The 112,659-nt window shown below is 64.0% G+C and carries 105 protein-coding genes and 1 other RNA gene (1 of these 106 only partly in view); 55 read left to right on the forward strand and 51 right to left on the reverse strand.

All coding sequences use genetic code 11. The annotated features are described in order from the left end of the window. The 4 genes from dnaA to gyrB form a co-directional block, all read left to right on the forward strand. Positions 1-1,476 (forward strand): chromosomal replication initiator protein DnaA (gene dnaA / locus NFH98_RS00005; RefSeq protein ID WP_349622079.1); only part of this gene is annotated, 1,476 nt, incomplete at its 5' end. 60 nt (positions 1,477-1,536) lie between these two features. Next, on the forward strand, positions 1,537-2,640 hold the full coding sequence (gene dnaN, locus NFH98_RS00010; protein ID WP_045995089.1) for a DNA polymerase III subunit beta: 1,104 nt from the start codon (positions 1,537-1,539) through the stop codon (positions 2,638-2,640). Between the two features lie 28 nt (positions 2,641-2,668). Then, positions 2,669-3,799, forward strand: a complete 1,131-nt coding sequence (gene recF, locus NFH98_RS00015; protein ID WP_349622080.1) for a DNA replication/repair protein RecF — start codon at positions 2,669-2,671, stop codon at positions 3,797-3,799. After that, positions 3,796-6,216 (forward strand): DNA topoisomerase (ATP-hydrolyzing) subunit B, encoded by a 2,421-nt coding sequence (gene gyrB / locus NFH98_RS00020; RefSeq protein ID WP_045995091.1) that lies wholly within the window; start codon positions 3,796-3,798, stop codon positions 6,214-6,216. Before recF ends, gyrB begins: the two co-directional genes overlap by 4 nt. Positions 6,217-7,521: 1,305 nt before the next feature. Here gyrB and gmhB read toward each other — a convergent pair. Both gmhB and NFH98_RS00030 read right to left on the reverse strand, forming a co-directional pair. Further along, entirely contained in the window at positions 7,522-8,091 is a 570-nt protein-coding gene (gene gmhB, locus NFH98_RS00025; RefSeq protein WP_349622081.1) for a D-glycero-beta-D-manno-heptose 1,7-bisphosphate 7-phosphatase, read from the reverse strand. A 476-nt stretch (positions 8,092-8,567) separates the two neighbouring features. Continuing rightward, positions 8,568-9,527: a LysR family transcriptional regulator gene (locus tag NFH98_RS00030; RefSeq protein WP_349622082.1), complete on the reverse strand. Its 960-nt coding sequence runs from the start codon at positions 9,525-9,527 to the stop codon at positions 8,568-8,570. 205 nt (positions 9,528-9,732) lie between these two features. Between NFH98_RS00030 and NFH98_RS00035 the strand changes: the two genes are divergently transcribed. Beyond that, complete coding sequence (locus NFH98_RS00035) at positions 9,733-10,899, forward strand: zinc-binding dehydrogenase (protein WP_349622083.1); 1,167 nt, start codon at positions 9,733-9,735, stop codon at positions 10,897-10,899. Between the two features lie 403 nt (positions 10,900-11,302). Here NFH98_RS00035 and glyS read toward each other — a convergent pair whose 3' ends face one another. Both glyS and glyQ read right to left on the reverse strand, forming a co-directional pair. Next, positions 11,303-13,369 (reverse strand): glycine--tRNA ligase subunit beta, encoded by a 2,067-nt coding sequence (gene glyS, locus NFH98_RS00040; protein WP_349622084.1) that lies wholly within the window; start codon positions 13,367-13,369, stop codon positions 11,303-11,305. Between the two features lie 2 nt (positions 13,370-13,371). After that, entirely contained in the window at positions 13,372-14,334 is a 963-nt protein-coding gene (glyQ, locus tag NFH98_RS00045) for a glycine--tRNA ligase subunit alpha (protein ID WP_108131941.1), read from the reverse strand. 92 nt (positions 14,335-14,426) lie between these two features. Between glyQ and rfaD the strand changes: the two genes are divergently transcribed. Together rfaD and waaF are read left to right on the forward strand one after the other, a co-directional pair. Beyond that, on the forward strand, positions 14,427-15,383 hold the full coding sequence (rfaD, locus tag NFH98_RS00050) for an ADP-glyceromanno-heptose 6-epimerase (RefSeq protein WP_108131940.1): 957 nt from the start codon (positions 14,427-14,429) through the stop codon (positions 15,381-15,383). Beyond that, positions 15,376-16,449, forward strand: coding sequence for a lipopolysaccharide heptosyltransferase II (gene waaF, locus NFH98_RS00055; RefSeq protein WP_502878735.1), 1,074 nt, complete (start codon positions 15,376-15,378; stop codon positions 16,447-16,449). The genes rfaD and waaF overlap by 8 nt, the downstream gene beginning before the upstream one ends. A 111-nt stretch (positions 16,450-16,560) precedes the next feature. Here waaF and NFH98_RS00060 read toward each other — a convergent pair whose 3' ends face one another. The 3 genes from NFH98_RS00060 to NFH98_RS00070 form a co-directional block, all read right to left on the reverse strand. Beyond that, on the reverse strand, positions 16,561-18,195 hold the full coding sequence (locus NFH98_RS00060) for a sulfatase-like hydrolase/transferase (RefSeq protein WP_108131939.1): 1,635 nt from the start codon (positions 18,193-18,195) through the stop codon (positions 16,561-16,563). A 40-nt stretch (positions 18,196-18,235) separates the two neighbouring features. Next, positions 18,236-18,994: a glycosyltransferase family 2 protein gene (locus NFH98_RS00065; RefSeq protein WP_045990973.1), complete on the reverse strand. Its 759-nt coding sequence runs from the start codon at positions 18,992-18,994 to the stop codon at positions 18,236-18,238. A gap of 87 nt (positions 18,995-19,081) precedes the next feature. Next, positions 19,082-20,194 (reverse strand): glycosyltransferase family 9 protein, encoded by a 1,113-nt coding sequence (locus tag NFH98_RS00070; protein ID WP_213229453.1) that lies wholly within the window; start codon positions 20,192-20,194, stop codon positions 19,082-19,084. A 38-nt stretch (positions 20,195-20,232) separates the two neighbouring features. Here NFH98_RS00070 and NFH98_RS00075 point away from each other — a divergent pair, with 38 nt between their 5' ends. Then, a complete protein-coding gene (locus tag NFH98_RS00075) occupies positions 20,233-21,378 on the forward strand; it encodes a glycosyltransferase family 4 protein (protein ID WP_349622085.1) in 1,146 nt (381 codons plus the stop codon). Positions 21,379-21,490: 112 nt separating this feature from the next. On the opposite strand, the gene NFH98_RS00080 is transcribed toward NFH98_RS00075, so the two are convergent. Then, the gene (locus NFH98_RS00080) at positions 21,491-22,213 is read right to left on the reverse strand and encodes a 3-deoxy-D-manno-octulosonic acid kinase (protein WP_349622086.1); all 723 of its coding nucleotides are present in this window, start codon (positions 22,211-22,213) and stop codon (positions 21,491-21,493) included. Here NFH98_RS00080 and NFH98_RS00085 point away from each other — a divergent pair. From NFH98_RS00085 to waaA, 3 genes are read left to right on the forward strand one after another with little or no spacing between them, the layout of a single operon-like run. Then, complete coding sequence (locus tag NFH98_RS00085) at positions 22,212-23,321, forward strand: glycosyltransferase family 9 protein (RefSeq protein ID WP_349622087.1); 1,110 nt, start codon at positions 22,212-22,214, stop codon at positions 23,319-23,321. The two genes, NFH98_RS00080 and NFH98_RS00085, sit on opposite strands and share 2 nt — an antisense overlap. After that, positions 23,311-24,741: a bifunctional D-glycero-beta-D-manno-heptose-7-phosphate kinase/D-glycero-beta-D-manno-heptose 1-phosphate adenylyltransferase HldE gene (gene hldE, locus NFH98_RS00090; protein ID WP_045990977.1), complete on the forward strand. Its 1,431-nt coding sequence runs from the start codon at positions 23,311-23,313 to the stop codon at positions 24,739-24,741. The genes NFH98_RS00085 and hldE overlap by 11 nt, the downstream gene beginning before the upstream one ends. Before the next feature lie 2 nt (positions 24,742-24,743). Beyond that, positions 24,744-26,042 carry a lipid IV(A) 3-deoxy-D-manno-octulosonic acid transferase gene (waaA, locus tag NFH98_RS00095; RefSeq protein WP_349622088.1) on the forward strand — a complete coding sequence of 433 codons (1,299 nt, stop codon included), beginning with the start codon at positions 24,744-24,746 and terminating at the stop codon, positions 26,040-26,042. Between the two features lie 6 nt (positions 26,043-26,048). Here the strand turns inward: waaA and rpiA are convergent, their stop codons facing one another. Continuing rightward, positions 26,049-26,723 carry a ribose-5-phosphate isomerase RpiA gene (gene rpiA / locus NFH98_RS00100; RefSeq protein WP_045990979.1) on the reverse strand — a complete coding sequence of 225 codons (675 nt, stop codon included), beginning with the start codon at positions 26,721-26,723 and terminating at the stop codon, positions 26,049-26,051. Positions 26,724-26,927: 204 nt separating this feature from the next. Here rpiA and ilvA point away from each other — a divergent pair, with 204 nt between their 5' ends. Then, a complete protein-coding gene (ilvA, locus tag NFH98_RS00105) occupies positions 26,928-28,490 on the forward strand; it encodes a threonine ammonia-lyase, biosynthetic (RefSeq protein WP_260425355.1) in 1,563 nt (520 codons plus the stop codon). Positions 28,491-28,877: 387 nt separating this feature from the next. On the opposite strand, the gene NFH98_RS00110 is transcribed toward ilvA, so the two are convergent. The 3 genes from NFH98_RS00110 to NFH98_RS00120 all read right to left on the reverse strand — a co-directional run bounded on the left by NFH98_RS00110 (position 28,878) and on the right by NFH98_RS00120 (position 30,241). Next, on the reverse strand, positions 28,878-29,498 hold the full coding sequence (locus tag NFH98_RS00110; protein ID WP_253554819.1) for a 5-formyltetrahydrofolate cyclo-ligase: 621 nt from the start codon (positions 29,496-29,498) through the stop codon (positions 28,878-28,880). A 36-nt stretch (positions 29,499-29,534) separates the two neighbouring features. After that, positions 29,535-29,719: non-coding RNA, 6S RNA (gene ssrS, locus NFH98_RS00115), on the reverse strand. Positions 29,720-29,929: 210 nt separating this feature from the next. Beyond that, a complete protein-coding gene (locus NFH98_RS00120) occupies positions 29,930-30,241 on the reverse strand; it encodes a cell division protein ZapA (RefSeq protein ID WP_349622089.1) in 312 nt (103 codons plus the stop codon). Between the two features lie 232 nt (positions 30,242-30,473). On the opposite strand from NFH98_RS00120, the gene NFH98_RS00125 reads away from it, so the two are divergent. From NFH98_RS00125 to NFH98_RS00135, 3 genes are all read left to right on the forward strand, one after another. Further along, complete coding sequence (locus NFH98_RS00125; RefSeq protein ID WP_045990983.1) at positions 30,474-31,058, forward strand: UPF0149 family protein; 585 nt, start codon at positions 30,474-30,476, stop codon at positions 31,056-31,058. A gap of 470 nt (positions 31,059-31,528) precedes the next feature. Continuing rightward, positions 31,529-32,857, forward strand: a complete 1,329-nt coding sequence (gene ubiH, locus NFH98_RS00130; protein ID WP_349622090.1) for a 2-octaprenyl-6-methoxyphenyl hydroxylase — start codon at positions 31,529-31,531, stop codon at positions 32,855-32,857. A 254-nt stretch (positions 32,858-33,111) separates the two neighbouring features. Further along, a complete protein-coding gene (locus NFH98_RS00135) occupies positions 33,112-34,374 on the forward strand; it encodes a UbiH/UbiF/VisC/COQ6 family ubiquinone biosynthesis hydroxylase (protein ID WP_349622091.1) in 1,263 nt (420 codons plus the stop codon). A 39-nt stretch (positions 34,375-34,413) separates the two neighbouring features. Here the strand turns inward: NFH98_RS00135 and NFH98_RS00140 are convergent, their stop codons facing one another. From NFH98_RS00140 to gpmI, 3 genes are all read right to left on the reverse strand, one after another. After that, entirely contained in the window at positions 34,414-35,718 is a 1,305-nt protein-coding gene (locus tag NFH98_RS00140; protein WP_348827365.1) for a S41 family peptidase, read from the reverse strand. A gap of 71 nt (positions 35,719-35,789) precedes the next feature. Then, positions 35,790-36,941: a murein hydrolase activator EnvC family protein gene (locus NFH98_RS00145; RefSeq protein WP_348827366.1), complete on the reverse strand. Its 1,152-nt coding sequence runs from the start codon at positions 36,939-36,941 to the stop codon at positions 35,790-35,792. A 122-nt stretch (positions 36,942-37,063) separates the two neighbouring features. Then, entirely contained in the window at positions 37,064-38,635 is a 1,572-nt protein-coding gene (gene gpmI / locus NFH98_RS00150; protein WP_108449612.1) for a 2,3-bisphosphoglycerate-independent phosphoglycerate mutase, read from the reverse strand. A 494-nt stretch (positions 38,636-39,129) separates the two neighbouring features. Here gpmI and NFH98_RS00155 point away from each other — a divergent pair, with 494 nt between their 5' ends. Genes NFH98_RS00155 through NFH98_RS00165 form a run of 3 tightly spaced genes read left to right on the forward strand, consistent with a single transcriptional unit; the run spans position 39,130 to position 40,878 of the window. Further along, the gene (locus NFH98_RS00155; RefSeq protein WP_349622092.1) at positions 39,130-39,552 is read left to right on the forward strand and encodes a rhodanese-like domain-containing protein; all 423 of its coding nucleotides are present in this window, start codon (positions 39,130-39,132) and stop codon (positions 39,550-39,552) included. Positions 39,553-39,595: 43 nt separating this feature from the next. After that, positions 39,596-40,138, forward strand: coding sequence for a protein-export chaperone SecB (secB, locus tag NFH98_RS00160; protein ID WP_045990989.1), 543 nt, complete (start codon positions 39,596-39,598; stop codon positions 40,136-40,138). Beyond that, complete coding sequence (locus NFH98_RS00165) at positions 40,138-40,878, forward strand: 16S rRNA (uracil(1498)-N(3))-methyltransferase (protein WP_348827367.1); 741 nt, start codon at positions 40,138-40,140, stop codon at positions 40,876-40,878. The genes secB and NFH98_RS00165 overlap by 1 nt, the downstream gene beginning before the upstream one ends. A 127-nt stretch (positions 40,879-41,005) precedes the next feature. On the opposite strand, the gene NFH98_RS00170 is transcribed toward NFH98_RS00165, so the two are convergent. Beyond that, positions 41,006-41,518, reverse strand: coding sequence for a helix-turn-helix domain-containing protein (locus tag NFH98_RS00170; RefSeq protein ID WP_348827368.1), 513 nt, complete (start codon positions 41,516-41,518; stop codon positions 41,006-41,008). 154 nt (positions 41,519-41,672) lie between these two features. On the opposite strand from NFH98_RS00170, the gene NFH98_RS00175 reads away from it, so the two are divergent. After that, a complete protein-coding gene (locus NFH98_RS00175; protein ID WP_348827369.1) occupies positions 41,673-42,161 on the forward strand; it encodes a DUF2938 domain-containing protein in 489 nt (162 codons plus the stop codon). Between the two features lie 417 nt (positions 42,162-42,578). On the opposite strand, the gene NFH98_RS00180 is transcribed toward NFH98_RS00175, so the two are convergent. From NFH98_RS00180 to NFH98_RS00205, 6 genes are all read right to left on the reverse strand, one after another. After that, on the reverse strand, positions 42,579-43,631 hold the full coding sequence (locus NFH98_RS00180; RefSeq protein WP_222516245.1) for an Ldh family oxidoreductase: 1,053 nt from the start codon (positions 43,629-43,631) through the stop codon (positions 42,579-42,581). Beyond that, positions 43,628-45,142, reverse strand: a complete 1,515-nt coding sequence (locus tag NFH98_RS00185) for a tripartite tricarboxylate transporter permease (protein WP_045995208.1) — start codon at positions 45,140-45,142, stop codon at positions 43,628-43,630. Before NFH98_RS00185 ends, NFH98_RS00180 begins: the two co-directional genes overlap by 4 nt. Before the next feature lie 3 nt (positions 45,143-45,145). Then, on the reverse strand, positions 45,146-45,616 hold the full coding sequence (locus tag NFH98_RS00190) for a tripartite tricarboxylate transporter TctB family protein (protein WP_348827370.1): 471 nt from the start codon (positions 45,614-45,616) through the stop codon (positions 45,146-45,148). A 10-nt stretch (positions 45,617-45,626) separates the two neighbouring features. Next, the gene (locus NFH98_RS00195) at positions 45,627-46,607 is read right to left on the reverse strand and encodes a tripartite tricarboxylate transporter substrate binding protein (RefSeq protein WP_045995210.1); all 981 of its coding nucleotides are present in this window, start codon (positions 46,605-46,607) and stop codon (positions 45,627-45,629) included. A gap of 605 nt (positions 46,608-47,212) precedes the next feature. After that, positions 47,213-48,271: a GntR family transcriptional regulator gene (locus tag NFH98_RS00200; protein WP_348827371.1), complete on the reverse strand. Its 1,059-nt coding sequence runs from the start codon at positions 48,269-48,271 to the stop codon at positions 47,213-47,215. 368 nt (positions 48,272-48,639) lie between these two features. Next, positions 48,640-50,169, reverse strand: a complete 1,530-nt coding sequence (locus NFH98_RS00205; protein WP_045995212.1) for a UxaA family hydrolase — start codon at positions 50,167-50,169, stop codon at positions 48,640-48,642. A gap of 188 nt (positions 50,170-50,357) precedes the next feature. Here NFH98_RS00205 and NFH98_RS00210 point away from each other — a divergent pair, with 188 nt between their 5' ends. The 10 genes from NFH98_RS00210 to ruvX all read left to right on the forward strand — a co-directional run bounded on the left by NFH98_RS00210 (position 50,358) and on the right by ruvX (position 59,603). Beyond that, entirely contained in the window at positions 50,358-51,374 is a 1,017-nt protein-coding gene (locus tag NFH98_RS00210) for a TRAP transporter substrate-binding protein (protein WP_348827372.1), read from the forward strand. A gap of 72 nt (positions 51,375-51,446) precedes the next feature. Next, complete coding sequence (locus NFH98_RS00215; protein WP_348827373.1) at positions 51,447-51,950, forward strand: TRAP transporter small permease; 504 nt, start codon at positions 51,447-51,449, stop codon at positions 51,948-51,950. Positions 51,951-51,957: 7 nt separating this feature from the next. Beyond that, positions 51,958-53,220: a TRAP transporter large permease gene (locus tag NFH98_RS00220; RefSeq protein WP_052704569.1), complete on the forward strand. Its 1,263-nt coding sequence runs from the start codon at positions 51,958-51,960 to the stop codon at positions 53,218-53,220. A gap of 14 nt (positions 53,221-53,234) precedes the next feature. Further along, positions 53,235-54,224, forward strand: a complete 990-nt coding sequence (gene araD1 / locus NFH98_RS00225) for an AraD1 family protein (RefSeq protein ID WP_349622093.1) — start codon at positions 53,235-53,237, stop codon at positions 54,222-54,224. Between the two features lie 23 nt (positions 54,225-54,247). Beyond that, positions 54,248-55,828, forward strand: a complete 1,581-nt coding sequence (locus NFH98_RS00230) for an aldehyde dehydrogenase (NADP(+)) (RefSeq protein WP_222568022.1) — start codon at positions 54,248-54,250, stop codon at positions 55,826-55,828. A 146-nt stretch (positions 55,829-55,974) separates the two neighbouring features. Continuing rightward, positions 55,975-56,319 carry a hypothetical protein gene (locus tag NFH98_RS00235; protein WP_083970522.1) on the forward strand — a complete coding sequence of 115 codons (345 nt, stop codon included), beginning with the start codon at positions 55,975-55,977 and terminating at the stop codon, positions 56,317-56,319. Positions 56,320-56,686: 367 nt separating this feature from the next. Continuing rightward, on the forward strand, positions 56,687-57,346 hold the full coding sequence (locus NFH98_RS00240) for a CvfB family protein (protein ID WP_348828107.1): 660 nt from the start codon (positions 56,687-56,689) through the stop codon (positions 57,344-57,346). Positions 57,347-57,473: 127 nt separating this feature from the next. Then, complete coding sequence (gene gshB / locus NFH98_RS00245) at positions 57,474-58,439, forward strand: glutathione synthase (protein ID WP_213227472.1); 966 nt, start codon at positions 57,474-57,476, stop codon at positions 58,437-58,439. A 151-nt stretch (positions 58,440-58,590) separates the two neighbouring features. Beyond that, positions 58,591-59,148, forward strand: coding sequence for a YqgE/AlgH family protein (locus NFH98_RS00250; protein WP_045993847.1), 558 nt, complete (start codon positions 58,591-58,593; stop codon positions 59,146-59,148). Next, complete coding sequence (gene ruvX, locus NFH98_RS00255) at positions 59,148-59,603, forward strand: Holliday junction resolvase RuvX (RefSeq protein ID WP_045993848.1); 456 nt, start codon at positions 59,148-59,150, stop codon at positions 59,601-59,603. Before NFH98_RS00250 ends, ruvX begins: the two co-directional genes overlap by 1 nt. Positions 59,604-59,694: 91 nt before the next feature. Here ruvX and NFH98_RS00260 read toward each other — a convergent pair whose 3' ends face one another. Next, entirely contained in the window at positions 59,695-61,017 is a 1,323-nt protein-coding gene (locus tag NFH98_RS00260) for an APC family permease (RefSeq protein ID WP_348827375.1), read from the reverse strand. A gap of 97 nt (positions 61,018-61,114) precedes the next feature. After that, positions 61,115-61,927, reverse strand: a complete 813-nt coding sequence (locus NFH98_RS00265) for a carbon-nitrogen hydrolase family protein (RefSeq protein ID WP_045993850.1) — start codon at positions 61,925-61,927, stop codon at positions 61,115-61,117. A gap of 116 nt (positions 61,928-62,043) precedes the next feature. On the opposite strand from NFH98_RS00265, the gene NFH98_RS00270 reads away from it, so the two are divergent. Further along, positions 62,044-62,850: a helix-turn-helix transcriptional regulator gene (locus NFH98_RS00270; RefSeq protein WP_052704441.1), complete on the forward strand. Its 807-nt coding sequence runs from the start codon at positions 62,044-62,046 to the stop codon at positions 62,848-62,850. 43 nt (positions 62,851-62,893) lie between these two features. Here the strand turns inward: NFH98_RS00270 and pyrB are convergent, their stop codons facing one another. Continuing rightward, entirely contained in the window at positions 62,894-63,922 is a 1,029-nt protein-coding gene (pyrB, locus tag NFH98_RS00275; protein ID WP_124804516.1) for an aspartate carbamoyltransferase, read from the reverse strand. 273 nt (positions 63,923-64,195) lie between these two features. Between pyrB and NFH98_RS00280 the strand changes: the two genes are divergently transcribed. Further along, complete coding sequence (locus NFH98_RS00280) at positions 64,196-65,092, forward strand: PhzF family phenazine biosynthesis protein (protein WP_205254706.1); 897 nt, start codon at positions 64,196-64,198, stop codon at positions 65,090-65,092. A gap of 78 nt (positions 65,093-65,170) precedes the next feature. Beyond that, a complete protein-coding gene (locus NFH98_RS00285) occupies positions 65,171-65,575 on the forward strand; it encodes a hypothetical protein (protein WP_348827376.1) in 405 nt (134 codons plus the stop codon). A gap of 88 nt (positions 65,576-65,663) precedes the next feature. Here the strand turns inward: NFH98_RS00285 and NFH98_RS00290 are convergent, their stop codons facing one another. From NFH98_RS00290 to hmgA, 4 genes are all read right to left on the reverse strand, one after another. Beyond that, positions 65,664-66,872, reverse strand: a complete 1,209-nt coding sequence (locus NFH98_RS00290; protein ID WP_348827377.1) for a multidrug effflux MFS transporter — start codon at positions 66,870-66,872, stop codon at positions 65,664-65,666. A 143-nt stretch (positions 66,873-67,015) separates the two neighbouring features. After that, a complete protein-coding gene (gene maiA / locus NFH98_RS00295) occupies positions 67,016-67,651 on the reverse strand; it encodes a maleylacetoacetate isomerase (protein WP_348827378.1) in 636 nt (211 codons plus the stop codon). A 138-nt stretch (positions 67,652-67,789) separates the two neighbouring features. After that, positions 67,790-68,812, reverse strand: a complete 1,023-nt coding sequence (locus NFH98_RS00300; protein WP_349622094.1) for a fumarylacetoacetate hydrolase family protein — start codon at positions 68,810-68,812, stop codon at positions 67,790-67,792. Between the two features lie 33 nt (positions 68,813-68,845). Beyond that, the gene (gene hmgA / locus NFH98_RS00305; protein WP_349622095.1) at positions 68,846-70,165 is read right to left on the reverse strand and encodes a homogentisate 1,2-dioxygenase; all 1,320 of its coding nucleotides are present in this window, start codon (positions 70,163-70,165) and stop codon (positions 68,846-68,848) included. A gap of 700 nt (positions 70,166-70,865) precedes the next feature. Here hmgA and NFH98_RS00310 point away from each other — a divergent pair. Next, the gene (locus NFH98_RS00310; RefSeq protein WP_222516231.1) at positions 70,866-72,065 is read left to right on the forward strand and encodes a GGDEF domain-containing protein; all 1,200 of its coding nucleotides are present in this window, start codon (positions 70,866-70,868) and stop codon (positions 72,063-72,065) included. 138 nt (positions 72,066-72,203) lie between these two features. After that, the gene (locus tag NFH98_RS00315; protein WP_348827380.1) at positions 72,204-72,704 is read left to right on the forward strand and encodes a MarR family winged helix-turn-helix transcriptional regulator; all 501 of its coding nucleotides are present in this window, start codon (positions 72,204-72,206) and stop codon (positions 72,702-72,704) included. Positions 72,705-72,790: 86 nt separating this feature from the next. On the opposite strand, the gene brnA is transcribed toward NFH98_RS00315, so the two are convergent. After that, positions 72,791-72,985, reverse strand: coding sequence for a type II toxin-antitoxin system BrnA family antitoxin (brnA, locus tag NFH98_RS20975; protein WP_502878756.1), 195 nt, complete (start codon positions 72,983-72,985; stop codon positions 72,791-72,793). 493 nt (positions 72,986-73,478) lie between these two features. Here brnA and NFH98_RS00320 point away from each other — a divergent pair, with 493 nt between their 5' ends. From NFH98_RS00320 to NFH98_RS00350, 7 genes are all read left to right on the forward strand, one after another. After that, positions 73,479-74,174 (forward strand): GntR family transcriptional regulator, encoded by a 696-nt coding sequence (locus tag NFH98_RS00320; protein ID WP_348827381.1) that lies wholly within the window; start codon positions 73,479-73,481, stop codon positions 74,172-74,174. Between the two features lie 390 nt (positions 74,175-74,564). Continuing rightward, positions 74,565-75,536, forward strand: a complete 972-nt coding sequence (locus tag NFH98_RS00325) for a Bug family tripartite tricarboxylate transporter substrate binding protein (RefSeq protein WP_108449459.1) — start codon at positions 74,565-74,567, stop codon at positions 75,534-75,536. Between the two features lie 151 nt (positions 75,537-75,687). Then, positions 75,688-76,149, forward strand: coding sequence for a tripartite tricarboxylate transporter TctB family protein (locus tag NFH98_RS00330; protein WP_108449460.1), 462 nt, complete (start codon positions 75,688-75,690; stop codon positions 76,147-76,149). Between the two features lie 14 nt (positions 76,150-76,163). Then, complete coding sequence (locus tag NFH98_RS00335; RefSeq protein ID WP_108449461.1) at positions 76,164-77,669, forward strand: tripartite tricarboxylate transporter permease; 1,506 nt, start codon at positions 76,164-76,166, stop codon at positions 77,667-77,669. Positions 77,670-77,694: 25 nt separating this feature from the next. Next, on the forward strand, positions 77,695-78,432 hold the full coding sequence (locus NFH98_RS00340) for an SDR family NAD(P)-dependent oxidoreductase (RefSeq protein ID WP_348827382.1): 738 nt from the start codon (positions 77,695-77,697) through the stop codon (positions 78,430-78,432). 3 nt (positions 78,433-78,435) lie between these two features. Continuing rightward, the gene (locus NFH98_RS00345) at positions 78,436-79,575 is read left to right on the forward strand and encodes an AbrB family transcriptional regulator (protein WP_348827383.1); all 1,140 of its coding nucleotides are present in this window, start codon (positions 78,436-78,438) and stop codon (positions 79,573-79,575) included. Between the two features lie 15 nt (positions 79,576-79,590). After that, positions 79,591-81,021 carry an MmgE/PrpD family protein gene (locus NFH98_RS00350; RefSeq protein ID WP_348827384.1) on the forward strand — a complete coding sequence of 477 codons (1,431 nt, stop codon included), beginning with the start codon at positions 79,591-79,593 and terminating at the stop codon, positions 81,019-81,021. 114 nt (positions 81,022-81,135) lie between these two features. Here the strand turns inward: NFH98_RS00350 and NFH98_RS00355 are convergent, their stop codons facing one another. From NFH98_RS00355 to NFH98_RS00365, 3 genes are all read right to left on the reverse strand, one after another. Continuing rightward, entirely contained in the window at positions 81,136-81,510 is a 375-nt protein-coding gene (locus NFH98_RS00355; RefSeq protein WP_348827385.1) for a Rieske (2Fe-2S) protein, read from the reverse strand. A 36-nt stretch (positions 81,511-81,546) separates the two neighbouring features. Beyond that, positions 81,547-82,383 carry an IclR family transcriptional regulator gene (locus NFH98_RS00360; protein WP_045993885.1) on the reverse strand — a complete coding sequence of 279 codons (837 nt, stop codon included), beginning with the start codon at positions 82,381-82,383 and terminating at the stop codon, positions 81,547-81,549. A 123-nt stretch (positions 82,384-82,506) separates the two neighbouring features. Next, positions 82,507-83,316, reverse strand: a complete 810-nt coding sequence (locus tag NFH98_RS00365) for an enoyl-CoA hydratase (RefSeq protein WP_045993886.1) — start codon at positions 83,314-83,316, stop codon at positions 82,507-82,509. Positions 83,317-83,559: 243 nt separating this feature from the next. On the opposite strand from NFH98_RS00365, the gene NFH98_RS00370 reads away from it, so the two are divergent. Further along, on the forward strand, positions 83,560-84,123 hold the full coding sequence (locus tag NFH98_RS00370) for a GNAT family N-acetyltransferase (protein WP_162816504.1): 564 nt from the start codon (positions 83,560-83,562) through the stop codon (positions 84,121-84,123). A gap of 96 nt (positions 84,124-84,219) precedes the next feature. Here NFH98_RS00370 and NFH98_RS00375 read toward each other — a convergent pair whose 3' ends face one another. The 4 genes from NFH98_RS00375 to serA all read right to left on the reverse strand — a co-directional run bounded on the left by NFH98_RS00375 (position 84,220) and on the right by serA (position 89,863). Beyond that, entirely contained in the window at positions 84,220-85,569 is a 1,350-nt protein-coding gene (locus NFH98_RS00375) for a uracil-xanthine permease family protein (RefSeq protein ID WP_052704445.1), read from the reverse strand. A 259-nt stretch (positions 85,570-85,828) separates the two neighbouring features. Next, on the reverse strand, positions 85,829-87,184 hold the full coding sequence (locus NFH98_RS00380) for an 8-oxoguanine deaminase (RefSeq protein ID WP_222568036.1): 1,356 nt from the start codon (positions 87,182-87,184) through the stop codon (positions 85,829-85,831). Positions 87,185-87,466: 282 nt separating this feature from the next. Beyond that, positions 87,467-88,369, reverse strand: a complete 903-nt coding sequence (locus NFH98_RS00385; protein ID WP_348827386.1) for a DMT family transporter — start codon at positions 88,367-88,369, stop codon at positions 87,467-87,469. 243 nt (positions 88,370-88,612) lie between these two features. Beyond that, entirely contained in the window at positions 88,613-89,863 is a 1,251-nt protein-coding gene (gene serA, locus NFH98_RS00390) for a phosphoglycerate dehydrogenase (protein ID WP_045993890.1), read from the reverse strand. 338 nt (positions 89,864-90,201) lie between these two features. On the opposite strand from serA, the gene NFH98_RS00395 reads away from it, so the two are divergent. From NFH98_RS00395 to dxs, 3 genes are read left to right on the forward strand one after another with little or no spacing between them, the layout of a single operon-like run. Beyond that, a complete protein-coding gene (locus NFH98_RS00395) occupies positions 90,202-90,480 on the forward strand; it encodes an exodeoxyribonuclease VII small subunit (protein ID WP_045993891.1) in 279 nt (92 codons plus the stop codon). A 4-nt stretch (positions 90,481-90,484) separates the two neighbouring features. Beyond that, the gene (gene ispA, locus NFH98_RS00400) at positions 90,485-91,354 is read left to right on the forward strand and encodes a (2E,6E)-farnesyl diphosphate synthase (RefSeq protein ID WP_045993952.1); all 870 of its coding nucleotides are present in this window, start codon (positions 90,485-90,487) and stop codon (positions 91,352-91,354) included. Positions 91,355-91,370: 16 nt separating this feature from the next. Beyond that, complete coding sequence (gene dxs, locus NFH98_RS00405; protein WP_348827387.1) at positions 91,371-93,284, forward strand: 1-deoxy-D-xylulose-5-phosphate synthase; 1,914 nt, start codon at positions 91,371-91,373, stop codon at positions 93,282-93,284. Between the two features lie 89 nt (positions 93,285-93,373). Here the strand turns inward: dxs and NFH98_RS00410 are convergent, their stop codons facing one another. Then, a complete protein-coding gene (locus NFH98_RS00410) occupies positions 93,374-93,556 on the reverse strand; it encodes a hypothetical protein (RefSeq protein WP_108131886.1) in 183 nt (60 codons plus the stop codon). Positions 93,557-93,784: 228 nt separating this feature from the next. Here NFH98_RS00410 and djlA point away from each other — a divergent pair, with 228 nt between their 5' ends. Together djlA and NFH98_RS00420 are read left to right on the forward strand one after the other, a co-directional pair. Continuing rightward, positions 93,785-94,564, forward strand: a complete 780-nt coding sequence (gene djlA / locus NFH98_RS00415) for a co-chaperone DjlA (RefSeq protein ID WP_045993894.1) — start codon at positions 93,785-93,787, stop codon at positions 94,562-94,564. A gap of 418 nt (positions 94,565-94,982) precedes the next feature. After that, positions 94,983-96,533 (forward strand): Na+/H+ antiporter NhaC family protein, encoded by a 1,551-nt coding sequence (locus NFH98_RS00420; RefSeq protein ID WP_108131884.1) that lies wholly within the window; start codon positions 94,983-94,985, stop codon positions 96,531-96,533. Between the two features lie 217 nt (positions 96,534-96,750). Here the strand turns inward: NFH98_RS00420 and NFH98_RS00425 are convergent, their stop codons facing one another. The 5 genes from NFH98_RS00425 to ribA form a co-directional block, all read right to left on the reverse strand. Beyond that, positions 96,751-97,047 carry a hypothetical protein gene (locus tag NFH98_RS00425; protein WP_349622096.1) on the reverse strand — a complete coding sequence of 99 codons (297 nt, stop codon included), beginning with the start codon at positions 97,045-97,047 and terminating at the stop codon, positions 96,751-96,753. A gap of 204 nt (positions 97,048-97,251) precedes the next feature. Further along, positions 97,252-97,548: a hypothetical protein gene (locus NFH98_RS00430; RefSeq protein ID WP_108131883.1), complete on the reverse strand. Its 297-nt coding sequence runs from the start codon at positions 97,546-97,548 to the stop codon at positions 97,252-97,254. Positions 97,549-97,830: 282 nt separating this feature from the next. Continuing rightward, positions 97,831-98,148, reverse strand: coding sequence for a hypothetical protein (locus tag NFH98_RS00435; RefSeq protein WP_349622097.1), 318 nt, complete (start codon positions 98,146-98,148; stop codon positions 97,831-97,833). Between the two features lie 174 nt (positions 98,149-98,322). Further along, a complete protein-coding gene (locus tag NFH98_RS00440; protein WP_045993899.1) occupies positions 98,323-98,607 on the reverse strand; it encodes a hypothetical protein in 285 nt (94 codons plus the stop codon). An 84-nt stretch (positions 98,608-98,691) separates the two neighbouring features. Next, positions 98,692-99,327, reverse strand: coding sequence for a GTP cyclohydrolase II (gene ribA, locus NFH98_RS00445; protein WP_045993900.1), 636 nt, complete (start codon positions 99,325-99,327; stop codon positions 98,692-98,694). Positions 99,328-99,498: 171 nt separating this feature from the next. Between ribA and hemE the strand changes: the two genes are divergently transcribed. Next, the gene (gene hemE, locus NFH98_RS00450; RefSeq protein ID WP_348828108.1) at positions 99,499-100,575 is read left to right on the forward strand and encodes a uroporphyrinogen decarboxylase; all 1,077 of its coding nucleotides are present in this window, start codon (positions 99,499-99,501) and stop codon (positions 100,573-100,575) included. Then, entirely contained in the window at positions 100,553-100,942 is a 390-nt protein-coding gene (locus NFH98_RS00455) for a VanZ family protein (protein WP_348827389.1), read from the forward strand. The genes hemE and NFH98_RS00455 overlap by 23 nt, the downstream gene beginning before the upstream one ends. A gap of 165 nt (positions 100,943-101,107) precedes the next feature. On the opposite strand, the gene NFH98_RS00460 is transcribed toward NFH98_RS00455, so the two are convergent. Beyond that, positions 101,108-101,626: a hypothetical protein gene (locus tag NFH98_RS00460; protein ID WP_348827390.1), complete on the reverse strand. Its 519-nt coding sequence runs from the start codon at positions 101,624-101,626 to the stop codon at positions 101,108-101,110. A 290-nt stretch (positions 101,627-101,916) separates the two neighbouring features. Here NFH98_RS00460 and NFH98_RS00465 point away from each other — a divergent pair, with 290 nt between their 5' ends. After that, positions 101,917-102,348 (forward strand): host attachment protein, encoded by a 432-nt coding sequence (locus NFH98_RS00465; protein ID WP_045993902.1) that lies wholly within the window; start codon positions 101,917-101,919, stop codon positions 102,346-102,348. Positions 102,349-102,406: 58 nt separating this feature from the next. Here NFH98_RS00465 and NFH98_RS00470 read toward each other — a convergent pair whose 3' ends face one another. Beyond that, positions 102,407-103,333, reverse strand: a complete 927-nt coding sequence (locus NFH98_RS00470; RefSeq protein WP_045993903.1) for a LysR family transcriptional regulator — start codon at positions 103,331-103,333, stop codon at positions 102,407-102,409. Positions 103,334-103,520: 187 nt separating this feature from the next. Between NFH98_RS00470 and NFH98_RS00475 the strand changes: the two genes are divergently transcribed. Beyond that, on the forward strand, positions 103,521-104,297 hold the full coding sequence (locus tag NFH98_RS00475) for a ferredoxin--NADP reductase (protein WP_045993904.1): 777 nt from the start codon (positions 103,521-103,523) through the stop codon (positions 104,295-104,297). A gap of 103 nt (positions 104,298-104,400) precedes the next feature. On the opposite strand, the gene NFH98_RS00480 is transcribed toward NFH98_RS00475, so the two are convergent. Then, the gene (locus tag NFH98_RS00480; protein ID WP_287163608.1) at positions 104,401-105,036 is read right to left on the reverse strand and encodes an SDR family oxidoreductase; all 636 of its coding nucleotides are present in this window, start codon (positions 105,034-105,036) and stop codon (positions 104,401-104,403) included. A 156-nt stretch (positions 105,037-105,192) separates the two neighbouring features. Between NFH98_RS00480 and NFH98_RS00485 the strand changes: the two genes are divergently transcribed. Beyond that, complete coding sequence (locus tag NFH98_RS00485; protein WP_045993906.1) at positions 105,193-105,408, forward strand: DUF3820 family protein; 216 nt, start codon at positions 105,193-105,195, stop codon at positions 105,406-105,408. A gap of 62 nt (positions 105,409-105,470) precedes the next feature. Here NFH98_RS00485 and glnK read toward each other — a convergent pair whose 3' ends face one another. The 3 genes from glnK to NFH98_RS00500 all read right to left on the reverse strand — a co-directional run bounded on the left by glnK (position 105,471) and on the right by NFH98_RS00500 (position 107,638). After that, a complete protein-coding gene (gene glnK, locus NFH98_RS00490; protein ID WP_045993907.1) occupies positions 105,471-105,809 on the reverse strand; it encodes a P-II family nitrogen regulator in 339 nt (112 codons plus the stop codon). Between the two features lie 190 nt (positions 105,810-105,999). Next, positions 106,000-107,250, reverse strand: a complete 1,251-nt coding sequence (locus NFH98_RS00495; protein ID WP_348827392.1) for an ammonium transporter AmtB — start codon at positions 107,248-107,250, stop codon at positions 106,000-106,002. Positions 107,251-107,299: 49 nt separating this feature from the next. Continuing rightward, entirely contained in the window at positions 107,300-107,638 is a 339-nt protein-coding gene (locus tag NFH98_RS00500; RefSeq protein WP_045993909.1) for a P-II family nitrogen regulator, read from the reverse strand. Between the two features lie 385 nt (positions 107,639-108,023). Between NFH98_RS00500 and NFH98_RS00505 the strand changes: the two genes are divergently transcribed. Both NFH98_RS00505 and NFH98_RS00510 read left to right on the forward strand, forming a co-directional pair. Next, the gene (locus NFH98_RS00505) at positions 108,024-108,404 is read left to right on the forward strand and encodes an accessory factor UbiK family protein (RefSeq protein ID WP_045993910.1); all 381 of its coding nucleotides are present in this window, start codon (positions 108,024-108,026) and stop codon (positions 108,402-108,404) included. Positions 108,405-108,523: 119 nt separating this feature from the next. After that, positions 108,524-110,029 carry a YifB family Mg chelatase-like AAA ATPase gene (locus tag NFH98_RS00510; RefSeq protein WP_348827393.1) on the forward strand — a complete coding sequence of 502 codons (1,506 nt, stop codon included), beginning with the start codon at positions 108,524-108,526 and terminating at the stop codon, positions 110,027-110,029. A 108-nt stretch (positions 110,030-110,137) separates the two neighbouring features. On the opposite strand, the gene NFH98_RS00515 is transcribed toward NFH98_RS00510, so the two are convergent. Both NFH98_RS00515 and NFH98_RS00520 read right to left on the reverse strand, forming a co-directional pair. Then, positions 110,138-110,674 carry a hypothetical protein gene (locus tag NFH98_RS00515; protein ID WP_348815130.1) on the reverse strand — a complete coding sequence of 179 codons (537 nt, stop codon included), beginning with the start codon at positions 110,672-110,674 and terminating at the stop codon, positions 110,138-110,140. After that, on the reverse strand, positions 110,659-111,681 hold the full coding sequence (locus tag NFH98_RS00520; protein ID WP_052704447.1) for an alpha/beta hydrolase: 1,023 nt from the start codon (positions 111,679-111,681) through the stop codon (positions 110,659-110,661). Before NFH98_RS00520 ends, NFH98_RS00515 begins: the two co-directional genes overlap by 16 nt. Positions 111,682-112,154: 473 nt before the next feature. Here NFH98_RS00520 and NFH98_RS00525 point away from each other — a divergent pair, with 473 nt between their 5' ends. Next, positions 112,155-112,659: the start of a malate synthase G gene (locus NFH98_RS00525; protein ID WP_348827394.1), read on the forward strand. Its footprint extends 1,682 nt past the window's final position; the window shows 505 of its 2,187 coding nt (coding positions 1-505); its start codon is at positions 112,155-112,157; its stop codon lies off the right edge, out of view.

Consider the following 112,659-nt stretch of genomic DNA (forward strand, 5'->3'; position numbering starts at 1 on the left):
GTGTCGCTCGCTCTCTGGCAACAGTGTCTACAAACCCTTCAGGATGAACTGAGCTCGCAGCAGTTCAACACCTGGATTCGCCCTCTGCAGGCGGAAGAAGGGGAGTCCAATCAGCTCAGGCTGCTGGCACCCAACCGCTTCGTGCGCGATTGGGTCAGTGACAAGTACGCCAAGCGTATCAGTGAACTGATGCGGGAGTTGGCGCCGGCCAAGCCGCCCAAGGTGATGCTGACGGTGGGCAGTCGTCGTGCTGCGCCGGCCCCACCCCAGACTCGCGAACTCGGCGATCCTGTCTCCGCCGCTCCGGCCCGCTCGGCGGCCGTGCACACCAGCTCCCGCGGCGATGTGGGGGATGAGCGCGAGGTCGACCGCCTGCGCGACGAAGGCGGTGAGGCGCCGGTCACGCGTCCACCCGGTGGTGAGCGTCAGGTTCAGGTCGAGGGCAGTCTCAAGCACTCCAGTGGCCTGAATCCCAACTTCACCTTCGAGACGTTTGTCGAGGGCAAGTCCAACCAGCTTGCCAGGGCGGCATCCCGCCAGGTGTCGGAGAACCCAGGGGGAGCCTACAACCCGCTGTTTCTGTATGGTGGCGTCGGCCTCGGTAAGACCCACCTGATGCATGCGGTGGGCAATGCCCTGGCGGGGCGTCGCGAGAACGCTCGGGTGGTGTATCTTCACTCGGAGCGCTTCGTCGCCGATATGGTCAAGGCCCTTCAGCTCAACGCCATCAATGACTTCAAGCGCTTCTATCGCAGCGTCGACGCGCTGTTGATCGATGACATCCAGTTCTTCGCCGGCAAGGAGCGCTCCCAGGAGGAGTTCTTCCACACCTTCAATGCCTTGCTTGAGGGTGGCCAGCAGATGATCCTGACCTCGGATCGCTATCCGAAGGAAATCAGCGGCGTCGAGGAGCGCCTCAAGTCCCGTTTTGGCTGGGGGCTGACGGTGGCGATAGAGCCGCCTGAGCTCGAGACTCGGGTGGCGATCCTGATGAAGAAGGCCGACCAGGCCAAGGTGGATCTACCCCATGATGCGGCTTTCTTCATTGCCCAGAAGATTCGCTCCAACGTGCGTGAACTGGAAGGGGCGCTGAAGAAGGTCATCGCCGATTCCCACTTCATGGGCAAGTCGATCACCCAGGACTTCATCCGCGAATCGCTCAAGGATCTGCTCGCTCTGCAGGACAAGCAGGTAGGCGTGGACAACATCCAGCGTACCGTGGCGGAGTACTACAAGATCAAGCTGGCGGACCTGCTGTCCAAGCGGCGTTCACGCTCCGTGGCGCGCCCGCGACAGGTCGCCATGGCCCTGGCCAAGGAACTGACCAATCACAGTCTTCCGGAAATCGGCGACGCCTTCGGCGGCCGAGACCATACCACCGTGCTACATGCCTGTCGCAAGGTGCAGGCGCTGCAGGAAGAAAGCGCCGATATTCGTGAAGACTACAAGAATCTGTTGCGGCTTTTGACCAGTTAACGTCTCTACGTCATCAACCGCGTGACCGTCTCACTCTCCCGGACAAGAAGTGGAGCCGACATGAAATTTTCCATCTCCCGCGAAGCGCTGCTGCGCCCGCTGACGCTGGTGGCCGGTGTGGTCGAGCGCCGTCAGACGTTACCGGTGCTCTCCAACGTGCTGATCCAGGTCGAACAGGACGAGGTCGCCTTGACCGGCACCGACCTGGAAGTCGAACTGGTCGGCCGTACCGTGGCCAGCCAGGTGGATGAGCCTGGCGCCATCACGGTGCCCGCGCGCAAGCTGATGGACATCTGCAAGTCCTTGCCAGACCAGTCCGAGCTGGAGCTGTCCATCGAGGACGGGCGGGCCGTGCTGCGCAGTGGCCGTTCACGCTTTACCCTGTCCACGCTTCCGGTCGCCGAGTTTCCGAATATTGAAGATGGTCAGAGCAGTGTCGAACTGGCGTTGCCGCGGGGGACCCTCAAGCAGCTGATCGACGCCACCTCGTTCGCCATGGCGCAGCAGGACGTTCGCTACTATCTGAATGGCTTGCTGCTGGAGTTCGCCCCGAACCTGGTCCGCACCGTGGCTACCGACGGCCACCGCCTGGCGGTCAGCTCTCGCCCCGTGGAGATTAACATTGAGTCGGCCCAGAAGCTGATCGTTCCGCGCAAGGGTGTACTCGAACTGGTACGGCTGCTCGACGATTCAGAAGAGCCTGTCAGCCTGACCCTGGGCTCTACCCATATCCGTGCTCACACCGGGGACTTCACCTTCACCTCCAAGCTGGTGGACGGCAAGTTCCCGGACTACGAGCGGGTCGTGCCCAAGGGCGGCGACAAGGTCTTCATCGCCGAACGTTCGGAGTTGCGCCAGGTGCTGTCGCGTACCGCCATCCTCTCCAACGAGAAGTACCGTGGGGTACGGCTGAATCTGGAAGAGGGCAACCTGAGGGTGATGGCCAACAACCCGGAGCAGGAAGAGGCCGAGGAAAACATCGCCATCGAATACAGCGGGCCGGCCATGGAGATCGGCTTCAACGTCGGCTATCTGATCGATGTGCTCAACGCCGTGGGTGAGGATCGCGTGCAGATGACGCTGGGCGATCCCAACAGCAGCGCGCTGATGGAAGAACCCGGTGGCGGCGATGCCCTCTATGTCGTGATGCCGATGCGCCTGTGACGGTATTCGTTGCCAGCAAGGCCTTTCCATGGCGCTAGACCGCTTGATGTTTCAAGGCCTGCGAAACTTGCAGGCCTTTGATATTTCACCATCTTCTGGGATCAACCTGATCACTGGAAGCAATGGCAGCGGCAAGACCAGCCTGCTCGAAGGTATCCACCTGCTGGGCATGGGGCGGTCCTTTCGGGCGCGTCGGCTGTCCCAGGTGCTCCACCACGATGCTGACGCCCTTGTCCTGCATGGCCGCCTTGCCGGTGATCCCCCTGTATCGATAGGTTTGCGCCGCCTGCGTCAGGATCGCGAATTGACGCTGCGCATTGGCGGTGAGCGACTCGACAGGGTGTCTCGTCTGGTGGAGACCCTGCCTCTGCAGTTGATTAACCCCGACGCCTTCCGCCTGCTGGAGGGATCTCCCGCCGGCAGGAGGGAGTTCCTGGATTGGGGAGTGTTTCACGTGAAACATGACTTCCTGCAGGCCTGGCAGCGTTTCCGTCGCGCCCTGAAACATCGGAATGCCCTGCTCAGGCATGGTAGAATGGAGCCTCAATCCCTGTCAGTGTGGGAGCATGAGCTGGCGCTTTCGGGCGAGCGCATGGACATCCTACGCAGGGAATGGATCGATACCTTTATCCCGGTATTCGAGGAAACGCTGGAAGGGCTGATTTCACTGCCATCGCTGACGCTACGCTATAGCCGTGGCTGGGATCGACAGCGAGATCTGGCCGAGGTGCTCGAGCAGGGACGCGACACCGATCGTCAGATGGGATTTACCCAGCAGGGGCCCCAGCGAGCGGATCTGGCGATTCGACTCGGCAAACGACCAGCGGTCGAAGTGCTTTCACGAGGACAACAGAAACTCGTCGTGAGCGCACTGAAGCTTGCCCAGGGACGGTTACTCGAGAAGATGACAGGCAGGACCTGTCTCTACTTGATCGACGATCTGCCCGCCGAACTGGACCAGAACCACCGAAGGATCTTTTGCCAGTGGCTGGAGCGGATGCGCTGCCAGGCCTTCATCACCAGCGTGGATCACGAGGTACTGGCCGACCTGTGGCAACCCGATACGCCGATGGCAATGTTTCACGTGAAACAAGACGCTGACGGCTTCGGCCAGCTGCAGGCCATAGACAGACAGACTTCACGACGGAGTGGTCAATGAGCGAACATGCTTACGACTCATCGAGCATCAAGGTACTGAAAGGCCTGGATGCCGTACGCAAGCGGCCCGGGATGTACATCGGCGATACCGATGATGGTACCGGCCTGCATCACATGGTGTTCGAGCTGGTGGACAACTCCATCGACGAAGCGCTGGCCGGCCACTGTAGCGAGATCAGGGTGATCATCCATCCGGATGAGTCGATCACCGTCAGTGACAATGGTCGTGGCATTCCTACCGATATTCATGAAGAGGAAGGCGTATCGGCGGCCGAAGTGATCATGACGGTGTTGCACGCGGGCGGTAAGTTCGATGACAACTCCTACAAGGTATCTGGCGGCCTGCACGGCGTCGGTGTCTCGGTGGTCAATGCGCTGTCTGAAGAGCTCAAGCTGACCATCTGGCGTGCCGGCAAGGTCCACGAGCAGATCTATCGTCACGGTGTCCCCGAGTCGCCGCTGGCTGTGGTGGGGCAGACCGAGCAGACCGGTTCGCGGGTGCACTTCCGTCCGTCTCCCGAGACCTTCGCCAATATCGAGTTTCACTACGATATTCTGGCCAAGCGTCTGCGTGAGCTGTCGTTTCTGAATTCTGGTGTGGCTATCCGCCTGCTGGACGAGCGTAGCGGCAAGGAAGAGCTGTTTCACTATGAAGGTGGCCTGAAGGCCTTCGTCGACCACCTCAACACCAACAAGACCGTTCTCAACCCCGTCTTCCACTTCAACGTGGAGCGGGAAGATGGCGTGGCGGTCGAGGTGGCGATGCAGTGGAACGATACCTTCGCCGAGAACATCTTCTGCTACACCAACAACATCCCTCAGCGGGATGGCGGTACCCACCTGGCCGGTTTCCGCGCTTCACTGACTCGTACGCTCAATCACTATATTGAAGCGGAAGGGTTGCTGAAGAAGACCAAGGTGAACACCTCCGGTGACGACGCCCGTGAGGGCCTGACCGCGATCATCTCGGTCAAGGTGCCGGACCCGAAGTTTTCCTCCCAGACCAAGGACAAGCTGGTCTCTTCCGAGGTGAAAACTGCGGTAGAGCAGGAGCTTGGGCGGTCTTTCTCAGAGTATCTGGTAGAGAAACCCAACGAAGCCAAGGCCATCGTCAACAAGATGCTGGACGCTGCCAGGGCCCGCGAGGCGGCGCGCAAGGCGCGCGATATGACCCGCCGCAAGGGCGCCCTGGACATCGCAGGGCTGCCCGGCAAGCTGGCCGACTGTCAGGAAAAGGACCCCGGTCTGTCCGAACTCTACCTGGTCGAGGGTGACTCGGCCGGGGGTAGTGCCAAGCAGGGGCGTGATCGGCGTACCCAGGCTATCCTGCCGCTCAAGGGCAAGATCCTCAACGTCGAGAAGGCACGCTTCGACAAGATGCTGTCGTCTGCGGAAGTCGGGACGCTCATCACTGCCCTGGGCTGCGGTATCGGCCGTGAGGAGTTCAATCCGGACAAGCTGCGCTATCACTCGATCATCATCATGACCGATGCGGACGTGGACGGTTCGCATATTCGTACCCTGCTGTTGACGTTCTTCTTCCGTCAGATGGCGGAGTTGATCGAGCGCGGCCATGTGTTTATCGCCCAGCCGCCGCTGTACAAGATCAAGCGTGGCAAGCAGGAGCTCTACCTCAAGGATGAGCAGGCGATGATCGACTACCTGACCACCACCGCCCTGGACGGAGCGCGGTTGTGCGTCAGCGAAGATGCGCCAGGAATCAGCGGGGCTCAGCTCGAGACTCTGGTGAACCAGTACCGTGATGTGATGAAGCGCATCGATCGTCTGTCGCGGGTCTATCCCAGCGAGGTGCTGCGCAAGATCGTCCATGCGGCACATCTTGACGGCGAAAACAGCCTCCGTGATCGCGGCACCATGCAGAACTGGATCGAGTTCCTGCAGAAGGAAATGGACGATCTGGTGGCCTACGAGGGTGGACCGCGTTACACCTTCTCGTTGCAGGAAGACAATGAACGCGGGTTCTTCCTGCCGGCGGTAACCTTGATTGCCCATGGCGTGACCACCGACTACGTCTGGGGCCTGGACTTCTTCACCAGCGCCGACTATCGCGCCATCGCTGGCCTCGGTGAGACGCTGGATGGGCTGCTGGAAGAGAGCGCCTATATCGCACGTGGTGAGCGCAAGAAGCCGGTCAAGACCTTCTATGAGGCCCTGGATTGGCTGATGAACGAGGCACAGCGTGGTCTGTCGATCCAGCGCTACAAGGGCCTGGGCGAGATGAACCCGGAGCAGTTGTGGGAAACCACCATGGATCCCAATACGCGTCGGATGCTGCGGGTTTCCATCGAAGATGCCGTTGCCGCCGACATGATGTTCAACACCCTGATGGGTGATGAAGTCGAACCGCGTCGTGACTTTATCGAGCGCAACGCTCTGGTGGCCAATCTGGACATCTAGCGCAGCAGGAAGTCCCAGGCCCATGGCCTCGATGTTTCACGTGAAACATCTCGCGACAGAACCCCGATCTTCAGGATCGGGGTTTTTTCTTTTTTAGTATCAGTAGTTTGCCAGCGGCCGAATGGTTGGATGGCTGGGTGGCTGGTTTCTTGAAAGGCCCGCTATGAGAGGGCGGGGTGCACCAGGCTTCTATTGCCATCCGGCGAGGGTGTAATCGCGAATGAGCAGATACACATCTGACCGCACGCCATTGGCTGTGGTCGGAAAATTCTGCTGGCGAACGCGGTGAGTGGGTGGTGAGTGGGCGCGGTGTGTCCGGCGATGGAAGTCGGTGGACGTAGCTGGATGTCAGTAGAGGAAAGACGACGGCGCGGTGTCCCATGGCGGTTGCATGGTGGGCCGGCGCTTGCGGACAGCGTCGGGCCTGCACGTTTCACGTGAAACATCTGGCGATATAAGGTCCAGCTGCTCAAGCCAGGACTCACGCCTCTTTGATATCAAATGTCTGGTCGATATCAGCATTCGTGCCGGGTACGGGAGGCTATCCGAGCTTCAGGAAGATACTCGGAGGAAGGTATCTGGCTTGCGCGATCACATGTGAAGTGGTCGAACGATGCGGCGTATCGATTTTCTTGGCCTCATCTTGCAGAAGGGGATGGAAGGAGGGAATCAGAAAGGGAGGGCTGGAGGTGTTGTTGGAAGGAGCTGTTGGAAGGGGTGGTGGCAAGGGGTGGTAACAGACGAGATCGCACGACAAGCCAACGTCGAGCTGCGTCTGTGGCCTCGCTCCTCCGCAACGTTTCACGTGAAACATCACGGCATCAGGCCTGAGCTTCCAAGGCTGGGACCACTGTATCTTGCTAGCTGTGTCTTGCTACCTGCATCTTGTTGTCCGCGTCTTGTTATCCACGTCAGGTGTTCCGCCTCCTGCTATTTGGACTCGATGAGTCTCACGCTTCAGACTGGATGCCTTGGTGGTCGCACTATATGGAACGTGCGGGAACCTGTCCGGGGGGCTCTGTGATAATGGAGGGGGCTCGATACATTGCACTCGTAGTCATCACGGAAAGACCGACATTTGAGCACCACGACCTCCCGGGCGGGTAAGTCGTAAGAGCTTTCCCGTGCTCTAACCTGTTGTTTGGACGTTGATATACGAAGAATGCGAGCCGCCATGTTTCACGTGAAACATGGGGCTCGGCAGTTGCAGACAGATGAAGGGAGAGCTAAGTCAGCGCCCAGGCTTGTAGGCTCGCCGAGGGGTGGCGAGGGGTGACGAGGGGGCGAGCCTGATGCAGGGTGCTTTCAGGTATCCAGGTTTCCTTGCAGCAGTTGGTCGACAAAACCAGCGAGATCGTCATAGACCTCTGCCTCGCTGTCGGTCCGGCCAAGTTCTGGATGCTTGGCTAGTGTGCGCTCGCCCTTGCCGGTGCGCACCAATGCAAGGCGGCAAGCCATGGCAGCGCCTGCCTCGAGATCCCGGTAGCTGTCGCCCACCATCCAGGCACCTTCCAGGCTGTCGAGTGCAAGCGCATCCTGAATCTGGCGGAGCAGACCGGGCAAGGGCTTGCGGCAATCACAGCGATCCTCGCTAATGTGAGGGCAGTAGGCGATATGCTCGATTCGACCGCCTTCGGCCTCCACCAGACTCAGCATCCTGGTGTGCATGGACTCCAGCGTCGCCTCATCGTAGTAGCCTCGCGCGATGCCTGACTGGTTGGTGGCAACAGCGACGGTCCAGCCCTGTTGGGACAAACGGGCGATGGCGGTGATGGCGCTGGGGTAGGGGACCCACTCGGCGAGCGACTTGATGTAGTTGTCGGAGTCCTGATTGATCACTCCGTCACGGTCGAGAATGACGAGTCGTGGGGCCATGGGTCTACCTGGTCTATGCGATGGGTAAGGGTGGTTGCTGTCACGTAATCGACCCAGTGTAGGGGCATGTTTCACGTGAAACAATCAGGTGCTGACGAGGCCGTGTCTGTGGCCCAGGTCGCAGTTTTTACCAACCCCGCCGCTGTGGCTGCCTGTCTCACCCTTTGCAGTGGAAGCTCGTGCTATTCCCCCCATGTCGAGGGCGTAACAAGGGTCTCATGCAAGCCCTTTCCAGCGATAACCATTCCAGGTTCTACCGTACTCAGTGAGCCAGGGATCGCGCGATCCCTGCCCCCTTAGCTGTCGCTGGCAACACCCTAGGGCTTGTCTGAAAAGTGCCTGCGCTCGGTAATACGGCGTTAAAAATCGGCTGGTGCGCCAGCCCGGTCAAAATGCTCATTTACACCCCGTAAACTGCGCTTTCTCACCGATTTTTGCCTTGTCTAACCTTCGCTCGTCGACTTTTCGGACAGCGCCTAGTCCAAAAGTGGTGGCGACGTAGTGTCGGTGTCCAAGCCTGTCGCGCCGGCTGTCGCCAGTGCTGTGGGTATCGAGTCCTTCAGGTGATCGAGCAATGCTCGTACCCGCATTGGAGGATCCCGTCCTGGAAGCAGCGCATGGATGCTGATGTCTGGCAGCGACCAGTCCTCGAGCACGGGGAGCAACCTGCCGGCTTCCAGCGAGGCCCCGACGATGGAACGGGAGGTATGAAGGATGCCGATACCTGCCTCTGCCGCGATCACCAGTGCGTGCCCATAGTTCGCTCTGTAGCTTCCGCTGACCGGTACGTTGTGAACCTCGTCGCCACGGCGAAGTGGCCAGCGCTGAATACCCTGGAACCGTGTGTAGTGAAGGCAGTTGTGGTGCAGCAGGTCCAGTGGGTGACGCGGTACACCCTGGCGTTGAAGATAGGCCCTCGACGCCACCAGCATGCGCTGATCTGCGGCCAAGGGATGGGCGACCAAGCGAGAGTTCTCGAGCACCCCGACTCGCACTGCCAGATCGTGCCCGGACGAGGCGATATCGACAAAGCGATCGTCGAAGTCAGCGTCCACTTCAATGTCTGGATGACGATCGAGAAATTCGGGGAGGAAGGGCGCAATATGGATTCGGCCGAAATTGACCGGTAGTGATAGGCGGATCAGTCCTCGCGGTCGGTCACTGATGTCCTGCAAGGTATCCGCCGCCTTGTCGAGTAACCGTAGAGCAGGGACGGCGCGTTCCAGGTAGGTGCGGCCCGCCAGGGTCAGGGAAACCTCACGGGTGGTCCGGTGCAACAGCTTCGTCCCGAGTCGGGACTCCAGCGCATCGAGGCGGCGACTGACCGCGCCGCTGGTGAGGTTGAGCTGCTCGCCGGCCGCGCGCAGTGAGCCATATCTTGCCACTTCAACCAGGGCAAGCAGTCCAGCGACCAGTGTGTCGTGATGGGATGGCATGGTGCACTCTCGTCCAGAGGCAGGGGGTTGGTCATTGCACGAGTCGCCATGGGGCCAGGGGCGATGGGCACCGGTGCGGCGCGAGACGGCTCTGACTCGGGGCCTGATTGTTGAGTCTAGCGCAAGACAGTACTCCGTGAGCTTCGCTACTGCGCTGGTCTCGGACGGGCCAGGATAGGGGAAGACCAACGAGGAGGTTGTTCCCATGTTACTGGAAGCTCGACTACGCCCATTGGTATCGCTACGTCACTTTCGTCAATTCCGCTCTGACAGGGTGGGGCCTGAAGGAATCCATGAATACCAGGTAGCACGTCGTGACCTGGCCAGCGAAGAAGTGCGTCTCAGGGTCGCTGCGGTGGGGCTGAACTACCGCGACAGGGCGCTGCAGGACGGCAGCTATCTGCCGCAGATGCCACGCCCCTTCGTGCCGCTGTCAGAAGGCTCTGGGGTGGTGCTGGAAACGGGAAGGGATGTCGTTGATCTCGCGGTGGGACAACCGGTGCTCGGCCACTACACCATCGATTGGATATCTGGTGCTTTCAAGGAGTCCTATCACGCCTCAAAGCTGGGCGGTCCTGGTGATGGCTGGTTGTCGGAGGAGGTCATCGTTCCGCGTCGTGCGCTGGTTGCCGTGCCATCTGGCTGGCGGCTCGAGGAAGCCGCTGCATTGGCGATCTCCGGCGTCACGGCCTGGAAGTCGCTTGGCGACCTGGATGAGCTGCAGGGCCGCTACCTGCTGTTGGCGGGAACCGGCAACGTGTCGCTGCATGCCCTGCAGATGGCGGCGGCTGCTGGTGCTCGGCCTATTGTGGTGACGTCGCGACCCGCTCTGGCATCACGGCTCATGGATTTAGGGGCGGTCGCGGTGATCGGTCGGGAGGGCGGGGCGGCCGACGTGGCGTCCCAGGTGATGGCCATCACCGAGTCGGTGGGCGTAGGGCGTGCCATCGATGTGGTGGGCGGGCAGTTTCTGGTCGATGCCATTCTGCCGTCAATGGCTACCAATGGGCGTATCGCCCTGGTGGGCTTTCTCGAGAGTGGCCGTGTCGAGGGTGATCTTGTGGGACCGGCGATTCGCAAGTTGCTGCATCTGGAAGGGATCAGCGTCGGCAGCCGTGACGATCTGGAGGCCATGCTCCGTTATATGGATCGCCACGGACTCAGGCCCGCTATCGGACGTCGCCTGAGCGCCGACGACTTGCCTGAGTGGCTCGCCAACGGCGCCGTTGGCAGTGGCTTGCGTTCGGGCACCGTCGGCGACCGTCACCCGAGCGCGGGCCTGCCGGCAACGGACTCGCAAGACAATGATCTCGAACTGGGCAAGACGGTAGTGATCATGGATCAGCGGCTGGCGGAAAGTATCGCTGAGTAAAGCGGCGGAATCGGGGCGCAGAGTAAAGCGGCGGAGTCGGGGCGCCAAGAAAAGCAGCGGTCGTGAGGCTCAGGGCTCGCGTCGGGGTACAAGCTCCAGGCGGCGTACTGGAGGTACATCAAGCGGGGTGGGTTTCACGTGAAACATTGTCGCCGCCGGCGCTTTCTATCTGGGTAATGTTCCACGTGAAACGTCGGTGGCGAGTGCCACTCCGCATGGCCAGGTTTGACTCTCCAGGCGACATCCCATTGGCTCACTCCAGTGTTCGTAGCGGCCGTGGTATCCCCTATGAAGGGCTCAGGAGCTTTGGGGCCGTGGGGCAGTGGGCCAGGCGGGCTCAGCCTGTCGATATAAAAAAGGCCGGCCCCTTGCGGGGCCGGCCTCGTTACCACCAGGGGCAGGATTACTGCTGCAGTTCGGCGATATCCGCTACTTCGAGGAACAGCGCCTGGAGGCTTGCCAGCAGGGCCAGACGATTGGCACGAACGGCTTCGTCCTCGGCCATGACCATCACCTGGTCAAAGAAGGCATCCACCGGTGCCCGAAGGCTTGCCAGCACGTCCAGAGCGTCGCTGTAGCGGGCTTGCTGGAACAGCGGAGCGACCTGCTCCTGGCAAGCTGCCACGGCGTTCTTGAGGGCCTTCTCGGCGTCCTCGGAGAGCAGGCTCTCGTCGACCTGGGTGCGTCCATCGTGATCCTGCTTGGACAGGATGTTGCCGACACGCTTGTTGGCGGCGGCCAGGGCGGCGGCTTCATCACGCGTGGCGAATTGCGCCACGGCGCGCAGGCGACGGGCGAAGTCCAGCGGGCGGGTCACCGGGCGTGCACGTACCGCCAGGTAAACCTCGGCACCGATCCCTTCGTCCTGGGCCCAGGCACGGAAGCGATCGAGCATGTAGCCAAGGACGTCATCGACCAGGCCGTCTGCCTTGGGCAGCGCCTCATGCTGAGCCACGGCCAGCTCGAGCAGCTCGCGCAGGTCCAGATCCAGCTCACCCTTGACCAGGATATTGAGCACGCCGATGGAAGCGCGGCGCAGGGCGAAGGGGTCCTTGGTACCGCTGGGGCGCTGGCCGATGCCGAAGATCCCTGTGATGGTATCCAGGCGATCGGCGATGGCCAGGGCCTGACCGGTCAGGGTCTGGGGGATGGCGTCGCTGGCAAACCGCGGCAGGTACTGTTCTTCCAGCGCGCGTGCGACCTCGGCGTCTTCGCCATCGTGCTCGGCGTAGTAGCGCCCCATGATGCCCTGAAGCTCCGGGAACTCGAGCACCATTTCGGTGACCAGATCACACTTGGCCAGGGCCGCAGCACGGCGAGCGCGGGACTCGTCACCGCCGGTCCGGCTGGCGATGTGCGCGGCCACGTTGGCACTGCGTTTGGCCTTGTCGGCGAGGGTCCCGAGCTGCTTCTGGAACACCACGCTGGAGAGGCCCTCGATGCGCTCGGCGAGCGGGCGTTTGCGGTCGGTCTCGTAGAAGAAGGCGGCATCGGCCAGACGAGGGCGAATCACCTTCTCGTTGCCGGCGATGACCTTGTCCGGCTCGCGGCTGTCGATATTGGACACGGTAATGAAGGCGGGCTTGAGCTTGCCGTCCGCATCCAGCAGGTGGAAGTACTTCTGGTTGGCCTTCATCGACGAGATCAGGCATTCCGCCGGCACCTCGAGGAAACGCTCGTCGAAGCTGCCGGTCAGCGCCACCGGCCACTCGACCAGACCGCTGACTTCTTCCAGCAGGTCCTCGTCGATGACGGCGGTGGCTTCGAGCAGTTCTGCCTCGGCCAGTACCTGTTCGCGAATGCGCTCGCGACGCTTGCTGCGATCGGCCAGCACCCAGGCATCCTCCAGGGCACCGAGGTAGTCGTCGGCATGTTTCAGGGCGATGGCCTCGGGGGCGTGGAAGCGGTGTCCGCGGGTCTCGCGGCCGGCCTCAAGGCCCAGCACCGTGGCGGGTACGATCTGGTCGCCGTAGAGCGCCACCAGCCAATGAACCGGGCGGGAGAACTCGATGCGGGAAGCGCCCCAGCGCATGTTCTTGGGCACCGGCAGGGCCGCCACAGCCTTGTCGATGATGGCGGGCAGCAGGGCGACGGTGGCCTCGCCCTGTTGCTGTTCGCGGTAGCCGAGCCAGGTGCCCTTGTCGGTCTCCAGATGGATGAGTTCATCGACGCTGACGCCGCAGGAGCGAGCAAACCCCTGGGCTGCCTTGGTTGGCTCGCCATCCTTGAAGGCTGCCGCCAGGGCAGGGCCGCGTTTTTCGACGTCGCGGTCGGGCTGTTTGTCGGCCAGTGCCTCGACCCGTACCGCCAGCCGGCGGGGGGAGGCGTAGGCGGTGACGCCCTGGAAGTCGACGCCGGCATCGGCGAGGCCGCGACGCACGCCCTCGGCGAAGGCGTCGGAGAGAGTGTCGATGGCTCCCGGCGGAAGTTCTTCCACGCCGAGTTCAAGCAAGAGGGTGTGGGCGGCCATGCTTATGCGTCTCCCTGTGCGGCAAGGGGTTCGTCGTCGAGAAGTTCACGTCGCAGCGCTTCCGGGGCCAGCGGGAAACCGGCCGCCTTGCGTGAGGCGTAGTAGGCGTGGGCCACGTCGCGGGCCATGGTGCGCACGCGCAGGATATAGCGCTGGCGTTCGGTGACCGAGATGGCGTGACGGGCGTCGAGCATATTGAAGGTGTGGGAGGCCTTGAGTACCTGCTCGTAGGCCGGCAGCGGCAGGTTGGCGGCGAGCAGCTTCTGGCACTCGCTTTCCTGGTGGTCGAAGTTGCCGAACAGGGCGTCCACGTCGGCATGCTCGAAGTTGTAGGTGGACTGCTCGCGCTCGTTCTGCAGGTAGACGTCACCGTAGGTAACGCGGGAGCCGTCGGGTGCGATGGTCCATACCAGGTCGTAGACGCTGTCCACGTCCTGAAGGTACATGGCGATACGCTCGAGGCCGTAGGTCAGCTCACCGGTGACCGGGAAGCACTCGATGCCGCCGGCCTGCTGGAAGTAGGTGAACTGGGTCACCTCCATGCCGTTGAGCCAGACCTCCCAGCCGAGTCCCCAGGCACCCAGGGTCGGTGACTCCCAGTTGTCCTCGACGAAGCGGATGTCGTGGACCAGCGGGTCGATGCCGAGACGCTCAAGCGACCCCAGATACAGTTCCTGGAGGTTGGCCGGGGAGGGCTTCATGACCACCTGGAACTGGTAGTAGTGCTGCAGGCGATTGGGGTTTTCGCCGTAGCGGCCATCGGTAGGACGGCGAGACGGCTGAACGTACGCCGAGTTCCAGGTTTCGGGTCCGATGGAGCGCAGGAAGGTGGCCGGGTGAAAGGTGCCCGCACCGACTTCCATGTCCAGCGGCTGCATGATCACGCAGCCCTGTTCGGCCCAGTACTGTTGCAGGGCGAGGATCAGGCCCTGGAAGGTTGCCACGTCTGGCGTCGACTGTGTCATTGGGAAGCACCGTTGGCCATGAATTCACGAGCCGTCAAGTATACAATCACAGGCAATTCGGTTATAGGCACAGCGCCAACAGAGGTTTTCCCATGATCGTAGTGACAGGCGGAGCCGGCTTCATCGGTTCAAATCTGGTCAAGGCCCTCAATGACCGGGGGCGCACCGACATCCTGGTGGTGGATGACCTGCGGGACGGCACCAAGTTCGTCAACCTGGCGGACCTGACCCTCGGGGACTACATGGACAAGGACGAGTTCCTGTCCCGGGTGAAGGCCCACATGCGCGGCGAGCTGAACCAGCTTCCGCCCATCGAGGCGATCTTCCACGAAGGTGCCTGCTCGGACACCACCGAGTGGGATGGACGCTTCATGCTGGAGAACAACTTCACCTACTCCAAGGAGCTTTTGCACTTCTGCGAGCAGGAGGGCATTCCCTTCCTCTACGCCTCGTCGGCGGCCACCTACGGCGGCAGCGAGGTGTTCGTGGAGTCCCCCGAGCACGAGAAGCCGCTCAACGTCTACGGCTACTCAAAGCTGCTGTTCGACCAGTACGTGCGCTCGCGCCAGGCCGAACTCAAGACCCAGGTGGTGGGCTTTCGCTACTTCAACGTCTACGGCCCCCGCGAGCAGCACAAGGGCAAGATGTCCAGCGTGGCCTTCCATCACCACACCCAGATCAGCGCCGGCGAGAACCTGCGCCTGTTCGGCGCCTGGGACGGCTACGACGCGGGCATGCAGAGCCGTGACTTTGTCTATGTCGGCGACGTGGTCGACGTCAATCTGTGGTTTCTGGACAACCCCGAGGTGTCGGGAATCTACAACCTCGGTACCGGCCGCGCCGAGCCGTTCAAGACCATCGGCGAGACGGTCATCGACTTCTACGGCAAGGGCCGCATCGACTACATCGACTTCCCGGAAGAGCTCAAGGGGCGCTACCAGAGCTACACCCGTGCCGATATCTCGCGGCTGCGCGAGGCCGGCTACGACAAGGAATTCCACACCGTGGCCGAGGGCGTGACCCGCTACCTGGAGTGGTTGAATGGCTGAAGCTGTGCCGGTCATGGCGCAGCCGCGGCTGGCGGGCCAGCGGCTGTTGGTGGTCGGTCCCAGCTGGGTCGGTGACATGGTCATGGCCCAGGGGTTGTTCAAGGCGCTGAAGCAGCAGGGCGCCGCCGCCCTGGCGGTGGTGGCACCTGCCTGGTCGAGGCCGATCCTCGAGCGCATGGATGAGGTCGACGAAGTCGTCGAGCTGGCCGTCGGACACGGCGTCTTCGGCTTTTCCGCCCGACGACGGCTGGCCAGGTCGCTCAAGGGACGCTTCGATCATGCCATCGTGCTGCCGCGTTCCTGGAAGTCGGCACTGGTGCCTTTTCTGGCGCGGATACCCAGGCGAACCGGGTTCACCGGGGAGCACCGTTTTGGCCTGTTGAGCGAGCGCCGTGAGCTGCAGCGCGACGTGCTCGACCAGACCGTCAAACGCTTCGTCTCGCTGGGGCTGCCGGCGGACGCTGCCGCTGCCGGCGACTTCGAGATCCCCCAGCCACAGCTGCGTCAGGACGTGGCCAACCTGACGCGGTTGCATGATGAACATCGACTCGGCGTGCGTCCTGCCATTGGCCTGATGCCAGGGGCGGAATATGGCCCCGCCAAGCAGTGGCCGCTGGCCTACTTCCATCGCCTGGCCGGGGAGCTGATTGCTCAAGGGTTCGAGGTAAGGGTGCTGGGTGGGCCCAAGGATCACGCGGCGGGCGAGGAGATCGTGACCGGTCTCGAGCATGCCCATAACCTGTGTGGCGAGACCCGCCTGGAGGATGCCGTCGACCTGCTTGGCGACTGTCGTCAGGTGGTGACCAATGACTCCGGGTTGATGCATGTGGCCGCCGCGGTAGGGACGCGTATCCAGGCGATCTATGGCTCCTCGTCGCCGGCCTATACGCCGCCGCTGACCGACAACGCCCGGATTCACTATCTGGCTTTGTCCTGCTCGCCCTGCTTCGAGCGACATTGCCCGCTCGGGCATACCAACTGCCTCAAGCAGATCACTGTGGACAGCGTGCTGGAGGCGATCCTGACAGACGAGGCCCCGAACCGGATCGACGCCAGCAACGAGTGATCCGGGGCAAGGTGTCGTCTGTGAAGCCTTGTCCAGCCGTCCTGGTCGTCATCCAGGCGCCCTGTCGCCAGCTACTCTTCATATGGGCGCCCAGGCAGGTAGACGCCAAGGTCAAGGCTGCTGGGGCGCCTCGGGCGGGCTGTCGGGCTGTCCGTCGTTGCGATACGCCGGGGCCAGGCCTTGCCACAAGCGCTGCTGCAGCGCGGTTTCTTCACGCATGTACCCGTTGAGTGCTTCCAGGCCGTAGCGTTCGGCCAGGGTCGGATCGTTCGAGAACAGCGAGACGCCCAGTCCGGCGCGGTGCCAGTCGATGGTGAAGCCCATCGCCTCCAGCAGCGTCGGCAGGGTGTCCATGGTGGTGGCGGTGGTCGAGATGCGTTGGGGCGTCAGCGCATTGCCCATCATCATCAGGGTGTTGGTGCGAGGCGTCTGAATCAGCTGATCCCAGGCCGAGACACGCATGGTCAGATGGTCACTGGCAATCACCACCAGGGTGTCCTCCAGCAGCCCCTGGTCGCCAAGGCGCTGGATCAGCCGGCGGGTCAGCCAGGCCGAGCATTTCACCGCGTACAGGATATCCACACCATCGTGCTCGCCCTGATTGGCCTGGCAGGCCCTGGCCGGATAGCCCGCCGGGGCGTGGGCGGTCAGATTGAGCACGGTCAGGTTCCAGGGACCGTCCTGACGATCCAGGCGCTTTGCTTCCTCTTCCGCCATGGCGTACAGACTGTCGTCGTAGAGGCCCCAGCTATTGAGGTAGTCCGGGTCGTCGAGGCGGCCTGCAAGCTGCTCGCGCCCCAGCACGCGGTCGTAGGCGTGGTCTTCGTAGAACAGCCCCTTGCCGGCGAATTCAGTGCTGGCGCCGCCCATGAAGGTCTGGCGGTAGCCAAGCCCCGCGAGCAGATCTCCCAGGCAGGCGACTCCGGGTACCACGTGGTGCAGTGGCTCGAACTGGCTGTCGTGGAGCAGGCCGGCGGGCATCAGCGGCGTGCCGCACTGGCTGGCGATCATGCCGGCCATGGTCCAGCCGGTGTTGTCGAGCTGGCGAACGTTGTCGAACACCACCGCATCCGCTTCCAAGGCGGCCAGGTCGGCGTAGGCGTCGCCGAAGCGGGCCTCGTCGGCGTAGGTACGCTCGAGGCTCTCCAGGTAGATCAACAGCAGGTTGGGGGGCTGCGGCGGCGCCTTGAGGATCACCGGCTCGACGTAGCGACGCTCCAGCCAGGTGCCGGGATCGGTGACCACCGCCGCGCCGCGCTGGCCCATGGAGTAGAACATCGGATTGGCGACCAGCAGCACGAAGGCCAGCCAGTGGTCCCAGCGTTGCCAGCGGTAGTCGGCTCGCACCAGCCAGGTGTAGGCCGCCAGAATCAGCAACATGGCTGCGGTGTACAGTATCGCCGCCACGCTGCGCTCGCTGCCGCCGTGCTTGGCAATGCCCGCCTGCAGGTGGAAATAGACCGCGCCCATGTCCACCTGGCCGAAGCTGTTGGCCAGGTAGACGTAGATGCCCCAGAAGGCCAGTGGCGCCAGCGCCCAGGGGATCACCTGCACCCGCAGTCGTGGTGGAGGTGGCGCGCCCCAGCGTTTCCATCCGGCCAGGGCACACCACACCAGTGCCGGCAGCGGCAGGCACCAGCCGGGCAGCCGGGTGACCATGACCAGGGCATGGCCCACGGACAGGCCGAGAATCAGATGGACGGCCCAGCGAAGCCAGGTCGAAGTGGCGGGGCGGTGCAGGGGCATGATCGAGGCGCCAGGTGTCGTTCCGTGAAACCGATACGAATCAGCGATCGGCTCGCTCGTTCTCGTACAGTTCGTTCAGCTTTGCATACTTCATGTACGCATGGAATGCCGTCGTGATGGCGACGGTCATGCCATCCTGGCCCTGCAGCAGCCCGCCCTTGAGCACCAGCTTGCGCAGCATGGCGGTCATCGCGTGTAGCGTGGGACGAGTCGACGAGGGGGTGACACCACGTTCCTTCATCGCCCAGGCGTCGCGGGTCGACAGTTGATCGATGCGCTGCATCCAGTGGGACAGGTCACGGTAGGTGAAGTGACGCAGATGGGCGTCCACGTCGACCACCTCCGGTGCCTGGACCGAGGAGTGCGCCTTCTTGGGCAGATAGCCCGAGGTGGTGCGGTTGTACAGCCGGGTCACCGGGTCCGGGTAGAACCCCGCCGCGCGAATCCAGTGGCGGCCGGCGAAGTTGCGACGCTTGAAGCGGTAGGCCTTGCGCGGGTCGTCCAGCGACAGCTCGCGAATCGCCGCCACGGCGTCGTCGTCCAGGCGCTCGTCGGCATCCAGCGCCAGGATCCAGTCATGTGACGCCTGAGGGACGGCGAAGGCCTTCTGCGGACCATCGCCCAGATAGGGCTGATGGATCACTCTAGCGCCGGCGGCCTCGGCCAGGGCAACGGTGTCATCGCTGCTGCCGGAATCGACCACGATCACCTCGTCGCACACCGGAGCCAGCGAAGCGATGGCCTCCTCGACGTTGTCCTGCTCGTTGAGGGTAATGATGATGCCGGTAATCGGGGTCATGGGGCCTGCCTATACGAAGGGCTTGATGGGGTGCTGGTGCCAACAACCGATACGCTGTGGCGAGTGGGATGCGCCTATACGCTGTTGCTATGCCGTCGACCGATGGTGGTTGACCTTCCTCAGGCGCGCTGCAGTGGCGGCGGCGGCGGCCTCCAGGTCGATGGCCGACATGTCCTGGTGAGCGGCATCCGTCGGCGGATGAAACGCCAGTCGCCGATCGGCGTCGTTGCAGGTCTGCCAGCGCAGCGGGGTGGCCGAGCGATGGGACGGGTAGAAGCCGACGGTGATCAGGTTGAGACAGCCTGCCACGTGCAGCGGGCCGGTGGAACCCGCGATAAAGGCGTCGGCCGCCGCCAGACTGCGAGCGAAGTCGGCGAGCCCTGCGCAGGCCGGCTGTCGGTAAGCACTGAGCCCAGCCTCGTCCAGCGTCTTGACCAGGGCATCGGCCACGGCTTCTTCGCCGGGGCCGGCGGTAAGTATCCAGTGGGGCGGACGCTCACCCGACTCGGCCAGGCGCCGATCGATACCCTGTGCAAGCCCGGCGTAAGCCTCGGGAGTCAGGTTGACCGCCGAGCCGCCGCTGCCCGGGTGCAGGAACACCCAAGGGCGCGTGTCGTCGAGTCCCAGCGCCTGGCCCAGCGCGCTACGCTGAGCGTCACGTTGTTGCGGGGCCAGGGGCCAGTAGGGGGGCGCGGGGTGCTGTTGCGACGGCTGTCCTGACGAGAGTCCCAGCGCCTGAATCATGGCCTCGGCCAGTTCCAGGTTGTAGATGTATTCAGGCTTGGCCGAACGGGATCTGCGCTGGGTGACGCGACGGTTGTAGAATAGCTGGGCCCACTTGGTGGCTGGCGCCATGCGCAGGGGGATCCCCGAGCGAAGGCCGAGCCAGCCGATGCGGGTGGTGGAGTAGAGCGTCAGCATCGCCGTGAAACCGCCCTGGCGCAGTGTCGCCAGCAGGGCACGCTGGGCATCCTTCGGCGCCTGTTCACCCGGGTCGATGACGACGTCGTCGATCCACGGACAGAGCCTTGCCATCGGCGCCGTATAGGCGGGTACCAGCACGCTGACATGAGGGGCGGGCTTGGCCTTCTTGAGGGCGGCGAGTGCTGGCCAGGCGAGCATGAAATCGCCAAGCTTGTCGTTGCGTACCACCAGCAGTCGAGGGGCACGAGCGTCGGCCGAGGCCGTCGTTGCTGTCATTTGGGCTCCCGAGCCCCGCTATCGGAAAGGAGACCACCTTGAGTCACAAGGTCATGCACATCTGCCTGTCGGACGGCTGGGGCGGACTGGAAATGTATCCTTCGAGGATTATACCGGAGCTTGCCGCTCAGGGGTGGCAGGTGCATGCCCTGGCACTGGGCGACTCGCGGGTGGCCAGGAGCCTCGATGATGCCGGGGTGCCGACGCTGACTGCCCGCTCCAGAGGCTCGGCGCTTTTCGGTGTGCGCCGGTGGCTTGAGTACCTGGCCCGTCACGACATCCGCCTGTTGCACTGCCACAAGTCCAGCGACCTGCGCCTGGCAGCCCTGCTGGCGACCTTGCGGCCGCGGCTAAAGGTGGTGTTCACCGACCATATGGGGGTCACCCGGCCGAAGCAGGACCTGTATCACCGCTGGGCCTACGGACGGGTGTCGCGGCTGTTGTCCATCAGCGAGGCGACCCGGCGACGTAACGTCAAGGCCTTCGCCCTGCCGGCCGAGCGTATCCAGCGTCTGTATCTGGGGATCGACCCGGCGCCGCTGGCGCCGCGTCTGGACGCCGGCGAGCGGCGCGCCCTGCGCACAAGCCTCGGGCTGCCGGCGTCGGCCACCACCATCGGGGTGGCGGGGCGACTGACGCCTGGCAAGGGGCAGCGGGTGTTCGTCGAGGCCCTGGCGAGACTGATCGCCGAGCATCCGGCGCTCGATGTCCATGGGGTCATCATCGGTGGACTCAGCGCCGAGGAGGGCAGTCGTGAGGAGTACGTGGCCGAGCTCGAGGCGCTGGTCGCCGAGCAGGGACTGTCGCAGCGCATCACCTTTACCGGCTTTCGGCGTGACCTGGCGCGGTTGTTCGAGGTGCTCGACGTGGTCTGTGTGCCGTCGCGCAACGAGGCCTTCGGCCTGACCGTGATCGAGGCCATGGCCGCCGGCAAGGCGGTGATCGGTTCGCGTAGTGGCGCCATCCCCGAGTTGATCGACGCTCACAGTGGCCGCCTGGCAGACCCCGAATCCGCCACCGAGTGGGCCGCCGCCATGCTGGAGTTGGCGCAAGATGGCGAGCTCAGGCGACGTCTGGGCGAAGAGGCGCGACGTCGGGTCAAGCAGCACTTCCTGCTGTCGCAGCATGTTGAGGGGCTGACTCAGGTCTATGACGACGTGCTCGCTGGCCGGCCTGCCGTCTGACGAGTGACACCGCTTGCTCAGAGAGGTGAGTAAGCGGCCGCTATCGCTGTAGACGTTGCTGTATAAGTGTTCTGGAGCCGAGAATCGATTACAGGCCGCTATCGGTCACAGGCTAGGCGTCGCTATAGCCGCGGCGGATCTCTTCGAGTGCCTGCTGGGCCGACGTCTCGTCGACGCAGAAGCGGGCCAGCGAACGTCCCAGTCGCGCCAGATTGCCCTCGCGCCATTTGCCAGGGGCGCGCAGGCGACAGCGGTCCAGGTCGATCAGCCAGACCCGGTCGCTGTCGTCGACCAGCAGGTTGCGGGCGTTGAGGTCGACATGGTCGAGGCCATGATCGTGGAAGCGTCGGATGACCTGGCCCACTTCATGGAGCAGGCCCGGGGCCAGGTCACCGGCACCGAGATGCTCTGCCAACGCTCGGGTGGCCGGCAGGCGTTCGGTAATCAGCGCGGCCTCGTAGCTTGGGCCATGACGAACGACGCCTCCCAGCACCGGCCGCGGCACCGGCAGGCCGGCCTGGTAAAGCCGTGCCGTCAGACGCACTTCGCGAAAGGCGCGACTGCGTTCGAGCCCGGTCCACAGGTAACGGGAGGTCGATAGCCGGGCGACGAGACCGCCGCGGCGGTAGGGCCGCAGCACCCACTGACGATCGCCCACCTCGAGAAACAGACTCTGGCCGCGACCCGGCGCCTGTCCGGTCACCAGGCCTGCCTCGCGCCAGTATTCTGGCGCCAGCAGAGCGGGTCCGATTTGTGGCCGCGGTACAGCGTCACATAAACTGGTGGCATCGTATAAAATGCCCACCTTTCCTGACTGATACGTTGCCAACCGCATGAAGCATCCTCTGCCCGCTCGTCCTGCCCACATCGGCGTGCTGCGTCTCTCTGCCCTGGGAGACGTGTGCAATCTGGTGCCCACGGTTCGAGCCCTGCAGCGCCAATGGCCCGAGGCGCGGATCACCTGGATCGTCGGCAAGGGCGAATACAGTCTACTGACCGGCCTGTCAGGGGTCGAGTTCGTCGTCTACGACAAGTCGACCGGCCTCAAGGGCATGCGGGCGCTATGGCGCGAGCTGGCCGATACCCGCTTCGACGTGCTGCTGCACATGCAGCAGGCACTTAGAGCCAGCGTGCTGTCGCTGGGACTCAAGGCCAAGGTGCGGGTGGGCTTCGACCCGGCGCGGGCCAAGGACCGTCAGTACTGGTTCACGCATCGTCAGCTGGCCCCGCGTGAGCGGGCCCACGTGCTGGAGTCGTTCATGGACTTCGCGCGCCTGCTGGGAGTCGAGGATACCTCGCTGGAGTGGCGACTGCCGGTGCCGGACAGCGCCTACGCCGAGGCCTGGGAGCTCACCGGCGACAGCGCCTACCTGTTGATCAGTCCTTGTGCCAATCCGCGCCTGCGCAACTTTCGCAACTGGTCGGCGGAAGGCTACGCCGCCGTGGTGGAGCACGCCTGGACCCAGTTTGGTCTGAAGACGGTGATGACCGGGGGCGGTAGTACCCAGGAGCGTGAGATGGGCTCGCGCATTCAGTCGCTGTGTCACCCCGAGGCGGTGATCGACGCCATCGGCGCCACCTCGCTCAAGGGGCTGCTGGCGCTGATCGATCGCGCCCGGGTGGTGATCGCCCCGGATTCCGGCCCGGTACACATGGCCAACGCCCTGGCTACCCCGGTGGTGGGCCTGTTTGCCACCACCAACCCCGATCGCGCCGCGCCCTACCTGTGGCGCGACTACGTGGTCAATCGCTACCCTGACGCCGTACGGGAGTTCCTCCAGGCGGATCCCGACACCATCACCTGGGGTCAGCGGGTACGCCATCCCGATGCGATGTCGCTGATTCGCGCCGACGACGTGATCGAGCGACTCGATACCCTGCTCGCCGACACCGCCTCGCAACACCGCTCCGACCTCGATAAGGAGTCACCCGATGAAGCTTGATCTGACCGCGCTTGAGCGCTCCCGCGTGCTGGTGGTGGGCGACGTCATGCTGGACCGCTACTGGCACGGCGGCACCTCCCGGATATCGCCGGAGGCCCCGGTGCCGGTGGTGCGCGTGGAAGAGTGCGAGGATCGTCCGGGCGGTGCCGCCAACGTGGCGTTGAACATCGCCTCCCTGGGCGCCCACGCGGCGTTGGCCGGACTGGTCGGTGATGATGACAATGCCGACCGTCTGACCGCGCGCCTGGAGGAGGTGGGAGTAAGTACTCACTTTCACCGTACTCCCGGCATGCCCACGATTACCAAGCTCAGGGTGATGAGCCGTAACCAGCAGTTGATCCGGCTGGACTTCGAGGATGGACTCGACAAGATCGACACCTCGGAGCTGGCGCCCAGGCTGATCGAGGCCACCGACAACTTCGACCTGATCATCCTGTCCGACTACGGCAAGGGCACCCTGGCCAACGTCGAGATGGTGATCCCGGAAATGCGCCGGGCCGGCAAGCGGGTGCTGGTGGACCCCAAGGGCAGCGATTTCCGGCGCTATCGTGGTGCCAGCGTGATCACCCCCAACCTGGCCGAGTTCGAGGCGGTGGTCGGGCCCTGCCCCAGCGACGATATCCTGGCCACCAAGGGCGAGGCGCTGCGCGAGGAGCTCGAGCTCGAGGCGCTGTTGATCACCCGTAGCGAGAAGGGCATGACGCTGATTCGCGAAGGCCATGACCCCTTGCACCTGCCGACCCGGGCCCGTGAGGTCTACGACGTCACCGGTGCCGGCGACACCGTGATCGCGGTGCTCGGCCTGGCGCTGGCCGCCGGCCACGGCTTCGCCGAGGCCATGACCCTATCCAATCTGGCGGCGGGTCTGGTGGTGGCCAAGCCCGGCACCGCGACGCTGTCCATCGCCGAGCTCTACACCGCGCTGCACGGCGACAAGCTGGCCGAATTCGGCGTTATCGAGGAATCACCGCTGGTGCTGGCGGTGCGCGCCGCCCAGGCCCGTGGCGAGCGAGTGGTGATGACCAACGGCTGCTTCGACATTCTTCATGCCGGCCACGTGGCCTACCTGGAGCACGCCCGCCAGCTCGGTGACCGGCTGATCGTGGCGGTCAACGACGACGCCTCGATCCGTCGGCTCAAGGGCCCCAAGCGGCCGATCAATCCGCTCAATCGCCGCATGCAGGTGCTGGCCGGGCTCGGCGCGGTGGACTGGGTGGTGCCCTTCGCCGAGGATACGCCGGCTCGCTTGATCGAATCGGTGCTGCCGGACGTGCTGGTCAAGGGCGGGGACTACCGGCCCGAGGATATCGCCGGCGGCGAAGCGGTGCGTGACGCCGGGGGCGAGGTCAAGGTGCTCGGCTTCGAGGATGGTGTCTCGACCACCGCCATGATCTCGACCATCCTCGATCGCGAGAGCTGAGGGTGAGCTGGCCACGGCTCGCCTACTCAGGCGCCATCGGGCTGCTGTCGCCGCTGATCTGGCGACGGGTCTGGCGCGAACAGCTGCCGGATCGCGCTCGTGGCGAGCGGATGGGCTGTCTGCGGCCCTTCGCCGACGAGCGCCCGCGGCTGTGGCTGCACTGCGCCTCGGTGGGCGAGGTGGTGGCGGCACGACCGCTGATACGCGCCCTGCGCCTACGCCACCCTGATCACCGACTGGTGGTCAGCACCATGACCGCCACCGGTGCCGAACGAGTGCTCTCGCTGGTGGACGACGTTCCCGAGGCCGAGGCGGCCGCTCCCCTGAGCCATGTCTTCGTGGCGCTCGACTTTCCCGGCGCCGCGCGCCGCTTTGTCCAGCGTCTGGCCCCTCGTCAGGCGATCTTCTTCGAGACCGAGCTGTGGCCGAACCTGCTGAGGGCCTGCGCCAGGCGGGGTATCCCGGTGGCGGTGGTCAATGGCCGCCTGTCGCCCCGTGCCTTTCGTGGCTATCGGCGCCTGCGCCCGCTGATGGCCGAGTCGCTGGCCTGTGTCGACTGGCTGGCGGCCAAGTCCGGTGAGGATGCCGAGCGTTTCGTCGAACTGGGCATGGCGTCCGACCACATCCAGGTCGTAGGATCGATGAAGTTCGACATGGCCCTTGATGATGCATCCCTGAAGGTGAGTGAGCGCTTGCACGCAGCCATCGGGCATCGCCCGATCTGGGTCGCCGGGTCCACCCATTCCGGTGAGGATGAGCTGCTGCTCGGGGTCCAGCGCCGCCTTCAGGCGCGCTTTCCCGATATCCTGCTGGTGCTGGTGCCGCGCCATCCGCAGCGCTTCGAAGAGGTCGCCAGGCTGTGCCAGGAGGCCGGCTTCGAGACCGTCAGGCGCTCCCGGGGACGCGTCCCCAGCGCCAGGGCAGAGATCTATCTTGGCGACAGCATGGGTGAGCTGCAGGCGCTTTACGGTACCGCGGACCTGGCCTTCGTCGGCGGCAGTCTGGTGCCCATCGGCGGCCACAATCTGCTCGAACCCGCGCTGATGGGTGTGCCGGTGGTGACCGGCCCGCATCTCGACAATTTCGAGGACGTGGCCCAGCTGCTGAGAGACGCCGGCGCGCTGGTCGAGATCGCCGACGCCGACGAGCTGGTCGAGCGTGTCGCCGCGCTGCTCGAGGATGCAGAACAGCGCAAGCGGCTGAGCGAGGCCGGGCAAGGTGTCATCGACACCCACCGGGGTGCGCTGGAGGCCACCCTCGCTGGCCTGGACCGGCTGCTTGGCCACAGCCAAGGCAGGTGACCGGGCTCAGGCGGGTAGATGCCGGCTGATGCCGTCGGCGCCGCCGATCAGCAGGATATCCGCCGGACGAGCGGCGAACAGGCCGTTGGTCACCACTCCGACGATCGCGTTGATGCGGGTCTCCAGGGCGACGGGGTCATCGATGTCGAGGCCGTAGCAGTCGATGATCTGATTGCCGTTGTCGGTGACCACGCCCTCGCGGTAGACCGGATCGGCGCCAAGCTTGACCAGTTCCCGGGCGACGTAGGAACGGGCCATGGGAATCACCTCGATGGGCAGCGGGAAGTCGCCCAGGCGCTCGACCCGCTTGGAGGCGTCGGCGATGCAGATGAAGGTCTTGCAGCAGGCCGCCACGATCTTCTCGCGGGTCAGCGCGGCGCCGCCACCCTTGATCATCTGTAGGTGGGCGTTCACTTCGTCTGCGCCGTCGACATAGACCGGCATAGTGCCGACTTCATTGAGCTCGTAGACGTCGATGCCGTGCCCCTTCAATCGTTGGGCGCTGGCCTCGCTGCTGGCCACCGCTCCGCGGAAGTCCCCGCGCAGCTCTGCCAGGCGGTCGATGAAGCAGTTGGCGGTGGAGCCGGTACCGACACCGATCACGATGTCACGGCCGAGCATCGGGCGGACCTCGTCGATGGCGGCGGCAGCGACGGCGTCCTTGAGTTCGTCCTGGGTCATGGAATACCTGCGATGGGGAGCGTGAGAAGAGGAAAGCTGCGGCCATTATAGGGCATCGCGAAAGACGGAAGAAACGCTGTGTGGCGTGTCACCGTGGTGCCTGGGCTCCGCCCGCTTCCGCCCTCATCGCGGTCGCGGCAGCTCGGCACTGAGGCAAGCAATGTCTGCCTGGGGTGGCTGGCGCTGGACGTTGGGCGTGAGGCGATGCTAACAATAGGGGTTTTGCCCGCCTCCCTCACGCTGGATACCAGAATGCTCGAAGCTACCGTCAAGAAGATTCTCCAGGCCCGGGTCTACGAAGCCGCCCGAGAAACGCCGATCTCACCTGCGCCCATGCTGTCGCGACGGTTCAACAATCAGATTCTGATCAAGCGTGAAGACCTTCAGCCGGTGCACTCCTTCAAGGTGCGCGGTGCCTACAATCGCATGGCTCACCTGACCGATGAGCAGAAAGCCAAGGGCGTGATCGCCGCCTCCGCCGGGAACCATGCCCAGGGCCTGGCGCTGGCGGCCAAGCAGATGGGCGTCAAGGCGGTGATCGTGATGCCGCGCATCACCCCGGAGATCAAGGTGGCTGCGGTACGCGGCTGGGGCGCCAAGGTCATCCTCAAGGGCGACGCCTTCGCCGCCGCCGCAGAGCACGCTCAGGAGCTGGTCGAGGCCCACGGCTACACCTATATCCCGCCGTTTGACGATATCGATGTGGTCGCCGGACAGGGCACCGTGGCCATGGAGATCCTGCGTCAGCACAGCGGCCCCATCGATGCGGTGTTTATTCCGGTGGGCGGTGGTGGCCTGATCGCCGGCATGGCGGCCTACATCAAGTACCTGCGCCCGGAGATCAAGGTGATCGGGGTGGAAGCCGAGGACAGCGCCTGCCTGAAGGCCGCGCTGGAGGCCGGTGAAAGGGTCATCCTTGAACAGGTCGGGGTGTTCGCCGAGGGCGTGGCGGTGGCGCAGATCGGCGAGATTCCCTTTTCCCTGATGCGGGACCTGGTGGACCAGGTGATCACCGTCAACACCGACGAGATGTGTGCGGCGGTGAAGGATATCTTCGAGGATACCCGGGCGGTGTCCGAGACCTCCGGCGCGCTGTCGCTGGCCGGTCTCAAGAAGTACATCCAGGAGACCGGGGCCGAGGGCCAGACCCTGATATGCATCAATTCTGGCGCCAACACCAACTTCGATCGGCTCCAGCATATCGCTGAGCGTACCGAACTCGGCGAACAGCGCGAGGCGATCCTGGCGGTGACCATTCCCGAGCGACCTGGCAGTTTCAAGAAGTTCTGCCGCACCATCGGCAAGCGCATGGTCACCGAATTCAACTATCGCTACGCCGATGCCGACCAGGCCCACATTTTCGTCGGCATACAGGTCAAGCCGGGCGGCGAGGATCGCCAGGCGCTGATCGGCAAACTGATCGAGGCGGGCTACCCGGTCGAGGATCTGACCGACAACGAACTGGCCAAGCTGCATATCCGTCATCTGGGCGGCGGCAGGCCCCGTACCGAGTTCACCGAGGAAGTCTATCGCTTCGAATTTCCCGAGCGCCCAGGCGCGCTGATGAACTTCCTGACCCATCTGCCCCAGGACTGGAACATCTCGCTGTTCCACTACCGCAACCACGGTGCTGCCTATGGTCGGGTGCTGGTCGGCATGCAGATTCCCAACGGGGATCGCTCCCACGTCGAGGAACATTTTGACGCCATTGGCTATCGCTATTGGAAGGAAAGTGACAATCCCGCCTACCAACTGTTTATGGCATAGCCATGGCGGGATGACGTCTTGGAAGTCGAGGCAAAGCGGCGTATCCTGCGCGCGCAAGCGCTGACTTACTTGCTGGGCATGATGACGCCTGGCTGACGGGCTTCATCGTGGAAGCGTGATGATTGCCATACGTGGGTGATCACCCTATAGTCTGAGTCAGTCGCTTTGACCACAACATCAAGACAATACGGCAAGCGGCCGTATGAAGGGAGTCAGGAATGAAACGCAAGCCCGATCTGATCATGTCACTGGTGCTGGTGTTCGGCCTGGGAGTCGTGGCGACCGGCTACGCCCAGGCGCTGGTGGGAGGTTGAGGCACCAGGCACCATGGTCACGACATCGGCATAGATCCAACTCCGGCCGCCCTCAGGGGCGGCCGGAGGCGTTTCAGGCAGGGCGGATCACTCTTTGATCACTGACGATGGCGTTCAGCGGCACGTCCCAGGAGGCCACCGGCAGGCGTTCGACGCGCTGGACGTCATGGGCCAGGCCGATCAGGCGTGGCCTGGGGCCGCCCTGTCCGCTGTCGGGATGGGCGAAGGCCAGGGTGCGATCGTAGAAGCCTCCACCCATGCCCAGGCGCTGGCCGGCGTCGTCGAAGCCCACCAGCGGTAGAAGGATGGCGTCCAGCGCCCAGGGCGGCAGACGGCGCGACGGATGGGCGCCGTGACGGCTGCAGGGTTCGCTGATGCCGAAGCGATTGGCGACCATGGGGGTGTGCTCGTCGTAGCGGACGAACCACAGGCGATTGTCGCTCAGGGGGCGCAGCACCGGAAGATAGGCCTGGGCGCGCCGCTGGCGTAGCCAGTCGAGCAGGGGGCGAGGATCGATCTCCCCGTCATTGGGCAGGTAGAGCGCCACGCGACGGGCACTCAGCAGTTCAGGAAGGCGACGCAGGCGAGCCAATAGTGACTGGCTGGCGGCCTGCTGCTGGCGCGGGCTCAGGGCCCGGCGGCGGCGGCGTAGTTCGCGCCGCAGCTCGGTACGTGACAAGTGTCCGAGCGTCATCTGTGCGTCAATGGAAGAGCGCAGATCGTTCATTCGAGGTTCCCCAGAGTGCCGCTGTCGTTCTGGCCCTTGAACCCATAGGTTCAAGGTGGGTGGCCGCAGCCGAGCCGTCAGGCTTTCCGTCGCACGGACTTGCACACGGGCCCGGCTAGCATTTGGCCCCCTGGGTACTGCGCATAGGCTCGAGGGACTGTAACGACTGGCGCACACCCCAGGGAACTCCTCCATGCTACCAGACCGGGGCCTGGCGCCAAAGTGAAGATGCCTTCGAGTGCTTTAGGAGGCAGTGTCGACCAGGCGCGCTGGTCGCGAGACACCAGCAAGGGGATGAGGTGCTGGCACGGCTCTCGCAGATGAGGCGGGGCGCGGACCACCGGGGCGTTACGGGACGTGGTGCGGGTTTAGGTACCGAAAGCCCTGATCAGCCTTGATCAGACGTCGGAATCGCGACTCGGCGCCTTGGCGAGCGCCTGCTCCAGGCGGGTGTTCAGCTCGCTCAGACTGGCTTCGCCTGCACGCTTTTCGTCACGCAGGCCAAGCAGTTCGTGGGCCAGATTGAGTGCAGCCATGATGGCGATCTTCTCCCGATCCACCACCTTGCCCTGGGCGTGGATCCCCTGCATGGCCTGGTCCAGATAGCGGGCAGCACGCTCCAGTCCCTCCTGCTCCTGGGGGGCACAGGCGATGGTGTAGGGGCGTTCTAGCAGCGTAATGTCGGTGGTATGCCGCTTGGTGTCATTCATGGGCCTGGCTCCGGGGCGGGCCTTGGCTAACGCAGCGCCGAACGGGCAGGATGCGTTACCATCGGGGATCGATTGCGAGTCACTATAAGAGAGCCTTCAGCGGGGGGTCAACGCGACACCTCAAGACGGGAGCACCGACGGCGCTTACCGATGCCATTGGCAAGCGGCTTCTGGTCACCCCGGGGGCGCCGCGGTATTGCCACCCTGAACCTCTTCTTCAGCGGATATCATCATGTCTTTGATCAACGAACGCCAGGACTTCTCCACCATCGCCGACACCTTTTTGTTGCATGGCAGCATGCAGTCGCCGGCCTTTCTCGACGGGCGCCTGTGCGCGGCACTCGGCCTGCACGACCTCACCGCCGAGGCCTGGCTCGAGGAGGTCTGCCTGACCCTCGGGGTCGACCAGCCCAGAGACGAGCCCAGCGCCGAACGTCTGCTCGGCTGGCGCCGCCAGACCCTGGACGCCCTGGCCAGCACTGAGCTGAACTTCGAACCGCTGCTGCCTGATGAGATGTTCTCGCTGGCCGAGCGGGCCCAGGGCCTCAAGGAGTGGACCCTCGGCTTTCTCGAAGTGGTGGAGGATGCAGGCGACGCGCCCAGAAAGAAGTGGTCCGAGCCGCTCAGGGAGGCCATCGAGGATCTCGCGGGTTTGGCCGCCATCGAGACCGATATCGACGACAGCGCCGAGAACGAAAACGACCTCTTTGCCCTGACCGAACACGCCCGCATGGCGGCGATGCTGCTCTATACCGAACAGCACCCTGGCACCCCGCAGGTCGAGCAGGTCGACGAGACGCCTCCCACCACCCACTGACGCTTGCCAAAGTCCCGAACGATGCCTGCAAAGTTCGGGATTTTTCCCTCCTTTTCCCGTCGCCAGAGCCTGCTATGCTGGATGGTGTGATCGATCCGGCAGCGCACTTCTGGGCTCGAGTCGCCAGCGAATCGGCCGCTTACCTATCCTTGGCGATCATGCCTTTCTCGGCGATCACAGCTTTTTCATCGGTGCGTGCCTCTGGTGTGTTGGACTCTTCTCGCCGCCGCCCGGGGCGCCGCCGCTGGTCGACGGCCGGGTAGTCGTGGACCGGATGATCGTCGGATTACCGCGCACATGGGTGCGCCAATTTTCCAGAAGAGTGTCGTGTCGCAGGTCCTGCAAGGGAGGGATGCTGGTGGTTGAGTTATAAATCAGGGTGCTGTTTCGCCAGGGCAGTTGGTGGCTTTATAGCCAACTAGCACGCTAATAAATGTTTGATTACGTAAAGTTATTACAGGAATACAGTAATGCCGCAAGACACCCCCGAGAGCACTGTGGAACCAACGGCAAGCCGCCTTTCAGCGAACGCCCCTCAGGCGTCTTGCCAGGAAGGTGGCCATGCGGTCGAGCGGGTCGACGTGGCGATCATCGGCGGGGGGCTGGTGGGGGCGAGCCTGGGGGCGGCCCTGGCGGAATTGATCGAACACTCCGGCCTCAAGGTCGCGGTGGTCGAGGCCGCACCGATGGCACCACTCGCACCGTCGCCGCAGGAAGCGGCGCCTTCGGCGGGTGAAGACGACGCCTGGCAGCCAAGCTTCGACGCCCGCGCCAGCGCCATTGCGGCGGGGTCCGCCGCGCACTTTTCGCGCCTCGGGGTGTGGTCGGCCATGGCCGCGAAGGCCAGCGCGATCTCGCTGATCCATGTCAGTGAGAAGGGACGCCTTGGTGCGACGCGCCTGCGTGCTGACGAAATGGGCGTCGAGGCGCTCGGCTACGTGGTACCCAACGCCTGGATGGGGCGGGTGCTGCATCGCCGCCTGGCCGAACTGCCGCTCGACTGGCACTGTCCGGCTCGGGTGGAGCGTATCGAACCCGTGGCCGCAGGCCATCGTCTGTGGTTGTCCAGCGGCAGCGTGCTGGAGGCCGGCCTGACCGTGCTGGCCGACGGCGGTCGCTCTGGCCTCAAGGAGGCGCTGGGGATCGAGAGCGACGCGGCCCCCTACGATCAGGTGGCAATGATCGCCAATGTCGCGGTCGGGCGCCCCCACCAGGGCGTTGCCTACGAGCGCTTCACACGGCAAGGCCCGATGGCGCTGCTGCCGCTGCCGGGCCAGGCCATGGAGCTGGTGTGGACCCACGAAAAGGGCAGCGAACAGCGCCGACTGGCATTGTCGGACCGCGCCTTTCTCGAAGAGCTGCAGGCCGCCTTTGGCGATCGAGCCGGCGCCTTCGTCAAGGTCGGCCAGCGTCACGTCTACCCGCTGTCGCTGGTCACCGCGCGGGAGACGACACGGCCGGGACTGGCGGTGCTGGGCAACGCCGCCCACGCCCTGCATCCGGTGGCGGGCCAGGGCTTCAACCTCGCGCTGCGAGGGGTGATCGACCTGGTCGAGGCCATCGAGCAAGGGCTCGAGGCCGGCCAGGCGCCTGGCAGCGCGGCGACCCTGGCCGCCTTCGAGCGACGCCGCGAAACGGACCAGCGCAATGTGGTGCGCTTCAGCGACGGCCTGATTCGGCTGTTCGGCATCGACCAGCCACTGCTGTCCCACGCCCGTGCCGCGGGACTGATTGGCCTGAACCTCGCAGGGCCGCTGAGGCGGGGCCTCGCCAGGCGGGCCATGGGCAGCGAACGATAACTGGGTAGGGGCAACCCTGGCCCGTTGGTGTCATCTGGCTCACAGGGCCTTCCCATGGCGTCAGGCAGCCTTCAGGCACTGCCCCTGAAAGCCTGGCGGTCGAGCATAGGATTGCCCTTGGCGGTACACTGGGTGCGCTGCGTTGCCGCGACCCTGAGGGCGAATCCGCAAAGGACCCCTGAGGGCGAATCCGCAAAGGCACGTGGTGCAAGCGAGTCAGTGATTGTCAGGAAGACTGGGAGAGCGAGACGCCGATGAAGGAGCAGGCAGAGGGTTCAGCCGCCAAGGCAGCGCCGACGGGAGTCGATGTGGTGATCGCCGGTATCGGCATGGTAGGTGCCGTACTGGCCGTGCTGCTGGCACGGGAAGGCTGGACGGTCGCCATGGTGGACCCGCGTCCGGGCCCGCTGGACTCGGATGACCTGCCGGGCAGTGTGCCGGCGCCCCGCGTCAGCGCCCTGACCCCGGTGTCTCGACGGTTGCTGGAAGGCCTCGGTGCCTGGCCGCGCATCGACGCCTGGCGCGCCACGCCCTACACCGCCATGCAGGTGTGGGACGCCGATGGCTCCGGCGAGGTCGGCTTCCGCGCCGATCAGGCCGGCGTACCGGTGCTTGGCCATATCGTCGAAAACGATGTGATTCTTGCGGCGCTGGAAGCCGAGCTGTCGAGGCTGCCTCAGGTGCAACGCCTGCATGGTCGCAAGGTGGTGGCGCTGGACGACGGCGCCGTTCGTCGGCGGGTGACCCTGGATGATGGCAGCGTGCTGGCCGCCCCGCTGGTGGTCGGCGCCGACGGTGCACGTTCACCGCTGCGCGAACTGGCCGGGATAGCGGTACGTGAACAGGACACCGGGCAGTGCGCGCTGGTGACCACGGTGAAGACCGAGCGGCGTCACGGCGGTGTAGCCCGTCAGGCCTTTCTGGCCACCGGCCCCCTGGCCTTCCTGCCGCTGACGGTGGCGGGAGACAGCCACTACTGCTCGATCGTCTGGTCCACCACCCCGCAGGAAGCCGAACGTCTTGCGGCACTCTCGCCGGCGGCGCTGGGCCAGGCCATGGCCGAGGCGCTGGATCATCGCTTGGGTGCGGTGGAGGTGCTGGATGAGGCCAGGAGTTTTCCGCTCAGCCAGCGCCACGCCGAGCGCTACCACCTGCCGGGGCTTGCGCTGATCGGCGACGCCGCTCACAGCATTCACCCCCTGGCCGGCCAGGGGGTGAATCTGGGCTTTCTCGATGCGGCGGTACTGGGCGAAGAGTTGCTGAACGGACGCCGTCGTGGTGTAGCACCTGGCGGCCCGAGCCTGCTGGCACGCTATGAGCGACGTCGGCGTGGCGATAACGCCATGATGCTGGTGCTGATGGAAGGCTTTCGGCGTCTGTTCGGCAGCCGCCACCCGGGCCTGACGCTGGCGCGCAACCTGGGGCTTTCCGGCGTCGACCGGTTATCTCCGATCAAGCGCCTGATCATGCAGCAGGCCACCGGCTCACGTGGGCGCCTGCCGCTTAGCTGTCGCTAGGGGGCAGGCAGAGTGCGGGCCAGGGCCTTGTCGCCCGGCCTAGCGCGTGTCGCGCTGACTGATCACGTTCAGCGCCTTCAGCAGATTCAGTGCCTCGCCCAGCTGGTAGTCGCCGTCCAGCCGATCGCTGCGGCTGCTGCCGGCGCGATCTCCACCATCGCCAAGATGTCCTTCCAGGTCAGACTCGCGAATGCGCAGGTTGCTGGTATCGGCGACCTCGAGCCGGCCGCGCACGACCTCGACGTCGGGCTCGATGCCCTGGGCCTGGATCGAGCGACCGTTAGGGGTGTAGTAGAGCGCGGTGGTCAGCTTGAGCCCTTCACCATTGCCCAGCGGCATGATCTGCTGCACCGAGCCCTTGCCGAAGCTTTCGGTGCCCATCACCACGCCTCGGCGCTGGTCCTGCAGGGCGCCGGCGACGATCTCTGCAGCGGAGGCGCTGCCGCCGTTGATCAACACCACCAGCGGCACGTCCGGCGCCGCGGTGCGTTGGGTTGCCGAAAAGCGCATGTCGCTATCGGACAGGCGCCCCTCGGTGTAGACGATCAGGCCACGGTCGAGGAAGGCGTCGGCCACGTCCACCGCCGACTGCAGTACGCCGCCGGGGTTGTTGCGCAGGTCCAGCACGATGCCTGACAGGGCCCCCTGGTCGCGCAATTCGGTCAGGGCATCCTCTACCTGCTCGCCGGTGCGGGCCTGAAACTGACTGACGCGCAGATAGCCGTAGCCGGGCTCGAGGATGTCGCTCTTCACGCTGTCGGTACGGATGATTTCCCGGGCCAGGGTGACCTCACGTGGAGCACCATCGCCGGCGCCGACCACGGTCAGGCGAATCTCGGTGCCTGGCTCGCCACGCATCATGTCCACCGCTTCCTGCAGGGATAGCCGATCGGTGGGGGTCTCGTCGATGCGCAGGATGGCGTCCTGAGCCTGTAGTCCCGCGCGCTCGGCCGGGGTGTCGTCGATCGGCGAGATCACCGTCAGCTGGCCGTCGTCGAGCCCGACCTCGATGCCGATCCCGCCAAACTCGCCTTCGGTGGTCTCCCGCAGGTTGCGATAGGCTTCGGCGTCGAGGTAACTGGAGTGGGGGTCCAGCTCCGAGAGCATGCCGCGCATGGCGTTCTTGAGCAGGGTCGCATCATCGACCTCTTCCACGTAGCCGCGCTTGATCCGCTCGAACACCTCGGAGAAGGCCTGGATCTCGCTGATCGGCAGATCATCGTCGGTCGCCTGGGCGCTGGCCAGCGAAGGCCAGGCCAGGGTCGCGGCGAGGCACCACGCAAGGCAAGTCCCGGTCAGTGTCTTGAGGCGCGAGGGACGGTGGGCGGCTCGGGGTTCGGTCATGCGGTCTCCGCTCGACGTAGGGGCAAGGTTCAAGCATAGCCTTAGGCCGGATGGTTGAAAATGGCGTGTGCTCAGCGCCGCGCGATCCAGCCACCAGGATCGATGGGGTCTCCGCCTCGGCGTACCTCGAAATACAGCCCCGGAGCGTCGCGGCCTCCGCTGACGCCGACGCGGCCCAGTGTCTGGCCACGCTCCACACGGCTGCCGACCTCCGTCTCGAAGCGTTGCAGGTGGGCGTAGAGGGTCATCACCTGGTCGCCGTGGTCGACGATCAGCAGATTGCCGAAGCCGCGCATCCAGTCGGCGAACACCACCCGGCCGGGGTGAACCGCTTCGACCGAAGTCCCGGATGGCGCCTGAATCAGGATGCCGTTGCGGTGGACGCCGCGGGATTCGCGAAAGCGCGACAGCATCATGCCCTGCACCGGCCACGGCAGGTCGCCTCGGGTGCGCTCGATGGCGGTGGACGGCGGCGGGCGCTCGAGCCGTGCCATGGTTTCCTGCACCTCGCGCAGGACCCGCTCGGCGTGGGCCCGGTCCTGGTCCAGCGAGGCCAGCTTCGAGGCCTCGGTGTCGTAGCGTTGGTCGAGCTGTGCCACCAGCGCCTGACGCTCGCGGCTCTGCCTGGCCAGGGCCTGGCTACGGGCCGCCACATCGGCCTCCAGGGAAGCCAGCTCCTCGCTGCGGTGTTCGAGCTCGCGGCGGTTGTCATCCAGACGCTGGTCCAGTTCAGCGAGCAGATCGAGGCGCTCGTTGCGGGCATCGGCAAGATGGTTGAGATAGGCCTGCAGGCGGTCCAGTCGTGCTGGGTCGTCCTGATTCAGCAGCAGCTTCAACTGTGGTGTCAGGCCCATGCGATAGAGCGCATCGAGTTGACGACCCAGGGCTGCCCGCTGCTCCCGGCGTTCGGCTTCCATCAGTTCTCGGCGATGCGCAAGCTCGGCCATCTCCTGATCGAGCCGGCGGCGTTCGGCCTGCAGCGTATCCAGGCGCTGGTGGGTCTCGGCCAGTGCGGTTTCCACCTCGCGCAGGGCCTCGCTGGCCTGGTCGCGGGCGCTATCGGTGCTGGCCAGGCGCTGACTGGCCTCTTGAATACGCTCGCCGATGGCGTCGAGCCTTTGCCTGGCCTGCTGCTCGCTGGGACTGGCCTGAGCGAGCGGCAGGCCGGCCTGTGTCACAGGAGTGAGCGGCAGGCCACCCAGCCACAGGACCGCTGCCCCCACGGCGACAGCCGCGCGGACAAACCCACAACGCCGCCCCGGGCGGGGCGGCGTCGTACGTGGGGGTGGGCAGCTGCCGGGCTGGCGCCTCGATGGCGCGACTGGGGCTGCGGTGCGCAGAGGTCTCACGACAGCTCGATCAGTACCTCGCCGGTCATCTCCTCCGGCACCGACTCGCCCATCATGGTCAGCAGGGTCGGCGCCAGGTCGCACAGGCGACCGCCGTCCTTTAGCCGGGCCTCGCGGCTGCCCACGTACACCAGCGGCACCGGGAAGGTGGTATGCGCAGTCTGGGGGTTGCCGGTCTCGGGGTGCACCATCTGCTCGGCGTTGCCATGATCTGCGGTGATCAGGCAGGCACCACCGGCGCGCTCGATCGCTTCAACCACCCGACCCACGCACTTGTCTACCGCCTCGATGGCGGCCTTGGCGGCGTTGAAGTCACCGGTATGGCCGACCATGTCGCCGTTGGCGTAGTTGCAGATGATCAGGTCAAAGCTGCCGCCGTCGATGGCGTCGACCAGGGTGTCGGTGAGCTCGAAGGCGCTCATCTCGGGCTTCTCGTCGTAGGTCTTGACGTCCTGGGGTGAAGGAATCAGCTCGCGCTTCTCGCCCTCGAATTCCTTCTCGCGGCCGCCGGAGAAGAAGAAGGTGACGTGGGCGTACTTCTCGGTCTCGGCGATGCGCAGCTGGGTCTTGCCGCGCTTCTCCATGACCTCGCCCAGGGTGTTGTTCAGGTCGGCTGGCGGGAAGGCCGAGGGCGCGGGAATATCCGCGGCATACTGGGTCAGCATGACCAGGCCGTCGGCGGCCAGCGTCGGCTGTACTTGACGGTTGAAGCCGTCGAAGTCCTCGAGCACGAAGGCGCGGGTCAGCTCGCGGGCGCGGTCGGCGCGGAAATTCAGGAACAGCACGGCATCGCCGTCTTCGGCAGCGACCGGCTTGCCGTTCGGGCGCACGCTGGTGGCGGCGACGAATTCGTCGGTCTCGCCACGCTCATAAGCGGCGTCGAGGCCGGCTTCGGCGCTCTCGGCCTGGTGCTCGCCATGGCCCTCGGTGATCAGGCGATAGGCCTTCTCGACGCGGTCCCAGCGGTTGTCGCGGTCCATGGCGAAGTAGCGGCCGATGATCGAGGCGACGAAGCCGTTGTCCTGACCCACCAGCTCGGCGAGCTTGGCGTTGGCGCGCTCGATGGAGGCCCTGGCGCTCTTGGGGGCGGTGTCGCGGCCGTCGAGGAAACCGTGCAGGTAGATGCGCTTGGCGCCACGCCGCGCGGCCATCTCGGCCACCGCCAGCAGGTGATCCTCGTGGCTGTGAACGCCACCGGGGGACAGCAGGCCGAGCAGGTGGACCGCCTTGTCCGCCTTCACCGCCGCGTCGATGGGCGCGGTCAGCACGGCATTGTCGTCGATCTCGCCGTCTTCGATGGCCTTGGTGATGCGGGTGAAGTCCTGGTAGACGATGCGCCCGGCGCCGAGGTTCATGTGACCGACCTCGGAGTTGCCCATCTGACCGTCCGGCAGGCCCACGTGGCGGCCATCGGTGTGGATCAGGGTGTGCGGGCGTTGCTGCCACAGGCGGTCCATGTTGGGGGTGTCGGCGGCGGCGACGGCGTTGGACGCGGCGTCTTCATTGTGTCCATAGCCGTCGAGGATGATCAGCGCCACCGGGCGCGGTGCGGTCGCAGTATCCGTCATGAGGAATTGCCTCTAGCTCAAGATGACCTCGCCCGGCATCCTTTTGTTGGCGCTCGACGCCTGGCGTCGTCGCCGGATGTCCTGGGGTGTCGTGGGTAAACGCTGGTGCCTGGCGATTCGGAAAGCGCGCCCGACAATAAGATCGGCGCGTCTTCGTGAGTCTCGTGGCTTGCGGTTTCAGGCTCGCGACACGATCCTCCTTGCGGCATCATATCGCACGCTGGCAGCGGTCGTCATTGACCCGACGAGGCAGTGTCCGGAGGCAGGCGGCATCGCCCCCGAGTCGTGTATACTGGCCGCCCTGCGGCGGGTAGCGGTGATCGAGCGCGGGCATCGTACCTGCGTCTCGCGTCGTCCGGTCTGTAGACTGGACTCGCAACACCGGCCTTGAGGCACCGGTCTTGTGACATAGATCTTGTAACAAAGGCCATGGACGCCGATTTCGCCACCCAGGCCACCACCATTTTTGCATCCGACGAGAGTTAGCCGACCCCATGATCGATCAGCTGTTCGAATTTGTGCAGAATCACCCGTTGCTGGTGGCTGCCTTCCTGGCCGTGCTGACGGCCTGGCTGCTGTATGAGCTGCGCAACGCCAACGCCGGTGGCGTCACCACCAGCGAAGCGACCCAGATGGTCAACCGCGAAGACGCGGTAATTCTGGACGTTCGCGACAAGAACGACTTCAAGGCGGGACACATCGCCGGCGCTCGCAACATTCCCCAGAGCAGCCTCGATTCCCGTATCAACGAGCTCGACAAGGTCAAGGCCTCGCCCATCGTGGTGGTGTGCAAGCAAGGCCAGAGCTCAGGTGCCGTGGCGGCCAAGCTCAAGAAGGCTGGCTTCGAGCGCGTGTTCAAGCTCAAGGGTGGCATGACCCAGTGGCAGACCGATAACCTGCCCATCGTCAAGAAGTGACCGTCCGCACGATTTCTGATTACCCGATTCAAGGATCTTTCTCATGGCAGACGACAACAACCAGAACGCTGGCGCCCAGGCCGCCGGTCAGCAGGATCAGGAAAAGCCGCAGGTGCAGTTCTCGCTGCAACGCATCTACGTCAAGGACATCTCCTTCGAGGCGCCGAACTCACCTGGCGTCTTCGGTCAGCCGTTCAAGCCCAAGGTCGGCCTCGACCTGGACACCCGCAGCACCAAGGTTGCCGACGGCCTTTTCGAGGTGGTGATCAAGGTCACCGCCCAGGTCACCCACAGTGAGAGCGGCACCACCTGCTTCCTGGCCGAGATCGAACAGGCCGGCCTGTTCCGCATCACCGGCATCGAAGGTGACCAGCTCGACCACACCCTGGGTGCCTTCTGCCCCAACGTGCTGTTCCCGTACGCCCGCGAGTGTGTCGACAGCCTGGTCAATCGTGGTGGCTTCCCGCCGCTGATGCTGGCACCGGTCAACTTCGAGGCGCTCTACGCCCAGAAGAAGCGCCGCGAGGCCGAGCAGGGCGATGCTCAGGGCACTGCCCAGGGCGAGCAGGCGCCGACCGCCCACTGATGAGCGACGCCGCCTTCCAGGGCCCCCGCATCCACGTCGCCGCCGCGCTTGTCGCCGGCGGCGACGTCGTTCTGCCTGAAGGAGCCGCGCGACATGTGGGGCGCGTGCTGCGGCTCAAGCCCGGTGATCCCCTGGTGCTGTTCGACGGTCAGGGTCGCGAAGCCCGTGCCGACATCGCCGAGTCCGATCGCAAGAAAGTAAGCGTTCACATACTCGAAGTGCGCGATGGAAAGGGCGAATCGCCCTTGTCCGTCCATCTCGGGCAGGCGATCTCCAAGGGCGATCGCATGGACTACGCCATCCAGAAGGCGGTGGAGCTCGGCGTCGCCGCGATCACTCCGCTGTACACCGAGCACGGCGATGTGCGCCTCAAGGGCGAGCGTGAGGCAAAGAAGCTGGCCCACTGGCAGGCGGTGGCGGTGAGCGCCTGCGAGCAGTGCGGCCGCGCCACTGTGCCCGAGGTCAGGGCCCCGCAGGCGCTGAGCGAGTGGCTGGGCCAGCGTGACGAGGCGCTCAGGCTGGTGCTCCACCCGGGTACGCCAGGCGTGCTCGAGCGCGCCGAGCGCGTCGCCAGCGCCTGCGTGCTGATTGGCCCCGAGGGTGGTCTGTCCCCGCGCGAGGTCGAGGCGGCGACGGCACAAGGCTTTGCGGCGCTGACCCTGGGACCACGGGTCCTGCGTACCGAAACCGCCCCGGTGGTGGCGCTGACGCTTCTGCAATCACGCTTCGGGGATATGTAAGTGCTTACTTTAGGCGGCCAGCGTCGTCCCGGCTGACCCGATCCGGCGTCCTGATCCGCGTGTTGAAAAAGACCCGGCTCCTGTTTCGAGGAGCCGGGCCTTTTTTGCGCTAGTGGCAGAGATCCGTTCAGCCATCTCGTTTCAGTCTTGTTTGTCCATGCTGGGTTCTCGCCTCTTTTGCTCCATTCGCCCCTTTCGCCCCTCTCGCTGCTTTCGCTCCATTCGCCACTTGTCGTCCAGGCCCTCGCGCTGACTGCCTGGCAAGCGCGATGCGCATCAGGCGCTGAAAGGTGGGGCATTCCAGGTGGCGGGGTGCGGTGCAGGTCGTGGCATGGCGTAGGCCATCGCGGATCGCGCTCAATTGCTTGATGCGCCGGTCCAAGGCGTCCGCCTTGGCACCCAGTCTTTCGCGGTCGATGTCGGGTTTGCCTTCCTGGCCAAGCATGTCGCCTATCTCGGCCAGCGAGAACCCGGCTGCCTGTCCCAGGGCGATCAGCGACAGGCGTGACAGCACGTCCGGCGCAAAGACCCGCCGCAGCCCACTACGTCCGATCGAGCGGATCAGCCCGATCTCTTCGTAATAGCGCAGTTTCGACGCGGCGACGCCGCTTTGCCGGGAGACCTCGGAGATGTCGAGCATGGCGCTTGACCTCAAGTTTACTTGAGGTCGTAAGCTACTTCGGCTTTGCCTGAATCTGCAAGAGAGCGCGCGACCTTGCCGTCTCTTGACCCTCAGGATGCGTTTCTCTTCGATCGGCTCGGCAGCGGGCTCTCTCTGTTGGAGGAGTAGTGCAGTGGCAGAACTTCTGGTTGATGCCCTTTGGCTTGGCGTGGGGGCGACCGCCTTCATGGATGTCGTCGCGCTGGCGCAGCGCCGGGTACTCGGCATTCCCTCCCTGGATTACGCCCTGGTGGGGCGCTGGCTGGGTCACCTGGCGGGAGGCACTGTCGTCCATCGCCCCATCTCGGGAAGCGCGCCGATACGCGCAGAGGCGGCGCTGGGGTGGACGTTTCACTATCTTACGGGCGTGGTGTTCGCCCTGGTGTTTCTGGTGCTTGTCGGATCGGATTGGCAGCAACGACCGGTGTTCGTGCCCGCGCTGGTGTTCGGTGTGGTGACGGTGCTCGCCCCGTTTCTGGTGCTGCAACCGGGGTTGGGCGCAGGCATCGCCGCCCGCAGGACCCCTCGGCCTAACATCGCCAGGCTTCGCAGCCTGACGGCGCACGCAAGCTTTGGTATTGGCCTTTGGGTAGCCGGGCTTGGGGGCATGCTCGCCTTCTAGGGCTTGTCTGAAAAGTGCCTGCGCTCGGTAATACGGCGTTAAAAATCGGCTGGTGCGCCAGCCCGGTCAAAATGCTCATTTACACCCCGTAAACTGCGCTTTCTCACCGATTTTTGCCTTGTCTAACCTTCGCTCGTCGACTTTTCGGACAGCGCCTAGGGCGCGTACGACGAGCGCCTGAGCTCTGCAATACCGGCGTGTAAATTCGTGCCAGTGAGCGCTTACATACTGGCTGGGCGTGGTTGTCCAGCCTTTCCCCCGCAGGACGCCAATAGCCTCTCGTGCATAGCCCGGCTCATGTGAGCCGGGCTTATGTGAGCCGGGCTTATGTGAGCCGGGCTATCCAGGAAGCCGGGACGAGGGACAACGCCCTGGTTCATTCGTCCCTGGCGCAGCATTGCGGTCAGCCTTGATGGCTCAAACGTCCAGGGTTCCTTTCAATGACGAATCCTCGATGGCGCTGCGAAGCTCTGCGACCACTTCGCCGGGAAGCGGGATGCCCTGATCGAGAAACTCGGTGCGGCGCCTGAGCCCCGATTGGCCTGGCAGCCGCACAGGACGTTCGGGGTCAACGGGCTTGGCTTGCAGACAGGCTTCGACCAGGTGGTCGGTTTCGTCGAGGAAGTCGCTGCTCCCTGCAAATAGTGCCGGATCGATCACCATGACGGTCACCGAGGCCCCCCACCCACTTGGATCGTCCTTCCGTCCGAAGCCACCAAGGGCCGAGGTCAGTGCCTCGACCATCAATCCCATGGCAAAGCCCTTGTGGCCAAACTCGCGCCCACCAAGCGGGAGAATGCTGCCCTGAGGGTCCGTAAAGTAGTCAGCGGGGTTATCGCTGACGACCCCCTGGTTGCTGAGAATGACCGGATGATCGAGCCTTGAGCCCTCGGCCCTGGCCTTGGCCACGCTGCCGTTGGTGACGGTGGACATGCTGACGTCCAGCATGATCGGCTGGATTCGGCTCGGGATTCCCATGGCGATCGGGTTCGGTGTGTAGACTGGGTCGAGCCCACCGTATGGGGCCACCGACTTTACCGCCGGGTCAGACGTCATGATGATCGGCATCAGCCCCTGATCGACGAAGGGCTTCAGATAGGAGGCCAGGCAGGCAATGTGGTGGGATCGCTTGATGCTGACGATACCGATCCCCGACGTCCTGGCCGCATCAGCACTTTGCTCAAGCGCCTTCTGGACCAGGTAAGGGCCGAGGATATAGTGTCCGTCGTAGGCCGCCGCCACAGGGCTGATCTGGCGGGATTCGAGCAGCGACGCATCACCACGTGCATGGCCGGACTTCAAGTCCTTGAGGTAGCCGTTGGCCAGTTTTACCCCATGGGTATGGTGTCCCAGCAGGTCCCCCTCGATGAGGATGCTGCTGGTCGTCCGACTGACTTCTTCGGATGCGCCGGCCTCTCTGAAAAGTGTCACCAGGACATCTTCCAACCACGGTGTCGTATAGCGTCTCATGATAATTCCTGTGCCTTGTTGGAGTTGGCGTGCTTGAACTTCTTGTAGGCCATGGTCAGCAACGGCGAGAGCCACAGCAGAATGACGAGGGCGCCTAGCCCTGCGCTGATCGGGCGTGAAAAGAAGGCCAGCAGGTCGCCATTGCTCTTGAGCATGGAGCTCATGAAGTTATTTTCCAGGGTAGTGCCCAACACCAGCCCCAGGATGGCGGGCGCCATCGGGAAATCGCACCTCGCCAGGATCGATGCCACCGCGCCGATAATAAGCATGATCCAGACATCGGTAATCGAATTGTTGATCGAAAATGCGCCAACGATGCAGAAGCAAAGGATAATCGGCATAAGTACCTTCCTTGGCGTCAGGATAAATACTTTTGCCGACCGTATTGCGGCATATCCAATGGGCAGCATCACCAGGTTAGCCAGGAAAAAGACGACAAAAAGCGCATAGATCAACCCACTGCCATCCATGAAGATGGTGGGGCCGGGGTTCATGCCCTTCATGTACAGCACCCCGATGACGATGGCCGTGATGGAGTCTCCCGGGATGCCGAACACCAAAGCCGGCACCCAGGCGCCGCTGATGCCAGAGTTATTGGCGGAGCTGGCATCGACAATGCCTTCAATATGGCCCGTCCCGTATGCCTCCTTTTGCTTTGAGCGACCTTTGCCCACGGCGTAGGAAATCCAGGCGGCTATGTCGGCACCGGCACCAGGGAGCGCCCCGATCAGGGTACCGATCGATCCTCCGCGAAACATGTTGGGCCAGTAGGCCTTCAGGTGTCCTGGAACTTGGCTGAAGACGCTATCCTTGGAAAGCGACGGCATTGCTCTACCATCGCCACGTGAACCATAGAAGAGCATCAACTCGTTGAGCGCGAACATGCCGATCATGACCGGTATGAAGTTGATCCCGGCCATGAGGTCCGGGATGCCGAAGGTAAAACGAGGAGCACCACTCATCATGTCCAGCCCGACAGTGGACAAGAGAAGGCCGATCATCAATGACAGGAAGGCCTTTACCCTGGAGCCGATAGCGATAAAGATCGAGCAGCTCAAACCCAGCAAGGCCAGCCAGAAATACTCGAATGAACTGAACTGAAGAGCGACCTCCGCCAGTGACGGAGAAACGAAGACAAGAATAATGGTGCCGAAGATTCCACCAAATACCGAGCAAACCAGGTTGACGCCAAGGGTTTCCCGGGCCCGTCCGGACCGCGCCAGAAGGTGGGAGTCACCTACATAGGCAGCGGAGGATGGTGTTCCAGGAATATTCAGATAGGTCGCAGGAATGTCGCCGGAGAATATCGCCATGGCAGATGTGGTCACGATCGCCGCGATAGCCGGAACCGGATCCATGTAAAAGGTGATCGGTACCAGCAAGGCCACCGCCATGGTAGCCGTAAGACCTGGTACGGCACCAACGAAAACACCAAAGACGGAGGCGGCTAGAATGACGAGCAAGGTCTCGACATTGAAGACTAGCTGTAACCCTAGAAGAATGGTATCCATGACTTATCCCCAGAATCTCATCAACCCTTCGGGAAGGGGAATCATTAGGTAGGTGGAGAAAATAAAATATATGATCAGTGATGCGAGTATGGATACGGCCAGGGATAGAAGAAGTGAAGCCTTACGGGAAAGCATAAGAACGAAAATACCAATGGCGAGGCTAACCGCTGCGCCCAGGAATTCACTGGTGAGGATATAGAAGATAATCATCACGCAGGGAAGAAGTGACGCCAGGAGCGACCGGATAGGAAGCGGCCGGTTATTGCCCGGAGTGTTACTGGCATACTGGGTCTTTAAAATGGGGACCTGCTTTACCGATAGGAACAAACCACCTATAAGAAACCCTCCCCCTATGAGGGAGGGAAACAGAGATGGCCCAAATTGCAGGCTAGCCATCGTCGGGTACTGTTGGGCTACATAGATGACGATGCAGCCCGACAGCATGAAGGCTAGCCCCAAGATGAAATCTCTCATCTAGCAATCCTTACTTGCCCAGACCGACGTTCTCGATGATCTCACCGTAGACCGCGTCCATCTCGACCATCAGCTGGCCGAACTCTTCCGCGTTACGCCACTCGGTGCCGAACCCCTGCTGGGACATGAAGTCCTGATAGGTATCGCTGTTGTAAGCTGCTTCCAGTGCGGTCTCCAGCGTAGCGACGACCTCGGGATCCATTCCCTTTGGCCCAGCAATGCCGCGCCATTCGCCGACAAGATAGTCGCTGCCGATCGCCTCCTGGATAGTCGGAACGTCAGGGAAGCTCTCGATGCGCTCCGGTCCCATCACGCCCAGGCTCTTGGCACGTCCCGCTTCGATCATCGAACGTGCTTCAGGAACAGAGCTCGGAACGATCTCCAGGCCGCCAGCGGCAAGTTCGGTCATGGCCGGTGCGGCGCCCTGACTGGGAATCCAGGTGACGCGGTCAGCTTCCATACCCTGATCCATCAGGAAACCGGCGAAGGCCAGGTGCCAGACGCCCCCCAGACCGGTACCGGATGCCTGGAAGGTTCCCTTGGGTTCTTCCCGGATGGCTGCTACCAGGTCTTCCAGAGACTCATAGGGAGCATCTGCGCGGACCTGAATCCCCGGGTAGTCGAAGTTGATCTGCCCGATCGGGGTGTAGTCTTCGTAGGTCAGGTTGGTCAGCCCCTGCCAGTGCATCATGTTGAGCTCGCCAGTCACCAGGCCCAGCGTGTAGCCATCGGGGCGAGCCGTGGCCATGGCGCTATGACCGACGACGCCGCTGCCGCCTGTGCGGTTGACGACGTTGACCGTCTGGCCAAGCTCCTCTTCGAGTGCGGTGGCAATGGTCCGCGCGGTGGCGTCTGTGCCTCCACCGGCCGCCCAGGGGACGATGATGGTGATGGGCTTTTCCGGATAGGCAGCAAAGGCAGAACTGGAGGCTGCGAGCAACAGCGTTGCGGTGACGGTCTTGACGGTTTTTGTGTTGATTATGGCTTTCATTGGCATGCCTGGATCGTCTAATTATGGATTGTAGGGAGTAACGAATCTAGCACGCTGTGTTCATTGCGTACAATGAACGTTTTTTAGACTTTAGTTTAGTTCCCGGCCGAAAAAGGGCTCTTTTGTGAGCCACGGATTCACGCGGAAGAAAAGGCGATAAGTGCTCGGGTCGGCCAAGCAAAAGATACCCGTGGCGAGGCCGCAGAGAGGCAGAAAAGACTATAAAATCATTCAATAACAGATGGTTGTGAGAGGTGCCGGTTGGCGGTGGGGACTATTGCTCTACCCTGGCCGACAGACACAATGGTGGACTCTTGTTGGCCACCAGCGGCTCAGATCGCCAGAAAGATGACGGCTATAAGGGAGGGTAGACAAGAGTCATCGCCGTCTAGAAATTGGCTTTGTTAATGCAAATCCGGAATAGAAAGACGACCCGATGCATGGAGAACCTGGTTGGAGGAGCATGGCGGTAGCAAGCCTACAAGGAGGTCCCCTACAGGTGCGCGAGAGTCAGGTGCCGAGTGGGGGCAGGGCACCTGGCATTGGTAGACCCTGCTTGTCGAAGACAATTCGTCGTCGGCCAAGCCCCGACAACAATGACTTCTCTATCCGCCGGGGCTGCGAAGATATTCCGGGATATCGACTTCCGGGCTATCGCGAAACTGCTCCAAACGATGCTGTACCTTGGACTCTGACGCCGTGAGATGCTTGAACAGGGAATGGCGAGCCTGAGTCGGCTTCCGCGAAAGCATCAAACTGAAAACTTCGCGATGCTCGTCAAAGAAGGGATCGCTCTGAGGAAAGTCGATCTTGCTCCCGAGAAGGTGCTTGCTTATCAAGAGGATGGGGCGGGTACGTTGAAGCATGGTAACGATTTCATCGTTGCCCCCCGCTATCATGGCATGTTGATGCAGGTCGTTTTCCAGTTCGTCGAGAAGCTCTCCCCGGATGTTCGGGTATTGGTTTTCTGCGCTATCGAGCCGGTCAATGTAGCGTTTGATATCGGCACTGGGCAGTTTTTCGGTGGCTTGGGCGATCATGAAGGGCTCAAGCTGTTGTCGAGCCTCGTATAGCTGATGCAGTCTGTCATCATCCAGTGGTACCACTGTCCAGCTACTGTACTTGTTGTTTTCAACAACACCCAGGGACTGAAGGTGAAGTAGAATCTTTTGAGTCGTGGTTCGGCTAACATCGAGAAACTTTGCCAGTTTTAGTTCGTTTAGCTCCATACGACCTAGCATGGAGCAGAGAACGATATCGCGTTCGATTTCTTCGGCAAACTTTCGCCAGGAGTCGGTCCGGCGGACCGCCATCTTTCCGCTGGATTGTGCGAAGTCCTTCTCGGTGAGTTGGCGTCTGATAACGTCAGAAGGCTGACTCCCCACCAGGTAGCCCCTGCCATCAAAGCGGCTGATCTTTCCTTCATTGTGAAGCCGTTCCAGTGTCTGACGCACAGGGGAACGACTAATCTTGAAAAGCTCGGAAATATTGCTTTCCAGCAGAACAAGCCCCGTTTCGAGGCTACCGCTTTCCATGCTCTCGGTTAATATGTGGTAGAGCTGATCCTTTAGCGTACCCATCTCGACTCTCCAATACCGTGTCGCAACAATTCTTTTTAGCTTTTGTTGTGGTGGTTTTCCGGCCTTGCGCTTGAAGCTTGCCATGATGAGATGGCGATAGTGTCAATGGAGGGGTCTACCCTTCAAGAAACCGTATTCGCTTGGCTCAGATCATTGTTCGTCGGCTTGCCTACCGCTAGCGCCAAAGGGCCTGAAGCCGAGCGCTGTAAGACTGATGGCCTGGCATCGGGCCTCGCAGGGGCGGTCTTTTCCTGGTCGGACAGACTGTCCTCGACCCATTTGGCCTTGGTCCCCCGGGGCCCGCAATACCCTGGCCGGCTAGCGTAAAGGACTGCATCGGCTGGACGTACATCCCCTGCCTGCGTATCGCTGTCAGGCGCAGGGGGCACTCGCGGCAAGCTTTCGTTGCGCTGGTGTCCGTGACCCATGGCCGCTGCAGTCAAGGCGTCGGCCTAGGTCACGGCGCCGACCATCCACGGGACGAACTCATTGTTGCCATACCCCAGGGTTTCGCTAGCGCTGGATTCGCCCGATGCGACCGCGATGATCCGCTCGAAGATCATCTCGCCGACCTCTTCGACACTTGCCATGCCGTCAGCGATAACGCCACAGTTGATATCCATGTCTTCGGACATGCGTTCATACATGGCGGTATTTGTCGCGAGTTTGATGGACGGTGCCGGCTTGTAGCCTGATACCGAACCCCGTCCCGTCGTGAAGCACACCATATTGGAACCGGATGCGATCTGCCCAGTCACCGATACCGGGTCATAGCCCGGGCTGTCCATGAAATTGAACCCCGGCTGCGTGCGTGGCTGGGCATACTCAAGTACGTCGTTGAGACTGGTCGATCCGCCCTTGGCGACGGCACCCAGCGATTTTTCCAGGATCGTCGACAGACCTCCGGCCTTGTTTCCCGGAGACGGGTTGTTATTCAGCTCGGCGCCATTGATCTCTGTGTAGTGCTTCCACCAGGCGATGCGATCCAGGAGCTTGCTTGCCACGTCCTTGCTGATGGCTCGATCCAGGAGAAGATGCTCGGCGCCATAGATTTCGGGAGTTTCGCTGAGGATCACGCTCCCACCATGCTTGACGATGAGGTCCGCAGCGTGCCCGAGTGCTGGGTTCGCGGTGATGCCCGAGTAGCCGTCTGAACCGCCGCACTGAAGCGCCACGGTAAGGTTGCTGAGAGGGCTGGGTTGGCGCTCGGCTCTTGGATGGCTACGGGCCATATCGAGGATCTTCTCGCGCGCCAGTTCGATACTTGCCCTGGTGCCGCCAACATCCTGGATGTTGAAGTAGTAGAGACGAGATGTATCGGTCAATCCCGATTTTTCCACCAATTGCTTGACCTGATTGGTCTCGCAGCCGAGACCAATGATCAACACGAAGGCGAAGTTCGGGTGTCTTGCATAGCCTGCGATGACGCGCTCCAGAAAGGCGAAGCCTTCTGTTTCGGTATTCATGGCACAGCCGGAGCCATGGGTTACCGGAACGACTCCGTCATAGCCCAGGGCTTCGACCTCTCCGGATGCATTGAGCTGTTCTGCGGCCATTTTTGCGACCGTTGCCGAGCAGTTCACCGTGGAGAGGATGCCAATATAGTTTCTTGTTCCCGTCTGGCCGTCCGAGCGTAGATAACCATTGAAATGCCGCTCGCTCTCGTCGGCGTTGGTCATCGCTGCCGGCGAAAATCCTTCCAGAGAAGTGGTCCGCTCGAGCATCGAAACGTTGTGCGTATGCACATGCTCGCCCTGAGCAATATCACTGCTGGCGTTGCCGATGACCTGGCCATATTTGGTGATGCTGTCGCCAGCAGCGATTGCCTTCAAGGCAACCTTGTGGCCCGCGTCAATATTCTGCAAGGACAGGTTCGAATCGTCGTCAATCGGCATACCTTTCGGCAGGGCACGAGTGGCGACCCCGACATTGTCCTGGGGATGCAAACGAATGACAGCAGGCGTGTTGTTAATTAGCTGCATGGACGGCCTCTGGAAGAGAAATCACAAACTGGCGGAAAGCCTATCAGCTTTGGCAATCGTGGCGATTAGACTATAGTCTCACAAAATGGTCATTGCGCGCAATGACCATTTGCTTTAGCTTTGGCCCCGCATGCTGCCCGGTCGCCCTCACCAGGGCCGATAAAAAAACAGCGACAACAGGTGACTCGATGAAACAAGCAAAAGCATTATTGACCGCTGCAACCTTCACGCTTTCAACAGGCGCCATGGTGTTTGCCGCTGGTACCGCTCACGCAGCGACCACGCTGCGACTTGGCCATACTTTCAATCCTGGTGAAGCTAGCTATGAACTGCTGGGTGAGCTGGGCGAACGGGTAGAAGAAAGGACCGATGGTGAGCTCAAGGTTCAGGTCTTCCCGAGTGAGCAGCTAGGTTCCGAGGTACAGCTGCTCCAGCAGTCCAAGAACGGCTCCATCGACATTGTCGTGCCAGGGTACTCCGGTGCCAGTACGCTTCTCCCCGCGATGGAGATTTCAAACGCGCCTTTCATCTTCCAGAGCTGGGATGAAGCAAGACATATCCTCGAGGGGGAGGCCTATCAGCCGATCTTTGACGAGCTGAAGGAGCAGCATAACCTGGTACCTCTGGCAAAGACCTGGTACTGGGGCTGGCGCAACCTCACCTTCAACGGTGATGAGGTGCATAGCGTCGAAGATATGAAGGGCCTCAAGGTGCGCGTGCCCGAGTCGCCGGCGTGGGTAGAAATGGTAAAAGCCTTCGACGCCTCACCCACCCCGATTCCGTTCAGCGAGGTCTACCTGGCGCTCCAGCAGGGGACTGTCGATGGACAGGAGAATCCGATTCCCACCATCTATTCCCGCAAGTTCTATGAAGTTCAGGATCAACTGGTCATGAGCAGGCATATGCTGCAGAGCCAGGTTGTCCTGATGAACTCGCAGAAGTTCGAGTCACTGTCGGAAAGCCATCAGGAAATTCTCCAAGAGGTCGTTCAAGAGCTTGCCCAGGAGAACTACGAGCTGCAGACCGAGCGTGAAGGTTCCATGCTCGAAGAGCTTCGTGCGGGTGGCAACATCAACGTCATCGAAGATATCGACCGTGCCTCCTTCGAGGAAGCCGCAGTGCAAGCCAGGGAAAACCTGGTCGATCGCTGGGGTGAAGAAGACTATCGTCGCGTCATGACCGCGATTGAAAACTATCGCAACTAACTACTGCTACCTCCCGCCTTGCCTCGCCGAGTTGACGCGCTGGGCAAGGCGGAGATTGGTCAATGGTGATACATGACTAGTTTTCTCGTAAAAGTGAACAGCGGTCTGCTTGCGACCGAGAAGGTGTCCATCGGCGTGATCCTCGGTGTGATGGCACTGCTTCTCACACTGGGGGTGGCATTTCGATACATTCTTGGTGCTCCCTTTGTCTGGAGCGAAAGTGTGTCGAAACTATTGATTGTTTGGCTGACATTTGTCGGAACCAGTGTGGCTTTTGCTGAAAAGCAGCATATCACTGTAGATTCAGTGATAGCTGCGATGCCGAGAAGCATAAGAAGTGTGGTACATACCCTGGTACTCGTCCTTTCTATCGTGATTCTTGGCGCCATGGCGTTCCTCGGATACGAGTACTGTCAGACGGTTGCCAGCAGTACCTCTCCTATCCTGGGGATCTCGCTTGCCTGGTTCGCCTATGCGATGCCGATATTCTTTGTGTTCAGTGTTTTTCATTTAATGGTGAACGCTGTGGTCGAATGCTCTTTCAATGCATTCGAAACCGACATGGAAAATGTATAGGTGTGAAATGCTGATTATTATACTCGCTATACTTTTCTCCCTGATCCTCCTTGGTATGCCGATCGCCCTGGCGATGCTCGGCGCCTCTGTCGTATCCATTATTTCTCTGGATATTCCGCTGAATGTTCTGGCTCAGCGGGTTTCTTCCGGGGTCGAATCCTTTCCACTGTTGGCAATACCGCTGTTCATGCTCGCCGGCGGCATCATGAACAAGAGTGGCATCAGCGAACGGCTTTTTGACTTTACACGGTCGCTGGTAGGCCACTTGAGAGGCGGGCTCGCCCACGTCAACGTTCTCTCCAGCGTCTTGATGGCGGGCATTTCCGGGTCTTCTCTTGCCGACTGTGCAGCCACCACGCGGGTCATGGTCCCGCAGATGGAGCGAAACGGCTACGATCGGGGGTTCTCGGTTGCGCTGACCGCCTCTTCTGCCACGCTGTCGCCGATCATTCCGCCTTCGATCCTGATGGTGGTGTACGGCTGGCAGGCCAATATCTCCATCGGCGATCTTTTCATTGCAGGCATCTTGCCAGGCCTTCTGATCGCCCTGCTGCTGACCCTTCTTATCACCGGTATCAGCGTCGTCAAGCAATACCCGAAGGATGAAGGCTTCCAACGTTCTCGCGTGGCCAGCTACTTCAAGAAGTCGGTATGGGCGCTACTGATGCCCGTGCTGATCATCGTTGGCTTTCGGATGGGGATCTTTACGGTTACCGAAGTTGCCGCTGTCGCTGTCGCGTATTCCTTCTTCGTCGGAAAGTTTGTCTACAAGACATTAAGCTGGAAGGATATGGGCGGGCTGCTTGTTTCAACATCTCGTGAAGCTGCTTCCATCCTGATTATTATCGCTGCCTCGGCCCCCTTGGCCTGGTCGCTGAGCATTCTGCAAGCGCCGCAGGAGGTGGTTACATGGATTACAGGGCTGACGGACGATCCGTTGATGGTGCTGTTGCTGCTTAACCTTGCGTTGCTGGTTATCGGCATGTTCATGGAAACCATCGCCGTGATCATCGTCCTCGTTCCGATCTTGATTCCGCTGCTGAATGCTCTGGATATCAGTCTCGTCCATTTCGGCGTCATCATGCTCTTCAATCTCTTGATCGGGCAGATCACTCCGCCTCTCGGGGTGCTGATGTTCGTGAGCTGTAATATCGCCAGGCTGAATACCTTGCAATTCCTGAGGTCCTCGCTTCCCTTCTTCCTGGTGCTGCTGCTTGCGCTGCTGGTTATTACTTATATTCCTGGCTTGTCCCTTGCGTTTATTAATTAACAAGGTAGATATTCATGCATATTGTACAAGTGGTAAACGATAGTAACGAGGTCGTTGCGGCTATCGTCAACGGCGATGAGCTTGAACTGCTGGCACAACCTCTCTACACCATTGCGCTTCATGCGGCGAACCTGGAGCGTAAGCTGGACGCTGTGCTGTCCGAATTTCGCACGGATGCCACCCTGTCCTACGTCAAGGCCATCAGCGAGGGCCGCCTTCGCGCACCGATCACCCACCCCGAGCCTGCCAACCTGCTGTTGACCGGGACCGGTCTGACCCATCTTGGCAGCGCGGCTCCGCGTAGCCAGATGCATGAAGGCGAAAACGTCGAGGCGAAGACGGCACAGCCCACCGATACTCAGCGCATGTTTGACCTGGGTGTCGCCGGAGGGAAGCCCGCAGCAGGCGAGGTCGGTGCGCAGCCTGAATGGTTCTACAAGGGCACGGGTCATACGCTACGCGCCCCTTTTGCCGAGATCACGATGCCGGACTTCGCCCTGGATGGTGGGGAAGAAGCCGAGCTTGCCGGGATTTACATCGTCAATGACCAAGGCCGAATCTTCAGAGTCGGTTTCTCCCTGGCAAACGAGTTTTCCGATCATGTGACGGAAAAACAGAACTACCTGTATCTGGCGCATTCAAAACTGCGCGATTGCAGCATCGGTCCCGAGATCTTCGTTGGCGAACTCCCCGAGGAGATCAAGGGAAATGTGTCATTGCATCGGGGTGGCGAACAGCTTTGGCATCGCCCCTTCATGAGCGGTGAAAAGCACATGTGTCACTCGGTGAGCAACCTTGAATACCACCATTTCAAGTATGCAACCTTTTGTCAGCCGAACCAGTTGCATGTTCACTTCTTTGGCGCCGCGGTACTGAGCTTCGGTGATGATATTGCCCTTGAAGATGGTGATGAAATGCGTATCGAGTGTGATATCACCACGCGCCCGTTGAGCAATGTGCTGAAGCGCGTGTCAGCTTCAAAGCCGGTAATCGAGTCGCTTTAAGGCAAGTTTTCAAGGAGTTTTTTATGTATTCACTGGAAGGAAAGCAGCTGATCGGCAGCCAGGCCATCGAGGCCAAGGGCGAGCCCATCCATGCCGTCAATCCGGCTACAGGCGAGACCCTCGAGCCTGGCTACAAGGCGGGTTCCAAGGCCGAGGTCGAGCGCGCCTGCGAACTGGCCTGGGCGGCCTTCGATAGCTACCGCGAGACCGGCCTCGAGGCCCGAGCGACCTTTCTCGAGACCATCGCCGACGAGATCGAGGCGCTCGGTGATGCCCTGATCGAGCGGGCCATGCAGGAGTCCGGCCTGCCCCAGGCACGTCTTGAGGGCGAGCGCGGCCGTACCTGCGGCCAGCTACGTCTGTTCGCCTCGGTGGTGCGCGCCGGCGAATGGCTCGACGTGCGGCACGATCCAGCCCTGCCGGACCGTGAACCGATGCCGCGGGTCGACCTGCGCCAGCGCCACATCGCGCTGGGTCCGGTGGCGGTATTCGGCGCCTCCAACTTCCCACTGGCGTTCTCGGTGGCCGGCGGCGACACCGCCTCGGCCCTGGCTGCCGGCTGCCCGGTGGTGGTCAAGGCCCACTCGGCCCACCCCGGCACCTCGGAGCTGGTCGGCCGCGCGCTGCAGAAGGCGGTGGCCCGCTGTGAACTGCCGGAAGGCGTGTTCTCGCTGCTGTTCGGTTCCGGTCGCGAGGTCGGCCAGGGGCTGGTCAGCGACGCGCGGATCAAGGCGGTGGGCTTCACCGGCTCGCGCAGCGGTGGCACCGCCCTGATGAAGACCGCCCAGGCGCGTCCCGAGCCGATCCCGGTGTACGCCGAGATGAGCTCGATCAATCCGGTGTTCCTGCTGCCCGAGGCGCTCAAGGCCCGTGGCAAGGCGCTGGGCGAGGCCTTTGTCGGCTCGCTGACCATGGGTGCCGGTCAGTTCTGCACCAACCCGGGGCTGGTGATCGCGGTCAAGGGCGAGGCGCTCGACGGCTTCGTCGAAGCCGCCGCCGAAGCGGTCAAAGGCGCCGGCGCCCAGACCATGCTGACGCCGGGCATCCACGACGCCTACACCCAGGGCGTCAGCACCCTGGGCGGCAGCGACAAGGCCCGTGAAGTGGCGCGCGGCCCCCAGGGCGACGGCCCCAACCAGTGCCAGGCCGGCCTGTTCGTGGCCAAGGCCAGCGACTTCCTCAATGATGAGGCGCTGCAGGCCGAGGTATTCGGTTCGACCTCGCTGGTGGTCGAGTGTGCCGACCTGGACGAGGTCAAGGCACTGGCCGAGGGCCTCGAGGGCCAGCTGACCGCGACCCTGCAGATGGACGACGGCGACATCGACGCGGCCCGTGGCCTTTTGCCGATCCTCGAGCGGCGTGCCGGTCGGGTAATGGCCAACGGCTGGCCCACCGGGGTCGAGGTGTGCCACGCCATGGTCCACGGTGGCCCCTATCCGGCCACCTCTGACTCGCGCACCACCTCGGTCGGCAGCGCCGCCATCTACCGCTTCCTGCGCCCGGTGTGCTATCAGAACCTGCCGGACGCCCTGCTGCCGCAAGCGCTCAAGGACGGCAACCCGCTGAACGTCAGCCGCCTGGTGGATGGCAAGCGCGAGAGCTGAGCCTTTCCCATCAGTCGCTGTCGATGAAGAAAATCACCGTCATTGAGGTGAGCGCTGGGCGCCCGGATCGAGTAGCTTGTAAGGGATAGCGTCTACCCAACTACTCTGAAATGGGTATTCCTGCCCGCTGATGAAGGAGAAGGATGATGGCGAGACGTCGTGCAGCCTCCCCGATGGCTCAATGGGGTACGCCCCTTGGCTACTGGATGATGGGGATGAAGATGACCCAGATGCTGGTCGAGGCCCAGATGGTGATCGGCATGCGACTGATGGGGATGAAAGGGTTCTGGTCGGTGGCTCCTGGCGAGGACCTGCGCATGGTCACCGAGAAGATGACGGCCTTTACCCAGGCCGCGATGGCCGCCCAGCGGGCGGCGATCAGTGGCCGCAGCCCCGACCAGGTGCTGACGGCGGCGATCAAACCCTTGGGGCGCAAGACATCCTCCAACACCCGGCGGTTGAGCAAGCGAGGGCCGAGCTGGCCGACCTGAGCGTCGTTGCACAGGCGTTCGTCTCAAAGGCAGGGTACAGGCCGTCTGTGGACCTGACCTTGTAGGTGCGAGCTTGCGGGTATGAGCTTGCAGGCGTCAGCAAGGCAAGTGCCGCGGGCGGTATCATATGCCCGCGGCAGTCGCCATAATGGGGCTGCACATTCTTGTGGAACCCCTCCCCATGTCAGATTCCCGCCGTCGTGGTACACCGCCGCGCTCCAGTAATGACAAGCCGTCTTCGCATCGCTCTTCGAACAGCGCCTCGAACGACCCTGCGAACAGCCGTTCTCGAAGTGCTGCCGGCAAGTCCTCGCGGTCGACCTCGTCGGGACGATCTCGTCAGGGCCACGGCTCACCCAAGGTCGCCATGGGCGAGGTGGCGGATCTGCGGGTGGTGCAGGTCACCGACTTCGGTGCCTTTCTCGACTGGGGCCACGAGCGTGACCTGCTGCTGCCACTCAGCGAACAGCGCCTGACGCCGGCCGTGGGCCGGCGTGTGCTGGTCAAGGTCAGCGAGGACCGCAGCGGGCGGCCGGTGGCCTCCCAGCGTCTCGAGCGCTACATCACCGATCACAGCGATGACCATCGCGCCGGCGATGAGGTCGCCCTGGTCATCGCCGACACCACCGACCTGGGGGTCAAGGCGGTGGTCGATCACCGCTGCTGGGGGCTGATCTATCACGATGAGATCAGCCGCCCGCTGCGCCGCGGCCAGCGCCTGACAGGCTACGTCAAGCGGGTGCGCGAGGATGGCCGGCTGGACCTGTCGCTGCTGCCGCCGGGTTCGGCCCGCCTGGACGTGGTCGGCGAGCAGGTGCTCAAGGCTCTGCGCGACGCTGGCGGCTACCTGCCGCTGTCGGACAAGAGTCAGGCCGCCGAGATCAAGGCGCGCCTGGGGGTCAGCAAGAATGCCTACAAGCAGGCCATCGGTCGGCTCTACAAGCGACGCCTGATCGTCATCGAGGACAGCGGGGTGCGCCTGGCGCCCAGGGACGCTGGCACCACCACGACCGATGACAGCGCTTGAGGTAGTGCGCTGGACGGCGGAAAGGCGCCTTGCAGGTTTAAGAGGAGTGTCGACAGCGACTGACCTTGGTGGTGCCTGGGGTGTCGGGCATACTTGACGGCATCTACCGCTAGCGGACGACCCCCGAATGACCAATCGCCCCCTTCGTGTCGGCGTGGTGATGGACCCCATCGACCAGCTGACCTACAAGAAAGACACCAGTCTCGCCATGCTGTGGTCCGCTCAGGATCGCGGCTGGTCGCTTTCCTACATGGAACAGGAAGACCTGTTCCTCAAGGAAGGCCGCGCCTATGCCCACCAGCGCCCGCTGAAGGTCCACCGAGACCCGCAGCACTGGTTCGACCTGGGCGAGGTCGAGTCGCGGCCGCTGGCGGAGCTCGACGTCATCCTGATGCGCAAGGACCCGCCGGTGGATGGCCACTTCCTCAACGCCGTGCATCTGCTGGCCTTCGCCGAGCGTGAGGGCGTGCTGGTGGTCAACCCGACCCGGCCGCTGTTCGAGTGCAACGAAAAGCTGTTCGCCCAGCAGTTCCCGCAGTGCTGCACACCGACCCTGGTGTCCTGTCGCGACAGCGAGATTCGCGCCTTCCAGGCCGAGCACGGCGACGTCATCTTGAAGCCGCTGGACGGCATGGGCGGCAGCGGCATCTTCCACATCGGCCCCGAGGGGCGGAACCTGGGGGCGGTGATCGAGACCCTGACCGAACGCGGCCGGCGCCAGATCATGGCACAGCGCTTTCTGCCGGAGATCAAGGACGGCGACACCCGTATCCTGCTGGTGGATGGCGAGCCGGTGCCCTTTGGTCTGGCGCGGATCCCGTCCGCCGGCGAGACCCGCGGCAACCTGGCCGCCGGCGGTCGCGGCGTCAGCCGCGAGCTGACCGATCGCGACTACTGGCTGGTCGAGCAGGTCAAGCCGGTGATCAAGGAGAAGGGCCTGATGTTCGTCGGGCTTGACGTGATCGGTGACTACATCACCGAGATCAATGTCACCAGCCCGACCTGCGTGCGCGAGATCGATGACCAGCGCGGCACAGACATCGCCGGCCTGCTGATGGACGCCATCGAGCGTCGCCTGGCGGCGCGCGGCTAGACCGTCGATCACGTCGAGTTTTCCCCACAGTCACTGAGCGCCATGCCCCCGGATGGTACACTGGGGGCATCCTGCCGGGCCGTCGGGGCGACGACTCGCCCTGAGGCCTGGCCACGCATCTGGACGGCGCGCAAGACCGCCTGGGAGTCACATGCAAAGCTTGAAGAACCATTTCCTGATGGCCATGCCCCATCTGGAAGACCCGAACTTCGCCGGGACGCTCAGCTACCTGTGCGACCACGACGAGAACGGCACCATGGGCGTGATCGTCAACAAGCCCACCGACCTGACCCTCGACGCCCTGTTCGAGCAGCTCGAGATCAGCGTGGAAGAAGCGGCCAACGCCCAGGCCCCGGTGTACTACGGTGGCCCGGTGCACAAGGATCGTGGCTTTATCCTGCACTCGGGCTCCGCCGAACCCTGGGATTCGAGCATCCAGGTGACCGACGATATCGCCCTGACCACCTCCATGGACATGCTCCAGGCGCTGGCCAAGGGCGAGGGCCCCGAGCGCTTTCTGGTGTGTCTGGGCTGCGCCGGCTGGGAGTCCGGTCAGCTCGAGAACGAGCTGATGGACAACGCCTGGCTGACCGTGGAAGGCCGCGCCAACGTGCTGTTCGAGACGCCGCCGGAGCAGCGCCTGTCGGCCAGCGCCGGGATCCTCGGCATCGACTTGAACCTGATGACCCGCGAGGCCGGGCACGGCTGATGGCCAGTCGCAAGCGTGAGCCGGGCGAGCGCCTGATCCTGGCCTTCGACTTCGGCACCCGGCGCATCGGCGTATCGGTGGGCAACGAGCTGTTGCGCAGCGCCAGGGAGCTCGAGCCGCTGCCGGCCCGGGATGGCATTCCCGATTGGCAACGGGTGAGCGCGCTGGTCGAGGAGTGGCAGCCCGACCGTTTTGTGGTCGGCCTGCCGCTCAACATGGACGGCAGCGAGAGCGAGATGAGCACCCGCGCGCGCAAGTTCGGCAAGCGGCTGTTTGGCCGCTACGGGGTCGAGTGCGAGATGTTCGACGAGCGCGGCACCACCCGGGAGGCCAAGGCCATTGCCCGGGAGCAGGGACACGGGGGAAATTACCGCAAGGAAAGTGTCGACGGCATCGCCGCGGTGCTGATCCTGGAGGGCTTCTTTGCCCGGGAGGAAGGGTTGCCGAGCCGCTGAGGTCGCCACTGTTGCACCGAACTTGTGAAGCATCCAAAAAGCCCGAGGCCTTGGCCTCGGGCTTTTTTCGGGGCAATCGACCCAGGCAGGTTCAACCCTCCAGGCTTAGCTCCGGTGTCGCCTGGCGGAAGCCGCGGGTCAGCCAGGCCAGCCACGCCAGGCCGCAGGCCAGCCAGATCCCGCCCAGCATCAGCGCGGAGCGGTCCAGGCTGGCCATCAGCCACAGGATCGCCAGCAGACCGATGGTCGGCGCGACGAGGAAGTACAGGCTGTCGGCCAGGCCGCGTCGGCCCTGCTTGATGTAGTAGTGGGCGATCACCGACAGGTTGACCAGGGCGAAGGCCAGGAAGGCCCCGAAGTTGATGAAGGAGGCCGCCGAGAGCACGTCCATGGTCAACGCCAGCAGCGCCACCACGCCGCTGAGTATCAGGCCACCGGTAGGCGTGCCGAAGCGTCCCAGGCGCCCAAGCAGGCGGGTCGACAGGACGCCGTCGCGGCCCATGGCGTAAAGCAGTCGCGAGCCGCTGGCCTGGGCCGCGATGCCGGAGGCAAACTGGCCGACGACCAGGCCGATCAGAAAGATCGAGACGAAGACGTCTCCGCCGATATTGCGGGCGATCTCGTAGGCGGCGGCGTCGGCATTGGCGAACTCGTAGCCCGGCGCGGCGAGTTGCACGAAGTAGGACACCAGGATGAAGATCAGGCCGCCCAGCAGGGTGATCAGCAGGATGGCGCGGGGCAGGGTCCGCTTGGCGTCGCGGGTCTCCTCGGTCAGGGTGGTCACCGCGTCAAAGCCGAGAAAGGAGTAACAGGCGACGGCGGCGCCCGCCATCAGCAGTGGCATCTGGGGGCTGTCGGCGCTGCCGAGGAAGGGCGTCAGGCTCCACAGCGGCTGGCTGGGGTCGCCTAGCACGTAGTGCACCGCCAGGGCGACGAAGGCGGCGATCACCAGCACCTGAACCAGCATCAGCACGCTGTTGACCAGGCTTGCTAGTTTGAGGCCGATGATGTTGATGAAGGTGGTGACCGCGATAAAGGCGATCAGCCACACCGGCACTGGCACGGACGGAAAGGCCGAGTGCAGATAGGCGGCACCGATCAGCCAGATCACCATGGGCAAAAACAGGTAGTCCAGCAGGATGGCCCAGCCGGCCATGAAACCCAGTCGATCGTTGATGGCGTGGCGCACATAGGCGTAGGCGGAGCCGGCCACCGGGTAGGCGCTGGCCATGCGGCCATAGCTGTGGGCGGTGAACAGCATGGCGATCAGTGCCGCCGCGTAGGCGCCGGATACCGCGCCTTCGGAGACCACCGCCAGCACGCCGAAGGTGCCGAGGACGATGATCGGTGTCATGTAGGCAAGGCCGAATAGAACGACCTGCCACAGGCCGAGTTGGGGCTTGGAGTGAGACATCTTGGGGCTCGCGTTATGGTTGTTGGTGATGGACAGTCGGGTCAGGCAACCATGGCCAGGCAAACTTGGTCAGGCAATCATGGTCAGGAAAGCCGGGTCAGATGAGGCGGAAACCGGGGCCTCGTGAGTCGTCGTCGCGCTGAAGGTCCAGCGAGACGCGTCGATCGGCCAGGTAGTCATAGTCCCGCCGGGCACGATTCAATAGCTCGAGGTCGAGCGATACCAGGTGTACCCCCGCGTCGCGATCGGCCTCGAACAGGGTCTCGCCAAGCGGCGAATACGCCGCGCTGTGGCCGGCGAAGGTCAGGCCGGCGCCCTCACCGCAGCGGTTGGCCATGGCGACAAAGCACTGGTTGTCCTGGGCGCGGGCCTGGGCGGCGCGGGCGTGTACCGGCCCATAGGGGTCCATGTTGCCGTTGGTCACCAGCATCAGGTCGGTGCCCAGCGCGCCCAGGGCCCGTGCGGTCTCGGGGAATTCGATGTCGTAGCAGATCATCAGCCCCAGGGTCAGCCCGCGCCAGCGGGTGACACCGATGCGCTGGCCCAGGCCGACCAGCTCCCGCTCATCGGGCCACAGGTGGGTCTTGCGATAGGTGAGGGCGATGCCATCTTCCGGGGTGATCAGTAGCGTGGTGTTGTAGACACCATCGGCGGCCCGCTCGAGCAGGCCGATGGCCAGGGCGCAGTCGTGGTCACGGCTGGCCTGGATCAGACGAGCCACCTCCGGGCCATCGAGCGCCAGGGCACGATCGTCGACGTGGTCTTGTTCGGCAAAGCCGCTGAGATGCGTTTCGGGAAAGACCACCAGCGACACCTGGTCGCCGTGTCGTTCCAGGGTGCTCAGGGCGGCGTCCAGGTTGGCCTCGATGTTTCCCTCGATGCCGGGAAGTTGTGCCAGGGCTATCTGCATGGAAGACTCCACAGCCGTTGTTGTCGGTTGGCGTTTTATAGAATGTCAGTATCCTCTATTCACCGAGGCTGCCTATTCCATGGCAGGGTTACCCCCATAGGGTGAGGCGCCGTCAGATGTCGCAGAACAGTGAGGAAGGAACCACGGGAATGCTCGAGGCGATGGGCTGGCATCGCGACTTCGCGCGCCTGCTGGCACGCCTGGAAAGTGAAGACTTCTGGGAGGCCGTCAGCCGCACCCTGGCGCGCCACATCGTCTACAACACCTGGGTGGCGCTGGTCTTCCACGCCGACCAGCCGCCGACGATCCTGGCCGAAAGCGACGAGGACGACGGCGCCGATGAAAGCCTGTTCGAGGACTACCAGCGCGGCCTGTATCTGCTGGATCCCTTCTACGTCGCCGCCCGCGACAATGGTCTCGATGGCCTGGTAACGCTGGATGACGTGGCCCCGGCACGGTTCACCGCGACCGAGTACTACCAGCGCTACTTCCGGCGCAATATCGTCAGTGACGAGGTGCAGATCAATCGGTCACTGGGCGCTGGTCGTACCCTGTGCCTGTCGCTGGGTTCCACCCGAACCTTCCTGCACAGCGAAATCGGCCTGCTGCATCTGGTCGAGCCCTGGCTCGGTGAGCTGATGCGACTGCGCATGCACTTCGAGCGCTGCGGCGAGACGCCCGGCCCCCATCCCTGGCATCCGCACCGAGGTGGCGTCGAAGAGACGGCGACCCGCTTCGGGCTGACCGATCGCGAGCGCGAGGTGAGCCAGTTGATGCTGGGCGGCGGGTCGACCAAGGAGATCGCCCGACGCCTGTCCATCTCGGTGGAGACCGTCAGGGTCCACAAGAAGCACCTGTACGCCAAGCTCGGGATCAACACCCAGGCCGAGCTGTTCTCGCGCTTCTGGCAGGAGCGCCCCTGAACCTGTGGCGCCGGTGCCAGGCTCCCGCCCGGCACCGCTGCAGCTAGAACTTGGCGTCGTCGACACCGACGCTGCCCGGCACAAACCAGGGCACGTCGCGCAGGTCGCGTTCGATCAGGTGCTCGACCTTGAGCAGGGTGGCGAAGATCGCCATGCGCACCGGAATGCCGTTGTCGGTCTGGCGGAAGATCGCCAGGCGCGGGTCGCCGTTGAGGTCGACGTCCAGATCATTGGCCTCCGGACGGCTGTCCCGGGGCAGCGGGTGCATGATGATGGTGGACGGGTTGCAGCGGCTGTCCATGAAGGCGCGGTGGACGGTGAAGTCCCGCGACAGGTTGAAGCCTTCGCTCATCTCGGCGGTGAAGCGCTCCTTCTGGATGCGGGTGGTGTAGACCACGTCGACATCGGAGAAGTCACCGGCCAGGCTCTCGCGTACCTCCACGTCCAGGCCCTGGCGGCTGACCCGCTCGATCAGGTGGTTGGGCATCTCGAGTCCCGGCGGGGCCACCAGGGTCACGCGCATGGGCGCGTAGAGCGCCAGCAGCTTGATCAACGAGTGCACCGTACGGCCGTACTTCAGATCGCCGGTCATCAGCACGTGGGCACCCTTGAGGGTCTTGCCCTGGCGGCTGAATTCCTTGTCGATGGTGTAGAAGTCCAGCAGCGCCTGGCTCGGGTGCTCGCCGGGGCCGTCACCGGCGTTGATCACCGGCACATGGGTGGCGCTGGCGAACTCGGCCACCGAGCCCTGGTCCGGGTGGCGCATGACGATGGCGTCGCAGTAGCCGGCCATCACGCGGCTGGTGTCGTAGAGCGATTCGCCCTTGGCCATCGACGAGAAGGTGAAGCCGGTGGTGTCGCAGACGCTGCCGCCGAGCCGCGAGAAGGCGGTGTGGAAGCTGACGCGGGTACGGGTGCTGGCCTCGAAGAACAGGTTGCCGAGCACCGCGCCTTCCAGCACCCGGGTGACCTTGCGTCGTTGGGCGACGGGTTCCATGGCGGCCGCCACTCGCATCAGGTGATCGATATCGTCGCGGGACAGGGAGTCGATGGAGAGCAGGTGGGACATCACGGCGGCCTCGGCAGTGGGAACGGGCGCTAGTGTACCGCTGGTGCACACTGAGTTCAGCCTCGAAGAGCGCTTGCCGTGCCCCTCATCAGATTAGGGAGGCCGTAAAGGCGGTGACGGATGCTTGCCAACGCTCTAGCGTTGACTTTGCCGTAGAGGGGTTTGCTCGTTCGCGCGCTGGCAAGGTGGACGCCGGGGCCTCTATGCTGGAAGGCGCCACCGGTGTCGGGCGCATGTAGCCTGGCCCTGGTCTACCAAGTTCAAGTGGAGCCGCCTATGCTGCCGTCCCTGACCCGCTACTACCTGCTCGATGTGTTCACCGACCAACCGTTCGCCGGGAATCCACTGGCGGTGTTTCTCGACGCCGACGGTATCGCGGGGGAGCGCATGCAGGCTATCGCCAACGAGCTGAACCTGGCCGAGACGGCCTTCGTCGGGCGGGCCCAGGCGAGCCGGCATTTTCCGGTACGTATCTTCACTCCTCACCGCGAGCTACCGTTTGCCGGCCATCCGAGCATTGGCGTGGCCCATCTGATCGCCGCCCAGGGGCTGGTGCATGCTGGCGAGGTCAGCGCCGATAGCCCGGTCATCCTGGATCTGGCTGGCGGGCCGCTCAAGGTGACCTACGAGGGCGACCTGGCACGCTTCAAGATGGCGCGCGCGCCGGAGGTCGGCACCAGCACGCTGGGCCAGTCCAGCGCAGCGGAGCTGGCCGGGCTCGAGCTCGATGACGTCGCCGCGGACCCGGTCCAGGCCTCCTGCGGATTGCCGTTTCACCTGGTCGAACTGGTCAACGTCCAGGCGCTGGCGCGGCTGGCGCTCGATGGTGAAGCCTGGCAGCGGCATGTGTCACCCAGCGCCGTGGAGCAGGTCTACTTCTATGTGCGCGAGGCCAAGGAATCCGGCGAGATTCACGCACGCATGTTCTCGCGCCACGCCGGCAGCTTTGTCGAGGACCCCGCCACCGGCAGCGCGGCGGCGGCGCTGGCGGGCTTTCTGGGACAGCAGTCGAAGAGCCAGGGCAACAACTGGCGCATCCACCAGGGCGAGGCAATGCACCGCCCAAGCCAGATCCATGCCCGCGCCACCCGCGACGACAAGGACAAGGTCACCGTCGAGATCGCGGGGCAGGCGGTACTGATGGGCGAGGGCGGTCTCTATCCTCGTGACTGAGGCATCGCCCTTGGTGATCGAGGCGTCACCGAAGCTCGCGCCTTTACCACCCAGTCACTGTACTTTCTGGAGTCTTGCATGACCCGTCATCTGGTCCTGGCCTTCGTTGCCGGCTTTCTCGCCGTGCTGTGCTTCCACCAGCCGGTAGTGGGGCTGTTGCACGCCTACGGGGTGATCCCCTTTGCCCCCTATTCCACCTCACCCGCTGCCCCCCTGGGCGTGCCGGCCTGGTGCTCGGCAAGCTTCTGGGGCGGCGTCTGGGGGCTTGTGATGATGCTGGTGTTCGCGCTCAGGCGGATCGATCAGGGGGGCTGGTGGAAGGCAGGGTTGTTCGGCGGCATCGCCCTGACCCTGGTGGCCATGCTGGTGGTGTTCCCGCTCAAGGGGCGCGGCATCGACCCGGCGATCTTCCCCATCGGCTTTCTGGTCAACGGCGCCTGGGGCCTCGGCACTTGGATGTTCGTGCGCGCCTGGCGTCAGTAGATACGCCCTGCTGAAGCGACAGCGGCCCCGTCTGAAAACAGGCGGGGCCGCTGTCGTTAAGGTTCGAGGGTCCCGCAGCGCTTGGTCGTCAGGCCGACGCCGTCTGCGCTTCCAGGTCGCCCTTGTCGGTGACGATAAAGTGGTAGCAGACCAGCGCCAGCACACCGGACAGGCCGATGGCGATGGCCATGCTGTGGGAGGTGCCATCATGAAACTGGCCGACCAGGGCGCCGACGCCGGCGGCGATGCTCATCTGGATAAAGCCGAACAGCGCCGAGGCCGAGCCTGCGCAGTGGGGGGTGGGTGCCAGGGCGCCGCCCATGGTCTGCGGCATGATGATGCCGAAGCCGATCATGTAGGCCATGTGGGGGCCGATGACCGCCCAGGGGGTATGCACCCCGGCCAGCGCGAGCAGCGCCATGGCAGAGCCGCCGAGGGCGGCGATCAGGCTGGCGGCGACCAGCAGCTGGTGACGGCTGCGGCGACGACTGAGCTTGGCGCTGGTCAGCGAGCCGATGAAGAAACCGAGCACGATGGCGGCGAACAGGTAGCCGTAGACGTCGGGGCTGACCCCCATGTAGTCGATCAGCACGAACGACGAACCCGACAGAAAGGCGAACAGACCGGAGAAGGCGGCCGCGTTGGCCAGGGTATAACCGACGAAGTCGCGCTGGCCGAGCAGCGAGCGGAAGGTGATGGCCAGCGCCGAGGGCTTGATCGACTGGCGTCGGTCCCGCGGCAGCGGCTCGGGCATCATTGCGATCAGCCCCAGCATGGCGGCGGCGTAGAGCGCCAGCAGCAGGAAGATGGCGTCCCAGCCGAACCACACCAGTAGTCCCGCACCGACCACCGGGGCCAGCGCCGGGGCCAGCGCCATGACACTGGCCATGTAGGAGAGGATGCGACTGGCCTCGAAGGGACCGTGGATGTCGCGCACCGCGGCGCGGCCGAGCACCGGCCCCGCCGAGCCTCCCAGGGCCTGGAAGAAGCGTGCCACCAGCAGCGTCTCGATATTCGGCGCGAAGGCGCAGACCAGGCTCGCCAGCAGAAAGACCCCCATCCCGAGTGCCAGCACCGGCTTGCGTCCGAAGCGATCGGACAGCGGACCGCACAGCAGCTGCGCCATGGCGAAGCCGATCAGATACAGCGACAGGGTCAGCTGGATCTGATCGGCTCCGGTGCCCAGCGCCTCGCGCATGGCGGGCATGGCCGGCAGGTACATGTCGGTGGCCAGGGGGCCCAGGGCGGTCAGCGCCGCCAGCAGGGCCACGGTGGCGCGGGAGGTCGGGTTCAGCACACGCAACTCCTTGTGTCAGTGACGGTTGGGTCAGGGAAAGCGAAGGGAGCGCGAAAAGCGCTCCCTTCGCGGTGTCGATGCTGCTGCTTGGAGGCAGACATCGTTCCGTCAGTATTTCCTTAGTCGGCTTATTGTAGCCGATCTCACACAGCGTCAGGCTGAACACCCGGTGCCGCCTTGTCGAAGGCCGGCAGCGCTCGCGCTCGCTCCGAGACCGCGCGCACTCGCGCAAAAGGCGCGAGGTCGCACTCGAAGCGCTCGGCGTTGAACACCTGGGGCACCAGGCAGACGTCGGCCAGGGTCGGCTCGTTGCCGACGCAGAAGTCGCCCATGGTGTGCTCAAGCATCGCCTCGACGGCGGTCAGTCCCGTTGCTACCCAGTGGCGGTACCAGTCGAGCCTGGCGTCATCCGATAGCCCGAGTTCGCCGGTCAGGTGCTTGAGCACCCGCAGATTGTTCAGCGGGTGGATCTCGCAGGCGACGGCCTGGGCCAGTGCCCGGATCTGCGCCCGATGCTCGGCGGAGCCGGGCAGCAGCGGCGGTTCGGGGTAGCGCTCGTCGAGGTATTCGCAAAGCGCCAGGGATTGGGTCAGCGCCTGTCCCTGGTCGGTGACCAGGGTCGGCACCAGGCCCTGGGGATTGCGCGCCAGATTGTCGGCATCACGCTGCTCGCCCTTGACCAGATTGACCGGGTGATGGTCGAGGGTGATGCCCTTGAGGTTGGCGACGATGCGCACGCGATAGGCCGCCGAAGAGCGAAAGTAACCGTAGAGTTGCATGGCAGGTTCCAGAAATTGGCGGGGGCGGGCCAGATGCTCGTGTGGCGGCCCGAGCGGTGGCGGGACGCCCGCCGGGGACGGCGGGCGTCGAGGCGTCGACGGTGGTGGACGTCCGCCCCAGGACTCAAGGGGGCTGGCTCAGTCCTTGGGTTGGTACTTCACCACTCGCTGGTCGATGGCGCCGAAGATGCTCTGGCCGGCCTTGTCGAACATCTCGATGCGCACCCGGTCACCAAAGCGCAGGAAGGGCGTCTTGCTGTCGCCGTGCAGGATCTTCTCGACCATTCGTACCTCGGCCAGGCAGCTGTAGCCGACGCCGCCGTCGGCCACCGGCTTTCCGGGACCGCCATTCGGATCCGGATTGGACACGGTGCCGGAGCCGACCACCGCGCCGGCGCCCAGGTAGCGGGTGCGGGCGGCGTGGGCCACCAGTTGCGGGAAGTTGAAGATCATGTCCGGGCCGGACTCGGGCTCGCCGAACTTGTCGCCGTTCAGATGGACCGTCAGCGGCAGGTGCACGCGGCCATCCTTCCACGCCTCGCCCAGCTCGTCCGGGGTGACGCAGATGGGCGAGAAGCTCGAGGCCGGCTTGGCCTGGAAGAAGCCGAAGCCCTTGGCCAGCTCCCCGGGGATCAGGCCGCGCAGACTGACGTCGTTGACCAGCATCAGCAGCTTGATGTGGCCGGTTGCCTGTTCGGGGCTCACCGCCATCGGCACGTCGTCGGTGATCACCGCGATCTCGCCCTCGAAGTCGATGCCGTGGTCTTCGCTGACCGCCTCGATATCGTCATAGGGACCGATGAAGCTGTCGCCGCCGCCCTGGTACATCAGCGGGTCGGTCCAGAAGGTCTCCGGCATCTCGGCGTTGCGCGCCTGGCGCACCAGTTGCACATGGTTGAGATAGGCCGAGCCGTCGGCCCAGTGATAGGTACGCGGCAGCGGCGAGTGCAGCGCTTGAAGATCGAGCTCGAAGGCCTCCTCGGCGGCGCCGTCGTTGAGGCGCTGGTAGATCTCTTCAAGGCGCGGGGCCAGCTCGTCCCAGTCTTCGACGAGCTGTTGCAGGGTGGTGGCAATCTGCGGCACGCGTACGGCGTGGGTCAGGTCGCGGGAGACGACGATCAGCTCGCCGTCGCGTCCGCTCTTGAGGGTGGCCAGTTTCATCAGAGGGTTCCTTGTGGTCAAAGCAGAGGTCGGTCAGGGCCGCGTCGGATCGAAGTGGGACTTGAGTCCCTTCCACACATCCACGTAGTCGCGCTGGCGGAAATCGGCGGCCAGCGCCTTTTCGGTAGGCTGGAAGACGTAGCGGCTCTCGAACATGAAGGCCAGGGTCGCCCCCTGATACTGAGGCTCGAGGCTGGCGTCGGAGGCCTTCTCGAAGGTCTTGGCGTCGGGGCCGTGGGGCGACATGCAGTTGTGCAGGCTGGCGCCGCCGGGCAGGAAACCTTCGGCCTTGGCGTCGTACTCGCCGTGGATCAGGCCCATGAACTCGCTCATCAGGTTGCGATGGAAGTAGGGCGGGCGGAAGGTGTTGTCGGCCACCATCCAGCGCGGCGGAAAGATCACGAAGTCGATGTTGGCCATGCCCTCGGTGTCCGACGCTGACGTCAGCACGGTGAAGATCGAAGGATCCGGATGGTCGAAGCTGACCGTATTGATGGTGTTGAAGTTGGCCAGGTCGTACTTGTAGGGCGCCACGTTGCCGTGCCAGGCGACCACGTCCAGCGGCGAGTGGTCCAGCCGGGTCGCCCACAGAGCCCCGGAGAACTTGGCCACCAGTTCGAAGTCGCCCTCGAGGTCCTCGTAGGCGGCCACCGGCGACTGGAAGTCGCGCGGGTTGGCCAGGCCGTTGGCGCCGATGGGGCCGAGCCCCGGCAGCTCCAGGGGACTGCCGTAGTTTTCGCAGACATAGCCCCGGGCCTGGTCGCCCTCACTGATGCGGACCTGGAACTTGACCCCGCGCGGGATCACCGCGATCTCGCCGTTGCCCACCTCGAGCGCGCCGAACTCTGTGCCCAGGCGCAGGGTGCCCAGCTGAGGCACGATCAACAGTTCGCCGTCGGCGTTGTAGAAGAAGCGTTCGGTCATGTCCTGGTTGCAGGCATAGACATGGACACCGCAGCCGGCCTGGGTGCCGGCGTCGCCATTGACCGCGATGGTGGCAAGACCATCGATGAAGTCGGTGGCCGCCTCGGGCAGGGGAGCCGGGTCCCAGCGCATCTGGTTGGGGTCCGCGGCGGGACGTGACAGCGGCGCGGTGGCGAGACCGCCGTGCTCCAGCGGGCGGTAGGCGCTCTGGGCCACCGAGGGGCGGATGCGGTAGAGCCAGCTTCTCAGGTTATGGCTGCGCGGCGCGGTGAAGGCCGAGCCGGTGAGCTGCTCGGCGTAGAGCCCGTAGGCGCAGCGCTGGGGCGAGTTCTGCCCCTGGGGCAGGGCGCCGGGCAGCGCTTCGCTGGCGAAGTGATTACGAAAACCGCTTTGATACGCAAGCGGCGTCTGGTCGAGACGTCGGGACATCGGGAAATCCTCCGCTCAGGATGATGAGGTGGCGTGTCGGGATGCTCGCCGCCCCACTGCATACTGAGTCCTGTGATAAAGCTCGGGTCGAGGCGGTCACATCATCGCTATGGCATGCCTGGAATATAGTTTCATTTGAAACTATATTCCAGGCCTTATCGCTGGGGAGACGGTGCCAACCCCACCGGCATCTGATTTATCCTTTAAAAACATGAGATTGATGGGCTAAGACATACGTCTATAGCAATGCCGTGGTGCGAAGCTTCACTGGGCGGTTGGGTGCGGTGTAGACACTATCCCCAAGGGGCCAGGCGACGGTATGAGCGCAGGGGAAAGGTCGCCTAGACCGCGCCCACCCACTTTGGGCAAGTGTGGATCGGCGTCGTGATAGCCAGCGGGGTGTGAAGCTCGCAATACGAGATGGGGGCTACTTCCCGGCAAGTGAAGTGGACTTCGAGAGAGCACGACAGACGCTGTGCCATTGCCGCGAAAAGCATAGAATTGGGCAGTGCTGCCACGAAAAGTAACGTTATCATCGTGTTATTGAGTTATTTTAAAGTCATATAAGCGTTTGTTTAAAAAATAATAAGACGCCGTCAACGTGAAGTGGACAAAAGTCCCTTCGATCTCGACATGACGAAGGTAGTGGGCATCGGTCCTCAGACGTCGAGCCTATGCACAGGGAGAACAGCAAGTGTCGATGGCAAAGATGCCCCATCTGGTGCATTGGTTAACCGGACAGTTTCGTGAAACTGAGCGAGAAGCCTGGTATCGCCGCGCGATCAAGCCGAGGGTGCGCTGCGAGTCACGACTGGCCTGGATGCTTGCCGCATTGATATTCGGCATGTTCTCGATTTCCGATTACTTTTATGTCGGCCAGAGCCGCGAGCTCTACCTGTTGCTGGCCATGCGCGTGGTCGTCGTCGGTAGCTGTCTTTTTCTGGCTTGGGCGATTGGTCGATGGGGAAGCTATTCGCAGCGCCTCTGGCTGCATGCTTTGCCGTTGTGGGTTATGGCGACGGGCATCATCCTGATTGTTCCGCTACGTCCGGACTCCCTTTCGACGCAGATGATGGCTGTCATCGTTGCTACCATGGCCTTTTATCTGCTGATTCCCAACCTGCTCACCGTGGTGGCGATGGCGAGCCTGTATCTGGGTATCGGTTTTCTGTGCGCCTCTGCCATCTTTGCCGACAGTTCGCCCGTCGATGTGTTGCGCATGGCGCTGTTGTTGATCATGGCCAATGCGGTCGGGTTCTGCACCTTGCTGCGGGTAGAGCGCCTGCAGCGCAAGCAGTTCGCGATATTGAGCGAAGAGCGCGACCAAAACCGACAATTGCTTCGTGAGATGGCGCATCGTCAGTCCCTTGAAGGTCAGTTGAGACAGCTGGCCGAGCGCGATGCCTTGACCGGTCTCGCCAATCGTCGGCACTTCATGAAGCGGGCCCAGAGCATGTTTGAGTCTGCCCGGGAAGCACAGGCGCCCTTCAGCCTGTTTATGCTGGATGTCGATCACTTCAAGACTATCAATGACACCTGGGGCCACAGTCATGGAGACCGAGTGCTGATGGAGATCGCCCGAGTGTGTGCCGAGTCACTGCGTTCCCATGATCTGATCGCGCGTTTCGGCGGCGAAGAGTTCGTGGTCGCATTGCCTGATACCTCCTTGAGTGACGCTTTGCCCGTCGCTCAACGTCTGCATCGAGCGGTCGCCGACCTGGCGCTGCCGTTTGAGGGGGGTGAGAGGGGGGCGGCGGTCACCGTTACCATCGGCATTGTCGAAGCCCGGCCCGATGAGGACAATCTGGAAGTGCTGATTCATCGCGCCGACAAGGCGCTTTACGTCGGCAAGCGTGACGGCAGAGACCAGGTAGTAGCCTGTCGCGAGAGCCAGGCGTGAGTGCGAAAGCGATGCTGATGGTAAGGTCGCGAGCTACGTTGCCGGTTCTGGCGTTCCCGGTTATCGTCAGTGACGGATGGTGGCGTGCCACGCTGGCGTGGCGCTGTCGCGATGGACGCTGACCACGGGGACGAGGCCATGGGCTCGCGTAAGCGAGAAACACCGACCAGCAGCGGGTTACCGCATCTGGATCTTTTGCAGTTCCTGCCGTACCGGCTGAACAGTCTGGCGGACCGTTTGAGTCAGGCGCTTTCGCAGATGTACGCCGAACGTTACCAGTTGACCATTGCCCAGTGGCGAGTGCTGGCGTGGTTGTCGCACCTGGATGAGCTATCGGCCAAGCAGATCGCCCAAGCTACTCGCATGGATAAGGTGCGTATTTCTCGGGCCGTACAGGCCCTGGAGGAGCGCGGTCTGATCCGAAGAACGCCTTCGCCCAGTGACCAGCGTGTACAGCACTTGCGACTGACCGAGGCGGGGCAGGCCTTACTGGCCGACTTGATCCCCGATGCCTTGCAATGGGAGGCCGATGTGGTCGCGACCCTCTCCGTCGGCGAGTATCGCGACCTGATGAGCGTGATGGGCAAGCTCGAGCGCCAGCTCGATCGGCTGGAGCAGGGCAGTGGCCCCTGGTCCTAGGACCGCTCCGGCGATCCCATGGAGACGCCGGGTTCTCCCGAGCTCGATCAGGATCGCTAGGGCCTGTTCGCGCACTGCTCCAGGCGCTAGGCCAGCCACACCTCGATGATCGATTGGCGAGTCACTCCCAGGCGGCTGGCTTCCTTGTCGAGCGATTCGATCATCCACACAGGAAAGTCGACGTTGACCCGTCCTTGTGACTGATTGGGGTGCCGAGCCCTGGACAGGCCGAGGGCTTCCGAGACGTCTTTGCCATCATCGAACTCTGTAAGATGCGTAATATCTTTTTAGCTTGGTAAGTCGGTGTAAGGTCTGCTTAAACACTGACGTGACGAGCGGCGCAGCTCCCCGCTCCACTGTCTTCTCGCGAGCCCCTCGGCGCTCCGTTTTCCCTGGCAGCCGTCATTCGACGATATACAACGGCGCTCGTCGACAAGATGCTCTCCGACGTCCGACCCAGTCGACGCCCTTCAGATTTGCCCGGTACCCACCTCAATGACATCCGGGTGGATGGATACCCTCTGGATCTGTCGGTGGGCATCACGTCAGCAATCGGTTCGATACCTGTTTGCGCCTCGACATGTCGCCACCGCCAACTGGCTGGCGGCGATGCTGCCTGCTCTCAAGTACTTTTCGGCGGTCAGCGCGATGCTGAGAGGCCTCACACCTGACCTCATGATGTGGACCCCTCGAAGGAGGGGCTGCCAGAGCTTGCGGGTGTGAGATGACATGATACTGTTAACAGTTGACGATACTGAGTGCACGGAGACCGATATGGACTCGACCAAGGATCGGATTGGCCAGCGACGCTCCAGTACGCTGACGTCCATTGCCCGCGATGCCATCGAGCAGTTGATCATTTCTGGCGAGCTGTCCGCCGGCGACCGTATCAACGAGAGTGCGTTGGCCGCCAGGTTTGATATCAGTCGCGGACCGATTCGCGAGGCGTGCCGCAGTCTCGAGTACGCTGGTCTGATCCGCAATGTCGCCAATCACGGCGCCTACGTACGCGAAATGAGTCTGGACGAAGCCCGCGAACTGTACGAGGTGCGGCGTGCCTTGACCGCTCTGGTAGGGGAGCTGCTGGTCGAGCGGGCCACCCAGGAGGTGATCGAAGAACTGGAGGCTCTGGTTGACAGAATGGGCGAGGCCGCCGAGCGCGAGGATCTCGATGACTACTACCAGCTCAACTTGCGTTTCCACGACGCCATGATGACCCACACTGGCAATAGTGCTCTGGCTCGTTACTATGACGACACGATCAAGCAGCTGCACTTGTTCCGTCGTCGCGGATTGGTGCAACGCGGCAACCTGAAGGCTTCGAACGCCGAGCACGTGACGATCGTCAGGGCGATCTCGGCACGTGACGCTGATGGGGCGTCCAGGGCACTGCGTGATCACGTGATGGCCGGATGGCGTCGGATGGAGCAGGCACTCGCTGCGGCCCCGGACGACGATCGACAGGCTTGACGCCTGAGACGTCGACCGGCCCCTTTTCGTTCTTGTTCCTTCTGATTGGCGTATCGCCAGCGAGTCAGTGGCGTCGCGATTGGAACGTCTGACCAACGCCATCTGCCAGTACGACACGCAGACAGCGCTTCGTGGTGTCTAGCTTCACGCCTCGGTCCGAGTGATGCGTGCGTCAAAGGCGCAGGTGGCATCGCTTCGACCAGCGGGGCTCGCTGAGTCGATGCTCCTTTACCCACCAATCCGCATAAGCAGTAGACCAACGTCTACTTAATGGGACGTGATCCGCTCTGCTAGTTTACAGGCTGTAAACTGTTAACAGTTTACAATGCACCTCCAGACGCAGCAGGTCATGCAGTGACTTCTCAACAACGACTCCAAAGGAGAACCACCATGCGCCATTGGTTCACGATCCGCATGCTGGCGGTAGGCATCGCCACGAGCCCCCTCGCCATGCTCTCCGCCTCCGCCTTGGCGGCGGACGACTTCCCTGTCGATCCGATAGAGATTGCCGTACACACCTCGCCCGGTGGCGGCACCGATACCACTGCCAGAATGGTGGCCCTGTCGACCCAGGAGCAACTCGACAGCAATGTCTTCGTCCAGAACAAGAAGGGCGGCGGAGGCTCCGTGGCGATGAGCTATGTCAGTGGCAAGCCAGCAGACGGCTATACCCTCATGGCCATCACTCCGACCCATCTGTTCACCATGCTGCGCGGCAATGCCCCGATCGGTATCGATGACATTCGTGGCGTAGTTCGGGCGACCGACGACCCGATCATCGTCATGGTTCGCGGCGACAGCGATTACGCCTCCATCGATGATCTGATCGAGGCTGGGCGGTCCGGCACGATCAAGTGGGGCGGAACCCAGATTGGCGGTGTCGACCATATCGCCGCCATGAGCTTCGCCAACGAGGCCGACATCAGGGTTTCCTACGTACCGTTCGATAGTGGTGCGGAGTTTGCCGCCGCCCTGTCTCGCGGTGATATCGACGCCGCCGGTCTCAATATCTCGGAAACCCAGGACCAGATTGCCGATGGAGAATTCCGTCCTCTGGCGGTGATGGCCGACGAGCGCATGGGGGCCCTGCCGGAGGTGCCGACCTTGGCCGAAAACGGCATGGACGTGTCCTTCTCCACCGTTCGCGGCTACGTGGTGCTCAAGGACACCCCCCAGGAGCGCGTCGACGCGCTGGAACAGGCCATGCTCGATGGCATGCAGAGCGAGCGCTATCAGGAGTATCTCGACGGCATTGGCCTGGATAGCGCCAGCGTCGCCGGTAGCGAGGCCTGGGACCAGCAGATCCGCCGCATGTACGAGGCGGGCAAGGTCACCATGACTGACCTGGGGCTGCTCCAGTGAATCGTCAGGCTGGACGCGGGGCAGGGCTGAAACCAGGGCTGAAAACAGGGCATGAGACAGGGAGCGTCTCGGCTGCCATCGATGGGGTCGTTTCCCCAGGCCCGGCTTCGGTCCAGGCCCACGGGGCATCAACATCAAGAAGGAGTCGCACATGATTCGTCACTGGCGAGATCTGCTTCCCGGGTGCGCCCTGCTGGTACTGGCCGGCGGGCTGTACCTGATCACTACCGACTTCGACAGCGTACCTCCGTCCTTCGCCCAAGGCATGCAGGCGGCAGACATGCCACAGCTGATCCTGGGAGTGATCGCCGTGCTTGCGTTGGTGATGATCATCCAGGGGCGGGGCCACGAGGAAGAAACCAAGCCGGTCATCTCCTGGCGCATGTGGACCACTGCGCTGGTGCTGCTGGTATCGGTATTCCTGTTCGGTGTGCTCGGCCTGACCCTGACCACCGTGCTGACCTGCCTGGCCATCCCGTTGCTGTGGGGTGAGCGGCGTCGGTTGGCCGTGGCGATCTACGCCATCGGCGTGCCGGCGTGCATCTACCTGCTGTTTACCCACGCCTTGCAGCTCAGATTGCCCCAGGGCGTGCTGAGCCCCTGGCTGTCCTGAACAAGGAGACGACCATGGATCCTATTCTAACGGGGCTTGGCATCCTCACCGACCCGGTCTCACTCGGTGTCATCCTGCTTGGCACCATCATCGGTGTGCTGGTAGGAGCGCTGCCGGGATTGAGCTCATCGATGGCGGTGGCCCTGCTGCTGCCCTTCACCATCTATCTGGAGCCAGTACCGGCGATATCGATGCTGGCGGCGCTCTACTGCGCCGGTACCTTCGGTGGTTCCATCACCGCTATTCTGATCAACGCCCCCGGCGCTCCGCCTGCCGCCGCCACCGCCTTTGACGGTTTTCCCATGGCGCAGCGGGGCGAGGCCGGTCGCGCACTTGGCATGGCGGCGGTATCCAGCGTCATCGGCGGCATCATCTCCTTGATCGTGATGGTGCTGGCGGCCCCGGCGCTGGCCCGAATCGCCCACTCCTTCGGCCCACCTGAGTACTTCGCGCTGGCAATCTTCGGGCTGTCGATGCTGGCCTCGATCAGCGGCAAGTCGCCGGTCAAGAACCTGATCGGCGGGGCTCTGGGGCTGTTGATCGCCACCGTCGGGGTAGACCTGACCACCGGCGTCGAGCGCTTTACCTTCGGCGTGCCGGAGCTCTACGAAGGCATCAGCTTCATTCCTATCCTGATTGGCCTGTTCGCGGTGTCGGAGCTGTTGTCCCAGTCCGACATCATCGACCGGGCCAAGGAGCGCATCTCGCTCACCGCCATCAAACTGCCGTCCCGGGAAGACTTCAAGCGGGTGTGGAAGACCATTCTGCGCTCGTCCGGTATCGGCACCTTCATCGGTATCCTGCCGGCGGAGGGCAGCACCATGGCGGCCATGATCGGCTACAACGAGGCGCGCCGCTGGTCGAAGAACGGCGACAAGTTCGGTACCGGCGAGATCGAAGGCATCGCAGGCCCGGAGGCGGCCAACAACGCCGCCACCGGTGGCTCCATGGTGCCTACCCTGGCGCTTGGCATCCCTGGCTCAGCCACGGCGGCGGTGATTCTCGGTGGCCTGCAGATTCACGGCATTCGCCCGGGCAGCTATCTGTTCGAGAACCAGCCCCACCTGCTGTACTCGATCTTTGCCGCCATGCTGGTGGCCAACCTGGTCTTTCTGGTCTTCGGGCTGGCCGGCGCCAAGCTGTTCTCCCGCATTTCGCTGATCCCGCGCACCTTCCTGTGGCCGGCGGTGTTTGCGCTGTGCGTGGTGGGCGCCTACGGCGTCAACCAGAGCCTGGTCGACGTCACCATCATGCTGATTGCCGGCTTCATCGGCTTCTGGCTCAAGCGCTACGGCTTCGGCGCGGCGCCGATCATCATGGGTGTGGTGCTGGGCTCGCTGGTGGAGAACTCTCTGGCCCAGTCGCTGATCATCTTCGATCAGGACGCAAGCCGCTTCCTCGAGCGTCCGGTGGCCCTGCTGTTCTTCGTGCTGGCCGCACTGAGCATCTTCTACAAGCCATTGTCCGGTGCAGTGCGTCGTGTACGCAGTGGCCCGAGTACGACCCCGGGAGGTGAATGACATGACCGGGCCCAGGACAGAACCCTTGTCGGGACGTGTAGCGCTGGTTACCGGCGGCAGCCGGAATATCGGTCGTGCGGTGGCACTGGGACTCGCCGAGCAGGGTGCCGATGTGGTGATCATTGCCAGTCATCACGGCCAGGCGATGGATGACACCCTTGCCGAGATCGAGGCACTGGGACGTCAGGGACTGGGTTTGGCCGCCGATATTGCCGACCCCGAAGCCGTCGATGCCGCCGTGGCAAGCGTCGGTGAGCGCTTCGGCCGGCTCGATAGCCTGGTGTGCTGCGCCGCCATTCGTCCCCATCAACCCTTCGCCGAGCTGACCTTCGATGACTGGCGTCGGGTCATGGCGGTCAACCTTGACGGGCCTTTTCTTGCCGCCAGGGCCTGCCTGCCGCTGCTGCTGGCCTCCGACCAGGCCGCCATTGTCACCTTCGGTGGCGTCAGCGCTCATCTGGGTGCCGCCGAACGGGCCAACGTGATCGCCTCGAAGATGGGTGTGGTGGGGCTGACCCGGGCGCTGGCGGTGGAATACGGCGAGCGCGGCGTCACCGCCAACTGCATCGTACCGGGACAGATCGATACCGAACGGGCGGCAGGCTCGTCGCCGCCCAGGTTGAGTGGCGGCAAGGGGCCGCTGGTTGGCCGACTGGGCAAGCCCGAGGAGGTGGCCGCGCTGGTGTGTCATCTGGTCGGGCCGGCGGGGCGCTACAGCACCGGCCAGACCTTCCATCTCAACGGCGGCAGCTACCTCGGTTAAGCCATGACCATCTACCTGAAACCCGAACCCGACCAGGGCCGAATGGCGCACTGGTGGCGCAGTTTCCTGCTGCCGGCGATGGTTGCCGTCATCGGTGGCGGTAGCTGGAGCGCTCTCGGTCTGCCGCTGGGCTGGTTGCTGGGGGCGGCCATCGCCATCGGCATCTGGGCGGGGCTGGGCCTGCCGGCCCGGGCTCCCAGACCGATCCAGCGCGCCGGCCTGATGGTGGTGGGGGCAAGCGTCGGCTTGTGGGTGACACCGGAGGTGGCCCGTCAGTTGGTTGGCTGGTTGCCAATGATGCTGGCCTCCGCGGCCCTGGGGGTGACCCTGGCGATCCTGTGCACGCCGCTTTTCGCACGCCTTGCAGGGCTCGACAAGGCCACCGCCTATTTCTGTCTGCTGCCCGGCGGGGTGATCGAGATGGCCGAGATCGGCGAGGGCTACCGCGCCAACCGGGCGGCGATCGCCGCCTTGCACGCCATTCGCGTCGGGCTGATCGTCACCCTGCTGCCGTCGGTACTGCTGCTGACAAGCGGTAACGGTCAGCCGATGACACAGGCGTTCGGCTCGGGCGTCCAGCTTGGGCCGTGGTGGCTGATCGGAATGCTGGCGCTGTGTGCCCTGGCCAGTTGGGGGACCGCGCGTCTGGGCATGCCCTCGGCCTGGTTCCTGACGCCGCTGGTGGTCGCCGGCGTGTTGTCCGGCGCCGAGCTGCTGCCTGTGTCTCCGCCGCAGGTGCTGCATCTGCCCCAGTGGGTGCTGATCGCCGCCCAGGTGGTGGTGGGATTTGGCCTGGGAGCCAAGTTCCAGCGGGCCAGCTTGCTGGCCCTGCCGAGGGCTATCGCCAGCGGCATTCCGATCCTCCTGCTGATCGGTCTGATGGCGGCGGTGGCGGCGCTGCTGGTGGCCGGGATGTCGGGCTCGGAGGAGAGTCGGCAGACCCTGGTGCTCGGCTTTTCCGTGGGGGGTATGGCCGAGATGACCCTGACCGCCCAGGCCCTGGGCCAGAACGCCGCCCTGGTGGCGGGCTTTCATGCCATCCGCGCCCTGTCGGTAAACCTTTTCGCAGGGCCCTTGTGGGCTCGCTTGTCACGCCTGCCCTTGTTTCACGAATCCTCGAGCTCATGCTCACGACGATCCTGATAAGGAGACTGCGTCATGTCTGTCGCAACCAACGTCTTTGCCAAGATGCCCACCAACACCCGCATTACCGCCGAGGCTGCCGAATTCATCGAATCGGTTCGCTTCGAGGAGATTCCCGAGGAAGCGCTGCGCATCGGGACCCGCTGCGTACTGGATGGAGTGGGCCTGTTTGTCGCCGGCTCGGAGGAGCATTCGGTCCAGATCCTGGCCGAGGAGGCTGTGGAGTCCGGCGGTCGCGCCGATGCACTGGTTCTGGGACAAGGAGATGCCCGAGCGCCGGTCGCCCAGGCCGCCCGCGTCCTTGGCACCGCCGGTCACGCCCATGACTGGGACGATAGCCAGGTCAGCAAGGACCCGGCCCACATCTATGGACTGTTGACCCACCCTACCATTCCGCCGCTGAGCGCCAGCCTGGTGGTCAGCCAGCGGCTCGGCGGGGTCGATGGCAAGCGCTTCATGGAAGCCTTCCTCACCGGCTTCGAGGTGGAAAGCAAGATATCTGAATGGATGTTGCCCCAGCACTACATGCAGGGCATGCACTCAAGTGGCACCGTGGGCACCTTTGGCGCCTTCGCCAGTGCGGCCAAGCTGATGGGGCTTCGTGGCGAAACCTTGCGCCATGGCCTGGGTATCGCGGCGAGCCTGGCCGCTGGTATCCGCTGTAACTTCGGCACCATGACCAAGCCGCTGCACGTAGGCCGCGCGGCGGAAAATGGCGTGACTGCGGCACTGCTGGCAAGTCGTGGCTTTACCGCCGACCCCGAGGCGCTGGACGGCCCCTGGGGCTTCATGGCGGTGCAGGGCGGCGGCGCCAGCGAGGACAAGCTGACCCAGGGCTTCGGCAAGACCTGGTCCATCGTCGAGCCTGGGGTGTCGATCAAGCCTTACCCCTGCGGCGTGCTGACCCACCCGACCATCGACTTGATGCTACGCCTGGTGCTCGAGGCCGACGCCAGTGCTGACGATATCGAGGAGGTGATCGTCCACGCCGGCTCCAACATTCTCAATCCTATCCGCTACCCGATCGCCGCCAATCACCTCCAGGCCAAGTTCTCGTTGCCCGCCGCACTGGCGATGATTGCGCTCAACCGTCAGGCGGGCAAGGTCGAGTTCTCGGACGAGTTCGTGGCTTCCAGTGCCATGCAGGACATGCAGCGGCGCATCCGCACCGAGTTCGATGAACAGATCGAAGCCCAGGGCTTCGACAAGATGCGCTCGCGCATCACCCTGCGCCTGAAGGGGCGCGAAGACGTCAGCGGCTGGGCTGACGAGCGTTATCGTGGCGGCCCGGAAAACCCGCTGAGTGATGAAGAAGTCGAACAGAAGGTGCGTTCCTGTTGTGACGGCGTTCTCGATGAGCAGGCTCAGAGCGACCTGATCGCCGACGTGTGGAAGGTGCTGGAACTCGACGATGTCAGCGTGCTGGCGCAGCGCTTGAATGGCTGAACGTCCGGTTTGGACCCTTTGTCGTGGTAGCAAAAGACAGAAGGGGGGCTGGTTCCCCCTTCTGTCTATCGCCTGTCAGGTGTTGCACTAGTTGTTTAAATTGAGACGCCCTCCTCACTCCCCGATCACCCACCAGCCATCGACTTCCTGCACCGGCACCGGGTCCAGCGCTTCGCCCTGGGCGGGGCCGGAGATGCCTTCGCCGCTGTCGAGGCGGAAGCAGGCCTGGTGGTGGGTACAGATCAACAGCTCGCCGTCGCGGCTGAGGATGTTGCTGCCGCGGCCGTCCAGCGGCAGGTACTGATGGGGGCAGGCGTTGACGTAGGCGTGCACCCGGCCATCGGCGTGGCGGGCGAGGATCAGCGGGAAGCGGCCGTTGTCGCTTTCGAGATTGAGGCAGCGGCTCTCGCCCGGGGCCAGGTTGGTCGATTCCAGCACGGCGGTCCCGGGCGGTGGTGCGCTCTTGTACTTGCGCCAGGCGTCGGTCATCGGGGGATCTCTTGAGGGAGCCGGTGAACCCGGGCGTCAGGGCTTGAAGTCCTCGGCGGCGGGAATGCGTCCGCCCAGCTGGGCGGTGATCTCGGCGGCGGTGTCGCGTACCAGCTCACCGAGCTGGGACAGGCGTTCGTCGGGGATGCGCGCCACCGGCCCGGAGACCGAGATGGCCGCCAGCGGCGTGCCCAGTTCATCGTGGATGCAGGCAGCCACGCAGTGCAGGCCGATGGCATGCTCTTCGCGGTCGCAGGCGTAGCCGCGTTCACGGATCTCGGCCATGGCGCGACGCAGCTCGGATGGACTCGACAGGGTGTTGACGGTGACGCGGTCCAGTCCGCGTTCGGCCAGTACCCGCTCCAGATCATCGTCGGGCAGCCAGGCCATCAGCGCCTTGCCCACGCCCGAGGCGTGCAGCGGGGCACGTGAGCCCAGACGGGTGATCATGCGCATCATCTGAGGCGATTCGCTCTGCGCCAGGAACACCGCCGTGGTGCCTTCACGCACGCCCAGATTGGCGGTCTCGCCGGTCTCACGGGTCAGTCGGCGCAGGTAAGGACGGCTGGTGGCAACGAAGTCGCGTGCCTCGAGAAAGCTGTTGCCGATGCGAAAGGTCTTGACGTCGATGCGCCAGACGCCGAGTTCCTCATCCTGGGTGATGAAGCCCTGGCTCAGCAGGGCCTGCAGCAGGCGATGGGTCGTGGACGGTGCCAGATCGGCCTGCTCGGCGATGTCGGACAGCGCCAGGCCGCCCGGGTGCATCGCCAGCAATTCCAGCAGGTTGAGTCCCCGCACCAGCGACTGGCTGTGGCCTCCGCTGGCCTTGCCGCTGGCCGGTCGGCCGGCCGTTCTGCGCTTGCTTTCCGTCACCTTGCATCTCCTGGGTCAACCGTTTGGCACAGTCCTTAGCATACCTGTTGGCGCGGCCGCTTGTCGCGTTTGCGGAAAAGGCTTCCACAAGCGGCCCTGCCTGGGCTGAGCCTAGTCCGGTGCTCAGCGATGGCGCCAGTGGGGGGCGCGCTTGGCGACGAAGGCGTCGATGCCTTCGGCCACGTCTTCGGCCATCATGTTGGCGGCCATCACCTCGCCTGCGTAGGCGTAGGCCTGGCCCAGCGGCAGGGCACGCTGGCGGGCCAGCATGGCCTTGCCGGTGAACAGCGCCACCTGACTCTTGGCGCGCAGGCTGTCGAGCAGCACCTCGAGACTGTCGTCGAGGGCGTCGTCCTCGGCGACCCGGTTGACCAGGCCCCATTCCAGCGCCTGATCGGCGTCGATGAACTCGCCGGTAAACAGCATCTCGGCGGCCTGCTTGGGACCGATATTGCGGGTCAGCGCCACCGCCGGGGTGGAACAGAAAAGCCCGACCTTGATACCGGAGACGGCGAAGCGCGCCGAGCGGGCGGCCACCGCCATGTCACAGCTGGCTGCCAGCTGGCAGCCGGCGGCGGTGGCAAGCCCCTGAATTCGAGCGATCACCGGCACCGGACAGTCCTGCAGGCGCTGCATGACCCGGGAGCACTGGGCGAAGAGCTGTCGATAGGCGTCCTCGTCGCCGAGCTCGCGCATCTCCTTGAGGTCATGGCCGGCGCAGAAGGCGCGGCCCTCGGCAGCGATCACTACCGCCCGCAACGAAGGATCGGGGTCGATTGCGGCAAAGGCATCATCCAGTGCGGTGAGCATGTCCCGGGACAGGGCGTTGAAGCTTGCCGGGCGGTTGAGGGTCAGATGGACGACCCCACGATCATCGTGACGCACCACGGCGAGGTCACCGGTGTCAGGCTGGGCGGAAGGTGAGGCGGGCATCGTCATGGCTCCAACGAGGGAAAACTTCGCAAGCCTAGCGCGTGATGACGCCTTTTCGGGGCCTGCTTCGACCAAAGGGGAAGAGTGGCCTGGCCTCCCTGGTTGACGCCAGGGCGGCGCCAGAGCGGCGTCAGAGTAGCGCCAGGACGACGACAGGGGCGGCTTGCTGGCGGCCAGCGTCCGTGGTCATGGCCGTGGAGGATGGCGTACATTCGCACAAGCGATCCACGACGCGAGAGGCGCATGATGCAGGACGACAGGCTGAGGCCCAGGCCGATGCAGGGCGACGTGCTGGCCACGCCGCGTAGCCGGCTGCGCCCGCTAGAGCGCTATGATCTGCCTGGCTTGAGCCGACTGCTGGCCGATCCCCGGGTGATGCGTCACTCGCTCCACGGTGTGCAGGACATGGCGGGGAGCCGTCGCTTTCTCGATGCCTGTCGCGCGAGCTACGCCGACAAGGGCTTTGGCTACTGGGCGGTGGTGCACCCGGTATCGCGAGCGTTGATGGGCTTCTGCGGCTTCGATCACGAGATCCTCGACGGCGAGCGGGAGTTGGCCATCGGCTATCGTTACGCCGTGCATCATTGGGGTAGAGGGCTTGCCACCGAGGTGGCCCTGGCGGTGGTGGCCCACGCCTTTGCCATCACCGACTGCGAGTCGCTGGTGGCGGTGGTCGATCCCACCAATGTGCCGTCGAGCCGAGTGGCACAGAACGCGGGCTTTGTGTGGGAAGGGATGACGACGCTCGAGGGCCAGCGAGTGAAGGTCTACAGGCGTCATCGCTACCGTGAAGTCAGAAGCTGCTGAGCCTGGGCTGCGTCCCTGTCCTGGGGAAACGAAGCGGGCCCGCGTGGCGGGCCCGAAAGTGGCGTCATGGTGTCCTCGAGGGGACGGTGTGGCGTGTCAGACGCTGTCGCGGAAGACCCGATCGGCCTTGGGCAGTACCAGATTGAGCACGATGGCAAACAGCGCGCCGGGGATCAGCCCTGACTCGATGATGGCCTGGAGGTTGTCGCTCAGATTGGCGTAGAGCCCTTCCTGGGCCGGCAGGCCCACCGCGGCGGACAGCGAGACCCCGATGATCACCATGTTGCGCTTGTTGAAGTCGATATGGGAAAGCATCTTGATGCCGGCGCTGGCGATCATGCCGAACATGATCAGTACCGCCCCGCCCAGCACCGAATTGGGGATGCTGGAAACGATGGCACCCAGCTTGGGGATCAGGCCCGCCAGCAGCAGGAAGGCGCCGCCGATGGCCACCACATAGCGGCTGACCACACCGGTCAGCGCCACCATGCCCACGTTCTGGCTGAAGCTGATCTGGGGGAAGGCGTTGAAGATCGCGGCGAACACGCTGGACAGGCCGTCGGCCATGACCCCACCGGAGAGCTCCTTGTGGGTCGGCTCGCGGTCCATGCCGCCGGCGGTGGTGCCGACGATGTCGCCGATGGACTCGGCGCAGGTGACCACGGCCAGCAGCACCACCGGCAGGATCGCCGCCAGATGGAATTCAAGCCCGATGGTCAGCGGCACCGGCAGTGACAGCCAGTCGGCGTCACCGATGGTGGAGAAGTCGATATAGCCGAACATGGTGGCCACCACGTAACCGGTGATCAGGCCGATCAGCGGCGCCGCTTCGGACCAGATACCGCGGCCGTACTGGTGCAGACCCAGGGTCACCACCAGTACCAGCGCCCCCAGCAGCAGGTGGTGGGTGGCGCCGAAGTCGGCGGCGCCGAAGCCTCCGCCCCAGTAGGCGAAGCCTACCGGCATCAGCAGGGTGCCGAGCATGACCACGAAGGTGCCGGTGACCACCGGCGGGAACAGAAACCGGAACACTGGCAGAAACATGCCCACCAGGGCCATGGCGACCCCGCCACACAGGGCTGCGCCAAGGGCCGCCGGAAGTCCCATGCCCACGGCAATGGGAATCAGCACCGGGACGAAGCCGAAGCTGGTGCCCATGACGATGGGCAGGCGGGCGCCGATGGGGCCTATCCCCAGCGACTGCACCAGGGTGGCGACACCGGCCACGAACATCGCCGCCTGGATCATGAAGGCGGTCTGGTCCGCCGGCAGGTCGGCGGCGCCGGCGATGATGATCGGCACCGTGACGTTGCCGACAAACATCGCCAGCACGTGTTGCAGGCCCAGCGGAATGGCGCGCCCCAGGGGCGGCATGGCGTTGACGTCATGGGTCGAGCGCACAGATGCGCTTTCCAGGGTGTCCCCGGAGGAGTCGTGGGTGGGCATGGCAGGGTTTTCTCCTGTTGTCGTTGTAGCACCGGCGTCCTTGTCGGAGCGTCGGCGGCGAAACCCCGGAGACCGTGACAGGTGTCAGACCGTCTGTGCTGACTGCCGTGGCACGGCGACCGTTGTCAGGCGGCGGCAGCGTCGGCCCTGGCCCGTGGTGCCGCGCTGCGCTCGAGATCCGTTCGTCGTTCGCTGTTGTTGCCTTTTGTCTTCCCGTTGTCCTGTTCGAATGTGTGCGTCCAGGCTAGCCCCGAGCCTCCTAGACCGCGCGCCTTAGCCGCACCGCCGCCGCGTTGTGGCGGGCCATCAGCTCGCCCAGATCGACGTCGAGCGGCTGGCCGTCGGCCACCCGCCACTGGCCGGCCACCATCACTCGGTCGGCACGGTGGGCACCGCACAGCAGCAGCGCGGCCAGCGGGTTCTCGGCGCCCGAGAAGCGCGGCTCGTCCAGCCGGAACAGCGCCAGATCGGCCTGCTGGCCAACCTTCAGTCCGCCGATGTCGCTGCGCCCCAGACAACGCGCGGAGCCTTCGGTGGCCCAGCGGATGACGTCCTGGTGACGTACCTGGCTGGGTGAGTAGCGCAGGCGGCCGATCAGCATCGCCTGGCGCATCTCCTCGGCCAGGTTGGAGTGATCCGCCGAGGCCGAGCCGTCCACCGCCAGGCCTACCGGGCAACCTGCGGCCTCGAGTTCCAGGGTGCGGCACATGCCAGAGCCCAGCACCATGTTGGATGAGGGGCAGTGGGCGATGCCGGTGCCGGCTTGGCCGAGGCGGGCGACCTCGTCGTCGTTGAAGTGGATGCCGTGGGCCAGCCAGGTGCGATCGCTGAGCCAACCGGTGGCCTCGAGGTAGTCCAGCGGTCGCATCCCGAACAGCTTCTGACAGTACTGCGTCTCGTCCTCGGTTTCTGCCAGGTGGGTGTGCAGGCGCACGTCCTTCTGCTCGGCCAGGCGAGCGCTGTCGACCATCAGCTCACGGCTGACCGAGAAGGGCGAGCAGGGCGCCAGCGCCAGGGTCACCATGGCGCCCTCGCCGCGCTGATGGTAGGCGTCGATCAGACGGGTGCTCTCGTCGAGGATGGTCGCCTCATCCTGCACCACCGACTGGGGCGGTAGCCCGCCCTGCTCGCGCCCCACGCTCATCGAGCCGCGGGTCAGGGCGGCGCGCACACCGAGCCGACGCGCGGTCTCCACCTGGACGTCGATGGCGTGCTCGAGCGCGCCGGAGAACACGTAGTGATGGTCGGCCACGGTGGTACAGCCGCTCATCAGCAGCTCCACCATGGCCAGCTCACTGGCCAGCGCCAGCTGGGCCTCGTCGAGGTTGGCCCAGACGTCGTAAAGGGTGGTGAGCCAGGGAAACAGCTCCTTGTTGAGCGCCGGCGAGTAGGCCCGGGTCAGGGTCTGGTAGAAGTGGTGGTGGGTGTTGACCAGGCCAGGCAGCAGCACGTGGCGGGAGGCATCGAAGGTCTGCTCGACGCGGGTTCGGGGCGTCTGGCCGGCGGCCACGGCTTCGATGATTCGGCCGTCCTGAACGACGACACCACCGGCCGCGTCAGGGTCGCTGGCGGCCAGTGGATGCTTGATCCAAGTGACGGGGGGATGTGAGCTCATGCAGTTCTCCTGGGTTGGCTTCGCCGAGCGAAGGGTTACCCAAGCATCGTGCCCTGCTCCCGACGCCGTCCCTTGGTCAAGGAGGGCGAGGGCTCGTCGCGTAGCGGATACCTGGTTCAGGTGCCTTCAGAAACAGCCGCCGAGGGCGGTGAGCGTCATCAATTTCACGGTTCACGCTGCACCGATATCGAGCGGCCTGTGTACCATTGTGGTGCGCAATATATGACCGTTATTGTGTACAAAATGGCCGTGACGTCAGGGCTTGTCAAGTGCCCCTCTGCTTCAGGGCCTGGCGGCCTCGCGGGCGGCTCGACGCCGGCTCAGTCGGTCCCCGAACAGGTAGGCACCCAGCGCCACCAGAATCAGTAGTGCGCCTAGCAGCATCGAAGGTGAAGGGGTTTCCTGATTGAGCAGCATGCCGAGGGTCAGCGCCAGCACCGGGGTGATCAGGGTCACCAGGGCGACGCTGGCGGCGTGCAGCCGAGACAGGATCAGGTAGTAGCAGAGGAAGCCGATCAGCGAGCCGAACAGCGCCAGGTATGGCACCGCCCATAGCCCGCGGGGGCTGAGTGGAATCATCAGCGGTTCGCCGCTGGCGAGCCATAACACCAGAAAGCAGGGCATGGAGCCGGCCAGCGCCCCCACGGTCTGTTGCAACGGATCCAGCCCGGCGGCCACCCGCTGCACGGCGATGCCGCTGGCGCTGAACAGGGTCACCGCCGACAGCATCATGGCCAGTGCCAGCACCTGGGCGCCGCCGCCCAGGGTCAGGCTGTCGGCGAATACTACCGCCAGCCCCGCCACCCCCAGACCGCAGCCGATCCAGTGCCAACGCCTGAGCCGGGTGCTGCCGGGCAGGGCCTGGAGGATGAAGCCGGAGATCAACGGCGCCATGCCGAACATCACCGACAGCAGGCCCGAGGGCAGAAACTGGGAGGCGTGGTAGCTTAGCGCCATGGCGCCGAACACCCCCGGCACCGCGGCGGCGTAGCTGGCAAGGGCGCGGCGATCGAGGCGGACGCCGCGTCTCAGTACCAGCAGGATCAGACTGCCGGCGATCAGCGCCAGGCCCATGCGCAGCATCACGCTGCCGATGGGGGCGCCGGCCTCGGCGCTCCACTTGATGGCCAGCGGGGTGGAGGCCCACACCAGCACCACGATCAGATAGGCCAGTCCGGTTGGCATCGTGCATCCTTTGAAGAGGTCATCGGGAAGACGCTCAGGATAGGCGTTTTCTCGCTGCGCCACAGGCTTTTGGGCGTCGGCTTGTGATGGTCGGGAACGGGGACCGTGAGCGTGCAGCGAGTAAAAAGGCCTGCGAGTAAAAAGGCGCCGCCCTCCCGAAGGAGAGCGGCGCCTCATCGTCATCCCGAGTGCGATAGCTGCCGCGCGGGATAGCTCGCCGCGTGCAGGCGCTACGTCCGCCGCTCAGTCGGCGTAGTTGGTCTCGGAGTACAGCACCCGGGTGCGCAGGGTGTGGTTCACCTCGCGCAGGGCTTCGAGCGCCTGGGGACCGTAGGCCTTGTCGACGTCGATGACCACGTAGCCGACCTTTTCATTGGTCTGCAGGTACTGGCCGGAGATGTTGATGTCGTTTTCCGACAGCACCCGGTTGATCTCGGACATCACGCCGGGCACGTTCTCGTGGATGTGCAGCAGGCGGTGCTTGTCCGGGTGGGCCGGCAGTGCAACCTCGGGGAAGTTGACCGAGGTGATGCTGGTGCCGTTGTCGGAGAAGGTCACCAGCTTCTCGGACACCTCGACGCCGATGTTCTCCTGGGCCTCCAGGGTGGAACCACCGATGTGCGGGGTGAGGATGACATTCTCGAGGCCACGCAGCGGGCTTTCGAACTCGTCGGCGTTGCCCTTGGGCTCCACCGGGAAGACGTCGATGGCGGCGCCGTTGAGTCGGCCTTCCTTGATCGCCTCGGCCAGGGCCTCGATCACTACCACGCTGCCGCGGGCGGCGTTGATCAGGATGGCGCCGGGCTTCATCAGGCTGATCTGCTCCTCGCCGATCATCCAGCGGGTGGACGGCAGGTCGGGCACGTGCAGGCTGACCACGTCGGAGCGGGCGAGCAGCTCCTCGAGGCTGGCGACCTGGCGCGAGTTGCCCATGGCCAGCTTGGTGATGACGTCGTAGTAGATGACGTCGAAGCCGAGCGCCTCGGCCAGCACCGACAATTGCGAGCCGATGCTGCCGTAGCCGACGATGCCGAGGGTCTTGCCGCGGGCCTCGTGGCTGTTCTTGGCGCTCTTCAGCCAGCCGCCCTGGTGAGCACGGGCGTTCTTCTCGGGAATCCCGCGCAGCAGCATGATGGCCTCGGCCAGCACCAGCTCCGCCACCGAACGGGTGTTGGAGTAGGGGGCGTTGAACACCGGAATGCCGCGCACCAGCGCCGCCGTGAGATCGACCTGATTGGTACCGATGCAGAAGCAACCGACCGCCACCAGCTTCTCGGCCGCCGCGAACACCCGCTCGGTGAGCTGGGTGCGGGAGCGAATGCCGATGAAGTGAACATCACGGATCTTCTCGATCAGCGACTCTTCGTCGAGCGAGGTCGGCATATGCTCGATATTGGTGTATCCGGCGTTGAGAAAATTGTCCACTGCACTCTGGTGGACGCCCTCGAGCAGCAGGATCTTGATCTTGCTCTTGTCCAGGGACGTTTTGGCCATGGTCGAATCAACCTCTTGGAGTTGGCGGCAGCCAGCGGCTGTGTGGTGGGGCAGGCGAAAAATCAGGGTCCATAGAGTACCACAGGGCGGCATTTTCACGTTGAAAATCCTTGCACCGCAGCATGAGCCATCTGCATGTACCGCCGTCCTTTCGAGGGGCGCTTCGCGGGCCGCGGATAAGGGCCAGGGCAGACGACCCCGGGGGGAGAGCGTGTATACTGTCGCCCTTTGGGGAAAGGCCGGACGTCGTCAGCGAGCCTGCGTTTCCCGGGTGGCCCATCGTCGGCCGTGAACTCGCAATCTCGGGTCAGCCTTTGACCCGCCGCCTGGAGGGGCGCATGGCAACGCAGGACCGCCAGCCAACACAGAAAGATGACGAGTCGCTCGACTTCGCCTCGGCCATGACCCAGCTGGAGACACTGGTCGAGCGCCTGGAGTCCGGCGAGCTGACGCTGGAGGAGTCGCTCAAGGCCTTCGAGCAGGGCGTGGCCTTGACGCGAGATGCCCAGAAGCGGCTCGACGAGGCCGAACTCAAGGTGCGCAGCCTGACGGAGAACGCCGACGGTGGCATGCAGCTGTCGCCTTTTGATATCGGGGAGGAACCGGGTGAACGCTGACACCATGCTGGCCCGCTTGGCCGCAGACCGGGCGCGGGTAGACCGCTGCCTCGAGGGGCTGTTCGAACAGCGCCACGTCGTCGAACCCCGGCTCGAGGCGGCGATGCGCCACGGCCTGCTGGTCGGAGGAAAGCGCCTGCGTCCCATCCTGGTCTACGCCGCAGGGCGTGCGCTGGGAGCCGACGACGACGAGCTCGATATCCCCGCCGCCGCGATCGAGCTGATCCACGCCTACTCGCTGGTCCACGATGACCTGCCGGCGATGGACGACGACGACCTGCGACGTGGCCAGCCCACGGTGCACAAGGCCTTCGACGAGGCCTCGGCGATTCTCGCCGGTGACGCCCTGCAGACGCTGGCATTCGAACTGCTGGCGAGCTCTCGCTCGCCCCGCCTGGGCGCCCTGGTGGCGACCCTGGCCAAGGCGTCTGGTCGCGACGGCATGGCCGCCGGCCAGGCGCTGGATCTGGCGGTGGTGGGCGAACGTCCCGACCTGGCGATGCTGGAAACCATGCACCGCCACAAGACCGGTGCGCTGATTCGCGCTGCGGTTCGCCTCGGTGGACTGGTGGCGGTGGCCGAGGACGATTCGCGTCTGGGGGCGTTGGACACCTATGCTGCGGCCATGGGCCTGGCGTTTCAGGTGCATGACGACGTGCTGGACGTCACCGGCGACACCGATACCCTCGGCAAGACCTCGGGGGCCGACGCGGCCCGCGACAAGCCGACCTATCCCGCCCTGCTCGGGCTTGACGGCGCCCGAGCCAAGGCCGGTGCGCTGATCGACGAGGCACTCGACGCCATCGCCCCGCTGGGCGAGGCGGCGGCGCCTCTGGCCGGGCTTGCCCGCTACATGATCGAGCGCGATCACTGACGACCACAGGGCTAACATGAAGCTGTTCGACACGATTCCCACCGAGCGGCCGGCGACACCGCTGCTCGATACTCTGGATACCCCGGCTGCGCTGCGTGCCATGAGCGCAGAGCAGCTCAAGCGCGTGGCCGACGAGCTGCGCGCCTACCTGCTGTATAGCGTCGGCGTTTCCGGCGGCCACTTCGGCGCCGGCCTTGGTGTGGTCGAGCTGACCGTGGCGCTGCACCACGCCTTCCGCACGCCCCACGATCGCCTGGTGTGGGACGTGGGCCACCAGGCCTATCCCCACAAGATCCTGACCGGCCGCCGCGAGGCCATGACCAGCATTCGTCGCTACGGTGGTCTGGCCGCCTTTCCCCGGCGTGCCGAGTCGGAGTACGACACCTTTGGCGTCGGCCATTCCAGCACCTCCATCTCGGCGGCCCTGGGCATGGCTCTGGCGGCGCGCACGCAGAAGCAGGAGCGGCGCGTCTGTGCCGTCATCGGCGACGGCGCCCTGACCGCGGGCATGGCCTTCGAGGCCCTGGCCCACGCCGGCCACGTCAACGCCAACCTGCTGGTCGTGCTCAACGACAACGAGATGTCGATCTCCGAGAACGTCGGTGGCGTGGCCAGCTACCTGGCACGGATTCTGGTCAGCAAGCCCTATCTGAGCATGCGCGAGAACGGCAAGCGGGTGCTGTCCCACCTGCCGGGAGCGCTGGAGCTGGCGCGGCGCACCGAGGAGCACGTCAAGGGCATGGTCAGCCCGGCCACCCTGTTCGAGGAGATGGGCTTCAATTATGTCGGGCCCATCGACGGCCACGATATCGACGCCCTGACCGATGCCCTCACCAGCATGCGTGAGCTGGACGGACCACAGTTTCTGCACGTGAAGACGTGCAAGGGCCGGGGCTTCCTGCCGGCGGAGTCCGATCCCATCGGCTACCACGCCATCACCAAGCTGGAGACGCCGGAGGCCGCCAAAGCCAAGCCCCCGGTGACCGCGTCGAATGCGCCGCCAAAGAAGAAGTACTGCAGCGTGTTCGGCGACTGGATCTGTGACATGGCCGCCGCCGACGAACGTCTGATCGGTATCACCCCGGCCATGCGTGAGGGGTCGGATTTAATCCGTTTCTCCAGGGAGTACCCCGAACGCTACTACGACGTGGCCATCGCCGAGCAGCACTCGGTGACCCTGGCCGCCGGCATGGCCTGCGAGGCAATGAAGCCGGTGGTGGCGATCTACTCGACCTTCCTGCAGCGTGGCTATGACCAGTTGATCCACGACGTGGCGGTGCAGGAGCTGGACGTGACCTTCGCCATCGATCGTGCCGGCCTGGTCGGTGAGGATGGGCCCACCCACCACGGCGCCCTGGATTTGACCTACCTGCGCTGCGTACCGGGCATGGTGGTGCTGGCGCCGGCGGACGAGGCCGAGTGTCGCGCCATGCTCAGCGCCGCCTACCATCATCCGGGGCCAGCGGCGGTACGCTATCCCCGCGGTACCGGTCCCGGCGTGCCCATTCCCGCCGACCTCGAGCCGCTGCCCATCGGTGTGGCCGAGCCGCGGCGTCAGGGCAAGGGCGTGGCGCTGCTGGCCTTCGGTAGCCTCAATGACCCCGCCGGGGTGGTGGCCGAGCGGCTAGACGCCTCCCACATCAATATGCGCAGCGTCAAACCGCTGGATCGTGAAGCCGTGCTAGAGGCCGCCCGCGGCCACGACCTGCTGGTCACCCTGGAAGAAAACGTGGTGGCCGGAGGCGCCGGCAGTGGCGTCAACGAACTGCTGCTGGCCGAGGGTGTCGCGGTGCCGGTGCTCAACCTGGGCCTGCCCGATGTCTTTGCCGAACACGGCAAGCCGGCTGAGCTGCTGCGTGACTGTGGCCTCGATGCCGACGGTATCGAGGCGGCGATTCGACGCCGTCTGGACAAGCACCGAAAGCGCTGAGCGAGGGCGCCTGCGTCGCGCGCGGCACGAGTATGTCTGTCATGCCATCGGCCCCCGCTCCAGGGGGCCGATGGCGTCTGGGACCAGGCTCAGCGATGGCTGGCGCTTTCGACCAGGCGTTCGATGACGGACCTGGCAGTGTCAGATGGCGGCGTGTCCACCCCCAGCAAACCCTGCCAGGGGAATACCGAAGCATTGGAGGCCAGGCTGACGCTGATGCTGGCGGAAGCGATGGCGCCGACGATGGCAAGGCGCGTGATCGATAGTCGCATGGGAGTGTGAACCGAGCGGCTTGAAATGGCGTGCAGTGTCGCGCTTGCAGATGACCATTCGATGAAACAGCGAAGGCTGGACCTTCGCCGCCGGCTCGACGGCGATGGTATGCTGCCTGCTCATACCCCTTTGGCGGGACCTGGCATCGCCGCGACGGTTGGCCAGGGCCGAAACAGAAAAAGACGTGGCGTCGCCGCTTGGTGACGTAGCGCACAAGAGAGGATTTTATGCTGACCATCATCGTGATTGGCGCGGTAGTGGGCTTCCTGGCCGGTGGGCCGCTGGGCATGCTGATCGGCGGCGGTATCGGCTGGTGGCTGGGCGGGCGCCTGCGCGGCGGTCTGATGCTCAGCAAGGGCCTGGCCGAGATGCAACGTCAGTTCATGGACTCCACCTTTGCGGTGATGGGGGCGGTGTGCCAGGCCGATGGTCAGGTCAGCGGCGAGGAACGCCAGGTCCTGGAGCAATTGCTGGTGCGCCTGCGTCTGCCGGAAAGCACCCGTGCCAGCGCCCGCGCCGCCTTCGAGCGCGGGCGCGCCAGTGACTTCGACCTCGACGGCGAGATCGCACGGGTGGCCCGGCTGACGCGCGGGCGCAGCGCGCTGCGCCAGATCTTCCTGCAGGTGCAGCTTTCTGCCATCGCCGCCGATGGGGTGCTGCACCCGGCCGAGCACAGCATGCTGATGCGGGTGGCCCGCGGGCTCGGCTGCAGCGAGGCCGAGATCGCCCAGATCGAGGCCATGCTGCGGGGCGGCGCCTCCCATGGTGCCGGCGCGACCCAGGAGAGCCAGAGCCCGCTGGAAGATGCCTACAAGGTACTCGGTGTCAGCGACGAGGCCAGTGACGCCGAGGTCAAGCGCGCCTACCGCAAGCTGATGAGCGAGAACCACCCGGACAAGCTGGCCAGTCGTGGCCTGCCCGACAGCATGCGCGAGGTCGCCGAGGCCCGCACCGTCGAGATCGGCAACGCCTACCAGCGCATTCGCCAGGCCCGCGGTCAGGCCTGACGACCCCAGGGCCAAGTGGCACTGGCCTGGCGCCTGACGTCGTTGCCGGCGAGCGCTACACGGCAGAGGGCATGAAGGGGGTGGAGGTGGAGACGCGGCGTTCTGACTGAGGCGAGGGCCGTCGGGACGTTGCCTGGTGTATCTCCAGAGAGGGTGTCGGCTGTCGGTGTTGGGGAGGCGGGTCGCGGGGTGATGGAGGTATCTGTCGGCGCCGTCACCCGATGTCCGAGGGGAATTTTCAGGGTGGTCAGCTAGCTGCAGGCCGGCGCTGGCTTGTACTTCTGGAACGGCGGTTGCGGGGATGTGACAGCGCGGTTGCCGTTTGTGCCGCAAGCGCCTAGGATGCCCCGCTGCCCGCACGACGCCGTCCGGCGTCATCCCCTCGGGCCAAGACCGACAAGAACCCAGGAGACTCCCGATGTCCTTCGGACTCTTATCCCTGTTGCCGCCGCTGCTGGCCATCCTGCTGGCATTGGCGACGCGCAACGTCATTCCCGCGCTGTTCTGCGGCGTCTGGCTCGGGGCGACCATGCTCGCCGGCTACAATCCTGCCGCCGGCCTCTACAACAGTTTTTCTGACTTTATCGTGCCGAGCATCGGCGACGAGTGGAACGCCACCGTGCTGATCTACTGTGGCCTGTTCGGGGTCTTGATCAGCGTGCTGCAGCGTACCGGTGGCGCCCACGCCATCGCCCGCGCCATCTCGCGCAAGGTCGCCAGCGCCCGTGGCGCCCAGGGCAGCACGCTTGGCCTTGGCATGCTGATCTTCTTCGAGGACTATTTCAACGCCCTCACCGTGGGCAGCGTGATGCGTCCGATCACCGATCGCATGAAGGTCTCCCGCGAGAAGCTCGCCTACATCGTCGATTCCACCTCGGCCCCCATGTGTCTGCTGGGCCCGGTGTCCACCTGGGTGGTCTTCGTCATGGGGCTGATCGGCACTCAGCTGGGCGAGATGGAGGTGAGCGGATCGGAGTACCTGATCTACCTGTCCTCGATTCCGCTGAACTTCTACGCCTGGCTGGCGCTGGGGATGATCTTCTACATCGTCGTCACCCAGTGGGACTTTGGTCCCATGGCGCGGGCGGAACGTCGCGCCCGGGAGACAGGCAAGCTGATGGAAGACACCGCCAAGCCGCCTTCCGAGACCGACGCCATGGAGCTCAAGGCGCCGGAAGACACCGCTCGCAAGCGCAACATGCTGGTGCCGATCGGGGTGTTGCTGGCGATGATTCCGCCGCTGTTTCTGTGGACCGGCAACTTCCCGGAAAATGACCTGGTGACTGCGGTGGGCAATGCCGACGGCGGTCAGTCGATCCTGATCGCCACCCTGGTGGCGGTGATGACGGGGCTGGCCATGGGCATGAGTCAGCGGCTGTTCGACTTCCGCGAGGCCATGGATATCGTGGTCGAGGGCATCAAGAGCATGACCCTGGTCTACATCATCCTGGCGCTGGCCTGGTCCATCGGCAGCGTCACCTCCGAGCTTGGCACCGCCGACTACCTGGTCAGCCTGACCGAGGCCAGCATTCCGCCCAGCCTGGTACCGGTGCTGCTGTTCCTGATCGGCGCCGTGGTGGCCTTCACCACCGGCACCTCCTACGGCACTTTCGCCATCATGATTCCGATCGCCATGCCGGTGGCGGCGGCCATGGACCTGCCCATGGCGCTGGCCATCGCCTCGGTGCTGAGCGGCGGCATCTTCGGCGATCATTGCTCGCCGATTTCCGATACCACCATTCTGTCGTCGGCGGGGTCGAGCTGTGACCATATCGACCATGTGCGCACCCAGCTGCCCTACGCGGTGACAGCCGGTGTCGCAGGACTGGTGGCCTTCTTCGTGGCCGGCGTCACCGGTACCACCTGGATCGGAGCGATCAGCGGTGTCGCCGTGATGTTGACCATCGCGCTGGTGATGAAGGCGCTGTGGCAGCCACGGCAGGTCGATTCCGCGCCTCAGACACGCTGACGCAGCCTCGACGGCCGGGTCGCCGGATCACCGGGTCGCTGAGTGCCTGGTCCCGCACCTGGCCCCGTGTCCGGTAGACCCTCCCCCAGGCCGAGGATAAAAAGACCCGGCACAAAAAGACCCGGCACATAAAAAGGCCCCGCCGACATCACGTCGGCGGGGCCTCTGCGTTGGTACTCGGGGTCTTTACCCGCGGGCACCCATCGGATCGGTGCGCTTAGCCGGTGGTGGCCTGACGGGCCAGGTCAAGGTCGTGCTCGCTCATGGCGAAGTCGGTGCGCTTGGCCTGAACCCGTAGCAGCTCCAGCCGGGCATTGGCCATGGCGTTGCTGCCGTTGTCGGCGATATGGGCGTTGCCGACCTGATGGGCGGTCTCCAGCGCGCTGGCGCTGACCTGAGCCAACGGCTCGGCGTTGAGCTCCTGGGCGCGGTCAGTGGCGCGGTCGGCCTGGGCGGTCAGCGGCAGGGCAGCGGCGAGCAGGGCAGTAGCGGCGATCTTGGTAGTGGCTTTCATGGTGTCTCTCCTGTAGGCCTGATGGGCTTCTGGGTGAGCCCTTGGCCATCGCGTATGTCGGTTTCAGCGGTCGTCTTGCAGTCTTTGTCGAAGGGCCTGTGTTGCTGGCCTTCGCGATCGTCTGTTGGAGATGACGCCGGGCGTCATTTGGACGTTGCCGGTCATCATCAAGTCAAACGGTCGTTTTAATCTGGTCGGCAAAAATTAGCCGGTGGTGGCCTGACGGGCCAGGTCCAGGTCATGCTCGCTCATGGCGAAGTCGGTACGCTTGGCCTGTTCGCGCAGCAGCTCCAAGCGGGCGTTGGCCATCGCATTGCTGCCGTTGTCGGCGATATGGGCGTTGCCGACCTGATGGGCGGCGTCGAGGGCGGCGACGCTGAGGCTGGACAGCGGCTCGGCGTTGAGCGCCTGGGCACGGTCACTGGCGCGGTCGGCCTGGGCGGTCAGCGGCAGGGCAGCGGCGAGCAGGGCAGTAGCGGCGATCTTGGTAGTGGCTTTCATGGTGTCTCTCCTATTGGGCCTCGTGGCCCTTGTCTCTCTTGCTTTCGACCGATTCAAAATAAAACGGTCGTTTTAATTTTGGTGGCATTTTTTGGCCCCTCAGGGCCTGCCTTTTCTGCAGCTTGTCATCCTTGTCATCCTGGACCTTGGTGACTCTGTCCGGCGTTCGAAGGATGTATCCAACGGGTACTGCATGAAAACTTGCGGCAATAATATTAACAGGCTAACGGAATGTCAAATACCGATTCGACCTTGGTCTAAGTCGCCTTTACACAGCGCAGCCTAGATGGTCACCGCGACACGTCGTCCGTCCTGCTGCAAAAAGCGAGTGGCCTGGGCCTGGTCGCGATGCAGTTGCAGCCTGGCGTTTGCCAGCGTCTTGCCATCATGGGTCGAGACGGCGGTGTTGCCGATACGTTGGCCACCGATAGCCAGAGGCTCGACATCGGCGACTTGCTGCCCCAGCACGTCATCGGCCAACGGGGCCTGGTCGGTCAAGGGCGATTCGTTCAGGGCCAGGGCGTACTTGGGTGGTGCAGCCTGGGCCAGAGCGGGCAGAGAGGCGACGATCAGGGCAGCGAGGATCAAGGTGGGTTTCATGTCGAAGCTCCTTCCGGTATCAGCGGGTGGCGTCACCCGCTGTCGATGTGTGTATTTTGTTAGCGTTCTATCGAAAGCGCCAGGTAATCGCTTTTATGGCTTCGATAAGGCGGCTCTATTAAAACGGTCGTATGTCTGTAGCGGTGCAAAAACAAAGGCATTTTTTTCTTGCTGTTACTTGGTGGCGGCGCGACCGAGGTCGAGATTGAGCATGAAGTCGGTCATTTCCACATGGCGAGACTGCAGCCGCAGGCGAGCCTTGCGCAGGGCTTCGGTGCTGTCGCTGGCGATGTGGGCATTGATCACTTCATGGCCCTGCTGTGGCATGGCGTCGCGCATGGACAGGGGTTGGCTGTTCAGCGCGCGGGCCAGGTCGGTGGCACGGGCGTCGGCCTGGGCCGTCAGCGGAAGTGTGGTCACGGCGGCAATGGCGGCAATCGAAAGCAGCTTGAGTTTCATGTCGGCACCTCGAAGGTCAAGATCAATGGAGCGTAATGTTGCGTTTGATCTTGAGTCGGGGGTGGGCCGGATTCCTTACGCGGCCTATGACTTTTTTTCGATATCCACGTCGTCAGCCTGGGTAAAGTCACCCAGCGCCATCATGTGACCGAGCTTGCCTGCCTTGGTGGACAGGTAGTGCTCGTTGTGGGGATTGAGCCCGGTGGTCAGGGCGACGCGTTCCACCACCTGAACGCCGGCCTGGGTCAGGGCGTCGACCTTGCGCGGGTTGTTGGTCATCAGCTTGAGCCCCTCGACACCCAGGTGTTCGAGCATCGGCACGCACAGGTCATAGCGGCGCAGGTCGGCGGCGAAACCCAGGCGCTCGTTGGCCTCGACGGTGTCGGCCCCCTGGTCCTGCAGGTGGTAGGCGCGAATCTTGTTGAGCAGGCCGATGCCGCGGCCTTCCTGACGCAGGTAGAGGATGACACCGCGGCCTTCGCTGGCGATACGCTTGAGCGCTTCCTGAAGCTGATAGCCGCAGTCGCAGCGCATCGAGAACAGGGCGTCGCCGGTCAGGCATTCAGAGTGCACCCGTCCCAGCACAGGAGCGCCATCGTCGATCTCCCCCAGGGTCAGGGCGATATGATCCTTGCCCGTGGCCTCGTCTTCGAAGCCGTGCATGGTGAAGGTCGCCCAGGGGGTGGGCAGGCGAGAGGCGGCGATAAAGCGAATCGTCACGGGGTACCTCGGAGTCGAAACAACGGCAGCGCCGTCAAGGGGGCGCCCAGTTTATCAGGAAGTCGTGCAAGGCTCACGACACCTTGCCGACGACACAGGGTCGCAGGAGGCCACGCGTTCGGGAGTCATTGCGGTACAATGAGTCGCACATTTTCCCTGGATGACGCCTGCATGGAACTGAAGAACGATCGATTTCTGCGCGCTCTCGCGCGTCAACCGGTGGATCGCACTCCGGTCTGGATGATGCGCCAGGCCGGTCGCTACCTGCCGGAGTACAAGGAAGTGCGCGCCCAGGCGGGAAGCTTCATGGACCTGTGTCGTGATACCGCCCGCGCCTGCGAGGTCACCCTGCAGCCGCTGGAACGCTATCCGCTGGACGCCGCCATCCTGTTCTCCGATATTCTGACCATCCCCGATGCCATGGGGCTGGGCTTGTACTTCGAGACCGGCGAGGGTCCCAAGTTCCGCAAGCCGGTGCGCAGCGCAGAAGACGTGGCAGCTCTGACGGCGCCCGACGCCGAACGCGACCTCGACTACGTGATGCGCGCGGTCTCGACCATCCGTCGCGAGCTCAACGGTCGGGTGCCGCTGATCGGTTTCTCCGGCAGTCCCTGGACCCTGGCGACCTATATGGTCGAAGGCGCCTCCAGCAAGGATTTTCGCCACGTCAAGGGCATGCTCTACTCAAGCCCCGACGTGATGCATCAGCTGCTCGATACCCTGGCCACGGCGGTGACCGACTACCTCAATGCGCAGATCCGAGCTGGCGCACAGGCGGTACAGATCTTCGATACCTGGGGAGGGACGCTGTCCACGCCGGCCTATCGCGAGTTCTCGCTGCGCTACATGGAGCAGATCGTGGCGGGGCTGATTCGCGAACATGACGGGCGCCGGGTACCGGTGATCCTGTTCACCAAGAACGGCGGCCAGTGGCTCGAGGATCTGGCCGACACCGGCGCCGACGCCCTGGGGCTGGACTGGACCACTGAACTGTCCAGCGCGCGCAGCCGGGTGGGCCGCAAGGTGGCACTGCAGGGCAACATGGACCCCAATGTGCTGTTCGCCAGCCCTTCGGCGATTCGCGCCGAGGTCGGCCGTATCCTCGACAGCTACGGCCACGGCCCCGGCCACATCTTCAATCTCGGCCACGGCATCAGCCAGTTCACCGACCCCGACAACGTCACCGCCTTCATGGAGGCGCTGCACGAGTTGAGCCCGGCCTATCATGCCCAGATCGCCTCAGGCTGAAGTCTCGGGCAGGCGGTCTGCATTCGGGCGGTGGTGGTGGGGACTGGCCGCCACCGCCGCCCTGGTCATCGCCTGGGGCAGTCTGATGCCTGCCAGCGAATTGCCGGAAGACCTGCCCTGGGACAAGGCCAACCATCTGATCGCCTACGCCGGCCTGGCAACACTGCTGGCGTTGGCGAGCGGGCGCAGTGGGCTGTCCATGGGACTGGCGGTGGCCTACGGCGTCGCCATCGAGTTCGCCCAGATCCCGGTACCCGGGCGTCTTGGCGGCGATGTCTGGGACATCGTCGCCAATATCCTGGGGGCCGTACTCGGTGTCGGGGCGGTCTGGCTGTGGTGCCGATGGCGGCAGCGCGCTCGCCGCTGAAGCTCTGTCCTGAAAAAGCTCTGTGCTGGAGGTCGGCTGACTTTCGGCTAGCTCCCTTGAGCCTCAATGACGCCTGGAAAACGCCCTGAAAGCGTCCAGTCGCACAATGTCGGCCATGCCGGGACACCGAGCCGCGGCGTTATCTCGGTCAAGGCGACCACCGCGTCAGAGACTTGGCTCCTGGCGACTCGGCTTCTGGACCCTTTGTGGCTCGGGCTCGCCGGTAGACGAACGGTTCAGGTCGAGGCCGGGCTCGCGATGTCCGCGTTTGCTCAGCGGTTCGGCCTTGCGCGTCACCCGAGCATCGCCGACCACCGCGTCGTCGTCCTCCAGCGGCCGGGCCTGGGAGGTCCAGGCCTTGTCGTCATCATGCACCGCCGGACGACGATCGTAGGAGCGGGTGACCACCGCGCCGGGGGCGAAGCCGGGCCGTTGACTGCCCAGGTGATGGGGCAGCAACCACAGCTCGGCCAGCAGGCGTAGTGCGACCATGGTCAGCAGGGTGAGGCCGGCGCCCAGCGCCAGTGGAGGCCAGCTCTCACTCCAGGTGGTCATGGCGACCCAGGGGGTGCGGGGGATCAGCCACCACAGACCGGCGGTGAGAACGCCGAGCTGTGCAATGAAATGACAGCTCAGCAGGGTGCGCCGGGCCAGTGGGGCGCGGGGAAAGAAGAACTGGCGCATGGTCGAGGTCCTCCAGCAGGGGAACTCGCAGGGCGCCAGGATGGGCGGCCCGCGAGTATCAGCGGTGCGGCGCAGGCAAAGGCGATAACCGGACAGGGCCGCAGGCCGCCGGGGCGTGTAACAGATGCCTGCATGCTACCCCAAAGGAGGCAGGGCTCGTCAGTGTCCGTGGAGGGCGACGCCGGTGTCGCCAATAACCACCAGTTGACGCTGCCGGGGTCCGTTGCCATGGTGACTTTGTACCGGTCATTGTGCCGGGAAGTCTGAACACAGGGAGGCGAGGACCGACCATGACGACGACTTATATCGTGGTAGCCGATGCGTCGCGTGCGCGAATCTTCACTCGGACAGGACGCAAGCTGAATGAAGTCGAGAGCCTGGTGCACGCCGAAGGGCGGCTCCACGAAGGCGATCTGGTGACCGACAAGGGCGGTGACGTACATGAATCCAGTGCTACCGCCTCGCGTCAGGCTGGCGGCGAGGAGGTGGCGACCCAGCACCATGAAGTCATCTTTGCCCGAGAGGTAGCCGATCGACTGTATCGTGCCCGTGTCGACAACAGCATGGAAAAGCTGATCATGGTGGCGCCGCCGCGCTTTCTTGGCCACCTGCGCGACAAGCTCGATGCTCCCACCGCCAAACTGGTCATCCACTCCCTCTCCAAGGATCTGACCAAGGCCGACTGCGACAAGATCACCGACGCCGTCGACGATCTGCGCTGATCTGTGCCGCCCGCCGTCCGCGGCGGGCTCTCTCCTGCATAGCGCTAGTCGTTTCCGTTCAGGGCACCTGCGGCAGATCGATCTCGTCGCTGCGCTGGATCCCCTCCGTCATCTGCCGGCACTGGCGTAGAAATTCGCGCATGCCTGCGGTGAGGTACTTGTGACGGTGCCAGATAAAGGTGAACTGTCGACTCAGGTCCAGTTCCGGCGTGGGCAGTGGGGTCAGGCTGCCACGCCGAAAGGCGTCGCGCAGCGCCAGGCGTGAGACACAGCCGATTCCCAGCCCCGACTCCACCGCACGCTTGATGCCCTCGGTATGCTCCAGTTCGAGCAGGATATTGAAGCGACCACGCCGATGGCGGGCTGCCTGTTCGAGGGTCAGGCGCGTGCCTGAGCCCTCCTCTCGCATGATCCAGTCTTCACGCAGCAGGCGGTCGAGCTCCACCGGCCCGCGGTTGGCCAGCGGGTGACGGGGCGAACAGAACACCACCAGGTCGTCTTCGACCCAGGGCTGGGTGATGACCTCGTCCTCCTCGCACTGCCCCTCGATCAGCCCCAGGTCGAGCTGGTGATGGCGAACCGCATCGATGATCGAGCGAGTGTTGCGGACCTGCAGCCTTACCCGGCTGCCGGGGTGGCGCTGCATGAAGTCGCTGATCAACAGCGTCGCCAGATAGTTGCCGATGGTCAGGGTGGCGCCGACATCCAGATTGCCGATGCCTTGCTGGCCTCTGAGCAGTTCTTCCACTTCTTCGGCCCGATCGAGCAGGGCGACCGCCTTGGGCAGCAGCTGGAAGCCCAGTGCATTGAGCTTGAGGCGCTTGCCGATGCGATCGAGCAGCTGGCAGTCGAACTGGCGCTCGAGTTCGGACAGCGCGGTACTGGCCGCCGACTGCGACAGGGCCAGGGCGCGCGCCGCCTTGGACACGCTCTCGTGCTGGGCGACCGCAACAAAGACTTCCAGCTGTCGAAGGGTGTAGCGCATGGCACGGGCTCTCCGGCGCGATAGGGGTAAAGACGTCGGCGATGGACATCTATATCAATGAATTGGATAAGCGTTATCCATACAATCCATTTAACAGATAATATGGCCGGTCTTAGAATTATCCGCAAGACTTGATATCGGGCTTTATTCACTTCAGGAATAAGCCCACGCATTTTAAGGAGTTGGCATGAGCAAGTTTGCCCTGGAAGAAGTGCTGAGCGTTCATCACTGGAACGACTCCCTGTTCACCTTCCGCACGACCCGTGAGCGTAGCCTGCGTTTCAAGAACGGCCAGTTCGTGATGATCGGTCTCGAGGTCAACGGCAAGCCGCTGATGCGTGCCTACTCCGTGGCCAGCCCCAACTACGAGGACCACCTCGAGTTCTTCAGCATCAAGGTGCCCGATGGTCCCCTGACCTCTCGCCTGCAGCACCTGCAGGTGGGTGATCAGATCATGGTCAGCCGCAAGCCTACCGGTACCCTGGTATGTGACGACCTGCTGCCTGGGCGCAATCTCTACATGCTGTCCACCGGCACCGGTCTGGCGCCCTTCCTCAGCCTGATCCAGGACCCCGAGGTCTACGAGCGCTTCGAAAAGGTAGTGCTGGTGCACGGCGTGCGCCACGTCAACGAGCTGGCCTACGCCGACTTCATCACCAAGGAGTTGCCGGCGCACGAGTACCTGGGCGAGGAGATCAGCGAGAAGCTGGTCTACTACCCCACCGTGACCCGTGAAGACTTCCACACCATGGGCCGCCTGACCGATCACATCCGCACCGGCAAGCTGACCGACGACAAGGGCCTGCCGCCCATTGATCCCAAGCAGGACCGGGCCATGATCTGCGGCAGCCCGGCCATGCTCGACGACACCAGCGCACTGCTCGACGAGCTCGGCTTCAATATTTCCCCGCGCATGGGCGAGCCCGGCGACTACGTCATCGAGCGTGCCTTCGTGGAGAAGTAAGACCCCACGACAGGACGCCGCAAACGACGACGCCGATGGCCACTTGCCATCGGCGTCGTCGTTGGTGCTGGCGGATTGAGTCGCCTGGCCGGTGTGGCGGTGGTCAGTCGCCGAGAGCCTCGGCGATCTCGCGTTCGCCGTCCAGGAGCACCGTCTCGTGATTACGGATCTTTCGTTGCCCCAATAGATAGACCAGGGCCTGGGCCACGTTGGCTCTGGAGATCTGGTTGTTGCCCCCGGTCTCGTCCAGCGACGTGGCCACACGGCCGGTGGCGTCGTCGTCGGTGAGCCGGCCTGGCTTGACGATGACATGGTCCACCTTGCTGCTGCGCAGGTAGGCATCGGCAGCGAACTTGGCGGCCATGTAGGGCCTGAGCTTCTCCGGCGCCTGCAGCGGCTGCTCGGCGCGCATGGCGCTGACCATCAGCATGCGATCCAGCCCCTGGCGGCTGGCCTCGTCCGCCACCCGCGTAGCGGCGTAGAGGTCGATCAACAGCGTCTTGTCGGGCCCGGTGTTCGGGCCGGAGCCGGCGGTGAACAGCACCTGTTCGCAACCTTCGAAGGCGGAGGCGAAGTCGCCCTCCAGGTCGGCGACGACCGTCTCGATACCTTGTTGCTCGAACCAGTCGCGTTGCTCGGCGCTACGGATCATGGCGCGAATCGGATGTCCCTGGCGGTGGGCGATGGCGCAGACCTGGCGGCCGATCTGGCCGTTGGCACCTATCACGAGTGTGGTCATGTCGGCCTCCTTGTCGATACCTGGAAATAACCATGGCGTCGATGGGGAAGACTTTCAACGGGGGAGACTTTCAATGGGGAGGCGAATCGATGGCGACGCCGCCCGCAGGCCAGTACCCTGTGCGTCTTTCCCTCACCCACCCGCTCAGGAGCAGCGATGAATCCTCAGGACCTGGAACGCCTGGTTACCTTGCCGATGCCTTTCGGCAAGCATCAAGGCACCTTGATCGCCGATCTGCCCGGGCCTTACCTGGCGTGGTTTGCCCGGGTCGGGTTTCCCCCCGGAGAGATCGGACGCCTGCTGGCGCTGATGCACGAGATCGACCACAACGGCCTGAGCGACCTGCTGGAGCCGTTGCGACGCCGCGGCTGAGCGGCGCCACCTGGCGGGGAGAACCGGTCGCCGTCGTCAGACAGCGTCCTTGTCGGTCGAGGTCAGACAGCATCCTTGTCGGTCTCGCCGGTACGGATACGAATGACTTGTTCAAGGGGAGTGACGAAGATCTTGCCATCACCGATCTTGCCAGTGTTGGCGACCTGGACGATGGCTTCGATGACCTGCTCGGTCATGCCGTCGTCGACCGCCACCTCAAGCTTCACCTTGGGCAGAAAGTCGACCACGTACTCGGCTCCCCGGTACAGCTCGGTGTGGCCCTTCTGACGGCCAAAGCCCTTCACTTCAGTGACGGTGATGCCCTGAACACCGATCTCGGAGAGCGACTCGCGGACGTCGTCGAGCTTGAATGGCTTGATAATCGCGGTCACCAGTTTCATGGCGGGTTCCTCATCCTGTCCGTGTGGGGGCGGCGTCGGTCGTGCCTGGCGCCAACCCGTTGGCGGCGCGCCGTTGCGCCTGTCCTGACTAGTGTGACAAAGCATACCCCTGGCGAACAGCAATAAAAAAGGCCCCCGAAGGGGCCAGGAGGAGCACGCCAGCTCACTGGTGTCGCGGGTAAGCTCAGGCTTACTTCTTGGCGACGTTAAACTCGGGGTAGGCTTCGAGACCACATTCGGCCAGGTCGACGCCTTCGTATTCTTCTTCTTCGCTGACACGCACACCCATGATTGCCTTGATGATCAGCCACACGACCAGGCTAGCGATGAAGACCCAGGCGAAGATGCCGATGATGCCGAGCATCTGGGCGCCGAAGGTGGCGTCGGCGTTGTTCAGCGGGACCGCCAGGACACCCCAGATACCGGCCACACCGTGGGCGGAGATGGCACCGACCGGATCGTCCAGGCGCAGCTTGTCGAGGACCACGATGGCGACCACCACCAGGACACCGCCGACTGCACCGATCAGGGTGGCGCCGAGGGCCGTGGAGGACAGCGGGTCGGCGGTGATGGAGACCAGGCCAGCGATGGCGCCGTTCAGGGCCATGGTCAGGTCAGCCTTGCGGAACCAGATCTTGGCCAGGATCAGCGCGGCGATGACACCCCCGGCGGCGGCAGCGTTGGTGTTCACCAGCACCTGGGCCATGTTGTTGGCGGAAGACACGTCGGAGAGCTTGAGCTCGGAGCCGCCGTTGAAGCCGAACCATCCCAGCCACAGGACGAAGGTACCCAGGGTCGCCAGCGGCATGTTGGCACCGGGAATGGCGTAGATGGCGCCGTTCTTGCCGTACTTGCCCTTGCGCGGACCGAGCACCAGCACACCGGCCAGGGCTGCAGCGGCACCCGCCATGTGGACAATGCCGGAACCTGCGTAGTCGGAGAAGCCTGCTTCGGACAACCAGCCGCCGCCCCAGGTCCAGTAGCCGGAGACCGGATAGATCACGGCGGTCATGACCACGGCGAAGGCCAGGAAGGCCCACAGCTTCATGCGCTCGGCGACAGCGCCGGAGACGATCGACATGGCGGTGGCCACGAACACGACCTGGAAGAAGAAGTCGGCGCGGGCCGAGTAGTAGGGTGCGTCTTCACCACCTGCCAGCACCGCATCGACGCTGTTTTCGGCGCCGATCAAGAAGCCGAGGTTGGGGATGAAGCCGCCGGCGTCGGAGGAGTACATCAGGGCGTAGCCCACCAGCAGATACATGGTGCAGGCGACCGCGAACAGCACGATGTTCTTGGTCAGAATCTCGGCGGTGTTCTTGGCCCGGACCAGGCCGGCCTCGAGCATGGCAAAACCGGCGGCCATCCACATGACCAGGGCGCCGCAGATAAGGAAGTAGAAGGTGTCCAGCGCGTAGCTGAGTTCACTGATATCGACCATGGAAGTGTCTCGCTATATTTTTATCGGAAGTCGGGTCAGGGGACGGGGATCAGACCGCGTCGGAGCCGCGCTCGCCGGTGCGAATGCGGATGACGTCTTCCAGCGGCGTGACGAACACCTTGCCGTCACCGATCTTGCCGCTGTTGGCCGCGTTGCAGATGGCTTCCAGCACGCTGTCCAGTCGGGCCTCGTCGATCGCAACCTCGACTTTCACCTTGGGCAGAAAGTCGACGACATACTCGGCGCCGCGGTATAGCTCGGTGTGGCCCTTCTGGCGGCCGAAGCCCTTGACCTCGGTCACGGTGATGCCCTGGACGCCGTTGTCGGCCAGCGCCTCGCGGACGTCGTCCAGCTTGAAGGGCTTGATGATGGCGGTGATCAGTTTCATGGCATGGCTCCCTACGTGCATAAGGTGGCGGCTTGTTTCCGCTCGGTGCATGGATATCTATGCATAGCGATATACGTGCCATAAATTTGGCAAAAGCTTTGTTTACAATGGCTTGTGGTTGTTTTGGAAAGCAAGAGACGAAAAACACCCGCGAGTTTGCGGCACTGCATCAAAGTTAATGCACTGTTTTGGTGCTGGCGCGCATTGGTGGTGCGTCATTGGCGAGCATGCTGTGTCGGGTCGCGTGCCGGGGCGCGTGTAGGTATCAGGGAGTCGCCAATGCGCCGGGCGCCAATGGGCAAGGGCCACGAAGCATGCGTTGGGCGCCCGGCTTGCGTATCCTGTCGGCAACGGAGTTCCCATCGACGTTTCAAGGAGAGCCATCATGGTCAGTCAGGATCGCATCAGCCGTTTGGCACAGCAGATCGGCGAGCGCTTGCAGGGCGCCTCCCAGGCCCCGGAAGACATCCAGAAGGGGGTCCAGCAGGTGGTGCGTGGCGCCTTCGATCGTCTCGAACTGGTGTCACGCGAGGATTTCGACATCCTCATGGACGTATTGCAGCGCACCCGCTCCCGGGTCGAGGCGCTGGAAAAGCAGGTAGCGGCGCTGGAGAGCCTGGTCGAGGAACGTGCAGCGCCCGCTGGCGAAGCGACCGCGGCGCCTGCCGTGGCCGAGGAAGCCGCCGAGGTACCGGTGCCGCCGGTGCCGGAACAGGGCAAGCAGGACGAGGCGTCGAGCGGTTCAGCCGACAAGCCCTCCGCCTGAGGCTTCGGACGCAGAGCGTCACAAGATATGCCGGCCCGCCCTGGCGGGGGGCTGGCATGGGGCGCCGGTGAGGTGGGCGTGCTCTACTGGTCATGAGCCTTCCGTCAGGCAGGGAGCCCATGACGCTTGCCATCATTGCCACCCGTGCGGGACTGGGGCTGGACGCCCCCGAGGTGCAGGTCGAGGTACACCTGGCCAACGGCCTGCCGGGCATGACCCTGGTCGGCCTGCCCGAGACCGCAGTGCGCGAAAGCCGCGAACGGGTGCGCAGCGCCCTCGCCACCTGCGGCCTCGACTACCCGCTACGCCGCATTACCCTGAATCTTGCTCCCGCCGATCTGCCCAAGGAGGGTGGACGCTTCGATTTGCCCATCGCGTTGGGTCTGCTGGTGGCTTCCGGCCAGTTGCCCGCCGCCGCACTGGAGGGTGTCGAGTGTGCCGGCGAACTGGCCCTCGATGGCCGGTTGCGGCCGGTAGCCGGCATGCTGCCCTTCGCCATGGCCACCCGTCAGGCTGGGCGGCGCCTGATCCTGCCCGAGGCCAACGCCGATGAGGCGGCCCTGGTCAATGGACTGGAGGTGCTGCCGGCGGCGCACCTGCTCGACGTCGTCGCCCACCTGGTCGGGCGCATTCCCCTCGTTGCTCACCTACCCGTCGCACCGCCGCAAGACGGGCCTGCGGCGCTGGATCTGTGCGATGTGCGTGGCCAGTATCAGGCCCGGCGAGCGCTGGAGGTGGCGGCGGCGGGTGGGCACAACCTGCTGTTTGCCGGGCCGCCCGGCACCGGCAAGACGTTGCTGGCCAGCCGACTGCCCGGGCTCTTGCCGCCGCTTGGCGATGACGAGGCGCTGGAGGTAGCGGCGATTCGCTCGGTGTGCGCGCTTCCCCTGTCCGATGGCTTTGGCCGTCGTCCGTTTCGCTCGCCTCACCACACCGCCAGCGCGGTCTCGCTGGTCGGTGGCGGCTCGCGTCCGCGGCCCGGCGAGATCTCGCTGGCCCATCGCGGCGTGCTGTTTCTCGACGAGCTGCCGGAGTTCAGTCGCCAGGTGCTGGAGGTGTTGCGCGAGCCGCTGGAAAGCGGCGAGATCCATATCGCCAGGGCCAGCCACGAGCGACGATTTCCTGCTCGTTTTCAACTCGTTGCCGCAATGAATCCTTGCCCCTGCGGCCATCTGGGGGATCCGCGTCAGGACTGTGTATGCACCGCGTCCCAGATCCAGCGCTATCAGGCGCGCCTGTCCGGCCCCCTGCTCGATCGCATCGACCTGCAGGTGGAGGTGCCGGCGCTGCCGGTGGAACAGTTGACGTCGCATCAGCCGGGGGAAAGCACCGAGATGGTGCGCCGACGCGTGATGGCGGCGCGTCAGCGTCAGCAGCAGAGGGGAGTGCTCAACGCCCAGCTCGCCGGGGCCGCGCTGGAGCGAGCCTGCGCCCTGGAGGTGGCCGAGCGCACCTGGCTGGCGCAGTCGCTTGAGCGCCTGCGGCTGTCCGCCCGGGCCTACCACCGGGTACTGCGGGTGGCGCTGACCCTGGCCGACCTGGCCGGGCGCGAGCGTCCGTGCCGTGACGACCTGATCGAGGCCATCGGCTATCGACAGCTGGATCGGCTGTTGCGCAAGGGCTGACGGGCGCCGCACGGTCGCTCCATGCACCCGTTATCGCCAGGCATAGCGCCTGCCCGGGTCCAGGCTTCGCCCGAGAAGTTGACGAGCGCAGGCACTTTTCAGCAAGCCCTAGAGCGCGTCGGCGTCGAAGGCGCCGCTGATGACCGTGGACCACAGCGCGGCACCGTCGCCGGGGCGGCGCAGGCGGAGTTCGAAGCGGTAGGGCAGAAGCTCCCGGTCAGACAGCGTCAGGCGTGGGCCATCGGCGATCAGTCGGCTGTCGACCAGCCATTGATTGGTATCGGCGGCGGGGGTATCACCGGGCTGCCAGTCCAGCACCTGGGGGCCGTCGTCGATCGCCAGCAGGCCACGGGTCAGGCTCTCCTGGACGCGGCCGACGCCAAGCTCCAGCCTTTCGTCGACCTTGGGCGGGGACAGCAGCAGCACCTGATCGGCCAGGGTTTCCCCTGCCAGGGCCGGCGCCTCGGCGACCCGCTCGGCCGCCTGTTGGCCAAGGCCCAGCAGCGCCTGGCGCAGCGTCTCGGGGCGCTCGGGGGCGCTGGCACAGCCGGCCAGCCAGACCAGCAGCACCAGCGCCAGCCAGGGCAGCAAGGAGGAGTGGCTGCCGGCGCGGTGTACCGTCTGTCGGGTCAAGCGTCTGGGCATTGAGATGACATCCTTTTCGGTAGAGGCCCTTCACTGAGCTGTTGTTCCAGAAATTGGCGCACTTCGGCGAAAAGGTCCAGGCGGATGGCCTCGGCCTCGTTGACCAGATGGTGGCGGGCTTGCGGGTGACAGCAGATGTGCGCGCCGGGAAACTTCTTGCCGAGTACCGCCAGATTCCAGGGCCCGTCCACCGTCAGGTCCTTCTCGCCTTGCAGGATCAGGGTCGGTAGCTGGCACGGGGGCAGCTGCATCAGGCGGGGCATCCAGCGGCGCATGGCGCTGACCCAGCCGGTGGGCAGGCGCACGGGCTGGAGCGGGTCCTGTTCGCGCAGAAAGGTGGCGAAGTCGTCATCATTGGTGTTCGCCCGAAACTTGCGCGGCACGCTGGAGACAAAGGGGCTGACCAGGCGATGGACCCAGGCTGCTCGGGTCCAGCCCCAGGGTCTGACCAGGGGCGCCAGCAACACCAGCGCCGACCAGTGGCCGTCATCGCCCCGGCTCAGGGCATCGGTGGCCAGGATGGCGCCGCCGGTGCTCTGACCGACGCCGACCCAAGGTCCCTGGGCCAGGCCGGCTTCGCTCAGGTGCTGCTGCAGCGTACGCAGGCAGTCGCCGTAGTCGGCAAAGTCGTCGATGTCGGCACGATCCCCACTGGACAGCCCGTGTCCCGGCAGATCCCACAGCACCACCGTGAGCTCGAGTTCCAGCAGCAGCTCGAGCAGGTGGCGGTACAGGCCCAGGTGGTCGTAGTAGCCGTGAACCACCACCGCGGTGCCCCGAGGGCGGGGCGGGCGCCATACCTGAGTCCACAGGCGGAAGCGTGGCGTCTCGATATTACCCGCGTGCAGCGTTACCCCTTCGGTGAGCAGGACATCGAGCCGATAGTGCGCCAGATAGCGTTCAAGGGTCGTTGCCATGGCCGGGGCGGCTGTCGCCACCAAGCCTTCGCCTTGTCTTGCCACCGGGGTCAGCCGTTCGATGGTCTCAAGGGGCGTGTAGTCGGTCATAGCGTCCTCCGCTGGGAAGGGGCGGTGGCGTGCGTTGCTCGGCACTCGGTTGTGCTGGGACGGCCAGATGGCGTGGAGGGTAGCGTCATCACCCTGCGCCTGGTTGCACCCTGACCGATCGTTGGCCACCTGCTTCTTCTGACACCGTCCGGAGGCCGTCGTTGCTCACCTGTGCCATGGAGGTATGGCCTTCGGCGTCAGATGAGGGAGTCGCCAGCACACGTCAACACCTTCCTGTCTGGGCTTCCTTGCCTGTTCCATGCTAGCGACCCAGCGAGTTCGGCACCACTGTTTCCCAATCGACAAGGCCCTCGACAGCTCATCATTTGGTCTAGCCTTGAGCGGTAGAGCGGGGTTTTCGGTTTACAAATGGAATGATTTTCCACAAAATCATTCTGGAGCAGTCACCTTTTCCCCTGTCCGGCTGGAAGGTGCCAGGGGGGCACCCAAGGCCCAACGAGGAGCTAGACCCAATGACGCAACGCATTTCTCGCCATCGCCTGCAGGTGGCCGCCGAGCTGGACCAGTTCATCACCGAACAGGCGCTGCCTGGCACGGGGATCGATGCCGATGCCTTCTGGAAGGGCGTCGATGCCATCTTCCACGACCTGACGCCGACCAACCAGGCCCTGCTGGCCGAGCGCGACGCGCTGCAGCAGAAACTCTCGGCCTGGCACAGTGAGCACCCGGGGCCGGTCAACGACATGGCCGCTTACCAGGCCTTCCTCAAGGAAATCGGCTATCTGGTCGATCCGCCGGCCAAGGTCGAGGTGACCACCGAAAACGTGGATCGCGAGATCGCTTCCCAGGCGGGCCCCCAGCTGGTGGTGCCGGTGAACAACGCACGCTACTCGCTGAACGCCGCCAACGCGCGTTGGGGTAGCCTCTACGACGCTCTGTACGGTACCGACGTGATCAGCGAAGAGGATGGCTGCGAGAAGGGCTCGAGCTTCAACCCCAAGCGCGGCGAGAAGGTCG

It is taken from the genome of Halomonas sp. H33-56 (assembly GCF_040147035.1).
Lineage (GTDB): Bacteria > Pseudomonadota > Gammaproteobacteria > Pseudomonadales > Halomonadaceae > Halomonas > Halomonas litopenaei.

Coding starts and splice junctions, on each gene's coding strand:
- NFH98_RS00065 (WP_045990973.1), bottom strand. CDS start 18,994: ATGACCCCGATTACCGGCATCATCATTACCCTCAACGAGCAGGACAAC.
- NFH98_RS00345 (WP_348827383.1), top strand. CDS start 78,436: ATGACCATCTACCTGAAACCCGAACCCGACCAGGGCCGAATGGCGCAC.
- hemE (WP_348828108.1), top strand. CDS start 99,499: ATGGAACTGAAGAACGATCGATTTCTGCGCGCTCTCGCGCGTCAACCG.
- NFH98_RS00155 (WP_349622092.1), top strand. CDS start 39,130: ATGATCGATCAGCTGTTCGAATTTGTGCAGAATCACCCGTTGCTGGTG.
- dxs (WP_348827387.1), top strand. CDS start 91,371: ATGAAGCTGTTCGACACGATTCCCACCGAGCGGCCGGCGACACCGCTG.
- NFH98_RS00350 (WP_348827384.1), top strand. CDS start 79,591: ATGTCTGTCGCAACCAACGTCTTTGCCAAGATGCCCACCAACACCCGC.
- ruvX (WP_045993848.1), top strand. CDS start 59,148: ATGGCCAGTCGCAAGCGTGAGCCGGGCGAGCGCCTGATCCTGGCCTTC.
- glnK (WP_045993907.1), bottom strand. CDS start 105,809: ATGAAACTGGTGACCGCGATTATCAAGCCATTCAAGCTCGACGACGTC.
- NFH98_RS00465 (WP_045993902.1), top strand. CDS start 101,917: ATGACGACGACTTATATCGTGGTAGCCGATGCGTCGCGTGCGCGAATC.
- NFH98_RS00425 (WP_349622096.1), bottom strand. CDS start 97,047: ATGAAAGCCACTACCAAGATCGCCGCTACTGCCCTGCTCGCCGCTGCC.
- NFH98_RS00375 (WP_052704445.1), bottom strand. CDS start 85,569: ATGCCCACCCACGACTCCTCCGGGGACACCCTGGAAAGCGCATCTGTG.
- NFH98_RS00085 (WP_349622087.1), top strand. CDS start 22,212: ATGAAGCATCCTCTGCCCGCTCGTCCTGCCCACATCGGCGTGCTGCGT.
- NFH98_RS00215 (WP_348827373.1), top strand. CDS start 51,447: ATGACTAGTTTTCTCGTAAAAGTGAACAGCGGTCTGCTTGCGACCGAG.
- NFH98_RS00230 (WP_222568022.1), top strand. CDS start 54,248: ATGTATTCACTGGAAGGAAAGCAGCTGATCGGCAGCCAGGCCATCGAG.
- NFH98_RS00475 (WP_045993904.1), top strand. CDS start 103,521: ATGAGCAAGTTTGCCCTGGAAGAAGTGCTGAGCGTTCATCACTGGAAC.
- NFH98_RS00430 (WP_108131883.1), bottom strand. CDS start 97,548: ATGAAAGCCACTACCAAGATCGCCGCTACTGCCCTGCTCGCCGCTGCC.
- NFH98_RS00480 (WP_287163608.1), bottom strand. CDS start 105,036: ATGACCACACTCGTGATAGGTGCCAACGGCCAGATCGGCCGCCAGGTC.
- NFH98_RS00110 (WP_253554819.1), bottom strand. CDS start 29,498: ATGACGCTCGGACACTTGTCACGTACCGAGCTGCGGCGCGAACTACGC.
- ilvA (WP_260425355.1), top strand. CDS start 26,928: ATGCTAACAATAGGGGTTTTGCCCGCCTCCCTCACGCTGGATACCAGA.
- NFH98_RS00395 (WP_045993891.1), top strand. CDS start 90,202: ATGGCAACGCAGGACCGCCAGCCAACACAGAAAGATGACGAGTCGCTC.
- waaF (WP_502878735.1), top strand. CDS start 15,376: ATGGCTGAAGCTGTGCCGGTCATGGCGCAGCCGCGGCTGGCGGGCCAG.
- rfaD (WP_108131940.1), top strand. CDS start 14,427: ATGATCGTAGTGACAGGCGGAGCCGGCTTCATCGGTTCAAATCTGGTC.
- NFH98_RS00410 (WP_108131886.1), bottom strand. CDS start 93,556: ATGCGACTATCGATCACGCGCCTTGCCATCGTCGGCGCCATCGCTTCC.
- NFH98_RS00510 (WP_348827393.1), top strand. CDS start 108,524: ATGACGCTTGCCATCATTGCCACCCGTGCGGGACTGGGGCTGGACGCC.
- NFH98_RS00500 (WP_045993909.1), bottom strand. CDS start 107,638: ATGAAACTGATCACCGCCATCATCAAGCCCTTCAAGCTGGACGACGTC.
- NFH98_RS00455 (WP_348827389.1), top strand. CDS start 100,553: ATGCCCAGATCGCCTCAGGCTGAAGTCTCGGGCAGGCGGTCTGCATTC.
- gshB (WP_213227472.1), top strand. CDS start 57,474: ATGACCAATCGCCCCCTTCGTGTCGGCGTGGTGATGGACCCCATCGAC.
- NFH98_RS00185 (WP_045995208.1), bottom strand. CDS start 45,142: ATGGATACCATTCTTCTAGGGTTACAGCTAGTCTTCAATGTCGAGACC.
- hldE (WP_045990977.1), top strand. CDS start 23,311: ATGAAGCTTGATCTGACCGCGCTTGAGCGCTCCCGCGTGCTGGTGGTG.
- NFH98_RS00270 (WP_052704441.1), top strand. CDS start 62,044: ATGTCGCAGAACAGTGAGGAAGGAACCACGGGAATGCTCGAGGCGATG.
- gyrB (WP_045995091.1), top strand. CDS start 3,796: ATGAGCGAACATGCTTACGACTCATCGAGCATCAAGGTACTGAAAGGC.
- NFH98_RS00125 (WP_045990983.1), top strand. CDS start 30,474: ATGTCTTTGATCAACGAACGCCAGGACTTCTCCACCATCGCCGACACC.
- NFH98_RS00310 (WP_222516231.1), top strand. CDS start 70,866: ATGGCAAAGATGCCCCATCTGGTGCATTGGTTAACCGGACAGTTTCGT.
- araD1 (WP_349622093.1), top strand. CDS start 53,235: ATGCATATTGTACAAGTGGTAAACGATAGTAACGAGGTCGTTGCGGCT.
- NFH98_RS00460 (WP_348827390.1), bottom strand. CDS start 101,626: ATGCGCCAGTTCTTCTTTCCCCGCGCCCCACTGGCCCGGCGCACCCTG.
- NFH98_RS00505 (WP_045993910.1), top strand. CDS start 108,024: ATGGTCAGTCAGGATCGCATCAGCCGTTTGGCACAGCAGATCGGCGAG.
- NFH98_RS00180 (WP_222516245.1), bottom strand. CDS start 43,631: ATGAGACGCTATACGACACCGTGGTTGGAAGATGTCCTGGTGACACTT.
- NFH98_RS00335 (WP_108449461.1), top strand. CDS start 76,164: ATGGATCCTATTCTAACGGGGCTTGGCATCCTCACCGACCCGGTCTCA.
- NFH98_RS00235 (WP_083970522.1), top strand. CDS start 55,975: ATGGCGAGACGTCGTGCAGCCTCCCCGATGGCTCAATGGGGTACGCCC.
- NFH98_RS00030 (WP_349622082.1), bottom strand. CDS start 9,527: ATGCCATCCCATCACGACACACTGGTCGCTGGACTGCTTGCCCTGGTT.
- NFH98_RS00515 (WP_348815130.1), bottom strand. CDS start 110,674: ATGCCCAGACGCTTGACCCGACAGACGGTACACCGCGCCGGCAGCCAC.
- NFH98_RS00220 (WP_052704569.1), top strand. CDS start 51,958: ATGCTGATTATTATACTCGCTATACTTTTCTCCCTGATCCTCCTTGGT.
- NFH98_RS00070 (WP_213229453.1), bottom strand. CDS start 20,194: ATGACAGCAACGACGGCCTCGGCCGACGCTCGTGCCCCTCGACTGCTG.
- NFH98_RS00385 (WP_348827386.1), bottom strand. CDS start 88,369: ATGCCAACCGGACTGGCCTATCTGATCGTGGTGCTGGTGTGGGCCTCC.
- ispA (WP_045993952.1), top strand. CDS start 90,485: ATGCTGGCCCGCTTGGCCGCAGACCGGGCGCGGGTAGACCGCTGCCTC.
- NFH98_RS00200 (WP_348827371.1), bottom strand. CDS start 48,271: ATGGCAAGCTTCAAGCGCAAGGCCGGAAAACCACCACAACAAAAGCTA.
- dnaN (WP_045995089.1), top strand. CDS start 1,537: ATGAAATTTTCCATCTCCCGCGAAGCGCTGCTGCGCCCGCTGACGCTG.
- glyQ (WP_108131941.1), bottom strand. CDS start 14,334: ATGACACAGTCGACGCCAGACGTGGCAACCTTCCAGGGCCTGATCCTC.
- NFH98_RS00165 (WP_348827367.1), top strand. CDS start 40,138: ATGAGCGACGCCGCCTTCCAGGGCCCCCGCATCCACGTCGCCGCCGCG.
- gpmI (WP_108449612.1), bottom strand. CDS start 38,635: ATGACGGATACTGCGACCGCACCGCGCCCGGTGGCGCTGATCATCCTC.
- NFH98_RS00315 (WP_348827380.1), top strand. CDS start 72,204: ATGGGCTCGCGTAAGCGAGAAACACCGACCAGCAGCGGGTTACCGCAT.
- NFH98_RS00440 (WP_045993899.1), bottom strand. CDS start 98,607: ATGAAACTCAAGCTGCTTTCGATTGCCGCCATTGCCGCCGTGACCACA.
- NFH98_RS00435 (WP_349622097.1), bottom strand. CDS start 98,148: ATGAAACCCACCTTGATCCTCGCTGCCCTGATCGTCGCCTCTCTGCCC.
- NFH98_RS00140 (WP_348827365.1), bottom strand. CDS start 35,718: ATGACCGAACCCCGAGCCGCCCACCGTCCCTCGCGCCTCAAGACACTG.
- NFH98_RS00260 (WP_348827375.1), bottom strand. CDS start 61,017: ATGTCTCACTCCAAGCCCCAACTCGGCCTGTGGCAGGTCGTTCTATTC.
- NFH98_RS00190 (WP_348827370.1), bottom strand. CDS start 45,616: ATGAGAGATTTCATCTTGGGGCTAGCCTTCATGCTGTCGGGCTGCATC.
- NFH98_RS00300 (WP_349622094.1), bottom strand. CDS start 68,812: ATGAAACTGGCCACCCTCAAGAGCGGACGCGACGGCGAGCTGATCGTC.
- NFH98_RS00285 (WP_348827376.1), top strand. CDS start 65,171: ATGACCCGTCATCTGGTCCTGGCCTTCGTTGCCGGCTTTCTCGCCGTG.
- NFH98_RS00120 (WP_349622089.1), bottom strand. CDS start 30,241: ATGAATGACACCAAGCGGCATACCACCGACATTACGCTGCTAGAACGC.
- glyS (WP_349622084.1), bottom strand. CDS start 13,369: ATGGCCGCCCACACCCTCTTGCTTGAACTCGGCGTGGAAGAACTTCCG.
- secB (WP_045990989.1), top strand. CDS start 39,596: ATGGCAGACGACAACAACCAGAACGCTGGCGCCCAGGCCGCCGGTCAG.
- NFH98_RS00205 (WP_045995212.1), bottom strand. CDS start 50,169: ATGCAGCTAATTAACAACACGCCTGCTGTCATTCGTTTGCATCCCCAG.
- recF (WP_349622080.1), top strand. CDS start 2,669: ATGGCGCTAGACCGCTTGATGTTTCAAGGCCTGCGAAACTTGCAGGCC.
- NFH98_RS00060 (WP_108131939.1), bottom strand. CDS start 18,195: ATGCCCCTGCACCGCCCCGCCACTTCGACCTGGCTTCGCTGGGCCGTC.
- NFH98_RS00470 (WP_045993903.1), bottom strand. CDS start 103,333: ATGCGCTACACCCTTCGACAGCTGGAAGTCTTTGTTGCGGTCGCCCAG.
- djlA (WP_045993894.1), top strand. CDS start 93,785: ATGCTGACCATCATCGTGATTGGCGCGGTAGTGGGCTTCCTGGCCGGT.
- NFH98_RS00495 (WP_348827392.1), bottom strand. CDS start 107,250: ATGGTCGATATCAGTGAACTCAGCTACGCGCTGGACACCTTCTACTTC.
- serA (WP_045993890.1), bottom strand. CDS start 89,863: ATGGCCAAAACGTCCCTGGACAAGAGCAAGATCAAGATCCTGCTGCTC.
- maiA (WP_348827378.1), bottom strand. CDS start 67,651: ATGCAACTCTACGGTTACTTTCGCTCTTCGGCGGCCTATCGCGTGCGC.
- NFH98_RS00170 (WP_348827368.1), bottom strand. CDS start 41,518: ATGCTCGACATCTCCGAGGTCTCCCGGCAAAGCGGCGTCGCCGCGTCG.
- rpiA (WP_045990979.1), bottom strand. CDS start 26,723: ATGACCCAGGACGAACTCAAGGACGCCGTCGCTGCCGCCGCCATCGAC.
- NFH98_RS00370 (WP_162816504.1), top strand. CDS start 83,560: ATGATGCAGGACGACAGGCTGAGGCCCAGGCCGATGCAGGGCGACGTG.
- NFH98_RS00330 (WP_108449460.1), top strand. CDS start 75,688: ATGATTCGTCACTGGCGAGATCTGCTTCCCGGGTGCGCCCTGCTGGTA.
- NFH98_RS00280 (WP_205254706.1), top strand. CDS start 64,196: ATGCTGCCGTCCCTGACCCGCTACTACCTGCTCGATGTGTTCACCGAC.
- NFH98_RS00035 (WP_349622083.1), top strand. CDS start 9,733: ATGTTACTGGAAGCTCGACTACGCCCATTGGTATCGCTACGTCACTTT.
- NFH98_RS00265 (WP_045993850.1), bottom strand. CDS start 61,927: ATGCAGATAGCCCTGGCACAACTTCCCGGCATCGAGGGAAACATCGAG.
- NFH98_RS00485 (WP_045993906.1), top strand. CDS start 105,193: ATGAATCCTCAGGACCTGGAACGCCTGGTTACCTTGCCGATGCCTTTC.
- NFH98_RS00420 (WP_108131884.1), top strand. CDS start 94,983: ATGTCCTTCGGACTCTTATCCCTGTTGCCGCCGCTGCTGGCCATCCTG.
- NFH98_RS00135 (WP_349622091.1), top strand. CDS start 33,112: ATGAAGGAGCAGGCAGAGGGTTCAGCCGCCAAGGCAGCGCCGACGGGA.
- ubiH (WP_349622090.1), top strand. CDS start 31,529: ATGCCGCAAGACACCCCCGAGAGCACTGTGGAACCAACGGCAAGCCGC.
- NFH98_RS00250 (WP_045993847.1), top strand. CDS start 58,591: ATGCAAAGCTTGAAGAACCATTTCCTGATGGCCATGCCCCATCTGGAA.
- NFH98_RS00325 (WP_108449459.1), top strand. CDS start 74,565: ATGCGCCATTGGTTCACGATCCGCATGCTGGCGGTAGGCATCGCCACG.
- NFH98_RS00320 (WP_348827381.1), top strand. CDS start 73,479: ATGGACTCGACCAAGGATCGGATTGGCCAGCGACGCTCCAGTACGCTG.
- NFH98_RS00210 (WP_348827372.1), top strand. CDS start 50,358: ATGAAACAAGCAAAAGCATTATTGACCGCTGCAACCTTCACGCTTTCA.
- hmgA (WP_349622095.1), bottom strand. CDS start 70,165: ATGTCCCGACGTCTCGACCAGACGCCGCTTGCGTATCAAAGCGGTTTT.
- NFH98_RS00195 (WP_045995210.1), bottom strand. CDS start 46,607: ATGAAAGCCATAATCAACACAAAAACCGTCAAGACCGTCACCGCAACG.
- NFH98_RS00240 (WP_348828107.1), top strand. CDS start 56,687: ATGGGCGAGGTGGCGGATCTGCGGGTGGTGCAGGTCACCGACTTCGGT.
- NFH98_RS00355 (WP_348827385.1), bottom strand. CDS start 81,510: ATGACCGACGCCTGGCGCAAGTACAAGAGCGCACCACCGCCCGGGACC.
- NFH98_RS00380 (WP_222568036.1), bottom strand. CDS start 87,184: ATGAGCTCACATCCCCCCGTCACTTGGATCAAGCATCCACTGGCCGCC.
- NFH98_RS00520 (WP_052704447.1), bottom strand. CDS start 111,681: ATGACCGACTACACGCCCCTTGAGACCATCGAACGGCTGACCCCGGTG.
- NFH98_RS00080 (WP_349622086.1), bottom strand. CDS start 22,213: ATGCGGTTGGCAACGTATCAGTCAGGAAAGGTGGGCATTTTATACGAT.
- NFH98_RS00365 (WP_045993886.1), bottom strand. CDS start 83,316: ATGCCCGCCTCACCTTCCGCCCAGCCTGACACCGGTGACCTCGCCGTG.
- gmhB (WP_349622081.1), bottom strand. CDS start 8,091: ATGGCCCCACGACTCGTCATTCTCGACCGTGACGGAGTGATCAATCAG.